A 115,343-nucleotide genomic window follows, 5' to 3' on the forward strand; every position below is an offset into this window, starting at 1 on the left:
CCGGGAGACGGGGCGAGTCGCTTCGCTCCCCGCCAGGGAGCCGCTGCGCGGCTCGCAGTGGGTCCATTCCCGTTGCCGTCGATCGAGTCGCTTCGCTCCTCTGAGTTTCCGAGATTAGATCCTCACCTGCACTTTTGATCGCCCCGTTCGATCCGGTCCCCCACACCCCAACGAGGCTGAGGGGGCGGGAGGGGTACGCCCGACCCGCCGCCCACTCGCCTTCCGCGCCGCTCCATGTCATACCCACAGCATGCCACCCCACCCCCACACACCCAAAACAGTCGAAAATCCCGAAACACCCAAATCTGTTGATCAGCAACAGATTTCGAACCTTACAATCTGCCGTTTGTGCACAACACACGTAAATACCTATTCACCAATCGATTACCGAAACCTGTTGTCACTCCACATCTTTCAAAAACCCTCAAAACCAGACGAAACAGACACCCACGCGCCTGCCGTCACCCCGGCGCCGACACTCCCCCGACACGTCGCCGGCGCCCCCACATCACAAACCGGGACATGTCATCACACCAGGTCACAGCACAATTACGGCCGCACACTGAACACGGCCCGCACCCCGGAAGTCAGATGCGGGCCGCCGTCAAACCAAGCAGATCCAGCGCTCGGTTCAGTCGAAAGTGAAGAACAGTTCCATTCCGACATGAACCACGCCACACTCACCGTGAATCCGTCCGACAGGGGTGGCGAGAACTGTCCTCGACGTGCCTACTTCGAGGACAGCCACAACCTGAATGCTTCGGCAGTCGCGGCCTGCAACGTCGTCCCACGGGTGGCTACTTCAATCTTCACCTGCCGCAGCAAGTCGGCGTCCACCCGGGCGGAGAACTGCGGGAGCTTCATCGCGCCCACGGACGATGCAGCTGGCTCGGCTGAAGTCATTGGCGCGAGCGAATCCGCATCACCATCGGGGACCGCCTGCGACATCGCACCGGCGAATACGCCCGCGGGTTGGTCCTTGGACATCTTCATCTCCTTGACGAACCGATGTGGTAGCTGTCGACGAGAACGGCGACCCTTACCAGACCTACCGTGCCCATCCCGGAATCGAAAAGACCTGAGGGATATAGGAACTGAGGACAAGCTTTAGGGTTACGACGAGTAACGGAAAGGCTTGTTAATGACATTCACGAACGGACCAGAACTGAAGCTAACGCTCGAAAGATAGCACCGGGGGTGCCGGCGGGCCAACCGCACCCCCGCGCCTTCGAATCGCTCATCGAAATTTCTTATGCGATAGCCGGTTACGGAAGAGACGATCATTGATCCGTGCCGCGTTCCGGCTCGTCACCGAAATCGGTGACTACCGAGGAGGCTCACGCACGGTGGCATTCGATACCTGGATAGCGACGTGCCGAGAGCTCGCGGGCCGAGTGCTCACGGAGGGCGATCTGCGCGAGACAGCAATCCCGACGAGCTCGGACTCCTGTTAGTGCCCATGGCCTACGGGATTCGTCTGCTGTCCGGCATCCGAGGACCCCGACCACCTGCTCGAAGGCATGGCGACCTTGTGGCAGCTCCTTCTGCCGGCGCTGGTCGACGCACCGAAAAGAAGACGCCGCGAGACGATGACCCACGACCACCAACGCCACGGAACCACAACCCTGTTCGCGGCACTCGACGTGCTCACCGGCATAGTGATCGGCCAAGGCCTACCCTTACCCCCGTGCCGGCACCGGCACCGGCACCGGCATCAGGAGTTTGTGGAGTTCCTGCACACCATCGACCGTGAGGTCCCCAACGAACTGACGATCCACCTGATCCTGGACAACGATGCCACGCACAAGTACCCGAAAACCCAAGCGTGGCTCGCCAAACATCCCCACCGGGGCTCAGATCCTCACCGACCTTGCATCCCTGCCCCTTAGCGAGATGCGTGAGCACCTCAGACGCGGACTGGACCAGCAACCCACCCCAGGCCCCGCCCACCACATCCCCATCCGACTCAACGACGAATACACCCGCGCCCACGCTGCCGCCGCACCGCCGGCCAGAACCTCGAAACCTGGATCCACGACCGCATCACCGACGCCCCGAACCCCGAATAGCAATCACTTGTTTCAACGCGGCTGCCACAGGTATGCCGGTTGACACCACTTCCAAATTGACCGCGCAGCGATATCCTTAGGTACACCCTCGAGAGGCCAGCAGCAGTGCTTTTCTTCGAAAGCGGCTCGAACCGGAAGAATCGATGTAGTCGATGACCGACATCGATCCGTTCGCGACGCAACGCGACGCGTCGGGCTCGGTCTCGATCTCGGCAGACTTGGCAGCTGCCGGATTCGAGGACGCACACGAGATCGGCCGCGGCGGTTTCGGCGTCGTCTACCGCTGCACCCAGGCGGCGCTCGACCGCACCGTGGCAATCAAGGTCCTCACCGCAGACCTCGACGAGCAAAACCGGGAACGATTCCTGCGTGAGCAGCGCGCGGCGGGCAGACTGACCGGACACCCCAACATCGTCAATGTCCTCCACGTCGGCGTCACCGACAACGGTCGGCCCTTCATCGTCATGCCATACCACCCCCAAGACTCCCTCGACGCGCGGATCCGCCGCCACGGCCCACTCCCGCTCGACGAAGCGCTGCGACTCGGGGTGAAAATGGCCGGTGCCCTCGAAACCGCCCACCGCCTCGGGATCCTCCACCGCGACGTCAAGCCCGGGAACATCCTGCTCACCGACTACGGCGAACCGGCGCTGACGGATTTCGGCATCGCCCGCATCGCCGGCGGGTTCGAAACCACCGCCGGCGTCGTGACGGGTTCGCCGGCGTTCACCGCCCCCGAGGTGGTGGCCGGCCAACCCCCGAGTGCTGCTGCCGACGTTTACGGCCTCGGTGCCACGTTGTTCGCTGCGATGACCGGTCACGCCGCCTTCGAACGCCGCAGCGGTGAGCAGGTGGTGGCCCAATTCCTGAGGATCGCCGCCGAGCCTGGTCCGGACCCGCGGAAGCACGGTGTTCCCGAGGACGTCAGCGTGATCATCGAACGTGCCATGACCGGCACCCCGGAGGACCGACCCTCCGCTACGGAACTTGGTCAGCAACTCCGAGCATCCCAACGCCTCCATGGTTTCCCCATCGACGAGATGGCACTGCACACCGAACCGGGCGCCGTGCAACTGAAGGACAACGCGATGGTAGCGGCTCACCAACTGGGCTCCCATGCACACGAATTCTTTCGCGAAGTAACAAGTTTCGTCGGACGTCGCAAAGAAGTAGCCGCAGTCAAGGCGCGTCTATCGGATGCTCGGATAGTAACGCTTACCGGTTTTGGGGGTGTAGGCAAAACGCGGCTGGCCTGCCGCGTCGCCGCGGAGGTGCGCAAAACTTTCTCGGGCGGCGTCTGGTTCGTGGACCTCGCCGCAACCTCCAATCCAGACCTTGTCGTCAGCGCAATTACCGAAGCGCTCGACATCCGAGACGGAATGACTGCGGATGGCACCCACTATCTGTTTGAATTCCTCAGTGACAGACATGCACTCATCGTCTTGGACAACTGCGAGCACCTGATCGAGGCGAGCGGAAGCGTCGCCGCCGAGATTATTCGCCGGACGGACCGCGTGCAGATCCTGGCAACCAGTCGAGAGCCTCTCGGCGTGCTGGGTGAAGCCGTGTTCGAGGTACCCCCCATGCCGGTCCCCGAGGAAGCTCAACTCGCCGACGGACAAAACGCCAAGAGCTTTCATTCCGAGGCGGTCGATCTTTTCGAGCAACGCGCTGCAGCCGTCGTCCCCGGATACACCCTCGACGATGAGAGCCGCCTGGAGGTTGCCCGCCTGTGCCAGCGGCTGGACGGCATCCCTTTGGCTATCGAACTCGCAGCGGTCCGGATCAGGTCCCTACCCCTCGACCGCGTCCTGTCGCGCGAGGGCGCACTCTTCGAAATTCTGACGCGAGGAAACCGCGGCGGACCGGTGCGGCATCAAACACTACGCGGCGCCATCGACTGGAGCTTCAATCTGTGCTCGCCGGAGGAACAAGTCCTGTGGGCGCGGCTGTCCGTCTTCGCGGGCGGATTCGATTTCGATGCGGTCGAGAGCGTGTGCACCGATCCGAACATCGTTTCGGACGCGTTTGACCTGATTTCCAGTCTTGTCGAAAAATCGGTCATTTCCACCGTTCAATCCGGATCCACAGTCCGATACAAACTGTTGGAAAGCATCAAGGACTACGCGGCCGAGAAACTTGCCGAGCACGGCGACGCGAATGCGTGGCGCAGGAATCATCGAGACTATTTCCTGCATTTGTCCGTACTCAGCGAGAGCCAGTCACTGGCATCAGGTCAGCTGGAATGGAACCGTCGACTCCGGCACGAGCGGGCGAATCTGCGCTCGGCGCTGGAGTACTGCTTGTCCACCCCCGGGGAGGCCCGAACCGGTCTCCGGATGGCGGGTGCACTGTGGTTCTTCTGGAACGCGAGTGGCCTGCTACGAGACGGACGATACTGGCTGACCCGAGCCTTGGAGACCGACCAGGAGCCGAGCAGCGAGAGGGCGAAAGCGCTCTGGGTGATCGCGTGGAACGCCATGGTTCAGGGCGACAACCCGACCTCCAAACAGTATTTGCTGGAATGCAGCGACGTCGCGGAATCGATCGATGATCGAACCGCCCAGGCGTTTGCAGTTCAGTTCCGGGGCGCGGCGGAGATGCTCGGAAACGGAAATCTCGACGTCGCACTGGAGAACCTCACTGCCGGCATGGCACATCACGCCGAGTCAGGGGAAGTCAATTCTCTGACACTGCTGGGCGGCGCCCAGCTCTCTTTAGTGCACTGCCTGTCCGGAAACCTGGAACAATCCCTTGCCTGGGCGGATGAAACCATCGCCTCAGGTAAGTCGCTGAAGGAGCTCTTCTCGACGTCATGGGCGCTGTGGGCCCGCGGACTTGCCCTCTGGACCCAGCGCAAGTACGCGCAAGCTTCGGACTCGTTGAAAGAAGCGCTCGAACTGAAGCAGTCACTGAGTGACTGGTTAGGCGTGAGTACATGCACCGAGATTCTCGCGTGGATCGCGATCGAGGAAGGAAACCCCGTCCGATCCGCACGCCTGCTCGGTATCGGGCGCACACTGTGCGGCGAGATGGGAAGCTCTCCACTCTTCGGAAACGACACGTTGATCCGCACACGGACTCGTTACGAACAACGCACCCGCCAGCTGCTTGGTAACTCTGCGTTCGAGAAAGAATCCCGGGCGGGTGAACGCCTCGAACACCTCGCGTCGATCGAATTCGCGATGCAAAAGCGCACGTCCAAGCCGGCGACGCCGGCCACTCCTTCAGCGAAGGTGAAACTCACCCCTCGCGAGAAAGAAGTGGGAAAGCTGGTGGCCGAGGGACTCACCAACAAGGAGATCGCGGAAAGGTTGGTCATCTCGCCCCGTACCGCAGAAGGACATGTAGATCGCATCCTCACGAAGACCGGGCACCGATCCCGCGCGCAGCTTGCCGCCTGGATCGCCCGCGAGGAGAGCATCGAGTCCCGAAAGCCGTAGTTCGGACAGTGCTCCCCACTGCCTGGTGACACCCTGACCTGACTCCCCACGGTGCGGCCCCATCTCGGATCGGTTGACCGCACAGACCGGTCAGCCTTCTCTTCCTCGGAGAGGTGTGGTCGCACGCTTTACCGACCATTCCGTCCGTTCCGCGCCTTCGAGTTCGCCGTCTGGTGCGAGCAGGGCCGAACTCAGCGATAGCTTCGCTGGTCCACTGCGGGCATACCTGCGTAGTAAAGGCGGGTAGTGAAGCACGTAGCTCTTCGCCGTCTCACACGCCGCGCAATTGCGAGTCTTATCGGCATGAACAGCACAAACCTTCACCAGAACATCTCGCACACCAGCATCTCCTCCTGGAAGCGGTTCGCCACTGCCGCAGTAGCGACCGCCGCACTCGGGATCCTCCCCGCCGGCGCCGCAGACGCCATTACTCCCGCAACCACCGTCACCGCCGGAGTCACCCACGACATCCCCCGCGACTACGACAACACCATGCAGCAGCAACGCCAGCACGACCGCCAACGCGACCAGAGGCAGGACCGCCGCGCCGAACCCGCCATCGGCGACCAAATCCTTGACGGCTGGCACAACGGCAGCACCCCAATGTAGGCAGTCGCACCGTCGATCGCCCCCGTGGGAGCCGACGAACGTCAGTGGTCCCCCATCTCTCACCTCACAGTCACCACCCACCAGAGAAATCCCCAGAAGGAAGTCATGAGCACGACCGAAACCCGCACCACCACCGCGAAGGTCACGACCATCGACATGAAACTCGAGGTGCTCGTCCTCCCCGTCTCCGACGTCGCCCGCGCCACCGAGTTCTATACGAAACTCGGCTGGCGACAAGACGCCACACCGCCCGACTCCGGCGTGGTCCAGTTCACCCCGCCCCGCTCCGCCACCTCGATCCACTTCGGCACCGACCTGACCACCGCCGCACCCGGCTCCGCCACAGCCTTCCTGATCGTCTCCGACATCAGCGCCGCCCACCGACAGCTCGCCGCAGCCGGAATCGATGTCAGCGACATCGTCCACTACACCGCGAACGGCCCAGTCCCCGGGGCCGACCCCGACCATTCCAGCTACAACTCGTTCGCCACCTTCCACGATCCCGACGGCAACACCTGGACGCTGCAGGAAGTGACCACTCGCATTGCGGCCAGAATCGATTCCGGCGCCACATCATTCGGGACCACTGCCGAATTGGCCACTGCACTTCGGCGCGCTGAGGCCACCTACGGCGGGCATGAGCAGCGCGCTGGCCGACCAGACCCCAATTGGCCTGACTGGTACGCCCACTACATAGCCGCAGAGCAGAGAGGAGCCGAGCCGCCCACTGTGATCTCTTTCTAAACCCTCGAAGTTGCAATCCGTCTCGATGGGCTCGGGTGATCGCTGCCCACTCGTCGAGTGCCGCCGCGACGATCTGGGCGTCCTCGACGATGATCTCTTCTTCCCCATCGGGCCTCCCTCCTCTGATCTGTTCGCCATGCATGGAGAACACACTCGAGTCAGAGGCATCAATCCTCAACCACCAATCAAACACAGCAAGGAATCCCACATGTACTTCACATCCGAAGCCGCCGAGATCCGGCCGTTCACGGTCGAGTTCCCTGAGACCGAACTCGAGGCGCTTCGCCAGCGCATCGCAGCCACCCGCTGGCCCGAAAAAGAAACCGTTGCAGATCAATCACAGGGCACACCGCTCACGACGAGCAAGGCACTGGCGCAGTACTGGGCCTCGGAATACGACTGGCGTAAGGTTGAGGCGAAGCTGAATGCTTTGCCGCAGTACATCACTGAAATCGACGGGTTGGACATCCATTTCATTCACGTCCGCTCGAAGCACGAGGATGCGTTGCCACTCATCGTCACGCACGGATGGCCCGGTTCGATCGTCGAGCAGCTGAAGATCATCGACCCGCTGACCAATCCCACCGCCCATGGTGGTGACGCGTCGGACGCCTTCCATCTGGTGATTCCGTCGATGCCCGGCTTCGGGTTCTCGGGCAAGCCGACGACGACCGGGTGGGGCCCCGACCGCATCGCACGCGCCTGGGTGGAGCTGATGAAGCGCCTCGGGTACACCCGGTTCGTGGCGCAAGGCGGGGACTGGGGTGCGATCGTGACAGAGGCGATGGCAGTGCAGGCGCCGCCGGAACTGCTCGGCATTCACACCAACATGGCTAAGGTGGTTCCACCCGAGATCGACCAGGCGCTCCTCACCGGGCATCCCGTGCCATCCGATCTGTCCGACGACGAACAGGCCGCGTGCGACCAGCTGGCATTCTTCTATCAGCACATCGGCTACGCCGTGGAGATGGGGTCGCGGCCGGAGACACTGATCGGATTGGCGGATTCGCCCGTCGGTCTGGCGTCCTTCATGATCGACCACGACCCGGCGAGTTTGGCGCTGATCTCGCGAGTCTTCGCCGGACAGTCCGAGGGACTGACGCGAGACGATGTACTCGACAACATCACCCTGTTCTGGCTGACGAACACGGCGTTGTCAGCGGCTCGTCTTTACTGGGAGAACAAGTCCCCGTTCTTCGCCGCCGGTAGCGTCTCCATCCCGGTTGCCGTGAGCGTCTTTCCTGACGAGCTCTATCAGGCACCGCGCAGTTGGGCAGAGAAGGCCTATCCCAACCTCATCCATTACAACAAGCTGGACAAGGGCGGGCACTTCGCGGCCTGGGAGCAGCCACAGCACCTTGTAGACGAGATTCGAGTGGGCCTGCGGTCGCTTCGATAACGACTGAAGTGGGACGTGTGCACCTGCCCACGTTCTGCCACAGGGCGGCCGGGTGGTTCACTCGAACCACCCGGCCGCCCGCGTCTATCGGTAACACCGTGCGTCCTCTCCTCGTCGACTTCGCTGGGCAGATCCGTATTGGACGGGACCGCCATTCGGGTCGATGGGTATGCAGAGTGTCAACACCGTCCCGAGCGGCCAGGCAACCCCAGTGGACTCGATCCTGATCCCTGCTCTCTACCCGTGCAGCCGGCCCGGAGCTCCGAGACCCGCCGCCGTTACGGGTCGGTCGCAGGCTGGAATCGCGTCCGCGCACAACGAGGGAAAACACACATGCCCATCAGTGGGGTCACACAGGCGGAGAAGGCGAGTGCATCCGTACACCCGCGAACGCGACCAGGCTGCGCAGGGGTCGCTCAGTTCCTGCGGTTCACGAACCAACCCCACTTCGCACTTACGACGTCCCCAGCGACGTCAGTAATCTATTAGAGCAGTCCATTGCCCCAGCCCGCAGAACCGCCGCGCCGTCGCTTCCGGTGTCGAACGCCTCCGGGGTGCTCCAGTCGCCGGACTCTCCGATTTGCCGACATGCCAGAGCCACCGAGAACAGCGAAGTTTCCATGAACTACGAATCCAATCGAGCCGGCCCCCCGGCCGTACACACCCCGGTTCCCGCGCCGCCGACCACGAAGACGAGATCGAGCGGCGGATCGGGCAACTCGGTGCCAGTCCGCGTCCGAGGGAAGGGTGGAAACCTGCCGGTGGAGCTAACCAGTTTCGTCGGCCGCCGCCATGAGGTGGCCGAAGCGAAGAAGATGCTGTCCACGTCCCGGCTGGTGACCCTGACCGGACCCGGGGGCGTCGGGAAGACCCGGCTCGCGCTGCGCATCGCAACCGACTCACGGCGCGCGTTCACCGACGGAGTCTGGCTGATCGAGCTCGGCGAGCTCACCGATCCGGAACTATTACCCAGTGTCGTCTTGGACGTCCTAGGACTGAAGAACCAATCAGCGGAAGCACCTCTGATCCTGCTGGCCGATTACCTAGCCGAGAAACGGCTGCTGCTGGTGCTCGACAACTGTGAGCATCTGCTTGAGTCAGTAGCGGCGCTGACGGACACCTTGTTGCGGACCTGTCCGAGAACACGCATCCTTGCGACGAGTCGGGAGCCGCTCAGGCTAAGCGGGGAAGCGGTGATGCGAGTTCCGCCGATGCAGACCCCCGACCCACACCGTGAGTCCTCACTTCGCGGGTTGACCAGCTACGAATCGGTCGCGCTTTTCGTGCAACGGGCCGTCGCCGCCGTGCCCACGTTCGAACTCACCGAAGACAACCAGGTGGCGGTGGCGCAGATCTGCGCTCGCCTGGACGGTCTACCGTTGCCGATAGAATTGGCTGCAGCCCGGCTGCGAGTCATGTCGGTGTACCAGATCCTCGACCGCATGACCGATCGATACCGACTGCTCACCGGTGGTAGCCGTGCCGCACCCGCCCGGCAGAAGACGTTGCGGTGGTCGATCGACTGGAGCTACGAGCTGTGCACCCCACAGGAGCAGCGGCTGTGGGCACGGTTAGCGGTATTCGCTTGCAGCTTCGAACTCGACGCCGTCGAGGCCATCTGCGCCGACGACGATCGGGGAGGCGACCTCCTCGACATCGTGACTTCACTGGTTGACAAATCGATCCTGGTCCGGGAAGAGGCCGGCGACGCGGTCCGGTATCGCTTGCTAGACATCCTACGGGAGTACGCCGACGAAAAACTGCAACCCACGGGCGAATACGCGTACCTGTGCAGACGTTTTCAAGACTGGTACCAGCAGCTGATTCTGCGGGCAGCTACCGAGACCATCAGTCCGCGCCAGCTGCACTGGCTCCACCGTCTCGACCAGGAACAGCCGAATCTTCGTGCTGTCCTTCAATTCTTCCTATCCGAATCAGACAAACTCGACGCCGGCCTACGCATGGCGGTCGGGTTGTTCCCGTTCTGGCTCTCCCGCGGATACCTCCGGGAGGGCCGGCTCTGGCTCGACCGGCTCCTCGACGTCGCGGCCGACGAACCCAGCGCGGATTTCACGAAAGCCCTGTACCTGGCCAGTCTCTTCGCGGGAGTACAGGGAGACACGACCCAAGGCTTGGTCCTGCTGGCCCGCGCCGACTCCCTCTGGGACCGACTCGGTGACAGCTCGATGCGCGCGCTCCAGGGGTACGTCCGTGGATTCCTCGCCCTCTACAACAGCGACTCCGAATCGGCCGTGACACATTTCGAGGAGGCGATCGGCGCCGCGCAGGAAACGGAGGGTGGCATCTTCTTTCACGTCGGGAGCCTACTGGGCAAAGGGCTCTCGTACATGTCGCTTGGCGACGCACCGAAGGCACGCGACTGCCACGAGAGAATGCTGGCCCTTGCCGGAACACTCGGCGACGTCGTGTATTGCGGGCGCTCCGCAATAATTGGGGCCTGGGCGTGGTGGTGCGACGACGATTTGACCCAGGCACGAGCGGTCATCGAAGAGGGAATCCGGAAGTCGGCTCGAGCCGACGACTCGTTCGGCATCGGATGCAGCCTGGAAGCCCTGGCGTGGATCGAAGCTCGCCAGAATCCCGAGCGCGCCGCTGTCCTCCTCGGTGCCGCCGCCGGAATTTGGCGGGAGGTTGGCGGAACCATGGCCAGCCATCTCACTCTTCTGAGATACCACGGAGACTGCGAACAACAGGCTCGCCGGGCGCTCGGCGACCGCCAGTTCGAGGAGAAGTTCCGGCACGGCGATGCTTTGAGTGTCGGCGATGCCGCTAGATACGCATTCGATGAACAACCCGTGCCTGTTGGGCCAACTCCAGAAGTAAGCACCCTGAGCCGACGCGAACGCGAAGTCGCCGAACTCGTCACCGAGGGACTGACCAACAGGGAACTCGCCGCAAAGCTGTTCATCTCGCCGCGTACAGCGCAGGGTCACGTCGAACGGATTCTCTCTAAGCTCGGCTACACCTCGAGAGCACAGATCGCCGCCTGGCTCATCGAACAGCGGCACCAGCAGGGGCCTGATCGATAGTCGGCAACACCCGAGACTCGAACTCACCTGACACCGGGGCACAGGACTGTGGTTGGGCGACCAACCACTGCTACTGAGCGGTGGTGGTCCTTCCCTGCAACGCGTCAGCCAAAAGCCACTACTCACGTTGGAAAATGTTGTCCCCGATATGGATCTGCAAGGAAATGTGGTCGTCTAGTGGACAACCGATCCTGGCTCGAGCATCTCCGTGTAGATCATTCGTCATATAGCACGCATGGTTCGTCCCGTTCACCCGAGAAGTGTATTTCGAATACCATTCCCCAACCTATACAGTGACCCGCGTCGCTTCTACGATTCCTTGTTCCTTCCACAGTCGCTGAACATGTTTCGCAACAAGCGGTTTCGGACAAAATCCGATTTCATCGATCCACTCTCGGATAGACGGCGTCCCGGTAGACGCCGACGACCTATGGCGAGACGTGCATTGCCGGGGTGTCGCGTCCTCGGACAATGCGACCGTGTGGGCATACGGACCTGCACACTCATGCCACCCCGATGAGATGGTCGCCCCCACTGCGTTCGCCCCAGGATGCCACGCGGGATCGATAGGTATGCCATCGGGCCGTTCAGCCCCTGCGCTTCCGGGCCGCGGGCGCGACGCTATAGGCACCTCCGACCCGACTCCAATACATCTCACTTCTCCTTCTATTACCACGTTGATCGCCTTGTTACCAGCGTTGACGGCCCGATGTGACGGGCGATATATTGTCCACCCGTGCGACTATTTGAACACACGCGGCGATTGCAGTGCATGTTTCTTGCCAGCTGCCGCCGACGAGAGGAACCCCGATGAAACGAACCGGTCCCGTGGTACCAACGATGGTTGCAGCAGCAATGTGCTCGGCGCTGTTGAGCGGGTGTGGGGATGGCGACCTCGCCGGCGCTTCCGGAGAGGGCGGCGTCAAGCTGTGCGCCAGTGTTGAGCAGACCGGCGGGGCCGCGAGCCTCGGCGGTTGGTTTGAGCAGGGCTTGGAGGTCGCAACTCAGGAGATCAACTCCGGCGATGGGTTGATCGTCGACGGTAAAAAGGTCCCGTTCGAGTTGGTCGTCGCAGACAATGAGTCGAATCCCGAAACAGGCCTCGCGGTACAGAAGCGGTTCGAGCAGGCAGGGTGCAAGTTCATCTTTGCGCCCGCTCTGGCCACACTCGCCGGTCCCATTCTGGAGAGCACGCGCAATACGGACGACACCCTCATGTTGACGATCGCAAGTTCTGCGGTTCCGCACCTGGGCACAGACAAGGGTGCGAACCTCTTCATGCCAAAGTTGGACTTCCCCTATGCACTCCCGACGGTCGTCGAGGCTGCCGCAGATAGGTACGCCCCTAAGACGGCCGCGGTGGTCATGGCGCAGGACGCATCTGGCGAGGCCCAGCAGGCAGCCATCGTGAAGGCTCTGGAGGAACGCGGAATCAAGGTCGTGTACGACGACTTCTTCGATCCCGCGACAAGGGATTTCGCTCCATACATCGACAAGATCAAGCGCACTGATCCGGATATGGTCTTCGCGGGTTATGTCGACTCCATGGTTTCGCCGATCCTCAAGGCAGCCGTCGAAGCAGGCTTCACGCAGCCGGTGTTCGTCGGAACGTCGGGAGTGTCCAGCAAGGCCTTCGCCGACAACCCAGGCATTCCGAACGGCGTGGTGGCCCTCAGTGGTCGAGCTGTCGATGTGACCGACGATCCCGACGTGCAGGCATATCGTGACGCGTTCGCCGAGAGGTACGGATCGCCGCCAACCGAATCTGGGTCCTCGTGGGGCGTCCTGTACTACGAGTCGATTCGCATGCTCGCCAAGGCCATGGAGATTGCCGGAACCACGGACGACCTCACGTCGATCTCCAAGGCAATGACCACCGACGAGGCGGGCGACTACGAGGGCCGCACCATCGACATGACATTCGATGCAAAGCACCACGCCTTCCACAGCAGCCAGGTTGGCTTCGTCAACGCAGGTCAGATCTCCGAGTATGCGCTGATCGAACCTAAGACGCGTAGCAGCGAGTAGAGGATCCCGTGTGTCAAGGCCGCGCGCCCTGCGGCGGCCTTGACACACCTCCCCACGATAGGAAGGACCTGAGACCCTATGTCTCTGGATCAAGTGCTGACCGTCATCGTGAACGGTCTCACCACGGGATCGATCTACGCCCTCATCGGTCTCGGATTAACGCTCATATTCGGCCTTCTCGACATCGTCAACTTTGCCCATGGGCAGCTGTTGCTCTTGGCCACGTACTCCACGTTCGCCCTATACACCGCGACTGGCTCGTATTGGCTGGCAGTGGCATGTGTGGCAGTGGCAGCGACCGCTATCGGTGCCGGTCTCGACGTCGCCCTCTTTGCGCGAGCTCGGGCTGCGCCGATTACCGGCCTACTCATCTCGGTCGGCCTCATCGCAATCGTCGAGAACGTACTTCACGAGGTGTGGGGACCCACTCCCCGGGACATTCCGCCTCCGGTATCAGGGGTGATCGAGTTCGGCTTCGTGCGATTGCCGGCCACACGGCTGTTCGTCATGGTGGCGACCATCGTCATCTTGGTCGCGATCGCACTTTTCCTCAAGCGTACGAAGGCTGGGGTCGCCCTGAGAGCTGCCGGGGAGAGTCCTGAGGCCGCGTCACTCATGGGTGTGTCCGTGGAACGGATCAGGCACCTCGCGTTCGCGGTGGGCACCTTGCTCGCTGCCCTGGCTGGGGCCTTGATCGCAATGATATTGCCGGTCGAACCCGTCTTGGGCGACTCACTGCTGGTCGTCGGTTTCATCGCACTGATTGTCGGCGGGGCGGGCAGTCCACTAGGCGCTGTTGTGGGAGGTCTACTCATCGGAGTGATCGAGTCGATCGGCATCTCTTTGTGGTCGGGAACGGCCGCACAGGTGCTCACCTTCGGCCTGTTGATCGTCGTGTTCTATTTCCGACCCACGGGAATTGTTTCGACCGCTCAAGGGAGCAGACTGTGAAGAGGCTCGCGGTGCACTTCTCCTCACCGATCGTTGCGTGGCTGACCTTTGCCCTGGCGGTTGCTGCCTTCTGCACCTTCGGTGATTCACTGGCCGTGTATGTGGCCGCATTAATCCTGGCTTGGGCATTGTGGGGTACCAGCCTGAACATCATCTGGGGCTACGCCGGGGCACTATCCCTGGCGCAGATGGGATTCGCTGCAATAGGAGCGTTCAGCGTTGCGGTCCTTTGCAAGGATGAACAGATCAACTTCTGGCTGGCCGTACTCGTCGGGATGGTGTTGGCTGTTGCCCTCAGCGTGGTCGTGGGATACGTGACACTCAATCTTCGAGGATTTGCGTTCGCGGTAATGACCTTGATCACCTCGCTCCTGATCGTCGTACTTCTGACGAGTTGGGAACCGGCTGGGCGCACGACAGGAGTGGTCGTCGCGGCCTCGCCTGGGGAAATCACCATCGGTTCCTGGAGCCTCGATCTCGGCTCCGACAAGGGGCTGGTCATACTGCTGGCTGTCGCGAACGCAGTGACGCTTGTCTTGTGCGGCTGGCTCGAGCGCACGAGAGCCGGCCGATTCGTCGTGGCCTTGCGTGAGGACGAGCCTCTGGCGGCGTCTCTCGGTGTTCATCCGCTGAAATACCGGGTGCTGGCATTCATGTTGAGCGCCGCGGTCGCTTCGCTTGCGGGCTCGCTGTACGCCCTCACGCTCAAGTTCATCACACCATCCCTCTTCAGTTTTCACGCATCGGTCACCCTCATCGCCTGCGTTGTCCTGGGAGGTCTCGGCTATCGGTTCGGCCCCCTCGTCGGCGCGGCGGTCTACATCGGGCTAACCCAGTGGCTTCATGTGGGCGGCGACTACAGCGACGCACTCTCGGGCGCACTGCTTATCGTCATCGTTCTGTTCGCGCAGATGGGAATTCTCGGATTGCTCAAGCAGGGCATCGACAAGCTGACGGGAAAGCAGCCCGCGCATCAGTCTGACGAGAAGCCAACCGACGAACTCGAAACGCAGACAGGAGCTATGGCGCATGACTGAGGCAGTGCTCACCGCAGAGTCGCTCGTACGTCAATACGGCGGTGTCCGTGCGGTAAACGGCGTCTCGTTCAGTCTCCGAAAGGGCGAGATCCTCGGCCTGATCGGCCCCAACGGGGCCGGCAAGACGACCACCTTCAACTTGCTCTCGGGCTTTGCAGTTCCCCAGCTGGGGACAGTGACATTCGAGGGAAACGACATTACAAAGTGGTCCCCCTCACGGAGGGCTCAGCGTGGTCTCGTGCGGACGTTTCAGCAGGCGCGATGCTTTGCGGCGCTCTCGGTCCGAGACAACATCCGTATCGCAGTCAACGCGTTGTCGACGCATTCGAGACGTGAACAATCAGGTGGAGGGGACGAGGGCAGTCGTATCGACGAGCATCTTGACCAGTTCGGCCTCCTCGCCTTCCGCAACGTCCGTGCGGGCGACCTCTCCTATGGGCAACTCAAACGGCTTGGCGTTGTCACCGCAGCCTGTACGCGGCCGACAGTCCTGCTCCTCGACGAGCCTGCGGCTGGTCTGAACGGCGCGGAGGTCCGCCAGCTGCGCAGCGACCTGGAGCACTTGCGTGGGGCGCTGGGGATCTCGGTTTGTCTGGTCGAGCACAACATGGGCTTGGTCATGTCTGTCTCTGACCGATTGGTCGTCCTCGACGCCGGCGAACTCCTAGCCGAGGGAACGCCGTCGGAGATTTCGCAGAACGAAGCCGTGATCCGTGCATACCTGGGGGGAGACAAATGAGTGTGCTGCTGAAGGTCGTTGACCTGTGTGTACGACGCGGCAACGCATCAGTCTTGCGGAACATGTCCTTTGAAGTCGAAGAGGGAGAGGTCGTCACGATCCTCGGCTCGAACGGCGTAGGGAAATCGACGACATTACGCACCTTGTCCGGACTACATCGGCCCCAAAGCGGGACAATCGAGTTCAGGGGCGAGTCCATCACGGGCGCCTCGTCCGCGAGTATTGTCAGGTCGGGACTCGTGCATGTCCCGGAAGGCCGAATGGTCTTCCCCGGGCTCAGTGTATTGGAGAACCTGCGCATGGGTGGCTACTTGCGGAATTCCCAGAGCGTCACGACAAATCTCGATTCCATCCTTGACCAGTTCCCCATGTTGCGTCACCATCTCCGGAAGCCCGCGGGCTCACTCAGCGGCGGCCAGCAGCAGATGCTCGCGATCGCCCGCGGACTGATGGCTGAACCCCGACTCCTACTGCTCGACGAACCTTCACTCGGACTCGCCCCGAACATCGTTGAAGATGTCGCGGGAATCATTCGCAGACTCAAACAGGACGGCGTCACCGTGTTGATCGTCGAGCAGAATGCGGGACTGGCGCTTGGTGTCGCCGACCGAGGCTACGTCGCGGTCCACGGAGAGATAGTAAGTGCGGGGACGGCGGCTGATCTCGCCTCGGATCCGAGTGTGCGCCAAGCATACTTGGGACTCTGATGTCACATGTTCGTGGGAAAGCGGCATCCGAGAATCCTGGAGGTCCCGTTCGTCGTTGAGAGGTTGGGCCGCATTGGTCACGGTTGAGGTCGACGTCGACCGTGGGGCCGATGAGCTTCAAGCCGGGGTGGCGGCAGGCAAGCGAACCGGAACCGTCCCTCCAACCGGCGGGCTTCGGTCGCCTCGACTGGTTGTCATGCTGGGCGCAGCCTGAGATTCTCGATAGGGCTTCGCCGGCAATATCGTGCAGTTTGAGCATCGTCGGGTGTTCGCGCAGGCGTTGGCAAGGCTGGCCGCCCCCGGCAGTGATCGGCGCCGGGATTGCATCGGTTGCCGGTAATACTCATGCGAGAGTGTTCCTTCCTCTGGCGACCCGCTGAGGTCGAGCACTGATGATCGGGCGGCAGTCGAGGACGGTTCGGCCTGACCTGGTGATGATGTGGCAAAAAGCAGAGGTGCTGCGGCGCAACGCGTCCGCCGCTGCGGGCCCATCAGGACCGGGGCGAATTCGTTCCTCTCGTCGGTGCGGGCAATCAGTGGACGTGGCGGCCGATAACCGCCTACTCGAGCAAAGGTAGCCCTGATCGCAGACCATCACACCGTGGCGGTGGCCGTCCTCGGCAAGCGGGTGGGCGACGGTGATCTGGAAACGGTGACGTTTCGATCACCTTCGACCCGCGCACCACCCTGTTGAGGTTGAGCCGTGCGGATGCCAACTCCGGCGGCTCCGTCAACTGTTCGTTCGAGGCTACGGTTCTAACCGACGCCTTCCGGTCCGCGGGTGGGACAGAGGCGCCCGTGTTATCCCGCACCCAGCAGAACTCATGCAGTCGTTGCCGGCTTGCTCGACGGTGAGATCGGCGGACAAGGTGCGCCACCAGCATCAGTGGAATGGCTCCCGCTCCCCCCTTGCGGTCTATCCGGCTCGCGTGGGCAAAGTGCGATCGAAACGCCCGTCGTGTTTGGCGACGCTGGCGGTCACCGGCCGGTGTCGTGATGGCAGACGGTGGCCGTCCGATCGAGCCGCCAGGTTCGGGTAATCCTGCAGCCGACGCGGACGAGGCCGTCGACCAGATGCGCGTGGTTCATGGGCAGTGCCAGGCCCCCGACCCGGCGCCCCGAATTGGCATGATCCGACGACGACTACCCGTTCCCGGCCCTGGGTCGGCGACGCGGCGACGTGGACCGGGCGGCTCCGCAGCTGCGTTGCCGCACCCCATCCCCACGAGGCAGGCGAAATCCCGTCGCTGCCACCAGGTGCCCAGATGGGTGCTTCCCGCGCCCCGGACACAAGAGTCTCCCGAAGACTACACGCCGCCACCGCGCCGCGAGCAAGATGCGTCAACGCCACCGGACTGGGCCTCAAAGGTCTCCGAACAAGCCTCTGCGCAGCGGGTTTCTCGGCAAACGAGCCCTGCCGTGGGCGGTTTGACACGTGTGCGACACGCCTGCATACAGCGACTTTGTGTTCCTAAATACGCACGCTTGACCCAGCGGCTGTACAGTTGCCGTGCACTTCGAACTGACACCTTTAGCGGGCGAATCCAAGCATGGAGGCAGTGAATGATCCGGCACCACCGCACAGTGGATCGCATAGCCGCGATTCTGGAGACCGTCTCGAGAAGCAAAAACGGAATGCAACTGGCCGACTTGGCGCGGGCGCTCGACAGCCCCAAGAGCTCGATCAATGGCCTCCTCCACGGTTTGGTGGCCGTTGGGTATCTCACTGAAGTACCCAACGGTTACATAATTGGCCCCGGTCTGGAGGGAATCGTTCGGTCTCCGGATCTCTCCGTGCTGACCAAACTGGCCCGAAGCCACCTTGAATCGCTGTCCGCTCAGACCGGTGAAACTGTCGTCCTTGGGACCGCAGTCGGCACCAGCGTCACGTACGTCGACCAAGTCCCTTCCGACGAGCCCATCCGGTACGTGCCGACGCTCTTCGAACGCCGGCCGATGGTTAACACGAGCATGGGCAAGGTATTCCTTGCAGAGTCCGCGTCGCGTAACGGGCGCACAGTTGAGGTCGAAGCATCCGCGGGCGATCCCGACACGTTGCGAGCCGAACTGGAGGAAGTAAGAAGGACTGGGATCGGACACAATCGAGGTGAGTCGGTTGTCGGGGTGTATGGCGTTGCCCATGGCATCCGAGACAGGAACGGCAAGCTGGTCGCGGCAATCAGTGTTACCGGGCCTGAGGCTCGGGTGCTGCCTCGCCTTGAAGAATTTGCCGCGTTGGTTCGTCAGACGGCCCAGGAGATCGGCAGCCGCTACGGCGCTCGCCGCTAGTGTCTTGCCCACTAGTTTGCTGGTAATGCCAGACATGACTTCGAGGGATACGCAGGTGGTAGCACTCGTGCTAGCCAATGACGGGCGTGCCGAGTTTGATTCGTGGGCGCGTCGCCGAACGAGCGCGGCAGGCCTGTCGAAGCGATCGGGGATCGTGGGCCGCCGCCGAGGTGGACCCAACGCGAAAATCGTCGTGCGGCTGGGACTAGATGGATGGATGGATGGTACGCGGTATCGGGCCCCGTTTCTAGGACTGCGCTGAGTTTGGTCAGCTCGACGAGCCGCGTCCGGGTCGCCCGCAGAGGGTGGATGATTCTCGATCGAGGAGATGATCCCGGCAACCTTGAAAGTGCCCGGTCTGATACCACGCGCTGGTCGACACCGTCGATGGGCGAGCACCTCGAGAAGATGAGCATTGCCTGGCGACTTCAGTGGTGGCACTGAGAAATTCGCCGCCACCGAGTTTCTGAAGTGCCTGCGCAAAGATCGATTCCTCGGCACCCGGGGAGGTCACGGCTACGGCGTGACGGTGGGCATGTCTCCTTCCTCCCGGTCGGGGTTGGTGACTGTGTCGCCAACCCGAAGATGGACAACGGCCTCCACAAGTAGGTGCCGGCGGTCGAGCGTTGGCTAGCGGCCCCCGCTCACGGTCCACTTCACACCAACGAGTTCGTCCTGGCTGAACCTCGTCGAGCAGTTGCCGAACGGACGGCGAGGAAGTTGCAGCGTTCCACGTGTCGATCTGCTCGCGGCCTGAAGAAGGGACATCCGCGAATAGACCGACACGTGAAACGACGACCCCCGACCATTCGTCTGGGTCAAGGCCGCCAACATGCTCGACGCGATCGGGAATTACTGCGACCGAATTGACGGCTCAGGAAACTAAGTCTTCAGTGTTCACGATCACCGGAGGCAGCTTCTCGACGAGTGCGGCGAGGCGATCGCGATAGATTTCCGCGTTGGCGAGCTTGATGTCCTCGTACCCCCTCACCAGATCTGGCAGGGCAGCCATCTCGTTCACCAGCGCCATGCCACTCGTGTCGGTGACCGCATCCATCGCGGCCTCCATCGCCCTGACGTACTCATCGATGAGCCGCCGTTCTATGACTCTGACCTTGGCATAGCCAAACGGGTCGAGGGCGGTCCCCCGGACTCCCCGCATCATGTAGAGCAGCGTCAGCACGATACGGAAGGACGGGCCGAGACTCAGCTTTCGCTTGAGCCCGAGAGCCCTCAGTAGCGGTGGGTGCAACCGGAAGCGGTATGTGACGTCGTCGCCGTACGTCTGTTTCAGCTCTCGGATGAGAGCCGGATCGAGACTGAGGCGAGCGACCTCGTACTCGTCTTTGTACGCCATCAGCTTGTGCAGGTTACGTGCGAATGACTGTGTAACATCTTCGGACGCTGCGTGAGTCATTTCCCAGTCACGTACCTCCTCGACGTGCTCCGCGTATTTGCGAGCGTATGCCGGTCGCTGGTATTTGATCAGTTCATCCACGCGCCTCAGGACGATCTGTGCGAGCTCCGAATTGGGTTCGCACTTGACGAGTGCTGCAATGCCCTGTGCGACCGGAGAGGTGGCCGGGGTCGGCTGCGACTGCGGTTTCAGGTCAGCAGCCGGTTGCTGACCGCCGGCCACGTGCTGGCGTCCGGCCCGGAAGGCCAGGAGGTTCGCCGAGACTGCGACTCCGTTCCGTTCGATAGCCTCTTCGATGCGCTCGACGGTGATGGGCAACGCGCCTGACTGCGTTGCGACGCCCAGCATGAAGATGTTTGAGCCGTCGTCGCTCCCGAGCAAGGCCTGAGAGAGCTCCCGAGCATCGACAAACCAGGATCCTTCAGATCTCGTTGTGTTCTCGATCGCGGCGGTGAGCGTATCCAGCTCTGGGAAGTTGACGTTCGGATCCGTCACCATGGATCCGGTCGGCACTTTGGACGTGGAGATGATCGCACGCGTGCGACCGCGGCTGGCAACGGAGAGGTTCGTCGCGTTCGCGGACACGAGCAGATCGCATCCCAAGTACACATCGCATTCGTCCGGGCCGATCTTGTTTGCCTCGAGGAACGGCGTGGCCGAAATCCTAATGTCCGAGATGACAGCGCCGCCCTTCTGCGCCATGCCGAACTGGTCGAGGCCCCGGACATGCATACCCGACAGGTCAGCTGCGGTGGCAACGATCTTGGCCGTGGTCAAGATGCCCGTGCCTCCGATCCCGAGCATGCGGATGTTGAACACGTCCTCAATGGTTGCGGTCTCGGGCACTGCGAGATCCGTCACCGGACCACCGGTTGACCGGATTGGCGCAGGGACCTTCCCGGGAGTCACGGTAAGGAACGACGGGCAGTCCCCGTCCAGGCACGAGAGATCCTTGTTGCAGGATGCTTGGTGGATCTGGGTCTTTCTCCCGAACTCCGTGTCCACCGGCTGTACCGAAAGACAGTTGGACTTCGCACCACAGTCTCCACACCCTTCGCAGACGCGCTCGTTGATGTGAACCCGGTCGGTGGGTTCGGTCACCAGGCCGCGCTTGCGTTTGCGCCGGAGTTCGGTGGCGCACTCCTGGTCGTGGATCAGGACGGTGACTCCCGCAATTCGAGCGAGTTCCTCTTGTGTCTCGATCAGCCGGTCGCGGTGGCGTACTTGGACCTCACGCGGTAGGCGCGCGCGACGGTACTTCTTTATGTCGTCGGTCGTGATCACGATCTTGGCGACGCCCTCGGCACGTAGCGATGAGACCACGTCCACCACGGACATCTTCCCGATCGGCTGTTGTCCCCCGGTCATGGCGACCGCGTTGTTGTACAAGATTTTGTACGTGATGTTTGTGCCCGCTGCCACTGAGGCGCGAATGGCGAGACTGCCGGAGTGGTGAAAGGTGCCGTCTCCCAGGTTCTGAATCAGGTGCTGCCGGCGTACGAAGGGCGCCATCCCGATCCACGGCGCGCCCTCGCCGCCCATCTGGCTCAGACCAGTGATGTCTCCGACTCGACTTTCCGGCATCAGCATCGCCAAAGCCGAGCAACCGATTCCGCCGCCCACGAGGGAACCTTCGGGGACCACGGTGGATCGGTTGTGAGGACACCCAGAACAGAAATAGGGGGTGCGATCCATCACGGGAGTCAGTGACAACCTGATGGGTAGGGCGTCGTTCGTTCCACCCGCTATCTGAGACGAGTCGGCATTCTTGCCGCGCGGTGCGATCCGGGACGCAACCGCCTGTGCGATGGTGCCGGGCGGAAGATCGGAAAACGGGCGCAGGAAGGGTGTGCCGTCCGGCTTCTTCTTGCCGAACACTGCGGGTGCGTTGACGGTGCCGTAGAGCATGGCTTTGAGCTCGGTCTCGATGAAGGGGCGCTTCTCCTCGATGACGAGGACCTCGTCGAGACCTTCGGTGAACTCTGAGATCACGGTCGGTTCCAGAGGGAAGACCATCCCCAACTTCAGCAACCGGATTCCGTGGTCCGCCAGCGTCTGGGGGGTGATCCCGAGCTCTCTGAGTGCTTGCTGAACGTCGAGGTATGTGCTTCCGGCTGTAATGATCCCGAGTTTGGCATCAGAACTGCCTTCGACCACGTTGAGGGCATTCGCCTTTGCGTAGCGTCGAGCAAGCTCGAGCCTTGTCGTCACCATGCTCTCCTCCATCGCCGTGATGGCCGGCTGCATGAAGGTGGCGGAAGGTCGGTGCTCGTATGGGACGCCGGCAACGATGTTGCTCGGAATGATCGGAACTACGGGGGTGACGGATCGATCCGTCGTGGCTCCGTCCACGACGTTGGTGGCAAGCTTCATGGCCGTCCACAGTCCGCAGAATCTCGACATCGCGATGCCGTGCAGGCCGAACTCGAGGATCTCTGCGGCGTCACACGGTGCGAGCACCGGCATGCATATCTCGGCGAGGGCCATTTCGGAGCTGCTCGGGGTCGACGACGATTTTGCTGTCGAGTCGTCGCCGATAAGCGCCAGCACTCCACCGGACGGGGAGGAACCCCCCAGGTTGGCGTGGCGGAAGGCGTCTGTTGCTCGGTCCAGCCCAGGGGCCTTTCCGTACCAGATGCCCACCACACCGTCGTACAGCGCATCGTCCATCAGCGATACCAACTGTGAGCCCTGGACGGCGTTGACCGCGAGTTCCTCGTTCACGCCCGGACGAAACACCACCGCTGTTTCGGCGAGGAACTCCTTTTGCCTGCTCAGCTCGAGGTCGAGGCCCGCTAGCGGTGATCCCTCGTAGCCGGAGATGAGCATCGCTGTGTTCCGGCCTTGCTCGTTGTCGAGTCGTCGCTGCTCGACGAGCAGTCGTATCAAAGCCCCGATTCCGGAAAGGGGCGGACGCCGTTCGAGGACAAGGTCCACCGGCGATGGTCTTGAGGTGGTGCTGGACGACATAAAGTGTTCTCGCTCCCGGGTCGCTTGGCCACGTATTCGCGGGGGACCTGCTTTCGGCAAACCTCAGCCGTGCGTAGCATCGTGGTGAAGTCACCATAATCCCGAGTACTCCCCTAGGTCTCCGGCATGTTCCCGGAGTTTTGAGGGCAATCGAGTCACTGATTTGGTGAAAATCCCCAAAGGAGGTCGAGTGGACGACTGGACTCCGGTAGTCAGGCTGTGCGACCGCGTGCATGCACGATTCCAGGCGCTGTGCCGACGCTCCCTCGATCGGATTCGACTGGAGCTCCCTGGCTACGCAGTAGTGCCTCCCGGTGATCACCTGGCGGTGGTCAACGAGCAATTGCGGCGGCGGGTTGTTGCCATCTCCCAGCATCGCCGGCTCGACGCGGAAGACCTGTCGATGGTCGAGGAGCTGGCCAAACTTCGGGCGCGCCAGGGCGTGACTCTCGACATCCTGGTGGCCGGGTTCCACATCGGGGAGCGGGAACTGTGGCGTTCTCTATGCGACCAGGCCCAGGACGCTGCTCCGTTGCTGCCGGACGTGGCTGGTCTCATGCTCGAGTCCCTGCACGATCTCACGAGTGTGATCGCCGAGGCCCATACGGACGAGCTCCGCGGATTGCAGAGTCACCGCATCACCCTGTCGCAGCGGCTACTTGAACTGCTCGACACCAAGGGTGGCGCAGACGAGGCTCGGCGAATCGCCGAGACGATCGGCTTCGACCCACGGGAGGAATACGTCGCCGTCGTCTGGCGCTCGAACGAGCAACGGCAATTTCTCTCGGGTGCAGCCCAACGAGAGATGGAGCAACATGCCAAAGTTCTTGCCCTCGCCTACCAGGACGTTGATGTCCACTTCGTGGGCCAGTTCGTAGATCTGCCGAGATTGACTTCCGCCATCAGACGGCACCTTCCCCATGGCCGGATCGGAGTCGGTCTCTCGCGGGGCTCGCTCTCCGGGGCGGCGTCGAGTCTCGCAGAGGCGCGATTGGCACTATCGGTCGCAACTCCAGACGACGTGGCGGCCTTCTCGGACGTCTGGTTCGAAGCATGCGTACTTTCCAGGATCGACCTGATTGAGCCCCTCGTCAGGGATGCACTCGCGATTGCCCGAGGCAACCCGCAGCTTGTACAAACGGTCTGGACCTACTCCGAGATGGGGATGTCGATTGCGGCAACAGCACGCAGCATGCATCTGCATGCCAACACGGTGACCTATCGACTCGAGCGGTGGGCTGAGCTGACCGGCTGGAACCCACGCACGTTCGGCGGATTAGCCCGCTCGGTTTCCGTATACAGACTCCTGTCAGAGTCGTTGGGCTGAGCCGGATCCGACAACTTCGGAACAATCTCACGAAGACCGCTCCACTGCGTACCGCGGAAGCATTTCCGGTGCGGCCAGACACCGTTGACGGAGGTCAAAGCGTTCTGTAATGTGTCCACGTGTGCGGTTATATGCACAGTGGCGGTTCTGCGGCGGTCCCCCAGCAGTGCGCCGTACGTCGCGCCCTTCCTCACACACAAAGGCTGTGCAGTGAAAATTTGTATTGTCGGCGACTACCTGAGTAGGTACCGAGAGCGCATCCAAACGCTCTTTCCCACGGATGAAGTCATCTGGGCGCACACTGCCGAGGACGACATCGCGCGGGATGCACTCGAAGATCTCGACGTATTCGTCGGCCCGGTATTCACGCCCGAGATGGCTCAGCGCGCACGCCGTCTGCGTCTAGTTCAAGTGCCCGGAGCCGGTACCGATGGCATCGCCATCGATGCCCTGCCGCCCTCCGCACTGTGCGCGAACGTGTATCGACACGAATCCTCCGTCGCCGAATATGTGCTGGGTGCGGCGATCGCGCTCCGGCGAAGATTCCAGGATCAGGATCGTAATTTACGCCAGGACATCTGGGACACGGCGACCTACGACCCATCTGTTGCCTACGGCAGGACACTGCTCTCCGCAGAGGTCGGTTTCGTTGGGTACGGACATATCGGGGCCGCAACGTGGACTCTTCTCGAGGCCGTCGGCGTGCGCGGTGGCCGTGCAGTCTCGCGATCGGGCGAATCGGCCGAAGGCCGAGTGAGCTCATTGAAATGGCTCGGAACCCAGTCAGACATCGATCGACTTTTCGATGAGTCCGACCTGGTGGTCGTCTCGGCGCCTCTCAGTGCAGAGACGACCGGATTGATCGGTGCCGAACAGTTCGACCTCCTCGGAGAAGACGGCATCATCATCAATGTGGGCCGAGCCGGCCTCATTCAGGAAGAACCACTATTCAACGCATTGCAGAGTGGCACCATTGCGGGCGCCGCGGTCGATGTTTGGTATTCGTATCCTGAGGATGGATCTGGGCGGCCGAGCTCATATCCTTTCAAAGATCTGACAAATATTCTGATGACACCTCATTCGGCGGCGTTGACTGACGAGACGTACAGTGCGCGGCTTGACGACATTGCCATCAACATCGAGCGGTCTCGTATGGGCCTTGATCCCATCAACCTTGTGACGTCCTGATACACAGTCACTCGTGTCGATGCCGTCGAGTTCGCATCCATTGTTTCGCAGCGGATGGTCGTGTTCACGCGTTCCAGGCGAACGACCGGAAGTCCAGCGGGGCAGTAACTTATGAAAGGACTGCACGTGTCCAAGATAGCGGCGATTTCCACTCAATTGGTCCCCATCCCGCTCGAGTCTCCTCTGACTCCCCTGGGCGGAAATCTGAAATTTCGGACCGTGTACAACGTCGTCGTCCACGTGGACACGACAGACGGCATCCGGGGATCTTCGTACGTCTGGCTGCCAGGGACCGACAATGCCCCCATCGAACTCCCCCATGAAGCTGCCATCGTGGCCGAGGCAGTGCACGGCTTCGCGGACGCCGTAGTAGGCGAGTCTGTCTTTAACTATGAGCGCTTGTGGGCGATCAAGACTGCCCGCAGGGTACTGCCGGGCAACGGGATTGTGTCTTTTGCGCACTCCGCTCTGGATATGGCCTTGTGGGATGCTGCGTGCAAGACACTGGGACTTCCACTATTTCGCCTACTCGGAGCGCACAAGGAAGAGGTTGACGTCTACTCCAACGATCTTCTGGACTATTGGAACTCTCCCACAGAGGATCTGGTCGGCAAGGCAAAGGAACTGGTCTCGGAGGGGTTCACATCGTTGAAGTTGCCTGGTGGACTGCATCCGATGGAGTCTGCCGACTGGGACATTCGACGGCTGGAAGCGGTTCGCACCGAGGTCGGATCGAGCGTCGAACTGATGCTCGACGTGGGCAATCGCTGGAGCTTTGATCAATTCGCGCGCTTTGCTTCACGGATCGATGAGGTGGGCCTGCGCTGGATCGAAGACCCTGTTCCGTTGAACGAGCCGGAACTACTCCTTCGAGTGCGGAGATTGCTGCGCACACCCATCGCGACGGGAGAAAATAGCTTCGACATCAACGAACTCCACTCGCTCGCACACTCGGGCGCCGTCGACGTCTTGATCTTCGAGCCCATGCGAATCGGCGGTGTCACCGGAAGTCAGAAACTGGCGGCGATCTGCGAGGGAATAGGCGTCCCCATTGCGCCTCACACGTACCCAGAACTCGCTTCCCACTTGGTCGCGGGAAAGCCATCGGGCTTGGTATGTGAGTGGCTGGCATGGTGGCAGCCAATGCTTGCCGGCACGATGGCGATCACGAAAGGCAGGACCATCCCCTCCAGCGCGCCCGGGATTGGACTGACATTCGACGAGTCCTTTCTTTCACAATTCCCTACCCGCATCAGTTCCGGTCCCCAGTAATTTCCGCGCAGCACCCAGGAGGAGCGATTTGCCCGTGTCCACGCCGGGCGTGCAGGAATCTTCGGGTTACTGCGAGTTTCGTGGTGACGCGCCGGCTGTAGTTTGCGAGCGCAGGAGGCTGCGACCGCTTTGGGTGATCCTTCCAAGATCGGGGAGCGCACAACTCCGACGCTGAGTGTGGGCGCCAACTTCGTCGACTGCCACAACCCCTTCCACCGGCAACCGGCAACCGGCAACCGGCAACCGAGGTTAACGACAGGTAGACCTGCTGCCCCCGCACCAGCCGCCCAAGCTGGCGCTACTGGGGTCGATTTTTCACGTATCGGATGGCGGCCGCTCGACATCCGGTTGAATCGCCGCTAGACGCTGTCTCGACTGAAATGCCTTGTTGGAACGGGTTAGAAACTAGCGATGAGCATGTTCTTTCATCCACAGGGCATGCTACAATACGATCACTCGTGCGATAATCTGCACGATCAACGGTCTCTCCTGCTCCGCACCATCAGAGGTGCGATGTCGCTGCGGCGAGGCCCACAGAAAGGAATAAACACGATGGACAGTTCCATTGGGTCGCTAATGGTTGTCGCAGCAAGCGACCGTGCTGCTCTGCTGGAAGGTTTCGCAGGTCATGCCGGCTCGGTCTTTTGCGACCTCGAGGACACCGTTTCGGAGCAGGCGAAGGCCGGTGCCCGGGATTTGGTGGTCGAGATGCTCGCTGCCGGCGAATTCACGGGTGCGTACATGATCCGCCTGAACGCGCGAGCGACGGAGCACTGGAAGCATGATCTGGAGAAGATCATTCCGGCGAAGCCCGCCTACGTTGTGATTCCGAAGATCGTGTGTGCACAGGATCTCGTCGATGCCGAGGCGGACATTGCCCAGGCGGAGTCCGCTGCCGGAATTCCGGTAGGTACAACGAAGCTGGTCATCCTGATCGAGACGGCCGCAGCCGTTCTCCGGGTCGATTCGATCTGCGCCGCGTCTGAACGCCTGCACGCACTGCTGTTTGGGGCCGAAGACTACATCGGTGAGCTGGGGGTCAATGCCACCGTCGGCGGTGCGGAGGTCGCCTACGCGCGTGGCGCCATTGCCTGCGCAGCCAAGGCGTACGGCCTCGTTTCGATCGACCGGGCCTGGCTCTCCGTCGACGACGACGAAGGTTTCTACGCAGATGGCATGACCGGGCGAATCATGGGGTTTGACGGCCGATTTGTGGTGAACGAGAAGCAGGCAGAGGTCGCCAACAACTTCTATGCGCCGACAGAATTCGAGGTCGAGAAGTCGCGGGCGCTGTTGGCCACCCTAGAGGATTCACTCTCTCGCGGGGCTGCGGTCGGCGTATCCGGCGGAACCTTCGTGGACCTCGCGTCCATCCGTCGCGCGAAGACCATCCTCGCGCGGTGGGAAGCCCTCAATGCGGATGCAGATTGATCCTGACTGAGGCTTCCTCCGAGTGAATTTTTCACCAGGTCCACTACCCTGCTCGTGCCACGTGGGCAGTTGGACCTGCCAGTGGCTGCGGCATTCCCGGGGCTGCTTGTGGAGGAGCGCGGTGCGTCCGGCGGCGATCAGGGGTGACCGCTGCCGGACGGATCGCTCCATTCATGGGTTGAGTTTCTCCACGGGCCAATAACAGTGGCCAAGGACGCAATCACCATCGCGCCGAGAACCGTGGGACCACGGCCACAAACGCTGAGGCTGAGCCAGTGGTCCTGAGCAGGGCTCTGGAGATGCGGGGATGGCACCGCCACCCGGCTCAGAGCGAAACGTCGACGCTATCGGCTGGTATCGATCGACAGGCCACCGCCACGGCCACGGCAGCACCCGATTGTTCGTCACGCATCAGAGGCACGCAGGCGCGAACCTTTCTCCGCATCATCTTCACCGTCTGCCACATCGCCCGACCTGGTGCACCCTAGAACGTTCACTGTTGAGCCCGCCCGGCGGGCACCCGAATCCACGCCGTCCGCATGTAGCGTCCTCCGCCCAGCCGTCCTGCGCTATCGTGCGGCTCGACTGGGTGCGCCACACACCGCCTTTCGTTGAACTAACTTATGTGCATTCCACGAGTGACTCGAATTGGACGACAGTTTCCTACGCCGATGGGCTTCCTACGGTGCCGCCGGCACCGGGGACTCGTCATAGTCGGCATACGACCGCAGTGGTCTGACCCTGCTCTACGCCCGCGATCCGGAGGCCAGCGGCCCCTGGAGACTGCGCGTCATCAAAGCAACCCTCAGCGGTGACTGTCTCGGGGCGTGGCAGAAACCATTGCCGGGGCAGTATCCAGCACGCTCTGTGCCACGCCGAGGAGGACCTTGGCGGGGGTGAGCAATCAATCGCACTTTCTCGAACTACCTGCGGCAATGCCCTTACGGCGTCGGTGCACCCGCGGGTGAATCGGAACCCCCGAGGCACAAAGGACAGCGGCCTGCTCGCCGCTCCCCACGGACTTTTCGGAGCTTGCCGGCTGCGACGACAAATCATCACCTGGACGACGAGGCTGCCAAATCAACAACCCCGGCCTGTGTGTTCGTGAATTGTTAGCCGAAACAGACCAGACCGCAGACCACGCCCAGCGCGAGCACCGACGCACCTGCACAGATGAACCAGGCCCAGGTCGCGACCTGACACCACTGCGGGCCTCCAGCATCCCGGGGAGGGTGCTTCGATCCCACCTCCCCTGAGGCACGCACCCTCGCCTGCGGGCTGCGTCGGGCTAACGCGTCTGCCCGGACCGCCACACCGAATGACGCCATCACCACCAGCAACGCCACCAACAGCATGGCCACCAAAACAGGTAGAGCCGTTCCGGGCATGTCGATTCCTTCCACATCAGCGCGGCCACCGCAAATCTCGCCACGCCGGATCTGAACACCGGGGACCTCACCCACGACCGCGGAAGAAGTTCCTCGCAACCGTCATCGACGCACCGAAACACTTCGTGATGAGCAGTTGCCCACCGCGGTCATGTCTGCCCATCTCATAGCCCCGGAACAGGGAACCTCACGACGGCGACGACGACCATTCCTATTACCGCTCCCGCGTACGCCACTGTGACAGTGAGTCCTTCGGACCGCGCACGCAGGAGAGAGTTTTTCAGGTTCTTTCGGATTCGTGCCATGACAACTCTTCTCGATGCAATCGATAGTCTCGCCCGATTTGCGGCGCACACAGACGCATGCACCCGACCCGAGGGGCCTGCAAACACTTGCTGCGGGGCAGGGCCGTCTGTGCCGACAGTTCCCTATTCACTTGGGGTTTGAACGGAGAAGTCGGTCGCTCACGCACGCACTTGCTGGTGAAACCGGGCAAGGAAGACGGTAGAGCGCCACAGAGACCCATTCCGCATATGTGATTCAGAACACATCAAATATTGGGTGTCGCTCTCGGGAAATCCAACGCCCTCAGTGCGGACGTGCGACGGACCGAGATGCAGATGACACGGCGCCAAGACCGCGGCCGCCAAGCCCCCAGCCGTATGGCGCCGGAGCAGCTCAGCGCCCATCCCCCACCACCTCCGATCGTGCCACCAACAGGCGGCCGTTCCCGCTGCGGATAGGCTTTTGCGTCCGCTCACGTGCCACTCGCCCCGCCTCATTACGCCATTCCAGCCGTCCGGTTGGCCCGGATGCGTACGGCGTCAATGAACGTGCGACCTCCCCGACACTTTCGAGCGCATGCCATTGGCGCATCTCGGCATCTGTCTCGTTTCCATTCTTGGACAGTTTGTTTCGTCGAATTTGAACGTCTCTATCTCTGCACAGACCGGCCGTAGCGGTGTGGCGTGGAGCGTGTTCCCGCAGCCTCGATGTCGCGTCCGTTTCGCTGGACGGTCTGCCACACCACTTTTCTTGACACGGGATGCACACTCTGCAACAGTGCAGCTATAAGCACGCGCGGACTTATATACGCACACTCCATTACGATGGCCGATCGCAGTCAAGGGGCGACATATGACCGAGGTAGTTATGCAGGGCGAACGAGAGTTCGCCTCTGTGACCGACAATCAGCTGGCGGAGCTTCGCTCTATGATCGGCAAACCGATCCGAAGCGACCGTCCACATGTCACAGAGTTGACCGTCGATGCGGTACGGCACTACGCGCTCGGCATTGGTGACCGCAACCCGCTCTGGAGTGATCCGGAGCGTGCAGCCGAGGGGCGCATTGGGGTGCCCCCAACCGCCCTGCTGGCCATGGACAAGGTTTTCAGCGGCTATGTGACGGGTCTGCCCGGCATTCATGCCATGTACGCGGGAACATCCTTCTCCTTCGAACGCAAGCCCGTCGTCGGTGACCGGCTCACCGGTTCGGCGGTACTTAAGGAGCTCATCGAGCGCCCCAGCAAGTTCGCGGGCCGGTCCTGGCAGCAGATCTACGAGGTGCCCTTCCACGACGAAGCGGGCGCGCTCGTGTGCACCGGCCAGTCCTACTGCTTCCGGATCGAACGCGACAACGCCCGCGAGGGAAAGAAGTACGAGGATATTCGGGTCGAATGGACCACGGATCAGATCGCCGAGATCGCCCAGCGGTACCGAGACGAAGAGGCGCGGCGACGAGGCACAGTAACGCGCTACGTCGAGGATGTGGAAGCTGGTGATGCGCTTCCGCCCATCACCAAGGGGCCCTACACTGCAACGACCGCCATCGCGTATCTCCTGGGCTGGGGCGGGCTGTACGTACGCGGGCACGGAGACGCTTTCGATCTCTTCGAGCGCCACCCCGCCCTCGGTATCCCGAACGAGTTGGGCGTCCCCGAGCCGCCGGAGCGTGTTCACTGGGACGCCGACCTCGCTCGTCGCGTTGGCGTGCCCGGCGCCTATGACTATGGCCCGGAACGTGTCTCGTGGATGGGCCAGGTCGTCACCGACTGGATGGGCGATGACGGTTTCCTCAAGACATTGGACGTCCAGGTCCGCCGGCACAATGTCCTCGGTGAACTCGTCACGTGCGACGGCTCCGTCTCACGTGTCGATCCGGCTACCGGCGAAATCGATATCGTTCTGAACGCGATCAACCAGGACGGATTCGAGTCGGCGCGCGGCACAGCGACGGTGGTGCTACCGAATCGCGTGACAGAGCAGTGAGCCACGGAGCGTCTGGCCTGATCCAATGCAGACCCAGTAAGAGCCTCCATGGCAGAACCTGTGACCAGCCGGGTGATCGAGTCGGGGTCATGATGGAACCGTCACGGCAGTTCTACCGGCGATGTTCGGCGTGATCGAGCGCAGTGCCGTTCCAGAGCCGCTGTACACCCGTCCAGGCCAGACGCTCAGCGCGAAAGCATTGACCATTGCGGAACAACCCTCCTTATAGGTGGTGAGTTCGTTTGGGATGCGACGTCAGTGACCGAAGCGACGTCGACCCCCACGACGGGGTGTACTCGTCGAACCTGCAGTCCTGCTCCCTGACTCCCGGACTCCCGGACTCCCGGACTCCCGGACTCCCGGATCCACCGAGTGGAACGACGTCATCGTTCTGCAGTCGGAGGTCGCCGAAGGCTTGGAAGTAAAGCTCCAGGAGCACGTACGAGGCACCCCGAGTGCGCATGAGTATTCACGACTTCTCGAGTTGGTGACCTCCCTGCCGAAGACTTCACACGGCAAGGTCGCCGGCGAGAGCCTCAGAAAGGCAGCCGAAAATGGCGTCACCTCGCTATGAGGACACCCCGGTGACTATCGAGGTGCCGCCGCCACGGGCATCTGTCGACCTGGTGACCGTTCGTGACCAGGGCCGGATCCGTCTCGTCACTCTCGATGATGCCGAATCCCGGAATGCGCTCAGTCGCCGAATGCTTCAGAGTGTGGTCGATGCGCTGGGCACTGCCACCCGCGACGACGTCCCTGCGGTCGTGCTCAGCGGAGCCCGTGGGACCTTCGCTTCCGGTGCGGACCTGCGTGAGCTCGATGGTGCCACCCCCGGCTCGTACCTGGCTCAGCGACGTGCAGAGCTGTGGGACCAGATCGCCGAGTTTCCGAATCTGATCGTCGCCGCGGTACAGGGCTATGCCCTCGGAGGAGGGTGCGAGTTGGCCCTGACGTGCGATGCAATTGTCGCCGGCGACCGCACCATGTTCGGTCAGCCCGAGGTCCGGATCGGAGCGGTCCCCGGCGCCGGTGGCAGTCAACGCTGGCCTCGGGCCGCAGGGCGTTTCCACGCGGCCCCGCTGGTTCTGGGCGGCGTGAGAATCGACGCCCGCGAAGCGCTACAGATGGGGGTAGTCGACCGCGTTGTTCCGGAGCGGCGAGTGGTAGCTGCAGCGGTAGACCTCGCGAATGAACTACTCGACGGTGTCTCCCTGAACGCGCAGCGCAAGGCCAAGCAACTTCTGCGTTTATCCGAAGAGGCGACGCTCTCCGACGGGCTGGTATCGGAACGGCAGGAGTTCGCAAGCCTGATCGACACGCCCGATCTACACGAAGGCATCGCCGCGGTCCTGGAGAAGCGACCGGCACACTTCCCCATCACCAAGTCTGGAGCATCATGAGCGAACTCGTAGTGCAGTGCGATGACGACATCATGACTCTCACCTTGAACCGGCCGCTGGACGGGAACCGGATCACCCCTGAGCTGGCTTCCGACCTCGGCGGTGCCCTGCGCAGCGCAACGAAAATGAAGGTTCGCTGCATCATCCTCGCCGGCGAAGGGGACTCACTCTGCGAGGGCGACAGCCACGGCCTGGACCTGACCGCCGGTAGCGAAACAGCCGCACGCGAGCTGGGCGCCTGGCTGCGCACGGTCGCGGATCCTCTCGTCGATCTAATGCACACGATCGACGTTCCGACCGTGACGGCCGTCAAAGGTCCCGTCCTGGGAATTGGGCTTGCCCTCACGCTCGCGTCCACAATCACGATCGCCGACCCCCGAGCGGTCCTCGGGACTGGTGAGTGGCCATCCGGCGTCGTCGGCCACGGGATCCCCCTTCTACTCGGAAGCATTCCCCCCGCCGAACGCGCGGCCATGTTGATACTGGACCGGAAGATGACGGCCACTCGAGCCCGAGAGCTGGGATTGATCTGCGACCTGGCCCCTGCCGGACATCTCGACTCCACGGTCCGGGGGGTCGCGCTCGAGATCGCGAGCCGCACACCTGCAGCGAACGGTGTTCTACTCCGGGCCGTGCGAGACGCCCACAACCTCACCCGCAAGGACTCCTTCCGCTACGGCAGCTACCTGGCGGAAAGTGCTGTGGTGTCGTGACGTCCCATGAAATGCCTGAAACACACACGCGAGCAAGGAATGTCCATGAACAAGCTCCTCACTAACCACGACGGGAATCCGCCGGCACGCCTCGCGTCGATTACCCAAGATTCGCATGCGCTGTCAGCTCAGCTGGCGGGCAAACCCGGTGGAGCTCTCACCGGGGTTGACAAGAACCAGTTCGAATCGGCGGAGGTCGACGATGTCTAGTTTCCAGAACGTGTACCTGTGCGCACCTGTCCGGACGCCACACGGCCGCTACGGCGGCGCGCTGAGTGAGTCGTCGGCGGTCGACCTGGGCGTGTTGGTTGCGCGAGAGGCACTCACGCGTGCCCACCTCGCGCCGAACCTCGTCGACGAAGCAGTCGTTTCGCACTGTAGGCAGGCGGGGAACGGACCAAACCCTGCCCGGCAGGTGACCCTGTTGGCAGGGCTACCGGAAGCGGTTCCCGCGCAGACCATCAACATGGCCTGCGGCTCGGGTCTGAAGGCAATTGAGCTAGCCGCACTGAGCGTCGAAGCGGGCGGCACGGACGTTGCCCTCGTAGTGGGAATGGAGCACATGAGTTCGATGCCCTACCTCGCCTCGAGTTCGCTGCGCTGGCAGGGGCAGCGGCGTGGCGACATCGTGTTGGTGGACAGCTGGAAGGACAGCGCCACCGACCCGGTGTGCGGGCTCAGCATGCTCGAAACCGCCGAACGGGTGGCAGCCGAGTTCGGCATCAGCCGGTCCGAGCAGGACGCGTGGGCGCTCACCAGCCACCGGCGGGCGACGACGGCATGGGAGACGGGTGTCTTCGACGCGGAAGTGTGTCCGGTGACAATGTCCCATGGTGTCGTGCGCCGCGACGAGACGATCCGCTTCGATGCCAGTAGCGACTCTCTCGCGTCCATCCGCCCGGCGACCGGAGCAGGTGGCACGGTGACCGCGGGAAACGCCAGTCAGATGGCCGATGGCGCCGCGGCACTGATCATCGCCTCTGCCGCTGCAGTCGAGCAGTACGGACTCGAGCCGATGGGCCGCCTACTCTCCTTTGCCGCAGTGGGCGTCGATCCGACGCTGATGGGAATCGGCCCCACCGTGGCCATTCCCCGCGCCATGAAAGAGGCCGGGGCCTGCGTCGACGACATTGAACTCCTGGAGATCAACGAAGCATTCGCAAGCCAGGTAGTCCAGAACCTACGCGCCCTCGAGCTGGACGGAGACCGCGTCAACATCAACGGCGGCGGCATCGCACTGGGACATCCCACAGGACAGAGCGGTTGTCGGCTCACCGGGACGCTGCTCCACTCGCTGCGCCGGCGTGGTGGCGGCCTCGGCGTCGCCAGCCTGTGCGTCGGCGGCGGCCAAGGAGTGGCAGCTGTGGTCGAGAGTATCGCGTCGTGACCGCCGGGAAGAGTGACCTCAAGGTGGTCGTGGTCGGGCTGGGCACCATGGGGCGGGGAATCGCTCAAGTCTTCGCCGAAGCCGACGCCGATGTCGCGGTGGTCGAAACCATGGACGCGAACATGGACTTGTTGCAACAGGAACTGCAGGCGTCCGGCCTGAGAACGCACGTCGTTCGAGCCAGTCTCGCGGAGGCACTGATCGACGCGGATCTGGTGATCGAAGCAATCGACGAAAACATGGAATCCAAACAAGCGCTGCTCACCCAGATCAGCGCGCACGGCACGCCGTCACTGGTCGTGGCCAGCAACACCTCGTCGTTGTCGATCGCCGAGCTGGGACGGGCATACGGACACCCCAGCCAGGTCGTCGGACTACACTTCTTCAACCCCCCGGTCAGAATGCCTCTGGTGGAGGTGGTTCGAGGTCCCCAGACCTCCGCGAAGACCCTGGACGCGGTCACCACCTGGATACAGCAGGCCGGCAAACACGCCGTGCAGTGCACCGACTCCACTAACTTCATCGTGAACCGGATCTGCCGTCCCTTCTACTACGAGGCCCAGCTCCTGCTGACTCAGGGGGCCGAACCGGGCGCCATCGACCTCGTCGCCAGGCGCTGCCTCGGCCACCGGGTCGGCCCGCTCGAAACACTCGACCACAGCGGACTGCACACGCACCTACGATCGTCCGAGACGGCCGAACGGGAACTGGGAGACCGGTATCGGCCCATCCCGGTCGTTCGCCGACTCGTGCGCGCGGGATTCACCGGCAAGCAGGCGGGCCGCGGCTTCTACGACTACGCCGTTGAACAACCGCGTGCCGCACGGGAACGACTACTGCAGCACGCGGTCGGGTCGCGGCGTCCGTTGGCAGTGGTGGGCCCGGCGAGCACCCGGTACGCCGGCACCGGATATGCACCGGTAGACCCGGACATCGCCGATCTCATCGTCTACGTCTGCGGCGCACGGTCAACGGACGACGACGTCCGTGCCGTGCGCTCGCTGAGCGCGTCACCCATCGACCTCGTGGTCGACTCCGCCGACGGCCGCTGGCTCCACGATCTTCCCGCCGGCGTCGGCTGGGTCCACGCCCATGTCGACGACAGCTCAGTGTTCGTGGAGGTCGTGGACGATGCCCTTGCCGCGGTACCGATCACCACAGGGACACACGCACTGCTCGAGGCAGTCGGTGCCGACTGGATCCGGGTTCCGGCCCTGCCCGGCCTGATCGCCGAACGACTCCAACACATCCTGGTCAACGAAGCAGTCACCCTGGTGGAAGAGGGTGTCGCCGCGGAATCCGACGTAGACCTGGCACTCAAGCTGGGAATGAATCATTCCCGCGGCGCATTCGAGTACCTGGCAGATACCGGCGCATCCGCGGTCGTGGCCAGTCTCGTCTCGATGCAAGAGGGCTTCGGCGATACCCGTTACCGTCCGGTCGCGCGGTTACTGCGCTTGGGTGCCAGTGACTCCAGGCCGGCTCAGTCCGCGCTTTCACCCACATCGATCCGCTGAGGAGAGGACATCACGATGTACAACTACGACCTGCCCGACAGTGTGAAGGTGTTGGAGGACGGGCCCATTCGGACGGTGCTCCTCAATCGACCTGATCAGCTGAACGCAACCAACGACGAAATGCTCGTCGCCCTCGAGCGAATCTGGGCACAGCTCGCGGCCGACCCCGGTGCACGGGTGGTGGTGCTCACCGGGGAAGGGCGCGGATTCAGCGCAGGTGGTGATCTAGAAGGCCAACTTGCCCTGGAGGACATGACACGCGGCGAGGTAGACGAGTGGGCATGGCGCCAGCTCGAGGTCGCCCGGCGCACCGTCCTCGAAATGCTGGCATTTCCGCTACCGGTCATCGCCGCGGTCAACGGTCCCGCGGTCGGGGTCGGGATGAGTCTCGCCCTGGGCTGCGACATCGTCCTCGCATCCGACCGGGCGTACTTCTCCGATCCACATATCGCGATCGGACTCGTACCCGGGGACGGTGCCGGGGCGTTGATGCCACTGCACACCAGCTTGCTACGTGCCAAGGAGTTCCTCTTCACCGGTGACCGGATCGCGGCGACCCAGGCCGTCGAGATAGGAATCGCCAACAGAGTCGTGCCCCACGAGCGGCTCCGAGACGAGGCGACCGATCTTGCAATGCGAATGGCGCGGCTGTCCAAAACCGCACTTCAGGGCACCAAACGCACTCTCAATGCCTACGCGATCAACGCCATGGGAGCGTCCCTGGACGTCGGGGTGATGTCCGAGCGCGCGACGATCGGATCGCCTGAGCACCTCGACAGCGTCCGAGCCACACTCCACCGAATCCGGCGGCAGGAAACCGCTCATAAGCCCTGACCTGCGATGTGCTCCCGGCCGTGCCCGCACGGCTGATCCCTGGCCGGCCCGGGCCCGTCTCACGCCGCGATCCGGGCACCGAACGACGTAGCAAACGTGCCCGCGACAACCGGGCGAGAAATTTCCGTTCCTCCGTGCCCCATGGTTGTGCACGTACCCGAACATGACCGAACCGCGCCGTACGCGGATGAGATGCAAAGGAGAGCTGTTGTGACCGTTCCATTCGATAACGGTTCCGTGCGGATGGCCAGGGTAGGCCCCGTCGCCACCATCACGATCGATCGACAAACACACTTGAACGCGCTCAATGACCAAGTCGTTCAGGGGTTATCGACCGCAGCGGATATCGCGGCCGCGGACCCCGACGTTCGAGCACTCGTTGTTACCGGAGCCGGCGACAACTTCTGCGCCGGAGCCGACATCGGATCTGTCAGCCAGTGGAACGATGAAGCCACCGCGCGCAGGGGTATCACGACAGTCCTCGAAGGGCTCCGCGCTTTCGCCCGGATTCCCAAACCTGTCGTGGCTGCTGTCGAGGGATACGCGTTCGGGGGAGGCATGGAACTTGCCCTGTGGTGTGACATTCGAGTCGCCTCCGAGGACGCCCGGTTGGGGATGCCCGAGGTGAAGATCGGACTCTTCCCGGGTGCCGGCGGCTCGCAGCTGCTGCCCCGGTTGGCCGGCCGTTCCGTGGCGCTGGAACTGATGCTCCTGGGGCGGCCGATCACCGGCCGACGGGCCTTCGACCTGGGCCTGGCAGCCGAAGTGGTCCCCCGGGGGCAGGCATTGGCCGCGGCGACGCGAATGGCGGGCGCTCTCGCCGAACTTGCGCCACTCGCACTCGGGATGATCAAGAAAACACAAGACGCCGCCTGGTACCCGTTCGACGAAGCACTCAAACATGAAACACGGCTCAACGCAGAGCTTTTCGCCACCGACGATCGCCGAGAAGGAATGGCCGCCTTCCTCGACAAGAGAGCTCCTCGCTGGCAAGGCACATGACCGTTTCGGCCGCGCCGGGACACCCCCCCGGTCACCGGCCGGATGGTAGGGCCGGGCGGTGGGGCCGGGCGGTGGCCCCGACGAGACGTGTCCCTCGCCGGGGCTACCTCGGGGCTCCCCCTGTCACAACGGGATCGAGACGCCGAGTCTCGCCACGGCCGGGCACACAACGGCGAAACGCGGACCGTCGGTTCTGGGCGCGGTACACACTCGTCCAATGGGTCCCGATCCACGGAGTCCGGACGGCGTGGCCAGATCGAGCTGGTGCCCGCCGATCTCGGTCCGCACCTACCGGGGCGTTACGGCACCTATCACTGGTTGACACAGTCGCCGCCACGCTCCTATCGTACATAATAAAGGACGCATATTCTTATATGCGCACACCGTGTTCGGCTTCAGCGGACGACGACCGCTGCTCGCAGCAGCCTCTGTCGTCGCCGTTCCGCGCGCCGAACCCCTCATAAGGAGCATTGATGGCGAGCTCAGTCCGTTGGGGCGAGACCGTTATGCGCAGCATTGTGCGCGGCCACCCAAGTCTCGTCTACAAAGATCGACCCAGATCCATCATCGCGGCGCTCACCGAGTCGCGGCGATGGGCCGACCGACCTTTCATCAGGCACGGATCGAAAGTAGTGAGCTTCGCCGAACACGAGCGGATGGTGCGTCAGTTCGCACACTTCCTGCGAGCCACCGGTGTCAGCTCAGGCGACCGCGTCGGAATCTTCGCCGTGAACAGCCCCGAGTGGGTCGCGATGTTCTTCGCGATCCTGGAAGTCGGCGGCATCGTCGTACCCTGCAATGGCTGGTGGTCCGCGGAAGAGATGGCAAACGGATGCCGCACAGTCTCCCCCGTCCTGGTCATCACCGACGAGAAGCGCGCAGACCGCGTGCCCGCCGGCGTCCGACACTTGCTACTCCCCCACGCCAACGACGACCTGCCGTTGGAGCACCTGACGTTGCAGAGTCAGGCAGTGGAGCAGGCCGACGAGAATGCGCCCGCCGTCATCCTCTTCACCGCAGGAACGACCGATTTCCCCAAGGGAGCACTTCTCTCCCACCGAGCCCTGGTCGCCAACCTCCAGAACCTCCTCGTCGTCTCCCGCAAGCTGCCCCACCAGATTCCCGACGACAACCCCCCGAGCGTCGCCCTGGTGGGCCTTCCGTTGTTCCACATCGGCGCCATCCAGCTGATTCTTTTCCCCCTGATGACGGGAAGCGAGATCGTCTTCCTCGACGGCCGATTCGATGCCGGCAATGTGTTGTCCCTGATCGAGTCACACGCCGTCACCATGTTCTCGGGCGTGCCCACCATGATGGAACGTCTGCTGGCACACGAGAACATCGCTCACCACGATCTGACATCGCTCCGCACAGTGGTTCTCGGTGGCTCACCCGTCGACGATGCCCTGCTCGAACGAATTCGTGGCGCCTTCCCCGCCACCAGTCGAGGAGTCGGGCAAACCTACGGACTCACCGAAGCCGGCGGAGTGGTCAGTACCGGCGTTGGATCCGACATCGCACAACACCCGGGCTCCTCCGGACGCCTCGCCCCTGTCGTCGAGATCAAAGTCGAGCAACCCGATGCCTCCGGAAGCGGCGAACTGCTGGTTCGCTCGCCATCCGGGATGGACGGGTACTGGGGAATTGCGGGCGACGACACAGTCGACCACGAGGGCTGGATTCGAACCGGAGATCTCGGTCACGTCGACAGCGAACGATTCCTGTACGTGTCAGGACGGGCGAAGGATGTCATCATCCGGGGCGGCGAGAACGTGGCCGCCGCTCGCGTCGAATCGGTACTTCGCGAGCATCACGCGGTCAGCGAGGTCGCAGTCATCGGACTCCCCGATTCCGACCTCGGGGAAATCGTGGCGGCAGTCATTCAATGCACACCCTCCGACCAGCCGATGGTCGCCGAGCTCGAGCAGTTCGCCGCCCACCGCCTCGCCCACTTCTCCGTCCCGTCACGGTGGTGGATCCGACACGAACCCTTGCCTGTCAATGATTCGGGGAAGATCCTCAAGCGCCAACTCCTTGCCGAATGGTTGGAGGAAGAGGCCGACGAGGCCGCCCTCTCCCCCGCCGTTGCCGAGTCCGGGCCAGCCCCGAGACGGTAATCATGACCGCACTCGATGAACCGCACGCCGCGGAGTTCGAGGATCCCCCCACCCCCAGAGACGGTCCCCTCACCGGAACACGGGTACTGGATCTCTCCCACATCGCTTCCGGCCCGTTCGCCACCATGCTCCTCGCCGACCTCGGCGCCGATGTCATCAAGGTCGAACGGGCAGGGACCGGTGACGGAGCACGCCAGATGGACCGGTCTCTCCAGGACGGTGACAGCGGTTACTACCTCGGACTCAACAAGAACAAGCGGTCGATCGCACTGGACCTCCGGACAACCCAAGGTCGCAACACGGTCCGCGCCCTCGCCCCGAACGCCGACGTGTTCGTCGAGAACTTCCGCCCCGGCGCCGCCGCGCGTATGAGGCTCGGCTACGACGACATCCGCGCGATCCGCCCAGACATCGTGTACTGCTCCATCACCGGTTTCGGGGCGAGTGGCCCACTCCGAGATGCGGTTGCCTACGACATCGTCGGACAAGCGTTCAGCGGGATCATGTCCATCACCGGCGACCCCGATCGTCCGCCGGTCAAGTGCGGGGCCCCGATCGCCGACCTGACTTCGGGTATGTTCGCGACGATCGGCATCCTCGCTGCCCTGCACCATCGGGATCAGACCGGATCAGGTCAACACGTCGGCACCTCCCTACTGGGCGCCTCGGCCGCCCTTCTGGCCTCTTACCTCACCAGTCACGCCATGGGAACACCGTTTCACCGGCTCGGCAGTGCCCACAACACACTCGCCCCGTACCAAGCGTTCACCGGCTCGGACGGCACGAACTTCATCCTCGCCGCGGGAAACGACACCTTCTTCGCCAAAACCACCGAGATCCTGGGCCTCACAACACTTTCACAGGATCCACGCTATGCCACCAACCCTGCCCGCACCCAACACCGGCAAGCCCTCGCCCAGATCCTCCAAACGGAGTTCGCCAAACAGACCGCCGGCCACTGGCTTGCCGCACTCGCAGAAGTCGGTGTCCCCGCCAGCCCGATCAACACCATCGACGATCTCGTCAACGACGAACAGATGCGCGCCAACGACTATGTCACCGACATCGCACACCCGAGGATCGGCACACTGCCGGTCATCAATGCACCCTTGACCTTTTCCGCAACCCCTGTGACAGTGCGCCGGCCCCCACCCCGACTCGACCAGCACCGCACAGAGATACTCGCCATCGCCGCCGGCGAGCGCTCCTGGCTCACCGAGGACAACTGACCTCCGCCGCGGACGTCACGGCCCCGCTTGTACACGACGCATCCAGCCGATCCGGAAACACACACCACACACGCCGCCTCTCTTCTGGAAGACGGCAGCAACCCGTCCACGCGATCAACGGCCGGCGCGCGACGATCGCCCCGCAGAATTGACCGGAATCACTTACCCGCGCAACGCGCCCGCAGCAGGCACCGTGCCGATACGGATCGGCCACACCGTCGGCTCATGGCCAACCCTTGGCGAAAAACTGCGCCCGGTGTCCACCAGTCCAGCTTCTGGCGAGACCGGTCGTTCAGACGCTGCTTGACGCAGCACCTCGATGCCATGCGCGGACAGGTCCGTAAATCCTCGGTCTCAGTGTGGGAATCGGTTTCCGCCGGCGCCGGCGGTGTTGGCCGTCGCTGAGAATGCAGATGATGGCGTCACGGAATTTGCAGACGCAGGTATCGCCGTTCGTCGGCAGGCTGACGGGCTCGTCGGCACGGTGACTGCTGTGCGTCATTATGAACGCCGACGATCGGCACGATGCCGGACGCACCCGGGCACAGCAAGACCGGACGGGACAATTCCGTCAGCCAGTGCGGAGTGGGGACAGCAGACGTCCCTGCGTGTAGATCCCGATCAGGTCCCACGGCGGATCGGGGAACCCGAAGCGGCGACGATCCTCGACCGCGGCCGCCGACAGGACGCACAGCGTGTCCCCTAGCGGACCTGCAGGGCGGGCGTTGCGGACGATCAGCTTCGTCGCAATCGTTCAGCCCAACTCCGCAGGCCGCGCAGCGCGGTTTCCAGGTCCCAGGCCGGCCACTCAGGGGCGAGTGGGTCCGGCTCATCGAAACAGGTCCCGATCCGGCCCACCGCCCTCAGAAGGGCGTTCAGCACCTCCGCCTCCGCCTCCGCTGTCAGGATCGCCCGCGCCGCCTTCGGTAGGACCTGCGATCGATGCCACGTCCGTGCCCGATAGAGCGGCAGTCGACAGAGGTGTCTCGTTATCGTTGCTGACGAGCTCTCGTTTGCTGCTCCTGAACCAGCAGTAGCAACGCATCACGTCCTCGTCTCCGCCGTTGCTCGTGCATCGACAGCCACGAACGATAATCCGGATCGGCCGACACCTCTGCCAGGGCTCGGACTCTGCCTCGATCACTTCCCCTCATCCGCGCTCGATCCGTCACCGGGCTCTCGATGGCGCACCTGTCGATCTCGATCAGGCAATCAACTGTCTTACGCAACGCGGCCGTGCCGGCAGGAACTGCGAACACCTCACGTCCCGACACCATTGGACGATACTTGGGCGCCAGGTGATCTGCGACCATCACCTCGACCTGCTCGACGCCACCAAGGCGAACACATGGTGCACCCACCCTTGGCCGGCATCTGTAACCCATACCTGAGCTGCTCGAGCCGGGCGCGGACTCCACCGAACTTCACAGCACCGGTCTCGATACGCAGAACCAACTTGTCATAGGCGCCGAGGATGAGCGCGCCGACAAGGCTGTGCTGCACCCGCTGGCGGGAATCCAGCCGATCCCCAGGTAGCTCGCCGGGGTACGGATAAATACTTTCCGCCAGGCTCGGGTACGTTACCCGGGGCAGTATTTCACTGACACACGTTTGCCAGCAACGCTTTCCATTCTGTAATTGCGGTCTGCTTCGAGCATGACAGCGTCGTCGATGCCCCCCCCCAGTGTGGTGGGATCTGGATGGAGCGGCCGACGCCCTGGAGTTGGTGGCCACGTTCGGTGAGGGCGGCGCGGTGCTCGAGTTACGGGGCGCCCAACAGGTTTGTCCCCGTCGAGCCAGAGCACGTCGAACGGTAGGAGGTTCACCGGCACCCGCCTGCGCAGGGTGGCGGCTGGATTGAGGTTGTCCATTATGCGTTGGAGGCGGCCGAACGACGGCCGACCAGCGGAAAGGGCCACGATCTCGCCGTCGAGGACGATCCGGCCCCGGCCGCCAACACGGTAGTCGGCGGTAGGATTCTTCATATTAGAGGAGGAAATTCGCCATGCCCGACAACCCGCAGTTCAACATCGACCGCACCTATCCGAGCCGGTGGACGATCACCTTCAGCAACCCGCCGATCAACATGTTTGTTCCCACAACGATCGTCGAATTGGGAGCGCTAATCACTGACCTCGAGGCGGACCCATCCGTGAAGGTCGTAGTGTTCCAGTCGGCGAATCCCGATTTTTTCATCGCCCATCTCGACGTATCCAAAGCAGCTGAACGGCCAGAGGTGTTGGGCCTTTGGCGGGACTTAGTGCTGCGCCTCTCGTCCATGCCAATCGTGAGCATCGCCAAGATTCGCGGCCGCACGCGCGGCATCGGTAACGAGCTCGTGCTGGCCTGCGACATGCGGTTCGCCAGTCGGCAAAACGCCCTGTTCGGCAACCCCGAGGTCGGCGTCGGACTGGTCCCGGGTGGCGGAGCGCTGGAATGGCTCCCGCGCGTGGTCGGCCGCTCGCGCGCACTTGAGATCGTCCTCAGTGGAGACGATTTCGATGCTGACATCGCCGAGCGCTATGGCTGGGTAAACCGCACGCTGGACGATGACAACCTCGACTCTTTTGTCGATGCGCTCGTCCGGCGTCTGGCCTCGTTCGACCGTGAAACGCTAGCCGCGGCGAAGGCCCAGATCAATCGGTTCGGGACGCCGACAGCGACGGAGCTTCAGTCAAGCAACGACATGTTCTTCTCAACCCTGGCCTCGCCAAGTGCGCAGGCGCGTCGTGCCAGGCTCCGCAGTATCGGTTACGGCGTTCCGAGCGACTTCGAATTAAACTTCGGCAAGCACCTGCCTACACTCGGGCGGGCGGACGGCGAGGACTCGGAAACATGAACCGCCTTGGATCGAGTGGAGACCTCGTTCAGGCAACCTCGAGGGCCGAGGCAGTGATGGGGCGCTGTTCACGGTAGCGCGTCTCGCACTCGATCGGCGACAGGTAGTCGATCGACGAATGCAACCGGTCCGCATTTTAATCTCGAGCGGGCGTTCTGGGCGCGGATCGCCGAGGGTCTCACGAGCGAGGAAGCATCGATCGCGTGCGGCGTGTCGGGGCCGGTGGGATCGCGGTGGTTCCGCCACGCTGGTCGGATCCCACCGGTCGCGTTGACCCCGGTGTCGGGGAGGTACCTGTCGTTCACCGAGCGCGCGACGATATGCCCATGGCAGCGCGGAACTAACGAGAACACCAATGGGTTACTGAGACAGTGTTTTCCGAAGGGAACTGACCTGTCCCGATACAATTTCCGTGAACTTCAGGCGGTCGCAGATGCGCTCAACAACCGCCCCCGAAAGATACACGGTTGGAAGACCCCAGCGAAAGCATTTGCCGAACAAGTACACTCGACCTCACGGCACGTGTTGCGACGACCAGTTGAATCCGCCCAATACACGGCGCACGCGATGGAGGCGGTCTTCCACGGGCACGGGCTACGCCGCTCGATGGGCGGCACCGGTCAATGCTCGGACAACGCTGGCGCCGAATCGCTGTGGTCGACGTTCAAACACGAATACTACTATCGACACACCTTCGCCACGAAGGCGGAACTGGTTGCTGCTGTTGACAAGTGGATGAACTTCTATAATAGCCGTCGGCGGCACTCGTCGATCGGGATGCTCAGCCGGACGACTACGAACAATCTCCGTCTGCGGTCGTTACGGATCAAGCCGCTTATTACTTTAAGTCCCTGTCCGCTGTTTTGGGGGAACTCCAGAAGCCGAATGGTGTCAGCAAGCGGGACGATCGCGATGATGCCCAGTGCATAGCCGATCTGTCCTGTCGTGGCCACCAGCCCGGCAGCGGAGGGTGATATCCGGAAGCCCCCGGGCGATCTCGTCGAGGAGCGGCTGGGTGAAATAGATGTTGGAGACGATGATCGCAATCGCGGTGGCGAAAACGGGGATGGTTCCTCGCTTGACGTCCGGGGGTGGCTGCGCTGGTCATGGGGCCCTTATGTGCGTGGAGCACGGATTGCAATGCGGGGGACGCGATTGCATCGACAGGGCGCGACAGCGGCTGTCACGGTGGTTCCGGTACGCCGTGGCGATCCGGCGACAATAAGCAGACCGGCCCCTGTGCTCCCCCGTTGGATGCGCCCTGCCGACGTGCAGGCGTGGCCGCAGCGCCTGCACGCCTACCGAAGCAATGCCTGTTCGCGGCATTGAGCCCCTAGGACAACCTGGCACCGGGCGGCAACGGGAACATCGCCGTCGAGCACGTGCGGCAGAATCGCGCTTTCACGGCTCGACTGACTGGCACCGCTCGATGCTCAGGCGGTCACGCCTACGAGACCGGAACCGCGGATGACCGACAGCGACGCGGCCATGGATGGCGAGCACCGCAGAGGTGTCCGAGGAGGGCCCTGAGCCGGTGGAAGGGACGCCGGGCGCGACCTCGCCCAACCCTGAGGAATGATGTGCAGGGCACACTTCGCGAGGAGAGGCCGCAGTCAGGCCAGCCTGCTCCAGGTGAGTTCGGCTGTGCGTTCCGCACCCCACAGTCGGGTGGGAGCGGCGACGCTGAGTTTGAGGAGCGCGCCTTCGAAACGTACCTTCCGTACCTGGGACCGTCCGATCCAGTTCGGGAAGAGGCTGGTGGTGACGTGGTGTTCGACGGTTACGGGATCGACGACTTCGAACGGCCCGCCGTAGGCGAGGTAGCCTGCCGCCGCCTGGGTAAGTTCATCGGCCGCCGCGTCCTCGAGACGAGCCGACCTCATGGGTGAGCGGTCGCCGCGCCCCAGCTGGGCGGACATGTATCCCTCAGCGGTGTAGACGATCAGGCCGTACGGCGTGGTGCCGAGAGGGTGGATGACCTCCCCTTCAGTGCTCCTGGCGGTGTAGGACACGAGTTGCCATGCGCCGAGCAGCTTCCTGCGCACCTCTTCGCGGGCCTCGCGTCCATTCCGCGCGGCAGCGTGGCCGGTGATGGTCATCGAAGGGACTCCTTTCATTCCACGAGAGCGAACGGGCCCCGTTCGGACGAGTGAACGGGCCCGTGGCAACGATCAGCGCTGGCTGAGTTCACCGTCGACGAGCCGCCACAGGTGCAGCGGGTTCGCCTCGCGCAGTGGCTGCGGCAGGAATTCGTCGGGGAAGTTCTGGTAGGTGACCGGGCGCACGAACCGCTCGACCGCGCCCATCCCTACGGAGGTGAAGCGGCTGTCGGAGGTGGCCGGGAACGGACCACCGTGGGTGGAGGCGTAGGAGACCTCCTGCGGGATCGAAAAGGCGTTGAACACGATGCGGCCGGTGCGGCGCTCCAGGATCGGCAGGAGCTGTTCGGCAGCGGTGCGGTCGGCGGCCTCGGCGTGCATGGTGGCCGAGAGTTGTCCGCGGAAGGCGCGGGCCACCTCGAGCAGCTGATCCGTGCCGGTCAGCCGTACCAGCAGGATGGCGGGACCGAAGACCTCCTCACGGAGGGCAGGTTCGGCCAGCAGCTGCTCACCGGTGGACTGGCCGTCCCATGCGCCGGTCGGGGCCGTGCCCGCGCCGATGCGGGTGGCGCCGTTTTCCATCCGCTGTGCGTTGCGGGTGTAGGAGTCGTGGATGCCGGGGGTGAGCATGGTCCGTGCGGCCACCTTCTCCACCTCGGCCGTCGCTGCGTCACGCAGTTCCGGGAAGCCGGGTCCGTCGACGGCGAGGAGGATGGCGGGCTTCAGGCAGGCCTGCCCGACGTTGTACATCGCGCGCTGGACCAGGCCTCCGCCGATCTCGGCGCCACGGGCCGCCAAGGCGGCAGGCAGTACGAAGGTCGGGTTGACGCTGGTCATCTCAGTGAACACGGGGATGGGGTCGGGCCGCCGCTGAGCCCGGCGGTAGAGGGCCATGCCACCGCCCTCGGAGCCGGTGAAGGTGACCGCCCGGACCAGAGGATGGTCCACCAACGCCTCACCGATCTCGTTGCCGACGCCCCGGACGACGGAGAAAACGCCTTCGTGCAACCCCGCCTCGGCGACGGCCTGCGCGATGACACGGCCCTGGATCTCCGAAGCGCCAGGATGCGCGTTGTGGGCCTTGACGACGACGGGGCAGCCGGCCGCCAGGGCCGAGGCGGTGTCGCCGCCCGCCACCGAGTAGGAGATCGGGAAGTTGCTGGCGCCGAAGATCACCCCGGGGCCCAAGGCCACCTTTTGCAGCCGGTGATCCATGCGCGGCGCGGGCCGGCGGTCCGGCTGGGCGGGGTCGATGGCCGCCTGGAGGAACCGGCCCTGTCGGACGACTACGGCGAACTTGCGGAACACGTCGGCGGTTCGGAGTGCCTCGCCCTCGAACTGCGCGACGGGTAGGCCGGCCTCCAGCGAGGCACGCTCGGCGAGCTCGTCCTTGAGCGCCTCGAGCTTGTCCGCGATCAGGTCCAGGAACGCGGCCCGGTCGGCCAGGTCGGTGTGGCTGTAGCTGTCGAAGGCCTCGCCGGCGAGGCGGAGCGCACGGTCGACCTCGGCGGAGCCGCCGAAGGCGAACTCCGGTTCGATGAGCTCTCCGGTGGCGGGGTTGAACGCCTTCATGGTCCCCGTCGTGGCGCGCACCCGGGCCCCTCCGATCAGCAGTTCTCCGGTCAGTGTCATGCGTGCGCTGCCTTGAATGCGGCGGTGAGCTCGTCCGTGGTGGTGATGGCGTGGGCGTAGGTGGGGCCGTTGAGCTCGTGCGCGGCATGCATCATCTCGGGGAGGAAGGCCGCGGTGGCGTCGCGGACCAGCGTCACGTGGTAGCCGAGTTCCATGGCGTAACGGCCTGTGGACTCGATGCAGGTGTTCGCCAGCAGGCCGACGACCACGACGTGGGTGATGCCGTGCTGCTTGAGCTGGAAGTCCAGGTCAGTGTTGGCGAACCCGCTCTGCCCCCAGTGCTCCTGAACGACGACGTCGCCGGACTGCGGCTGGAAGTCGGTGTGGAACTCCCCACCCCAGGTTCCGCGGGCGAAACTGTGACGCTCCATGACGGCCCGCTGGGTGTGGTTGGGGTGATCCCACGTCTCGTAGTCCCCCGGCTCCCAACGACGGTGCGGAACGAACACCACGCGGACACCAGTCTCACGGGCGGAGGCGACCACAGAGCGCAGGTGGTCCAGCAGGCCCACCTCCTCCGCTATGGGCTCCAGGCGCGGCCAGATCTTGCCGCCCTCGGACAGAAAGTCGTTGTAGGGATCGACCAGCAAAACGGCCGTCTGGCGGCCAGCGGCGATGATGCCGAGTGCGGCGGTGGCGAGCCGATTCCAGGAGGAGGTGCTCGTGGTGTGTGAGTTGTTCTGGTGGTGGTGTGTGCTGTTCATGCCGACAAGACTCGCAATTGCGAGGCGTGTGCGACTGAGGTGATCTACTTGATTTACTACCCGCATTTCCTACGCAGATATCCCCCGGTGGACTAGCGGAGCGGTCAGCCTGGCCCGCACCAGACGGCGAACAGTCGGGGTATACGACCGGGCGGCGCCATGGCTGGTGGTCGTGCGAACTACCCCGCTCCGAGGGAGAAGGCTGACCGGTCACGGGAATCAGGACTGAGTCGCTGGTGAGGCCAGACACGACAGGGTGTCATCCGAAGTGGGAAACTGCCCCGAACTACGGATTTCGGGAATCGATGCTCTCCTCGCGGGCGATCCAGGCGGCAAGCTGCGCGCGGGATCGATGTCCGGTCTTCGTGAGGATGCGGTCTACAGCGTACTGCCGTGCGCCAGGCCGCTTCCCTGCAGGACCGGTATCACGTGCTCGATGAACTCGATGTAACTACCGGGGATCGTGGAGTTGATGACGTTGATGCCGCCGACACCTGCATCACGCCACTGCGCGAGCTTGTCTGCTACTCCGGTGTTCCGACGAGACGCGTCGTGCGGCCGCTAAGTCGGCTTACGTCGGCAACTGTCGCGGGTCATTCCTCGATCGCTTCCTCCACCCACTGCAGCAGGCTCCGGGTGCCTTCGGACTCAATCTTGCCGATTGGGGTGTCGAGGTCGTAGCAACCGAGATCGATCCCGATTCCGCCGGCGGCATGGGCGACCATGGTTCCGATGTCGATATACCGCCTGCGTCAACGCCCATCCGGCTTGTGCGACCGGGGATTCCTGTACCAGGGCCATCCAATCGTCGATCCGTTCGTCGGCGTGACATCACACGGGGTGGTCGAGACGTGCGGTGACGGCGCCGTCATCGGCCCACGCGGTACCGCGGCACGGTGGTACCGCAGTGCCCGGCTCGTGCCTCAAACTCATCGAGCCTGCAATAGTTCCATGATGTGCGCGACCTGCTCGGTGCTCATCGGTGGCGCATCGAGTCTCTCCGCGCCGGGCCGCAATCCCGCGACCATCACTGCCAGGATTCTCCACCAGCCGGTGTCGGTAACGCCGCGTGTCGTTCCGACGACGCCGCGCAGGGACCAGAAGATGAGATCCAGGTCGGCGTCGGTGGCGTCCTCGCGGATCCGGCCGTGCCGCTTGGCTTGCGCCAACAGCTCGAACAGAATCCGTCGATACTCGTCCCTCAAGATCGTTGTCTCGCCGTCGTTCCACATGCGAGACAAACATCCTCGGTTCGACGCGAGGATGGCACCGGTGCCGTAGAGCACCTGTTCCAGACCTTCGCCATCCGGGGCGGAAAGGGCATCATGGGCCAGGGCCACGAAGTCTTCAAGCACTTGTCGAACGAGCGCACTGATCAGCGCATCCTTGGTGGGGAACCGGCGGTAGAGGGTGCCGATCCCGACGCCGGCGACCCGGGCGATCTCGTCGACGCCCCCGTCGAGGCCTCGCGCACTGAACACGGTCGCTGCCGCATCGAGCAGCCGCTGCCGGTTCTCCGCGGCGTCGCGACGCAATACCTTGCCGCCTACCTGATCGCTCACGTCGGACCTCATTCGGATTTGTAGCCGCCAGCGAACCGTCGGCGACCAGCGCGATTTCCGGATGCAGCAGCATGCTCTCCCGATCCTGATCCCGATGCGCGGTCGCGCCTGGTGTGATCGCCGGGATGAGAAGGGCGGCAACAGCACCGAGGCCAACGGCTACACCCAGCGTGATTAATCCGTCCACGTAACCGTTTCCTCAACCTGACTGAGCACACACTAGCAGTGTATGCGGTATATTGCCCAGTCGTACTGATATACGCACACGAAGAAGTGGGCTGCGTGAGCGACACCGACCGGAGGTCCGCTCGGATCCCCGACTGTGGGCTCATCCGCCCTTGAGACCCGGCCAGACGAGTAGAAAGTTGAGTCATGTTGAAGGGCGCACTGATTGGCTGCGGGTACATTTTCCCAAGGCACGTTCGGGCCTGGTCTGAGGTGCCGGATGCAGAACTGGTCGCCCTCTGCGACCTCGACCTGAAGAAGGCGCAGCGGCTGGCCTCGCGGCATGGCATCGCCCACGCTTTCGCCTCGATCGACGAGCTCCTCGAGAAGATGGCGGGCGAACTCGACTTTGTCGACGTGGCCGTCCCACCGGAGGCTCACCGCATGGTGGTCGAGAAAGCGGTCTCGCATGGCATCAACGTCCTGTGCCAGAAGCCCATGGCACACACGCTCGAGGACTCGTTGGCAATCACACGGGTTACTGAACTCGCCTCGCTCACGGGTGCGGTCAACGAGATGTGGAAGTGGCTCCCGGCCTACGCTCACGCGGGGGCGATGATTGCGGCCGGCGACCTCGGGCATATCGAGCGCGTCAGGTTCACTGCCGAGTGCAACCTCCTCTTGCCTCGACGAGGTGAGTTCGCGTTCCCAGGGGTGGCGGACGAGGACCCCGACGTCTACGAAGAACTCTTCCGGCGTTACCAGCCCATGCCGAGGATGATTCTTCTCGACTATGGGCCGCACATTCTCGACGTGTTGCGGTTCTGGTTCGGTGAGCCCACCGCCCTGCGGGCCAGCGTGGCTCGAACCCACCCAGGGGTTGCGGGTGATGACGCAGTGAACGTGACCCTGCGCTATCCGGGTTTCGATGCGGAGATGGCCATTGACATCTCCCGACCGGGACCTGAGGTCCGCGACAACCTGGACGCCGAGGCCGTGGCGGTCCGCGGAAGCAAGGGCCTGCTGACTGTCATGGCAGGCAAGTGGCTGGAGTGGCACCCGACAGACGGCGAGAGGGTGCGTATCAGTTTCCCCCAAGAGCCCCGCGTCGAGGCCTTCAGAAACAGCCACCAAGACTTCGTGAGCAGTCTGCAGGAGGGAAGATCTCCTCAATCATCGATGAGGGACAGTCTCAGGACGCAGAGCTTGGTATTTGCCGCCTACGAAAGCGCCCGCCGGGACGGCACCTGGCTGTCCCAGCCGAGCGAGTTCGCCTCACACCACCCGTGCGTGGAGTAGCAGCAGCACCGCCGGTGCCGCCGCGCTCACCCAATACCCGACCGGCGGCGGATCCGACCCGAACGAGGTGAACGAGCCGTGCGGGATACACCCGAGGTCGCGGAACATCGAAGTAGTGCTGCCACAAGATCACCGCCGGCACATAGGAAAAGAACCCCGCCAGCAGACCCGCGATGATGCCCAGCGAAATCCGCAAACCCTTCCCCGCCCCTGCGGGTGTCGCCTCGTCCACACCGTCCATCATCGGACGTGCCGATTACGATTCACCCGGGACGTGTCATCTTCCCAGTTCAAAGCGCTCTCCGAGGCCGCGGTTCTTGCCGTCCATCCACGCGATCACATCGAACACAGGCCCAGCGCACCGAGCCAATCACCATAGGCCCGCGCCGGCGCGGCCAGCCGAGAGCCTCCGACAGACCCGGGGCGATTCAATTCGCGTCGGTCGGTGGGGCGGGATCGGGCGACTTCCTCGGCGCGGGTCCTCGCTGACGCACGCAGGGGCATGTTCAGGGCGGCGGTACATGTGTTTGTCCGGCCGACGTGTCAGGTGAGCTGTCGGATGCGGGGAAGTATGCGAGTTGTTCGAAGAGGGCCGGCCATCCCCGGCGAAGCCAGGTCGGCCGGCCGTGGTCGAGGTGGACACCGTCGATGAGGAGGGGGATGCGGTCCTGCTGCGCGGGTACCCCCCAAGCTCACGGGTCTGGCGTAGTTCGCTGTCAGCCAGCGTGCTCCGGTGGAAACTTACCGATCAGCGCGACCCCAACCTCTTGGTTGACGGTGACAACTTCCGGCTGAATTAACGGTTTTGGCAAACCATTCGGGGCGGACGGCGGTGCAGAACGGCCATATGTGACCGGGTGGGGTCTCGGTCATGACCTCAACGCCTCATCTCGAAGTACTCGGCATTTCGGAGAGCACTGTCCGACCGTTTCCAAGCACCACTCGTTTGACTGCGTTTGACAGTACGTCTGTTGGGTGGAATCTCACCTGTTTGGTCTCTCCCCTCGAGCACATCTCGGTTTGGTCCGAGTGGTATGGGGAGGAGGGGTCCTCCGATTGCGAGTACGCGAGGATCGATTCGGCGACAGGACCATCGGCTGTAAATGCGACCCAAAGCTGATAGCCCGTTCCGTAGGTTACGTTGGGGTATCCACGGCCGGGAACGAACCCGTCTTTCGCATCGATCAGGTTGTACTGCCCGGTTTCGTCTGGCCCGCCCGGTATGGGATGACGTTTGCCCGCCCGCGTGAAGTACTGAACCTCACCGACGGAGACATCCAGAGGCAATCCATCGAGGTCGGCGACCGCGCGTCGGAGAGCCTCGACCACCCCGATGCCAGCGTGTCGGTTGATCCGGCTAGGCGTGTCCAGGGGGTCGGCGGGGTCAAACTGGTCCGTAAAGAACACAACGCTGGGGGTTGGATCGGCACCGACGAAGTGTTCGTAGAACCGGCGCCACAGGATCGCGCCACGACTGGCCACGTGTTCAGACGAATCCCATTCACGAAGGATCTGGACAGCGGATGCCAAGACGGGATCGTCGGCGCATGCCTCACAGACGTCGTTCCTCCATAGCACCGCCGACCAGACACGGTTGTGCGTGGTGGCTACGCGAAGATCATCAAGAGTGACTTTGCCGCAAGCATCGCGGATAAGGCCAGTTACCATGTCCAGTCCATTTCGGGTGCGCAGCGATCGAGGCGTACGTTCCGGTCCAACGATGGCCGCGTAGCCCTCGAGACGCGCGATCGCGTGGTTTGTCCAGTGAGTGTCGTTCTCGTTAGCCAGGTAGTCGCGCCGCGCCATCATGGGCAAATGCGTGACTCCCAGGATGCCTTGTACCGGCGCATCCTCATCGGAATTCCACTCGTCGGCAGATGCGGCTCCATCGAGAACGACCACGCGCGCACGACCATGCCGCGCACCGCGGTGAGCACACCGTTGATCCGCGACGGGCACCGCACCGCACCGGCGCCGGGACCCGCCACAACGACGACACCACCAACGGTGCTGCCATCTGTCGATGGAGCATGGGCGAGCCATGTCATGAACAACGCGAATTGCTCGACTCCGCTCTGCCAGGACCGACCAGTCCGGGCGCACCAGCGCAGGAACAGCGCGACCGAATGTGCATACGCCTTTGTCGTGGATTCGGCCGCGTCGCGGCCGAATCGCAGATGTCGCAGAAACTCGTCCGCGACACCCACCACCTGCAGATCTTCGTCCAGCACCGTCCAATACCGCTGCCCGGACGGCAACATCACCGGAAACCCTCGCATGGACCCTCGCTTTCGCCTCGACAGTCACAAAACGACTACCAGCCACGAGCACCACACCCCCGGAGACCCGCCGCACCACGCGCCCAATCCCTCCGGAAGGGCGACGTCCCGCAACAGGACCGAGAACCCTGGAGAACTCCCCCGCATCCGGCAGCTGACCTGACACTACGGCCGGACAAAACGCGTGTACGACGCCCTGAACATGCCCCTGCGCGCGTCAGCGAGGGCTCGCCGTGAGGAATTCGCCGATTCCGCCCCACCGACCGACGCGCATATCTGACCGAACGTATGCGGCAACCTGGGGTGATGACACGTCGCCGGTGGGTGCACGCGTGCTATCGAAAAGGGTTGGTCTACTCAGACCCTAGGGTGACTACTTCAGCTTGACCCGTCGGCGCACACTCGTGATGTCAGATCGCGCTCGCACGCCCAGTGGGGATACACCGATGATCGATAACGTCACGACTTACAACACAGATTCACCCCAGAGCGCTGACCGGAACAGCAAGGCGCGCTTCGCCTTCGTTGGGTTTGCAGCTCTGGCGATCGCCCTCGGGGCTAGCGTCGCCACCGCCGCCGCTCGACCAGCGCCAATACTTCCGGGTGACGCTTCCGATCAGCCGAGCGGAGGCGAAGGCGACGCGGTTCTCCGTACGTACGGTCGCGGAAACTCCGGTATCGCGGGTCAGGACGCGGACTGCAACATCAGGCTTGACGAAATCAACGGCACAAAAGACTTAAAGGCCCAGACCGATCTTGCCAACGCTGCAAACCAAGCAGGCTGCAAGATCTTCATCACTCACGAATAGTGGCTCGACGAAGTCGTAGTCCTCGCAGCCAGTCGTGGATGTCCTCCATGACCTTGCGGGGGCGCGGCACGGTCGAGTGCACCCGCACTTCCCGGTAGCGGGGATGGTCGATCGCCAGCGACGGCAAATCGTCTTCCCGTAGCCGCACCACCACACACCCGGCCGCGAGCAGATCCCGGCTCTTTCGCTGATCGATGAGCACCTTCGCGTCCGCGGAATGCCAGTAGGCGCCGTCGTACTCGATCACGACGGTGAGCCCCTCGTGGTCGACGCTGATGTCCGTCGTCCAGGACTTGCGAGTGGTGTACGCGTCGTCGGTCATGGTGATTCCGGAGCGGGCATTGCCGAACACCTCCACCGCGGCCGCATGGTGCTCGAGTTCGACACGCGATTTGCCGGCTTGTCGGCAGTCCGGGCACTCCGCCCCATTCGACCGCCTGGTCAGCGGCGCGCGCCACACGTGGGCGGGGTCGGTGGCGCAGACCCATTCCGGAACGAACGCCAGCGACGCATGCGGGCGAACGTGCCAGGCCGTGACCGCGTTGGTGGGACTCCATTCCGCGGCCAGTCCCGGATCGTGCCAGGCCAGGGAGCCGAGGATGGTGCGGCAGGCCGGGCAACGCAGCCTGCTGCCGCCGTCGCGGGCCCGCACCGACTCCTGCCACTCGTGCCCGCAACAGTCTGCCCGCCACCACATCTCGCGCTGCGAGTTCCACACCACGTTGTGCGGGGTGTATTTGCCGTTACGGGTCGGATGCCACTGGGTGGCGATTTCGGGTAGCAGGTCAGCGAGCCACTTCTTCGCCGTCGCCGACCCACGACAATGCGGACACCCCGAGGTGAGGAAAAGCAGGGTTCTGATGCGGGGATGGTGACCGTTCGGGCACCGGAACCGACGCAGCTTCCCACTTTCGTCGACCATCACCTCGCGGGGGTCGTCATCATCGGCCCATGCCGCTGCCAGCTCCGGAACATCGGCCACCGGGGTGATCTTCCACCGCGTTCTCTCGACTTGCCACTCCTCGCTCCGGCGGGCGGAACAGGCCCGGCATGACGGACGGCTGGTCATGACGTTGACCTTCTCCTCGAACCGCAGCCCGCACTCCGGGCATCGCCAGTGGCAGGAGCGAGTGGCCAGGACCGTCACCGTGTCGAAGGCGGTGGCCTCGTTGTGGTCGTGGTCCCACCAATCCAGTGCCGGGGACTGCGATTCCGACAACAGTTCCCGACCGGGTCGGGGGCTGCTGGGGTCGGAGGCGCGGGTATTGCGTGCACAGGTGCAGCCCGAGCTGAAGTCGGCCATCTGTGCAGCGGTGATCCGGTGGCATTTGCGGCAGCGGGCGAGTACCGGGTCATTGTTGTCGTGGACCTCACCGATCGGGTCGACGAGGTCGTAGCCGTACTTGGCGAGGTGGCCGGCGATCCGTTCGTGCGGCCACCATCGCTGTTCGAGGAATTCGCGCACCTCCGGCTGCGGATGTGCTTGAAGGATCTGCTCCGGTGAATGGTGCCGCAGTAGCTCGAGCATTGTGCGGTCGAACTCCATCCACGGGTGTGAGCGGGTTCTGTTCGCCCGCTTCGTCCAGTGGCACGCCCGGCAGGTCGGTGTCCTCGAGGCGTTTTTTCCGATGACATAGTCGAGTCGGTAATGGGCGCGCACACCGCAGGTCCGGCACGTCGTCAACCGCCAGGCGGTCGGCGTGGTGAACGGCTCCGCTGGTTCGAGGCCACCCGTGCGCAGGATTCCGTCGATGCAGTCGGTGCACCACGCGGGTTTGCTTCGGGACACGAAGGCGGCCGGCTGACCGCACCCCGTGGTTGCACAGTCCTGGGTCTTCATCGTCGCTGCCACCCTGTCCGCGCACGGCCCCGACCCCGCCCGCACCGTCCTGCCGCGCTCGAAGTAGTCGCGTCACCGGAATATTAGCGGGACTGACCTGCGGACATCGCATGTCCCCCAGGGGCCATGACGGGAACTACGCGAAGCGGTCTGGGCGACCGCTCCGGGACGGAATCAGGTCGATGCCGCGCGGAGAATGGAAGCAGGCGTCTCGGGGTCGGAGAATGCCTCGTCCACCATGCGCAGTGCGGGGACGACGACCGTGGCCTCGATATGGTCGATGTGTTCGCACGTCCACCCGGTAATTCCCTCCGGACCCTCGGATTCCGGTCCGAAGAAGCGGTCGATACCTGCATCGCTGTAGCCCCAGTCGATGAGATCGTTCCGCGTGCACCATCGGTCGCGCGGCTCGGTGACAGTGATCAGATAGGTGGTGGTACCGCCGACCACGTTCCCGTTCTCGTCGAACGCGCCGCCGCTATTGCTGGCGGTGAGTCCAGGGGCCTTGTCGCGGATTTCGTCCTCGGTCGCCGGCCGTTGATACACGTACCACTCGCCTTTCTAGCGTTATCGCAATTTGTGGCTATAGTCGGATCACTGAAGTTGCACAGGATGAGCCGGAGGCGTCACCCCTTCTCGGGGTTGGTGTCTCCGGTTTCTTCTTTCGCGCGGAGCTCCGCGCCCAGTCGTAGTTTCAGCTCGCGGCGGGCACGCTGCTTCGGTGTCTCCTCCGGCTCGGGTTCATCGTCGACCGGCCGGAACGTCGCCCGTCCCAGCTTGATGTCCGGATGGACCACCAGCTCGGGGCGGCCCTTGTCGTCGGTGAACAGTCCCATCCTCATTCCCCTCATTCCTCGGTGATGTCCCGCAACTGCACGATCATCCGCCGGCCGATACTGCCGTCAGGGCGACGGTATCGCCCCTCCCCCGCCGAGACCACCTCAAACCGCATCCCTCGCGGCAGCAGGTGCGCGGTGTCGTCGACCGTATCCGAGCGTCCCAGATACATACCCCGGCCGGTTTCGATCTCGAACACCACATCCCGATCGCCCAGCGTTCCATCGAGTTCGTGAGCGGCATGGGTGGCCATCGTGTGCCGGTCGAAATCCAGGCGGGATCCGGGATGCAGGGTCGCGGGCAGGTTGACCGCCTGCTGCGGCACCGCGTGCGGGAGGGTCACCGCGCAGTAGAGGATGTGGCCGCGGTCGTTGAACCGTTCGGCGGTCTGGATGGCCCGGTCCACCCGCTGGACCTGGGAACGCATCTTCTCGTCGAGTTGCTGCGCGTCACCGCGAGCCGCGGACAGCGCCTCGCCGACGGTCTTCCACCGGTCCGGGTCGCTGACCAGGTCCTGCACGCCGGTGTAGCCGACCTTCGGCAACTGCGACTGCGCCTTGTGCTTGTTCACCGACCGCACCTTGCGTTGGCGTGAACTCGGAGGCTGGCGAATCGAATCCGGGATCGGCAGCTCCCGGCGTTTACGCTCGGACACCTCGGGGACGGTCGCGCGCGGGAAGGCGCGCTCGAGGTCCTTGCGGGCCCGGGTGAACTCCGCGTCCTCGACCATCCGGTCCAGCTGCCGAGCACCGTCGCGCTCCTGGGCGCGGTCGTCGTAGGTGGCGGCCGACCGATAGCCGGCGGGCTTGGCCGCCGGAGTGGTGCTGGTGCCGGCCTCCGGATCCAGACGGGTCGGCGGCGCATCCGGGCTCACGTTGTACGCCACCAGATCCCCTCCCGCTGCGTCGAACACACCCCCAGATATGACGAAGCGTGGCAGGCATTAATGTCCCAATTGACGGCCTGCCACGCTCGGACCCGACCGCAAGGCGGGTCTACCGCGGGAGAAGCATTCCGGTGACCAAACCAGTAACTCGCTCCCACGCGTGCTGTCGGCGTTTCCGCCGAACGCACACCAGCATAGCGAAACACGCTGAGGTGATGATTCGTTCCTTACGGGGACGACGGCGCCGGAGCTGGAGCAACGTGGGCGGTCAAGGAGGCCCTATGATGGCCCCCCTTCCTAAGGTGATCCATATTCGCGGTCAGAGGATCGAAGCCGCTCGGCCACTGAGTTTCGTCGTCATATTTCGCATCGGCGAGAATCGTGCCAGTGAGGTTTGCGCCCCTCAGATCAGCGGCACAGAGATCTGCGCCCTGCAGATCGGCCCCGTCGAGCCGGGCGCCGGACAGATCCGCGTTGTACAGGTCCGCCCGGGCGAGATAGGCACTACGCAGGTCCACGTTGAATAGAAACGAGCCGAACAGATCGGCACCACGAAGATCGAGTTCAAGACCGCGGTCGGACCAAGCGCCCTTCACTGGCGGTTTCACTGCGGGGTCGGGGGGAGTCGAATCTTCCGTTCCCAGGTGAAGACGGAACTGCGAGATAATCGCCTCATTCACGATCTTCTCGGACTTGCGCGTCTCGATGTCGGTCACCTGGTGGGTGTTCTGACGCAGGTACGCACATAGCGTGTCCACGATGGTCTCGCACTCCGCCCGGGTGTTCAGCACTGAACTGACCGTCTTTTCCACTTCTTCGCGTCGTTCGTGGTGGTGGAGCCAGTCGTCAGCGAGTCCGACGAAGGCATACACGCCAGCGACACGGATTGCGAAATGGGTTTTGTCCGCGAGTTGTTTTGCCGCGCTGTCGAACCGGCTCCACAGTTCTTTCTCGGCATCTTCGAGGCGATTCCTCCTGGCTATCACGTTCTGCGCAATTACCGTGCGAGCCGCGCCAGCCGAGGCGATTGAAGCCGCGACTACCGCGCCCAGAGGGGTCATCACACCACTGAACCGCTGCGCCACCCACTCCATGAAGATTCCGGCAACGACCAGCGCTATCAGTGCCAGCGCCGCCACGAACGCACTACCGACAGAGATCCCGAACCACACTTTCAGTCCGGTCGTCGGGGGTCGCTTCGGTACGCCCGATCGTGTACGCCAAAGAGACCATCCAGATAGCAGCACCGCGCCGCCTGCGGCGAGAGCCAGCGCCCATTCGACTTTTGTCACCTCCGTAGTATTCCGGCCCCGCACGGTGATTCGACGGGCCCCCGTCGAATTCAGTCCCTGCCGACGTCGAAGTTTCGGGCCAACAGAAGCGAGGGACGTGCTGTTTCCGCAGTTCACGCCATTCTTTCCCCGCGCCCAGGCGCCAAAGACAGGGGCGACCTTCCCGACCACGCCGCGGCACATCGCGGCAGACGAATCGACCGAGTCCCTGGAATCGGCGCCGTTTACGATCGGTGATGGCGGGGGAACGCCATCACGCGAACACCGAGGGGGAACATGCATGTCTGCGGTTGAGGTCACGCAGGCGGAGAATGCCGGCGCCGCCCCGTACAGTCGGGCGCTGCTGTCGGTGTACGACACCGTCGTACTGCGGTGGAGCAACACCCTCGCCTGGCGCTGCCCCAGCGAACGCCTGCTCGCGCACTACAACTCCCACCTCGGTGGCCGGCACCTCGACATCGGCCCCGGAACCGGCTGGTACCTCCGCCGCGCCACCTACCCGACCCCGAACCCGAACGTGGTGCTGCTCGACCTCAACCCGAACACCCTGCAGATGACCACCGCCCGTCTCGCCGACCGCGGCATCACCGCGGCCGCGCACACCGGAAGCATCCTCGCCCCACTACCCGCGGACATCGGTGTGTTCGACTCCGTGGCCGCGAACTTCGTGCTGCACTGCGTGCCCGGTACCTTGGCGGAGAAGGGCCGCGCGTTCGGGCACATCGCCCAGGTCATGGCCGACGACGGGGTGTTCTTCGGCTCGACCATCCTCGACACCGGTGTGCACCACACCCGTCTCAGCCGCGCTCTGAACAGCCTCTACAACGGGCCGATCACGCTGTTCCACAATCGCGGCGACGATCTCGAGGGTCTGCACACGGCTCTGGCCGCGGCGTTCGAGGAGGTCGAGATCACCGTCGTCGGCACCGTCGCGGTCTTCGCCGCACGCCTCCCTCGGCGCCTGGGCAGCTGATACGGCGCGCGGGAACGCCTGGCCGAACACGTTAGGCCCGCGGCAATACACCACCCCGCTGCGCCTGATCCCGATACTGCCGGCCGACCGAGAGGAACCCCAGTGCTGACACCCGAACCCGACGACCAGAAGATCTCAGTCTGAACGCCCTGCGGCAGAGGAGAACCGACGACCTACTCTCCGGGCACATACCGCTGACGTCGCTGCTGTACCGCCGCCGCGACCGGATCGCCGCCAACCTACTCGTCTCCGACGTCCTCACCACGTACATGAGCGGATCCGGGATCGGGCCGGCCGGGGTGATGGTCATGCTCGGCATCGCCGACAACGCCCGGGTCCGCGACCTGACCGACGAGCAACGCGGGCAGATCACCGACGCGATCGCCGCGACGAGCGGACGCTAACCCACGCGAGGGGACGTGTCATCTCCGCAGTTCAGATGACATTTCTCGTCCTGGTCAGGACTCGCCCGGAACCAACCGCTCGAGGCGGGCATGGAAGGGGAAACGACCGGGAACGTCCTCGCGCACCGACTCGATCACCGCGTCCTCGCCGTCGATACTCACGATGACGAACTCCGAGGTGGCGTCGGTATGCACCTTGTCGCGGTCACCCACATTCAAAAGCGTGCGGGTTCCCGGATTCTCAGTCATAGGGCATGAGTAACCCGTCCGGGTTCGGTGTGCAAGCCACCGATATTGGTCGGCTTCGATCGATCGCGCTCCCACTGCCGCATCGGGGCGTCGTAGCGCTTTGCCGAATAGCCGATCCCCATTCGGTCAGCTCGGTGGGCAGTCGATGGCAGTACGGGGTCCTCGTCAATCCCCAATCCATGACAGGAAGGGGACGGTGCCGTTGGCGGCGGCCACCCATTTCAGTCGAGTGCCGCGGCCGCACCGGCGACGTCCATGAAGGCGCGGGTCGAAGGTGGGTGCGGCCCGTTGCGGAACACCAGGTAGATGGGGCGCTCCAGTCGAGGCTCGATCGGCCTGAGCACACATTGGCCGACCATTGCCGCCGCCATCGGCGTCCACCACAGCGCGTATCCCGCACCCGCGGTCACCAGCGGAAGAAGCCCATCGATGCTGCTCATTTCGATGCAGGTGCGAGGGCGAGTGGACCTTGTTTGGAGCACCTGCTCGAACCACCGCCGGGCTGTCGACTTCTCGCGGGGCATCGTGATCAGGTCCATGGTTGCGAGCACGTCGATATCTACTGCTTCCCCGCTCTTTTCGGAGCCTGGTGGTAGTAGCGCAGCAACTTGCTGTGTTCCCACCCGACTGCGGGATAACCCGCTGGCGGCGCTCTCCGACACGGTTAGCCCAAGGTTGAATTGTCCGGTCCGCACCCCCTCGGCTATCACGCGGTCGTCAGCGTCGGCGACCACACGGATTGCGACCTCGGGATAGGCCGCCCGGAATTGCGCGAGGACGTCGGTCAGCCATCCTGCGTGCACGGCCGGGACCGTGCCGATGTGCAGGTGACCCCCTGCGAGGCCGAGAGCATCACGCGTGCATTCGAGGGCGACTTCGAAGTCCCTGGCTGTTTGCCGGGCTGGTTCGATCAGTGCCCGCCCGGCGGGGGTCGGAATCAGCCCGGTGGGCGTGCGCTCGAACAGCGCACCTCCGACTTCCTTCTCGAGTCCGCGGATCGCGACGGAGACGGTCGGTTGGGAGACGTGCAGATAGCTCGCGGCGCGGCTGACGTTCTCGTGCTGCACCACGGCGAGGAAGTACTCGAGTTGACGCTTGTCCACAGAAATCTCCAAATAGTTAGAAACTATGGTGACAATAGAAATTCATCATTAGATCTTATTCCCTGGTCTTTGTAACGTGGACCACACACCGGCGCCAGTGGTTTGCAGACCACACCCACGTACTGCCAGAGGAATCTCAATGACACCCAATGTCCTGATCGTGATGTCGGACCAGCATGTGCCCGCTGTCTGCGGGGCGTACGGAAACCGGCTGGTCCGCACCCCGAACTTGGACCGGTTGGCATCGCGCGGCACGACCTTCGACGCCGGCTACTGCAATTCGCCGATCTGCGTGCCCTCGCGTGCCGCGATGGCCACCGGTCGCTATGTGCATCAGACCGGCAATCATGACAACGCCTCGCCCTATACCGGCGCCGAGGCGCCGAGTTGGGGACACCGGGCCCAATCAGCAGGGATCACCGCAACGACGATCGGAAAGTTGCACTACCGCGCGGTCGGCGACGACACCGGCTTCCGTGACCAGCGAGTCCCCTTGCACGTTCGAGGTGGAACCGGTGACCTCTTTCACGCACTCCGGGACCGGCAGCCTCCTGCGCTGCAACTCCGGGAGGCGGTGCTCGACGTTCGCGCCGACGAGTCCGACTACAGCAGATTCGATCACACCGTCGCCGAGGAGGCGGTGCACTGGCTGCACACGGCCGCCACGCGTGACGACCCCTGGTTGTGCAAGGTCTCCTTCGTCACCCCGCATTACCCGTTCACCGTCCCTCAGGAGTTCCTCGATCTGTACTCCCCGGAGTCGGTGCCCACACCGGTGCGCTCTCACCCGGCGGAGTGGGAACGGCACCCCGCGGTGGACATCTACCGGAATCTGTGCGGGCTCGACACTCCGCTCACAGACGAGCAAACCCGGACCGCCGTGCAGGCGTACTACGGCCTGGTCAGCTTCATGGACGCCCAGGTCGGCATCGTCCTTGACGCACTCGAAGAGAGCGGACAACTCGACAACACCCTCGTGCTGTACGTTTCCGACCACGGTGAGCTCTTGGGAACCGACGGTCTGTGGTTCAAGGGCACGATGGGCGAGATGTCGGTGCGGATCCCGGTGATTCTGGCAGGCCCGGGTGTGTCCGCCGGAACACGGTGCGCCACCCCCGTCTCACTGGTGGACGTCTACCCCACCGTTGTCGATGCCCTGAACCTGCCCGCAGCCGACAGCGATGCCACATTGCCGGGCCGATCCCTCATTGCAACAGCCACCGACGCCACCGCAACCGACAGGGTGGTCTTCTCCGAATTCCATTCGGCCAACTCCCATACCGGCCTGTTCATGATTCGACGTGGCCAGTGGAAATACATCTACTGCGTCGGGTTCGCCGAGCAACTGTTCGACCTCGCCGCTGATCCGCGCGAGTTCGTCGACCTCGCGACCGACCCGCAGCACGCTTCTGTTCTCGCGCGGTGCCGAGAAGCGCTGTACGAGATCTGTGACCCCGTCGCCGTCGACGAGACCATCCGCCAGTCCCAGCGCCGACGTGTCGAAGACTACGGCGGCCTCGACAAGGTTCTCGAAAAACCGCTGATGGCGTACTCCCCGACCAGCGGAAGCTGACCTCGCCACCGGCCGACCACTACATCCCTCACCGAAGGCAATCATGTCCACAGTTGATCACCAGCCACGGCCGCTGCACATGGTGCGCAAGGCCGCCACCGGCAGCGCCGTAGGAACCGCCATCGAGGCGTACGACTTCCAGATCTATGGAGTCGCATCGGCGCTCGTCTTCAGCCAAGTGTTCTTCTCCAACCTCCCCGCCTCCCTCGGCATCGTCCTCTCGTTCGCCTCCCTCGGCGTCGGGTTCCTCGCCCGGCCGCTGGGAGCGGTCGTCTTCGGCCATTTCGGCGACAAGATCGGCCGCAAGAAGCTACTCGTCATCTCGCTGATGGGAGCCGGTGGCTGCACCACGTTGATGGGAGTTTTGCCCACCCACGCCCAAGTCGGCTACCTGGCACCGGTCCTGCTGGTGGCGCTGCGTCTGCTGCAGGGGATCTTCCACGGCGGTGAACAGGGCGGCGCCGTCCTGATGGCCGTCGAGCACGCCCCGGCGCATCGTCGCGGCTGGTACGGCAGTTGGGCATTTCTCGGGAGCCCCGGCGGCACCCTGCTGGCCGCCGGCGTCATGACCGCGACCATCGCCGCCACCGGCGACAGCTTCCTGGACTGGGGGTGGCGTATTCCGTTCCTCATCAGTTTCCTGCTCCTGGGCGTCGGCCTGGTCATCCGGGCCACCGTTTCGGAGAGCCCCGAGTTCGCCAAGGTCGAGGCCACGAACCATGCTGCGAAAGCCCCGATGATCGAGGTTCTACGGAACTCGTGGCGCCTCGTGCTCGCCGCGATCGGAGTGAACCTCGGATTCAACGCCTTCATCTGGGTTCTGTTGACCTACAGCCTCGCGTACGGAACCGAGTATCTCGATCTCCCTCGGGAGACGATGCTGCGGGGAACACTGCTCGGTGCGGTCGCGATGATCGTCGCGATGCTCGCCTTCGCGCGACTGTCCGACACCATCGGACGCATCCCCGTCATGGTCGGTGGAGCGTTGTTCATCGCCTGCTACCCGTTCGCCCTGTTCGCCTTCCTCGACACCGCCCAGCCAGCGTTGGTCCTCACCGGAATGATCATCGGATTCGTCGGCGCCTCCGCCCTGTTCGGTCCGCTGGCGGCGTTCCTCGTCGATCTGTTCCCCACCAAGGTCGCCTACAGCGGTGTCTCGCTCGGCTACTCACTGGGCGCCGTCCTCGGCGGCGGGCTTGCCCCGTTCATCGCGAGTGTCCTGATGCGCGCATCCGGTGGGAACTCGTGGAGTGTGTCGCTCTACCTGACGATCGGCGGACTGGTCACCTTGGGATCGCTGCTGTACCTGCGGGCGACGGTGGCCACCTTTCGCTCACCCACGACGGTCGACAACGAACTGAAATCGACGTCGCTGCAGCCGCAATAAATCATCACACCAACCGAGGAGTATCGCCCCCGATGAAGGCCAGCAAAACCTCCCCCTGCTGCACCGCAGGACGCAGCAGGGGCGAACTCCGGGCCCCCGCAACCCCCGAGACACGACCGGCCCCACCTGCCGCGCACCGCCGCGACGAGATCGTGCTGGAGAACGCCGTTTTCGGGATGGGCGATGCGTGGACGGAAGGCTACCCGGCCGACGGGGAGGTGCCAGTCCACCCGGTGAATCTCGACGCGTACCGGATCGACGCCACCGCGGTGACCAACACGGACTTCGCCGAATTCGTCGAGGCAACCGGATACCGAACCGAGTCCGAGCGCTACGGATCTTCCGCCGTATTCCACCTCCTGGTCGCCGCAGACGCAGCCGACGTACTCGGCGAAGCAGCAGGCGCGCGGTGGTGGCTCGACATCAAAGGCGCCGACTGGGCCCACCCGCGCGGGCCTCGCTCACACTGGACCGCTGTGCCCGACCACCCGGTGGTGCAGGTGTCCTGGAACGACGCGCAGGCCTACTGCACCTGGGCGGGCCGGCGCCTGCCCTCCGAAGCGGAGTGGGAGTACGCCGCGCGCGGTGGGCTCGCGGGGGCCCGGTACGCCTGGGGGAACACCTTGACGCCGGAGGACGTCGGTGACCGCTGCAACATCTGGCGTGGCCGGTTTCCCGCTCAGCACGATGAGGGCGCGAAGTTCACCGGCACGAAGGCTGTACGGTCCTTTCCGCCCAACGGTTTCGGTCTCTATGAGGTCAGCGGAAACGTGTGGGAATGGTGTCACGACTGGTTCCTGCCGAAGTACTACCGGACCTCGCCACACGACAATCCGCCCGGCCCGAAGGTCGGCAGGGGCAAAGTGATGCGTGGCGGGTCCTATCTCTGCCACGACTCCTACTGCAACCGGTATCGCGTCTCGGCCAGAAGCGCGGCACCGCAAGACTCCGCCAGCGGCAACTGCGGATTCCGCACCGTTGCAGCTGTCACGGATACCGCTCGATAAGGAGAATCATGACCGTCCACCCGATCGTCGAGGCCCTGCGGGAGCTGTTGCCGAGCAATGCCCTGGTCACCGACCCCGACCTGCTCGCAAATTACCGGCACGACTCGGCCGCCTTGTGCGAATCACACCTCCCGTTGGCCGTCACGCTGCCCGACGACGAGAGTGCGATCACGCAGATCATGAAGCTTTCCCTGGAGCATCGCGTTCCCGTTGTCCCACAGGGAGCACTCACCGGCCTGTCCGGCGCTGCAAACGCCGTACAGGACTGCATCGTGGTGAACACCCGCCGCATGAACCGCATACTCCATATCGATGCCGCGAACCACACCGCGGTCGTACAGCCGGGCGTCACCAACCGGGAGCTTCGGCTCGCCGCAGCGGAGTTCGGACTCACCTATCGCCCCGACCCGTCGAGCTGGGAATCGTCGACCATCGGCGGAAACATCGCCACGAACGCCGGCGGACTGTGCTGCGTGAAGTACGGCGTCACCCAACGATTCGTCCGCGGACTCCGGGTCATCCTCCCCGACGGGCGATCCACCTCGCTCGGCCGCCGAACCGTCAAAGGCGTGGCCGGCCTGAACCTGACAGAACTGTTCATCGGCTCCGAAGGCACCCTCGGCATCATCACCGAGGCAACAGTCGGTTTGGACCCCCAGGGCGCACCCGGTCTCACCATGGCCGCGTCGTTCGCCGACGCCACGGCCGCCGGCCGCGCGGTCACGGCGGTGCGCAAAGCGGGAATCACCCCGAGCCTGCTCGAGTTGATCGACCGCACCGTTCTCCGCGCGGTCGACTCCTTCGCCCGAATGGGCATCGACCACACAGCCGGCGCCCTCCTCATTGCACAGTCCGATGCCGGAAGCGCCGCACCCACAGAATTGGCTGCCATCGCCGACCTGTGTTCGGACGCAGGCGGGTTCGATGTCGTCGTCGCCGACGACGAGCAGGAAGCAGAACAACTGATCGCGGCCCGACGACTCGCCTACCCGGCGCTGGAATCGTTGGGTTCCCCACTCATCGACGACGTCTGCGTTCCGATCTCGGCGCTGGCCGAGATGATCGACTTCACTGAACAGGTCGCCGACGAATCGGGCCTGGTCATTGGTGTCGTCGGGCACGCCGGCGACGGAAACCTGCACCCGACCGTAGTCGTCGATCCCGGTGACCCTGGGTCCGTCGAGGCCGCCCATCACGCCATCGACCGGATCGCAGAACGGGCACTCGAACTCGGCGGCACCATCACCGGTGAACACGGCGTCGGACTACTCAAGGTCGGCCTACTCGAACGCGAACTCGATCCCGTCGCCGCGCAACTGCAGCGCCAGATCAAGGAATTGCTCGACCCGCACTACCTGCTCAACCCGGGAAAGGTGCTCACACGCGGAGCAGTATCAGAGTGGTCGAAGGTACAAGGGCAGAAGGACAACCAGCGGCAGTGAGTACCGACAACGACCTGCCTCGCAGATTCCCCGCGCAGCTGTACCGGGTCGGCGAGGAACCGGACCCACGTTTCTCGTTCGCCAACGAGCGGACCTTCCTGGCGTGGATTCGCACGTCGCTGGCGATGCTCGCGGGCGGAGTAGCACTGGAAGCACTTCCCCTCGAAATTAATTCGATACTCCGCATCACGGTGTCCACCGGCCTGGTTGCGCTGGGCATCCTCTCGTCGGTGTACGCCTGGTGGGCCTGGTACCGGGCCGAAAGAGCGATGCGCCTGGAACATCCGCTTCCCGGTTCGTTCGGCGTAGCACCGCTGACCATCGGGTTGGCGCTGACCGGGTCCGCCATCGCGGTCGCGCTATGGGTCAGTTGAGTACGCGCACCGGCACCAAGAAGACCGTGCCCGTCCTCTTCGACCTCGGCCTTCAGCCCGAACGAACGGCGCTGGCGTGGCGTCGAACCGTGCTGGCTCTTGTTGCTGGTTCACTGATCAGCGCGAAACTCTTAGCCCCGCTGCTCGGGTGGATATCGATGCTGATACCGCTCGCCTTCCTGGCGGCGAGTGTCGTGGCGCTCACACTCCTACATCGCCGCTACCGCTCGACTGTCCGCGCCCTGACGCAGACCGAGATGATCGCTCGGTTACCCGACGGACGCCTGCCGGCCCTGGCGGCCCTCATGACGCTTGCGCTCGGAGCGATCGCGGGAGGGGCCGTCGTCGGTGTGTTTCTCGGTCCATAGGTCGGCACCACTCCGCCGCCTGGCAGTAACCACGTGAAAGGGGCACTCATGTCTGCAAATACGGCCCAGGGAACGCCATCCGAACAACCTCTGCCTTCTCCGCGGGTGACTGCGGACTTGGAACCGGTGGAACCGTCGCTCGAGTACTTCACTTGATTCGAGTTCGAACTGGGCTCCGCCCAGGAATTCTGTGCGACCTCCAACGGTATGCGCCGAGTCATCCCCATCGCTGGTGGCCGCGCCGCCGGACCGCACCTGCACGGCGTCGTGCTACCTGGTGGCGGCGACTGGCAGATCATCCGTCCCGACGGATCTGTCGACATCGACGTGCGCTGCACCGTCCGCGCCGAGGACGGCTCCCACCTACTCGTCCACTGACACGGACTGCGTTGTGCGGACCCGAGCACCGCGGCACGGCTGCAGGCCGGCGCAGTGGTCGACCCGCCGAGACCGCAGGAGTAGCGGCAAGAGCGCCGGCCCACCACTGATTGAAGTTGTCGTGCTCCTTATCCGCCGCAAAAGCGGGCGCGACGACGAAGTACCTTTCGATCGTCGGGAACACCGGACCGCGACGGTGCCGATACAAACGCACGATGCCGTCGGCGCCCACCTCACGCTCGAGCACCCCCTGCTCTCGCTCCTTCTTTGCCAACCGGGTGAGGATCGCGTCCATCTCCTCGCGGGTGCCGCGCATGCGTACCCGCACCGACCGGGCGGCGTTCCCGAGCTTGGTCGGGTCATTCTTCCGCGGCCGCAAGATGCGCCGTACGTCGTACAGAGCGTGCGGCTTCGCGGCGAGAACGTCATCGAATGCGTCGAGCACACCGGTCATCTCGTCGGCGCGGAGCAGGTCGATCAGGCGGCGTCCGCCGACCAATCCCTGTGTGGGGTTGAGAGCAAGGGCCAGGTGCTCCATAAGCAACGTCTTCGCGCCCACAGCCGGATGGGCGGTGTACCGGGCGAAGATCGCTGCCCGGTTGCTCTTGTTGGCGAATGCGAACGGGCAAAATGTGCACGCGGACTTGCCGACCCCGGTGCCGATCACCGACTCGGTGTACGCGATCGCATCGTCGCGGAACCAACCCCACTCGATCAACGGGTACTCGCCGTGCGCAGGTCGGTGTTGTATCCGGCGTCTTTCTCCGCCCGGCGGCGTTCACCTGCCTCGAAACCCATCACGTGCCGGTACGGCTGACCGCGGGTGACCTTGGCGATCACCGGATCGAGGGCGTCACCCTTCGAGTGGACCGAGCTTTTCTGCACCAAGCAAGGAGACACGCCGCGGATTGCGGTCCATCCGAGCTCATCGAGCGTGCAATGCGCCTTTTCCCAGAGTTGTGCTGGGAACGCCGCCGCGGCCAGCGCAGCACGACGAGGTCGGTCACGCCCGCCTAAAGATCGCCGGATCCGCTCCACACAAGAACCACCCGGTCACCGAGGCTTGTGATGCACTCTTGGCGTCTTGCGCCGGATCATGTTTCGGCCTTTGTGTGAAGATCTGGAGCAGCACGCCTAACAGGGCACAGGCAGACATTAGCAAGAAGCAGACGATGTAACCCCCGCGTTCGCTCCATCCACCGCTGAGAGAGAGCATCTTGCCCATCAGCAGCGGCGCGATACCTCCGCCGATGAACATTGCCGTGGCGATGATGCCATTTGCGGTGGACACGGCGCCTTCTGGTGCGGCGAGCATGAACCCACAGTCCGCGACGCGCCCGGTAACAAATTCGTCGAGGGGCTTAGGGACTGGGTTGGGAAGCGCTTCTTTGCCGGTGGCGCGGGTATACGCTCGCCAAACTGCGTATCTCGTCTTGAGTACAGTTCGATTCACAAACAACTTGCCACAACCGCTCGATGAACCGGAACGTGGTCATTCCGAAGTGCACAAGGATGTCCTCCTCGGTCGCGCCCCCATATGGGGCCCACCTGTGTGCGAACTCGATGAGGCGTTCCGCCTCGGCGTCGGGGGGTTTGCGTGCGCTGCTGGCTGAGGTCCATAGGGCGCTGCGCCTCTGGCGCCATTGGCGATACTCGCGAGAGTTCATGAGATTTCACACATCTGATCGGGACTGAGGGAGCGGTGGGTTGCGGCGTTCTCCGAAGCGAAGGTGCAAGTCCTTCTTGGGCTGGAACTTCGAATCACTGATCTCACGCCGCCCTTGGCTGTGTGGCCAAGGAGTAACCGAAGTTCGGGATCGCTTACTGTTTAGGCTGTCAGCCAACAGAGTGCAGCCACGACTAATGCCTCGACGCCCGTTTCGAGTGTCGGGTGGATCACCGGTGCGAACTGGGGAGAGTGGTTGCTTGGGATATCACGATGGACAGTGCCGGCAGCGTCCGCCGCTGCCCAGATGTCGGGATCGGTGCCTCCCAGGAACCAGAAAACCGACGCTGCTCCAGATGCGGCGGCGAGTAGTCCAAAATCTTCGCTACCCGAGAGCGGCTTCATCGGACCGATCTTGTCGTGCCCGAGGTGATCCCGCAGGGCGCTTGAGACACGCTCGGTCGCTTCGGCGTCGTTGACGGTGAGCGGGAAGTTGCCTGTGCTGGCGATTGTGGGCGGCGCAGGCGCTCCGGAGGCCGTTGCTTCTGCGCGGGCGATCCGGGTGATCGATGACAGGACGCGTTCGCGGACACCGTCGTCGAAGGTTCTGACGTTGATGGAGAGGGTCGCGTCCCCGGGGATTACGTTTTCTTTCGTCCCTCCATGCACCGCTCCGACCGTCACCACTGCTGAATCTGCTGGTGCGATCTCACGTGCAACGATGCCTTGAAGCCGCACAATTGTCGTTGCAGCCATAAGTATCGGATCCACGGTCGATTCCGGTTGCGATCCGTGCCCACCACGTCCGTGCATCGTGATGCGCAAGCTGTCCGCTGCTGCCATCAGGACCCCGGGCTTGAGGGTGATCGTCCCTGCGGGGCGCGGCACTACGTGTTGGCCTAGAACGACAGTCGGGCAGGGGAACCGTTCGAACAGACCGTCATCGAGCATGCTCTGCGCGCCGGTTCCAGTTTCTTCGGACGGCTGAAAGACCACGAGCAGGGTGCCAGACCATTCGCCTATTTGCTCTGCGAGTACTTGTGCAGCTCCGACGAGGCAGGTCACGTGGATATCGTGACCGCACGCATGCATGACGGGGACCTCATGGCCGGATTCGTCGATTCCAATCGCATCGCTTGCATAGGGCAGCCCGGTCTCCTCCAACACCGGCAGTGCGTCAGTATCAGCACGGAGCAGGACCGTGGGGCCTGCGCCGTTGCGGAGAATTCCGACCACACCGTGTCCACCGATGCCTGTGGTGACGTCAAAACCGTACCGGCGCAGTTGTTCTGCTGCCTTCTCTGAGGTGCGCAACTCCTGGCCGGACAGTTCGGGGTGGCGATGTAAATCGACATAGAACTGTGCGAGTTCGTCGCGCATATCATCGATGCGGCTGCGCAGATCGCCCCTGACCAGCGGCTCGGCGCTCACAGCGAGGCCTCGGCGATCTGGACGCGAGCTCTTGCCAGGACACGACTTGACCAACTCGAGGTGAAGCCGAGTTGTCCAGCTGCAGAGTGGAAGTTTCTGGCGAGATCAGTCGAGTCTTCGCCGCGGGGGCATTCGTTCCACTCGAGCATGATCAGCCAATTCGGCTGGTCGGATGGGTAGTCGGGATGGTTCCCGCTCCGTTCGCAGACGCGTACTCGTTCCAGCAAGCCGGGGAACGAATCCATGGCGCTGACGCATGCCTGCTGAAGTTTCGTGACGAATTCGGTGTCCTGGCCACCGGGTGATGCGGCTGAAGCTTCGAACTGGATGAGAGTGACTACTTCGGGATTGCCGCCGGCTTCCATGTCTCCGTGCTCGGCACGGACATCGTAGGTGGTGTTTGAGCGGTTCGTCATGGCGGCGAGCGCACGGGGGCGCTCTGGGTCGTCCGCATCACTACCTGTTGCTCGATAGGCTGGAGTCTTGAAGATGTCGATTTGCGGGATTTCGTAGATGTCCGCTGTGTGTCCCGACCCGTTGATCTCCTCGTAGGAGGCCGCGGTGAGGAACCCCGCGGCGAGTAGATCGGGTAGATGCTTTTCAGCTATCCAGCGGCGGACGTACAACGATTCCTCGGGATCGACATCGAAACGGGAAAGATAAAGCATGGGACTCCAGTCATAGGTGATTAAGTGCTGGTAAGGGCGCTGTGTCCGGGTCAGCGCGCGGTATGCGTGAGTTCTCCGGCAGCTATTGGTTCTGCGTCGTCCAGACTGTTGTTCACGGTCTCCTTCAGGGTCAGGCAGACCAACGCGGTGACCAGGGCGGCGGCCGTGATGTAGATCGCCGGCGCCAAGGTGGAACCCGCATGGGCGACGATCAGCGTGAGAACGAACGGTGCTGTCGCGCCGAAGAGAGCAACCGCCACCTGGTACGAAATTCCGAACGCGGTGTACCGAACGCGGGTCGGAAACATCTCGGCGAACGTAGCCGGCACAACACCGTTGAAGGTTGCAACGAACAGTCCCAGCACTGCGAGTCCTGCCGCGATACCCATAACGCCGGTGTTGAACAACATGAAGATCGGGACCGCTAGGACAACAAGGGTCCAGGATGCAGTGAGCAGGATTGGGCGACGTCCGATCCGGTCCGAGAGTGCGCCGAAGTACGGGGTAAATGCCATCGCCACGACCAAGGCTGTGAGGGACAGCGCGGATCCCTGCCACATCTCCAGTCCATGTTCCTTCGAGAGAAAAGCGGGCATGAACGAAATGAAGACGTACGTCAGGATTGTGAAGACAACCACCATCCCGACCACTTGCGCCATGCGTGTGTACTGGCCCGACAGTGGCGGCCGCGAACCGTTGTCCTTGGGAAGATCGGCTTCAACGGCGGTTGACGCTGCGACGAACGCCGGTGTCTCCGGGATCTTGAGGCGCAACACCAATCCTGAGATGCCGATCGGGAGGGCCACGATAAACGGAACACGCCAGACCCAGTCGTTGAGCATCTCGGTCGGAACGAGTAGTTGCATCAGCAACGCAGTGATCGCGCCGACCGCCATGCCGACGTTGGCGGTCATGGTGGACCAGGAGCCGTAGAACCCGCGCTTGCCCTCCGGCGCGTACTCGGTGAGGAAGGAAACCGCTCCCGCAAACTCACCGCCGATGGCGAGTCCTTGTACGACCCGGATCACGACGAGCAGAATCGGTGACGCCCAACCGATGCTTTCGTACCCGGGTAGCACACCGATCAGGAAGGTGGCGACACTCATCGTGATCACGACGATCGAGAGGATGTACTTTCGACCGTATCGGTCGCCGAGCCGCCCGCAGATTGCCGCGCCTACCGGCCGGAAGAAGAATGCGACACTGAACGTGGCGAAAGTGGCCAGTAGTGCACCGAGGTCGTTGGTGGCGGGGAAGAAGACGTGCGACAGCGTCACCGCGAAGAAGCCGAACAGTGCGAAGTCGAACCACTCACCGAAGTTTCCGATACACGCCGTGATCACGGCCTTCTTCAACGAGAACGGTGGCGATGTTGTGTTCATAGGGTTTTCCTCTTGGGTCACTACGAGCGGATGAGCCGCTGGCCTGATACCGGGGTAATGCCAAGTATCGGCCGTGACGCACTTCATGCAGTCAATCTGCACTTATTCTGCACACTTCCGGCATCTATGCTCGATTCATGCAGGATGTATCGGTCAGTGAAGGTGATATTGCATTAGTGCACGCGCTGGAGGTCAATCCGCGGGCGACATGGTCGTTGCTTGGAGAGGTACTCGGCGTCACTCCGATGACAGTGGCGCGGCGGTGGGCGAGGCTGTTCGACCAAGGCGCCGCGTGGATCGCAGTGTTGCCTGGTCCGGTCGCGTGGCATTCGTTCGCAATGATCGGAATCAACTGCGCATCGCCACGGATAGACGAGGTTGCAGCGACCATCGCGCAGGATCCGCTGGCGATCACCGTCGAGGTAACCGCGGGCAGATATGACCTGCTCGTCGCGGTACTCGCACCGGACATGGCCACGTTGAGTTGGTACATCACGGACCGGCTCAACCGCATCCAATACATCACTTCGACGACGTCAGCGATCGCAACAGAGGTGTTCAGCGAGGGAAGCCAGTGGCGGATTGGTGCGATCTCACGCAATCAAGAACACGACCTCGCGCCAAGCTCGCCTGGAATCAGGCCAACCACTCCGGACGTGTCGGAAGTGGACCGTGAACTCATAAACGCGCTGAGCTATGACGGGCGTATGAGCTTTGGCGATCTAGCATCGCGGATAGATCGAAATGCGTCGACCGTCATGCGACGACTCGACCGGCTGCTAAAACATGGGCTTGTGACGTTGCGATGTGAGATCGCAAGTTCGCTATCGGGATGGCCCCTGCACGCCAGCTTGCAATTCAGAGTGTCCCCTCAGCATCTCGGGGAGGTGGGGCGTGAACTCGCGAAATGGCCCGAGGTCAGGATGTGCGTCGCTCTCGCCGCGGAGCGAAACCTTATGGTCAGCATATGGATTCGGAACGCAAGCGAGCTCACGCTCTTCGAGATGAAGGTACTTCGGGAATTTCCTCACGTAATAGTCGTTGACCGGACTCTGGATCTTCGCGTGATGAAGCGAACCGGCCACATGCTCGATGAAGCGGGCCGTTCGATAGGTGTAGTTCCTATCGATCTGTGGTCACAAGTTCAGCCACGCCAGGCGCCATAGACAGCCGGCCCTACGCCGAGGTGAAGGTGGCGGCGGACTGCACAGTGAGGTTCTTCACGAGTCCGACTGCGTGGGAATCGGTTACTTGCGAGGCATGGCAGGCCTGAGCCACGGCGGACGATCTCAGGCTCGCGGACGCCTCGAAGTACTCGATCTGCCGAAAGCGTGAAATCAGACGACATAAGCAAAACCAATCTTTCAAGTCGGAAAGACTAGTTTTACACAGATTGTGTCCGCTGCCATATTGATAGCTGTACATGACGCACAACACAAGGGGGACCAGATGTCGGTATCATTCGCGACAGAAGTCCAGGTCACAGCGCTGGAAGCCGACCCGTACGGGGTGTATGCCCGCCTGCGGGCGGAGGATCCCGTGGCGTGGGTCCCGTCAGTCAATCGGTACTTTGTGACGCGGTTCGACGACGTGATGCAGGTCGAGCGCAACCCAGAGCTGTTCAGCTCCGTCGAGGAACCTTCGCTGATGACTCGCGCCATCGGGGCCACCCTGTTACGGAAGGACGGCGATGATCACCGCCGGATCCGCAAGGCCGCTGAGGGACCGCTTCGGCCGAAGGTAATCAAGGAGCTTTGGGCACCAGCTTTTCGGAACAATGCGGACGAGTTGATCGACGCATTCGTCGAGCGCGGTGATGCCGACGTTGTGAGTGAGTTCGCTGCGCCGTTGGCAGCGCGCAACCTGGCCACGATCCTCGGTCTGCACAACGCCACCGCCGGCAACATCCAGCGGTGGTCGCAGGCATTCATCGACGGTTGCGGCAATTACACCGACGATCCTGAGATCTGGCGACGGTGCGCGACCGCCTGCGAGGAACTCGACGACGCCGTCACCGAAGTAATCCCGGCCGCCAAACGCGACCACGCTCCCACGGTGATTTCGTCGATGGCCAATTCCGGTTTGTCCGACAACGAGATCCGGACCAACATCAAGATCTTCATCGGGGGTGGGGTGAACGAGCCCCGCGATGCGACAGCGGTGGCCATCTACGGCCTACTGCGCCATCCTGCACAGCGAGATGCCGTGCTCAGCGGGGAGATCAGCTGGCGCAAGGTCTTCGACGAGGCAGTTCGATGGATCTCACCGATCGGCATGTACCCGCGCGAGGTGACCGGCACCGTCGAACTCGGCGGGAAGACACTGCACCGCGGTGACAAGCTCGGCGTCGTCATCGCCTCTGCCAATCGCGACGAGACCGTCTTCGCCAACCCCGACGCCTTCGATGTCCATCGAGACGTGGCCTCCCACGTAGCATTCGGCGGTGGCCCGCACTTCTGCCTCGGAACCTGGGTCGCGCGTATCTCGATCGCCGACATTGCATTGCCGACGATCTTCCGTCGGCTGCCGAACTTGTCACTGCCGCGACCCGACGACGTACAGATGGCGGGCTGGGTATTCCGCGGACCCACTACGCTGCCTGCAACCTGGGAGCGATGACAATGCCGACCATCCAATTCGTCCAACACGACGGGCGCACTGACGACGTCGACGCATCCATCGGTGTGAGCCTGATGAAAGCTGCGGTCGCAGCCGGCGTACCCGGCATACTCGCCGAATGTGGCGGTCAAGCCATGTGCGCGACCTGCCACGTCCACGTGCGTTCGGTTGCCGACGCTTTGCCACCGGTCACCGAGGACGAGGACGAAATGCTCGACTGCGCGACCTCACCCCGCGTATCCAGCAGTCGGCTGAGCTGCCAACTACCGGTGACCGAGGAGTTCGACGGAATGGTCGTGTACGTGCCGCAGGAGGAACTGTGAGTTCCGGCGTGGTGATCGTAGGGGCCGGCCAAGCAGGAATCACGGCCGCGGTCACGCTACGCGATCGTGGATACGGAGGGCTCATCACCGTCCTCGGCGCCGAAGACGAGCCCCCTTACCAACGCCCGCCGCTGTCGAAGAACTACCTGTCTGCCGACCCCAGTGCCTCGCTCGACCTCGCCTTTAGGCCGGAGCAGTACTACACCGACCGGGGCATCACGTTGCGACTCGGCTGTACGGTCACCGCGATCGACCGGGCCGGTCGCCAGCTCTCGCTCGACGACGGGTCGGTAATGCCCTATACGGACTTGATCCTGGCCACCGGGACCAGCCCGATCGTACCGCCCATACCGGGGGCCGACCTCGGCGGTGTGCACGTGTTGCGTTCCCTCGCCGACGCGCGAGCCTTACGCCAGGAACTATGCCACGCGCGGCATCTCACCAGCATCGGCGGCGGATTCATCGGCCTGGAATTGGCCTCAGCAGCGAGCGGGCTCGGACTCGAGTCATGTGTCCTCGACATCGCCGACCGTGTACTGCAACGTGCGGTGTCGACTACGACGAGCGACTACCTCACCGCCACGCACCGCCGGCGCGGGACCCGCGTGCAGCTGAGCACCGGCCTGGCCGAGATTGTCGGTGACGACCGTGTTCGGGCGGTCGTGACCGCCAGCGGGGAAAGTATTCGCACCGACCTGGTGGTAATCGCCGTCGGTGTTCGACCGAATACCCGCCTCGCACAGGAAGCCGGACTCGAGGTCGCCAACGGCATCGTCGTCGACGAACATCTCCGCACCCCCGATCCCGCCATCTTCGCGATCGGCGACTGCGCCAACTTCCCCGACGGCTTCTCCGGCCTGCGGATCCGTCTGGAATCGGTGCAGGCCGCCACCGATCACGCCCGTCTCGTCGCCGCACTGATCACCGGCGAGGACCCCGGACCGTACCGCAGCGTGCCCTGGTTCTGGAGCCACCAGTCCACCACGAAGTTACAAATCGCCGGGTACACCTCCTGCTCAGACGAAGACATCGTCCGCGGTGATCTCGGATCGGGACGATTCTCCATCTTCCGATATGACCGGGGTCGGCTTCGCGCTGTCGAATCGATCAATCGTCCCGCTGATCACGTCAATGCACGCCGCCTGCTGGCAGCAGAGGTGTCGCCCACACCCGAAGACATCGCCAGCGCCGCCGATCTACGTTCGCTTCTTCCGGTCGCGGCGAGGGTCTGAACTCGACGAGGAGTGTTCCACCATGGAGATCAACTGCGTTTTCCCGCCGGCCATGAACACACCCGACCACATCGTGCTGGCCGAAGAACTCGGCTACGAACGCGCGTGGGTGTACGACGTTCCCGTGTCGTACGCCGACACCGGGGCCACCGTGGCCTTCGCGGCCAAACGCACCTCGTCAATTCGCCTGGGCGTTTCCGTATTCACCCCCCACCTACGCCATCTCACCGCCAACGCCGCACTGATCGCCTATCTGGCAACGCTCGCCCCCGGCCGCTTCGATGCCGGTATCGGCGCCGGCTTCACCAGCTCAACGTATCTGGGCCGCAAACCGTCGAGATGGGCCTACATCGAGGAGTACGTCCTGGCGTTGAAGGAACTACTCGCCGGCCGTGATGTCGAATGGGAGGGCACCACGCTGAGCCTCATGCACAGTCCCGCCTCGGGTATCAGGTATCCGGTCGACGTCACATACTGGATCGCCGCACACGGACCGAAAGGCTTCGGCGTTGCGCAACGCCTCGGCGTGGGTGTGGTCACCAACCCCACCCACGGTGACAACCCCGTTCCGTACGAAGGTGCGTGCAACCTGACCTACTACGGCACCGTGCTCGACGACGACGAATCCATCGACTCAGCCCGTGCCATCGATGCCGCAGGACCGGGTGCCTCACTCGCTCTTCACATGGGTGAACAGGGTCCGCTGGCCGGAATGCCCGAGGCAGTCGGCTACGCGGAGGCCGTCGCCCGAGTACCCGAACACCGCCGGCACCTGGAGATTTACCGCGGTCACCTCATCGAGCCGAACGCCATCGACCGGCAGTTCATCACCGCTGATGTGGTCCGCCGCGGAACCATGACCGGCACCCGCTCGGAGATCGCCGCCACGCTCCGCAAACTGGAGGACGCCGGCGCGAGCGCCGTGCTCTACCAACCAGCCGGCCGCGACATTCCCCGCGAGTTGCGGGCCTTCCGCGAGGCCGCGGATCGTCGACACTCCCCCACCGCCGCCTCGACCAACACCAACACCACGGAGACTCAACATGCGTAGAGTCGTCACCGGACACGACAGCCTCGGCAAATCCATTACTGTCTCCGGCGGTTGAACTGCACGCGCACAACACTTCTCGTCGCTCCCCGGATTCTCCTCGACGGTGGCGTGGTCAACCGACCCGGCACAGCCGGTATGCAGTCCCTGCTCCCCACTATCGATGAATCCCGGCTGATCATCCCGACACTGCCACCGATTCCACGATGACCGAGCCCACCTTCGACGGACCCGGATACATCTGCGAGCAGCGACACCCCCACTTGCCTCGCACTCGTCGCCGCGTCAGTCTTCGTCGCCTCCGGCGGTGCTGACACGGGCTGTGTCACCTCGATGACCCACGCCCATTACGACGCCGCAGAGCACCGAATGAGCACATCGTCAGGGCGACCGGTGCCGGCCACTACTTCGACGGACACCTGGATCTGGTCACCGATATTTTGCTCCATCATCAAGTGGCTCGACTGACACGCGGGCCTGGGCTGCACTGATCTGTTCAGAAAGCGAGAACTCTGTGACCAATCCGGTCAAAGCCTTACCTGCAAAGACGCGCAGACTCGAAGCGCGCCGCGTCGCCACCGCGACATTCATCGGCACGACGCTCGAGTGGTATGACTTCTACATCTACGCTGCGTGCGCAGCTCTTGTCTTCGGACCCTTGTTCTTCCCCTCCGACGATGCGCTGATCGGCCAACTCGCCGCTCTGGGCACCTTCGCCGTCGGATTCGTCGCCCGCCCTCTAGGTGGTGTGATCGCTGGACACTTCGGCGATCTGTTGGGACGGAAGAAGATGTTGGTCCTCACCATGCTTGCCATGGGGATCTCCACCTTCGCGGTCGGGCTCCTGCCTACCTACGCCACCGCTGGCGTCATCGCCCCAGTTCTGCTCGTCGTTCTGCGGCTGATCCAAGGTGCAGCAATGGGCGGGGAGTGGGGTGGCGCGGTGTCATTGGCCGTCGAGCACGCTCCGCCCGGCCGCCGCTCCGTATACGGCTCTGCCCCGATGTTGGGCTCGCCTGCCGGACTGATGTTGGCGAATGTGGTGTTGCTGGGACTGGTCGCCGTGACCGGCGACAACTTCGCGGTTTGGGGATGGCGAATGGCGTTCCTCAGCAGCATCGTGTTGGTCGTCGTCGGGATCTACACCCGGCGAAAGCTGCCCGAAAGTCCCGATTTCGACGAAAATGCGGCCGCGAAAACCGAGCGCATCCCGCTGCTCGAGGTCGTCACACGCCATCCGCGCGCCCTACTGGCCGCGCTGGTGGTCTCCGGCGTTCCGGGCATCTCCACCTACATGGTTCTGACCTACGCTCTCAGCTACGGCACCGCCGAGATCGGTTATTCGCGGACCGCCTTGCTCGTCATCGGCATCGTCGTGTGCGTCCTTCAGTTGGTGGCGATTCCGCTCCTGGCCGGGATCGCCGACCGATCCGGCACCCGCACACTCGTTCTCCTGGCAGCGGTATTGCAGGCTGCCGGAGCAGTGATCCTATTCCCGCTGATCGACACCGGCAACCTTGCCTTGGCCGCCCTCGGAAGCATCTTCGGTGTCCTTCCGACCGCGCTCACCTACGCCGTCCTCCCTGCCATACTCAGCGAGCAATTCCCGACCAAGATCCGGTACACCGGCATCTCCCTGGCTTACCAGCTCGGCGCCATCGTCGGCGGTGGGATAGCGCCGATCATCGCAACGGCACTGCTGGCAGCGACCGGCACTTCGACGGCGATCGGCCTCTATATGGTTGCAGCGAACGTACTCATGCTCATCTGCGTGTTCGGGCTGCGCCGTAGCCCCCGTACGCAGTTCGCATCGGTGTCCAGCACACCGGACTAAAAATGCGTGGCAAGCTTAGTATCGCGGGGACGTCGAGGCGGGCACCACCGTTAGAAGAGGTCCTGTGCTGCCTCGATCAACGTTGCCGCGCGCCGCGTCAGCTTGACCGCCTCCGGCCAGGCGAGGACGACGCGGCGCACATCGGTGGAATCGCGAATCGGCAACGCGACAAGAGGTTTTCCTTCGTAACTCACATCGACCGGCCACTTCTGAACCAGGATCGAGTATCCCAGTCCCCGCGCGACCAGGCACCGCACCAGTTCGATGTTGGGTGTTACGTGCCGAATGTTGGGACTCAGCCCCTCGCTGCGCAGCATCTGCGCAGCATTGCGGGCGCTGGGGGCATCGAACATGATCAACGGAAGATCCGCGACATCGGACAATGAAATCGATTCCTGATGGGCGAGCGGATGTTCGGCCGACAGGATGACGTAGGGGGTCGTCGTTTGGACGGTGGTTGTGGTGAGCGGGGCATTGCTGTCGTCGGCGTAGAGGAACGCGACTTCACATCGCCCTTCGACGAGCGCATCTCGCATCTCCTCACCTGCACCCTCGATGACGGTGACGGTCAGGGATGGATGGCGGGCGGCGAACTCGTCGAGAACGGGGGGAATGACGAACGGTGCCAGTGTCACGTAGCAACCGACGGTGAGCGTGCCGTGCAGTGTGCTGCTCAATGAGTGTGCGTCGCGCCGCAACTCCCCTGCTGCTTCGAGTACCCGACGCGCGTCAGAGAGCACCCGCGCACCAGCGTCGGTCAGCACCACTCCTTTGGCCTTGCGCCGAACCAGGAGCTGCACAGCGAGGTTCTTCTCGAGATCCGCGACCGCCAGGGACACGGCCGCTTGCGACGCATGGCAGGCCTGAGCCGCGGCGGTGATCGATCCCAGACGCGCGGCCGCCTCGAAGTACTCGATCTGACGAAGCGTGAAATCAGACGACATAAGCAAAGCCAATCTTTCAAGTCGGAAAGACTAGTTTTACACAGATTGTGTCCGCTGCCATATTGGTAGCAGTACATGACGCACAACACAAAGGGGACCAGATGTCGGTATCTTTCGCGACAGAAGTCCAGGTCACAGCCCCGACGGGTGCAGATGTGGTCCGCTGCGGAACCATGACCGTCACCCGCTCGGCAACCGCCGCCACGCTCCGCAAACTGGACGACGCCGGCGCCGCCGCCGTGCCCTACCAACCGGCCGGCCACGACATTCCCCGCGAATTGCGAGCATTCCGCGAGGCCGCGGAGCGTCGACACGCCCCCACCACCGCCTCGACCAGCACCAACACTAAAACCACGGAGATCCGATATGCGTAGAGTCGTCACCGGACACGACAGCGTCGGCAATTCCATCATCGTCTCCGACGGTCAACCTGCACGCGCACATGACTTTTCATCGTTCCCTGGATTCTCCTCGACGGTGGCGTGGTCAACCGACCCGGCGCAGCCGGTCAGTGCCACCGGCGACGATCCCGCACCCGGTGTGCAGTCCCTGCTCCCTGCTGTCGGCGAAACCCGCCTGATCATCCTGACCCTGCCACCGGACTCCACGATGGCCGATCCCACCTTCGACGGCCCCGGATACATCGCCGAGCAGCTCGAGCATTCACCAGGGCTTGCCGAGACGTTCGAGCCCAATGGAATGCACCGCACCCCCACCATCGACTACACCCTCGTCCTCGACGGCGACGTCACCCTCGAACTCGACAACGAGGTCAGCACCGACCTGCATACCGGCGACCTCGTCGTGCAGAACGCCACCCGACACGCGTGGCGCAATCGTAGCGGCCGCACCGTGACACTGGCCGCGATCCTCATCGGCACCAAGCAGGAGAACTGAGACCATGCCATTCTTCACCCAAGTCGGTCACGTTCCGCGTAAGCGCCATGTCGCATTCCGCCAACTGGACGGCTCACTGTATTGGGAGGAGCTGATCGGGGAAGACGGCTTCGTCGGCGACACCTCGCTGCTGTACCACCGCAATCCGCCGAGCGCGCTGACTGCGATCGAGACCGTCGAAACCCCAGACGAGGGCCTGCACCCGAACCAGCCGCTCTCACCGATCCACCTGACCCCGCACAGCCTGCCCATCAAGGGCGACGCAGTCCTGGACCGAGTGCTGTTGCTGTCCAACGACGACGTCCGCATCTCCTATGCCGTCGCGACCGAAGACAGCAGCCTGTACAAGAACAGCACCGGTGACGAACTGGCCTACGTCGAAAGCGGCAGCGGCGCCCTCGAAAGCACCTTCGGCCGGATCGAGATCGTCGAAGGCGACTACGTCATCGTCCCGACCTCCACCATCCACCGGTGGACCGTCCGCGGAGACGACGAACTTCGGCTGCTGTTCGTCGAAGCGCGCGGACACATCGATCCGCCGAAGCGCTACCTGTCCGAGCGTGGGCAGTTCATCGAGGGCACCCCCTACTGCGAACTCGACATCCGCCGCCCCACCGAGCTGCTCGACGAGTCCGGCTCGGATGTGCCCGTCATCGTCCGGACCCGCACCGGGCTGACCCGCAACATCCACAAGCGCCATCCCTTCGACGTGGTCGGATGGCACGGCGGCATGTACCCGTGGAGCTTCAGCATCCACGACTTCGAGCCGATCACCGGCAGCCTGCACCAGCCGCCGCCGATGCATCAGATCCTCGAAGCCCCCGGGTTCGTCATGTGCAACTTCGTCCCGCGGCTGCTCGACTACAACCCGAACGCGGTACCGATCCCGCCGTTCCACTCCAACGTCGACAGCGACGAAGTCCTCTTCTACGCGAAGGGACAGGCCAAGACCCGGCAGGGCACCGGCGTCGGGCTCGGATCGATCACGGTCCACCCGGCCGGCTTCATCCACGGCCCGCACCCGGGCAACGTCGAGCGAGCGCTCGGCGCCGCCCGCGCCGACGAATACCAGGTCATGGTCGACACCCACCGGCCCCTGCAGCTGTCCGCCGCTCTCGAGGACTGTGTCGACCCGGAATACCCATTCACCTGGGCAAACCTCGAAGAATCCAACGCAGGCGCACGGAAGGTGCCCAGTGATGCGTGAGCTGCTCCCAGTTCCGATGCAGGCCGCGATGGGCGGCGACGTCTACTCCGGCATCGCCCGCGCGTCCGGCACACTCTGGTGCGGCCGGGAGCGTGCGGCCGAGGGCCGGCGTTCGGACACCGTGCTGGTGTTCTGCCATCCGAGCTCCAATTTCGTCGGCCACTACGCCCTGGCACCGTGCGCGGAACTCGGGATGGATGCGGTCGGAGTCGTCACCCGCTACGCCGGCAACGACACCCAGGTCATCCTCGAAAACTGTGTGGCTGACCTGGGTTCGATCATCAAGCACCTCCGCGAGACGGAGGGCTACGAGCGCATCGTGCTCGTCGGTAACTCCGGCGGCGGCGGTTTGGCCGCCCTGTACCAGGCCGAGGCCGAGAACCCGAGCATCCGCGACGCCCCCGGCGGCGGAGGCACCGACCTCACCCGCGCCGAACTACCGCCGGTCGATGCCTTGGTGATGCTCAATGCACACGCGGGCCGCGCCGACCTGATCCAGGGCTGGCTCGACCCGGCGATCATCAGCGAAGACGACCCCTTCCGGCGCGATCCAGAGCTGGATCTGTTCTCCGGTCGCACTGTCCCCCTCGATCCGGAGTGGGTGGCCACCTACCGGGACGCCCAGGCCCGCCGGATGACGCGCATCACCGACTGGGTCAAAGCGCAGCTGGCCGAGCTGACCGAACGCTACGGCGCCGGCGTGCCGGATCTGCCGTTCCGCGTTCACGGAACGTGCGCGGACCCACGATCCGTTGATGTCACCCTCGACGCCTCCGATCGTGAGCCCGGGACCCTGTGGGGGGATACGATGTCGGCGAATCTTCGACCGGTCACCCTGGGAACCTTCAGCACCCTGCGATCCTGGCTGTCCCAGTGGAGTGTCGCTGACAGCAACGGATACGGCCCCACCTGCCTCGAGCGGGTGAGTGTGCCGGTTTTCGTCGCCTATGGAACCGCAGACCGCGGATGCTTCCCATCCATGGCGTCCGCTCTCTATGAGGGTGCACCGCATCCCCGCAAGGAACTACTCGCTGTCACCGGCGCCGGACACTACTTCGACGGCCGACCCGACCTGGTGTCCGACACGCTCGCTTCGATCATCAAGTGGCTCGGCTGATCTCGTCGATCGCCGCCAGTACACAGGTATGACCAACCTACGCGTCCGACCCTCGGCGTGGTCGACAGACCGTGCCCGAGTATCCGGCGCCAACCCGAACAGAAGAGGTCTTTTCTCATGGACAAGGTCGTCCGCACCGCACGGGAAGCAATCGAGGGAATCGCCAGTGGCGATTCCCTGTCGGTCGGAGGATTCGGCCTGTGCGGTATTCCCAGCGTCTTGATCGACGCGCTCCTGACGACGGGCGTCGACAACCTCGAAGTGGTCTCGAACAACTGCGGTGTCGACGACTGGGGGTTGGGGCTACTGCTCAACGAAGGACGTATCCGGCGGATGGTGGCCTCCTACGTCGGCGAGAACAAGGAGTTCGAACGGCAGTACTTGCAAGGCGAACTCGAAGTCGAACTTGTTCCCCAGGGCACCCTCGCCGAGAAACTCCGGGCCGGCGGATCCGGTATCCCGGCATTCTTCACCGCAACCGGGGTCGGCAGCCAAGTCGCCGAAGGCGGGCTGCCCCGGCGGTACAATGCACAAGGCCAGGTCGTGCAGAAAAGCCCACCTAAAACGGTCGAGGAAATCACCTTCGCCGGCCGGACCCGCCCGTACGTGCTCGAGGAAGCCATCACCTGCGACTTCGGGCTCGTCCGAGCATGGAAGGGCGACCGGCACGGCAACCTCGTCTTCCGCAAGTCCGCCCGCAACTTCAACCCCCTCGCCGCGATGGCCGGACGGACCACCATCGCGGAGGTCGAGATCCTCGTCGACGCCGGAGAACTCGACCCCGACGAGATCCATCTCCCCGGCATCTACGTGCACCGGGTACTTCCCCTCACTGCCGACCAAGCCGCCGACAAACGAATCGAGAAGCGCACCACGCTCCCCCGGTCGAACTGCACGCCCTCCACCACGACAGGTGATACCACCGCGGCTACGGACGTAGCGGCGGTGAGCGGCGCGACCTTGCATGGTCTCTCGCGGGAACAGATGGCCGCCCGTGCAGCCGCCGAATTGTCGGACGGGGACTACGTCAATCTCGGTATCGGTCTGCCCACTCTGGTTTCGAACTACGTTCCCGACGATGTCGAGCTGGTGCTGCAATCGGAAAACGGTGTGCTGGGAACCGGGCAGTACCCGTACGAGGGCGACGAGGACGCCGACCTGGTCAACGCCGGTAAGGCCACCGTCACCCTGCGCGAGGGGGCGTCGATCTTCGACTCCGCAACCAGCTTCGGCATGATCCGCGGCGGCAAGATAGACGTCGCGATCCTCGGCGCGATGCAGGTATCCGCCACCGGTGACATCGCCAACTGGATGATCCCCGGGAAGATGGTCAAGGGCATGGGCGGTGGCATGGACCTCGTCGGTGGCGCCAAGAAGGTCGTCGTCCTCATGGAGCACGTGGCCAAGGACGGATCATTCAAAATCGTGCCATCGTGCACCCTACCCATCACCGGTCTGGCTGTCGTCGAACGCATCATCACGAACCTATGCGTTTTCGACATCACCGCCCGCGGCCTCGTCTTGAGAGAGCTCGCACCGCGAGTGACCGTTGAAGCCGTCCGGGCTGCCACCGAACCCGACTTCGCCGTCGAACTTCACACGTCACCAGCCTGATCCCTGAGGCAACGACAACGCATCACCGCGGAGACGTGTTCGGCAATCCCTCCGCGACCCACAACAGCAGCTATCGCCGGTTTCCGGTGCGCGAGACCGGTTCATATCCGACCTCACCCATCACCAGTTCCCTGAGACCAGTTCCAACCATACGGGCGCCTGTACATGCGGCGGGTGCACCACCACATCTCGTACTCCACTGCCCCAACCGCCAACCCAGGAAGATACACAATGAAATCGACCATGCGCGTCGCCCGTCTGCACGCATTCGACCAGCCGCTGAAGATTGAGGAGATTCCCGTTCCAAAACCGCGTCCGACCGACGTCCTCGTCGAGGTCAGGGCCTGCAACATCGTTCCGAACCTGCGAAACGTCCTCGCATCCTACGGCGAGTGGTTCCCGCAATTACCGCTGCCGAAGTTGCCCGCCACCTTCGGGCTCGACTCAGCCGGTGTCGTCGCTGCGGTCGGCAGCCACGTCACGAACGTGGCCGTGGGAGACAGGGTCTACATCAATCCCGGTCTGTCCTGCGGGGCCTGCCGGGCATGCCGCCGCGGCCAGGACCAAAACTGCGACTCCTACACGTTCATGGGATACTTTTCCTTCGGCGCGGACGGACAGCGACGCTTCGACGCCTACCCCTACGGCGGACTCGGCGAGTACCTCACTGCGCCGCAGCGCAACCTGGTCAAGCTTCCCGACGCGGTCAGTTTCGAAGAGGGCGCCCGTTTCGGTTACCTCGGAACCGGCTATTCGGCCCTTCGTCGGTCCGGCGTCGGACCGGGGTCGACCGTCTTCATCAATGGAATATCCGGAACCCTCGGTCTCGGTGCATGTCTCAGCGCACTCGCGATGGGTGCGACCCGCGTGTTGGGCACCGGCCGCAACGCTGACCTTCTCGACGAAGTCAAGGCAATCGCCGCCGACCGCATCCACGTGCTCACTGCCGGATCCGGGGATCTACGCAGCTGGACCCGCGAGCACAACAACGGCGAGGGCGTCGACGTCGTGATCGACGCCCTCGGCCCCGGGGCACCGGCCGAGGCATACCTCGACGCCCTCGCAACGCTCCGACGGGGCGGCATCGCCGTCGATATCGGCGGCATGATGGAATCTCCGCAGCTGGACATGATCTCGGTGATGACCAATCAGCTCACAATCCTCGGGAGCGTGTGGTTCTCCACCGCCGAAGCCCAGGACATGGCCGACCTCGTCGGCACCGGCCAACTCGACCTCTCCATCCTCGAGCATCACACCTTCCCCCTGGAAAAGATCAACGAAGCGCTCGAGGACCTCCCCGCCCGGCACGGCGGTTTCTCCAACTTCATCAGCGTTCCCTGACGTTCAGGGGGCACCCGAGCCGAACCAGGCGCAGGCGCCCCCTGGCCGGTGCGCCCGTTGCGAGGCGTAGTACCGCACTCGCGTGGACTCTCGAACCGCGAGGGGGCGGCGGGCCCGAAGAATATCCGCCGATTCGGCGATCGTGCCCCAGCAACACGAAACCCGCTCGAGCGCCGGGTAGCTCACGGAGGAGATGCATCGCTGACCCACATCACCCATGCCAGTGACGCGTGCACAGTACGTCAGCCGGTCGCCAAAGGCCGGCGCCGGTGCGACGGCCGAACGCGAGGGCCCCGCAGTTCTGCGGCGCTAGGAGGAACCTTCGATAGCGCGCGCAACTTGCACTCCCCTTCCTCCCTCCTGCGACGAGGTCTCCCAAACTTCCCAAGGCTTCCTCAGTCCCGATCAGATGTGTGATTCCCATGAACTCTCGTGAATATCGGCAATGGCGCCACAGGCGGCGCGCCACTTGGATCGATGCGAACCGCAAGCGCAACCATCCTGACATCGACGTTGAGCAACTCATCGAGTTCGCCATCAGGTGGGCACCATTCGGGGGCGCGACCGAGGAGGAAATATTTGTGCACTTCGGAATAACAACGCGCAGGTTCATCGAGCGGTTGTGGCAGGTTGTCCCTGAATCGGACTGTGTCCCGGACGAGATACGCAGATTAGCGAGCGCATACCCGTACCACCGCCGAACCGGCGGCTCATGCGGCTGACGGTCCGGCAGATCCCGAGGTTGCGAAGGCACTGTCATCCCTGCAGGAGGAGGCCTTGTCGAGGGTGGCGTTCCACAGGTTTCGGCTCCATGCGGACACCGCTGGATGAGGGCCGGGGGTCAAGACACAACGCCCGTGACGTGAGCGAGGACGAATGGTCTTGATGGTGGCCCGGCCCGGCGCAGACTGGTATGAGCCCGATAACGCCGGAGGCCCGAAACGCAGTTCGGCTTCAGTATGTTGTTGTGGTGCAACGTCTCCAGTGAGGTAGGGCTGGGGCAGGGCCGGGGCATGGCCGAGCTTCCTCGGCTTCCGGGCCTCCTTTCGCCCGGCCCGGCGGGCATGGAATGTTACGGCGAAGCAACACGCGGGGTCAATCACGTTGGCGACCACGCCGCCGAGGCAGGGGTCAGATAGTGCAGCGGCCGCGCGGGTGTTGGCCCGGGTGCTCACGCCACACTATGTGGGTCCGTGCGCGGATGTGCCCGTCGCGCAGACCGTAGTAGACGAGGGTGAGCAATTTTCTCGCCGCGGCGACCTTGGCGATATTCTTGCCGCGACGGGCCTCGATGCGGGGTGCGGTCGACGGCGATCTTCGTGCCCCTCGGGATGCCGTCGGATGGCCTCGACCGCCGCCCAGCGCACCAGATTGCTGCCCTGCTTGCTGGTGTGCCCGCGGCGCACGACGGCGAAAGGACTCGCGGTGCCTGGGTGCCAGACCGGCCCAGGAGCACAGGTGAGCGGGATCAGTGAACCGGTGCACGTCCCAATCTCGGCGACGAACACCGCGGGCAGGGTGGGCCCGATGCCGGGCAGCGCCTGGACCGCTGTGTACCCGCGGTCGTTATGTAGCTCGGTGGCGATCCGGGCGGTGAACCGCGCCTCGTGCGCGTCGAGGTCGTCGATCAGCTCGAGCAACGAGATCTCCCGCCGTGCGTTACGCGTCACCGAGCGGCACCCGTGCCAGGTTCCGGCGGCCGGTGCGACTCGCAGGCGTTCCGTCGGCGTGCAGCTGGTTGATCGGTCTGCCCTACTTGATCACGATCGGATTGACCGGTGCGCCGGTTCCTTCGACCACCTTCAGTGGTGCTGCCGTGTAGAGGAACGAGTACTGGCCATCGTCCTTGCAGTCCTCGGCCAGTTCGTGCAGGGCGATGATCTCGGCGAAGGTGACTCCGAGGTTGCGCATCAACGCGTTGTGCAGCGGCAGCCAGACGCCGGAGACCGGGTCGTGGGTGACTTCGTTGGCGATCGTGTCGGTGACGAGATTGGGAATTTCCATGTCGTTGAACCACGCGACCAGCTCGGGTGAATACGTCAGGCCCGGCTCGTTGAAGTTGTCGTAAAACGTCTCGCGCGGGGTGTTGTAGAAGTATTCGAGCCATCCGGTGTGGACCAACAAGATGTCCCGCTTACGGATCTCGACACCCTGCTGGGCGGCGGCGGCGACCAGATCGGTGTGGTCGAAGGTCTCGCCTTTGTCCAGCCACCTCTTGCCGCGGTAGCAGGCCATGTCGATCAGAACACCACGGCCGACGACGCCCTTCTCGGCGATCGGCAAGATGCTGGCCTTCTTCATCCCGCCGGTCGTCGTCTCGGCCGGGTAGCCGTTGTAGATCTGATCCCCGCACCACAAGTGCCCAAGAGCGTCGTACTGACTCGAACCCTGCAGGTACATGATGATCATGTCGTCGGCGAACTGGGCATCACCTTCGACCTCCGGGCCGGCACCACCGAGATAGACACCACGATCCATGATGTTCACCCGGCGCGCCGGTCCCCGCGGGCCCGGGAAGGTGGGATCCCCCTTGGGGTTGCCGATCTGCACCTGCAACGTGAACGTCTTTCCCTGCCTGACTTCGCCGACGCCGGCGAGCGCTTCGCGGGAGCCGAGGTAGTTCAGTGCGCCCACTTCGTCGTCGGAACCCCATTTTCCCCAGTTCTTGGGCTGGTCCTCGAGCAACTCGGTGGTGGTCGGAACCCTCGTCGTGCGTGCTGTGTCGGACATGATCGTGAACTCCTGTTACGAGAGCACGACTGGAAAGTCGTGGTGTGGTTAGGCGAGATACCGGCTTCCATCAAGCAGCATTCGAACTTAATCGCATAATCTACGGTACAGATACGTGACGGCCGACACAACCCACAAACAAGCGAAGGATAGGTGGCGTAAGCCATTGTCTAAGAACGGCTAATCGCGTGGGCTGACGGAACACCGATATTTGAGGCCGAGTGCCTGTTGCGGGGACAATGGCTTATTCGAATCAGTGGCGGGTCATGCGTCTGCGCAGGCGGTGGCGAGCGGTGGATCGCTCGGACTCGGGCCGGTTCGGGGAGGTCGCTGCCGTCTCTGATGCCGGCCGGTACGAGTCGCGGCGCCGCGACCGACTCCGTCCGTCGTGCCGGCACCGGAAACATCGGCCGGGCGCCGCACCCTGCCGGGGCGACCACCACTTCCAGCGAGGGCGAGCACGAAGATTCTGCGACCGACGCCGTGCCCGGCCTGCGACACCGGCGGGCCGAGTCCGCGGTCAGCGCAGGGGGTCAGCGCCCGCCCACTGGGACGGTGGTGGATCGGACTTGAATCGCGTACGGCAGCAGGTCGTTTCGGGGTGGGCTGTTGTCACCGGCGATGCGCTGCAGCAGCCGTCGCGCGGCGCGGCGCCCCATCAGGTCACGCGGAACGGTGACGGTGCTCAACTGCAGGGGCCCGGCGCTCGAGAAGCTCATGTCGTCGAACCCGGTCAGTGCCATGTCCTCCGGTACGCGCTTGCCGATCTCGGTGCAAACGTCGAGAACGCCGAGGGCGATCACGTCGTTTCCGCACAGGACCGCGTCGACGTCGGGGTACTTGGCGAACAGCGTTCGCGCATGCAGCGCCCCGGATGCGCGGCTCAGTTCTCCCCACACATCGGGTTCGTTCACCGCGGTCAATCCCGCCTTGCGCAGGGCGTCCTGATAGCCGCGCAGACGACCGGTGGACGCGCTCGAGGCTTCGGGTCCACCGAGAATCGCGACCTTGCGCCGTCCGGTGGCGACCACATGCGACGCCATCTCGAACGCCGCGTGGTAGTCGTCGATCCCGACCCAGTCCGAGAGTTCTCCCTCGACCCGCCGGTAGACCTGTACGACAGGAATGTTCTCCTGGCGGAGAGTGTCCAGCAGCGGTTTGTCGGAGGCCACCAGCCCAGTGAAAATCAACCCACTGCAATTGCGGTCGACCTGCGCGTAGGCCGCCTCTGCCTGCCGGGTGCCGTCGACCCCGACGTGAGCGACCGATACCTCGTAGCCCTCGTCGTGCGCGGCGGCGACCACGCCCCCGGCGACCTCGGCGTAGAACGGGTTGGTGATATCCGCCAGCAGCAACCCGATCGTCCGGGTGGTACCCGAGCGCAGGTCCCGGGCGGTGCGGCTGGGCCGAAACCCCATCTCGGCCGCCACGGCGAGGATATGACGGCGCCGCTCCTCGCTGACCCCCGGCGCACCACTCAACGCATACGAGACCGACGCCGACGAAACCCCGGCCCGACTCGCTACGTCGCTCATCCGCACTCGACGCGCGCGACCGGGTCGATCCGCCGAGTCGCGGGTCTGTCGGATGTCCGTCACACGCGTAGCTTAGTCGACTAAGTACCCCCTCCGCTGCAGGTGCGTCTCGGCCATCCCGGGCCTGCGGATCCGAAATGATTCGGTTAAGTAAGCAGATGCTCGGACACACCTCGCGCTTACCGGACTTCTTGTCGATACGTAATGCGTAGCGCAATGGGAAGACCGGGCTATCTCGGCGACTTAATTCGAGGTCTTGTGAGCCCCGTCACGGTGCTGTACCGTCACTTATGCGATTAGGCACTAGGAGAGCATCGTGAGTTCCACCGTTGAGATGAAGGACGAGGCGGCTGTGCCCTACACGGGGCCGAAGCCGTATGGCATGAGTGACGATCTGATCGTTCCGGGTGCGTTGGATCTGGAGTGTGATGAGCGGCTGTGGGTTCCGCAGTCGCAGGATGTCGAGTTCCGCCCGCTGGTGTTGTCGGCGAGCCAGGGCTACTTCGTGAACATCCTGCGGGTGCGCCGCTCGGGCATCTTGTCCCGACACCGGCACGCCGGTGCGGTGCACGCCTTCACTCTGCGGGGTCGTTGGCACTACCTCGAGTACGACTGGTGGGCAGAGGAGGGCACCTACGCCTTCGAGCCGCCCGGCGACATCCACACCCTCGAGGTCCCCGAAGACGTGACCGAGATGGCCACCCTGTTCCACGTGAGCGGCGCGTACATCTACGTCGACGTCGACGGCAACACCGTCGGCATCGAAGACGTCTTCAGCAAGATCGACAAGGCCCGCGCGCACTACGAGAAGATCGGGCTCGGCGCCGACTACGTCGACCGATTCATCCGCTGATCAGCCTCCGGCGATAGCCGCATCGAAATCCGCAAACGCGACATCCTGCTGATCCATACCGACGGCTTGAACGCCATCGATCTCCCCGGGCGCGTCGTCTCGAGACCACCCCCCGCCCGCAGCCCACCCTCGGACTCCTCCGATTCCAACCGCGGCGTACGGGCACCTTCATCACACACGTCGGGGCGCCGATCGGTCGGTCCGCCCCCTCCCTCCCGACTGGAGTTCCCATGCCGAACCCCAATGTGCCACTCGTCTCCACCGAGGCACCCACGATGAACACACCCCCGCGCACCACTCGGCGTAAGCGTGCCCGCACGCCCGGGTATGCAATCGGGGCACTGATCTTCCTCTGGCTGGTCTACGCGATGAATGCAAACACCCGCCAGATCTTCTTCTTCGTTCTCCCCTCGATCGTCAAAGAATTCTCGATCTCGCCGGGTACCGCAGGCGTCATCGCCGCGATCATCACCGCGTCGTGCTCGCTGTTGGCGCTACCACTCGGGCCGTGGTTCGACCGCGGCGGACATGGGTGGGCGCGCAAATACCGCAACGGTGTGATGGCCGCGGGGTACTTCATCTTCTCGATCGTCACCGGCATCGGAGCCTTCACCCAGTCGCTGTGGTCGATCGTCGTGCTGCAGTCGGCCAAGAACGCCTTCGGCGGCGCGGGCGAAGCCATCGAAGTTACCTCGATGGCAGAGTCCTACCCCGTCGAACGCCGCGGCTTGGCCCTCGGCATTCAGCACACCGGCTACCCGTGGGGAACCCTCATCGCCTCCATCGTCACCGCCGGCATTCTCGCGGCCTTCGGCCCCGAGAACTGGCGCTACGTCTTCCTGCTCATCCCGCTCGCGATGATCCCCATCTGGATCGGCTACTGGCTGTTCGCCACCAAGAATCGCTACGCGAAGTTCGAGAAGGACACGGTGGAGGCCGGCTTGACCAAGCCGCTGCACTCCACCGAGGACGATCAGCACCACCGCGCACCCGCAGGGGCGCTCGGCCGGGCACTGCGCAATCCGAATATCGTTGTGCCGTCGCTGGCGTCGCTGCTGGGAATCGCCGTCTACACCGGGATCAGCTTCTGGCTTCCGCAGTACATCGCGTTCGTCGGCAACTACAGTTTCGCCGAAGCGGCTGCCTACTCCGCGATCTTCACCATCACCGGCGGTATCGGACAGATCCTCTGGGGCACCGTCTCCGACTGGCTCGGCCGCAAGTTCACCTCGATCATCGCCTTCACTTGGCTCGCGGTCGGGATCTTCCTGCTGCAGTACGCTGGACTGGGACTGGTATGGCTGATCGTCATCCAGCTCTTCGCCGGCATGGCCACCAATGGGATCTTCCCCGTCATCTACGGCTTCGTCAGCGACTCCGCCGAGAAGGGTGCCATGGGAACCGCCAACTCGGTCATGCTGACCGCGACATACCTCGGCGGGCTCTCCCCGCTGATCCTCGGCGTGCTGATCGGCGCAGGCGGCGGATTCTCGTCGGTGTCCGGATACAACTGGGGGCTCTATGTCATGGTCGGTGCGTGCATTCTCGCCGTGGTCCTGCTGACGCTGTTCACCCGCGAACCCGTCGGAAAGTTCCGCCACCTCGACCGCGCCGTCGTCTCCAAGCAACGATGCAACCTCGAGTATGCCTAGATCATCCCCTCGACACACCGCAGCTCCGCACCCGCTCGGGGCCAGCGTCCAACCCGACCCGGAAACCAAGGAGAAACAATGCCCGGCCAAGCCCACACCATCACCGTTCCGCATCTGGGCGGCTCGACGATCAGTTACAAATTCGGCGCACCGTACAACCCGACGCTCCCGACACTGGTCATGATCAACTCGTTCACCACATCAGTGGAGTTGTACCGGGCACAGTTCGCCGACACCGAACTTATGCAGGCGATGAACCTGCTGGCCATCGAGCCCTACGGTCACGGCGGGACACGCGCGACCTACGAACAGTTCACCTACTGGGACAGCGCCATCGCGAACCTCCAAGTCCTCGACGCCCTCGGTATCCCCGAGGTGTTCGTCCTTGGCACCTCCCAGGGCGGATGGATCGCCGCCCGGATGGCCATGCTCGCCCCCGACAAGGCCAAGGGCATCATCATCCTGGGCACCTCGATGGACGACGAAAGCCAACGCAGCCGCGACCTGGGATGTTGGGACGGTCACGAATTCTGCACCCCCACCATCGACGAACACGCCGACCCGGTGCGTGATGACTGGGTGGTCTCGGACGAGTTCGTTGCTCAACTACTCGAATCCGGCCTCGGTGACACCGTAACCCCCGACGAGCACGACTTCTGGCTCACGACCTACCGCGCAAACTACACCGGCGATGCAGGTCGCAAACGACTACTGATCAGCGCGATCAACCTGCGCGACCGCGACGGTCTGCACGCGCGCCTGAGCAGCGTGACCTGCCCGGTCCTGTGGCTGCACGGAACCGCGGATTCGGTGTACTCGATCGAGAACGCCCGCCACGAAATCGAGCTGTTCACCAACTCCTCATCTGCCGAACTGAGAGTTGTCGAAGGGGGACAGCATTTCTTGAGCGCGTCGAACCCGCAGGACGTCGATGAAGCAACCGTCGAATTTGTCCGCCATTGGGGCTCCGAAGCGAACCCCAAAGCCAGTGCATTGATCAAAACGGCCCGCTGACAAATCTAGCGACGCCCCGAAATCACCTTGCCGAGTGCGAGCGTCCTCACGCCGAGTCGGCGATACACGCTACCAACAAGAACCGCGACCCTTCCTCTTATCCCGACAGGAGAAGCCAGACATGCCGCACACCCAACAGGTCGTCGCAGTGCGCGATACACATCTTTTTGTCGACGACACCGGCGAGGAAGGTCTGCCGATCATCCTCTGCCTCCACTCCCTCTTCCTCGACTCCCGCATGTTCGATGGACTCATCGACGCGGTGCGCGGTGAGTTCCGTGTGGTACGACCAGAGTTTCGTGGCCAGGGCAGAAGCGATCTCCACGACGTCGATGTCATCACGATGGACGACGACGCAGAAGATATTCTCGCCTTGATCGAGGTGATGGGACTGAAAGACATCAACATGCTGGTGCAATCGATGGGCGGAGACGTCGGGGTTCGGGTCGCAGCTCGACGGCCCGAGCTTTTCCGGAAGATCGTGATGGCAGGCTCGTCTGCCCGCGGCGAAACGCACAAGGAGTACGTCACATGGACCGACCGTGCAAGTGTCCACGGCTTCGTCGGCGACATTCTCGAAGAAACGCTGGGCGTGATGTTCGGTGAGACGATCCGTAACGATCCCGAGCGCACCGACATCGTCGCCCTGTGGACCGACCGTATCAACGCCCTGCCTCGAAGCCTACGGCCCGCGATGCTGGGCGTCATGACGCGTGAGGGAGCGCTCGACCTGCTCCCAAGCATCACTTGCCCTGTATTGATTTTCTCTGGAGTCGAAGACCACGCCCGCCCCCCGGAGTGGGGCAAAGAAGTCGCCGATGCCCTCCCCGACAGCGAACTCGTCGTTCTCGAAGGCGTCGGTCACAGCCCGACCTTGGAAGTACCAAACATCGTTTATCCAAAGATCATCGACTTCTTTCGATCCTGAGCTGCCCACGGAACTCAGTTCGCCGATGGCCGAACTACTCTGGCCGACACCGTTAGGACCGGGCGACCTGGCCCCCGAGGAGCGTGGCGACGCCCCTACTCAGATATGCCGATCGACCCGGTCCATGCCACCCACCCGCAACCCGGGGCAGGAGACATATCACCACGATGGCCATAGGGATCGATGCGCACAAGCGCACCCACGCCGCCGTCGTTGTCGATCGGACGGGACGACAACTGTCGACGAAAACCATTGGCAACACAAGCGAAGGCCACCTGTCGCTGTTGCGTTGGGCGGCTGAACAATGTGGTGATCGACGGTGGGCTATCGAGGACTGCCGCCACCTGAGTCGGCGCCTCGAACGCGATTTGATCGCCGCAGGCGAACGGATAATTCGGGTCACGCCGAAGTTGATGGCGAACGTCCGCGACAGCGCCCGCACCAACGGCAAAGTATCTGATCGACGCGCTCGCAGTCGCACGCGTGGCCCTGCATGAGTCTGATCTGCCCGAAGCCCGCCTCGACGGCGCAGAACGTGAGCTCCGGCTACTGGTCGACCACCGCGAAGACCTCGTTGCCGAACGGACTCGCATCATCGCACGACTGCGCTGGCACCTTCACGAGCTCGACCCAGCGTGGAAGCCGCCGACGAAAATGGACCGGACAAGCGTGTTCTGGCGCTTCTATCGAATTCTTCGGGTCTTGTCGCCGAACCTCCCGATTCGTCGGGCACCTGCGGCGCCTTACTGTCCAGATCGATGAACTCGCGGGTCAGATCACCTCCCGGACCGCTGTGCTGGCCCCTTCCTTGTTCGCGATTCCTGGGTGATTGCCGATTACTGGGTGCTGACCGCTCATCGCAGCAAAGCTGATCGGTGAGACCCCTCGTGTCGACAGATTTCACTCCAAGGATGCGTTCACACGGCACAACGGGACTGCGCCGCTTCCGGTATGGTCGTCGAACCACACTCGACATCGACTCTCGCGCAACGGAAACCGTCAGCTCAATGCCGCAATTCACCGCATCGCGCTCAGTCAGGCGCTGCCATCCCGACCCGCGAGCCTGTTGGCACGCCGCAAGGTCGGCGGCGACGGTGGAATGGAAGCACTCCGCATCCTCAAACGCAGACTCCCAGACGTCGTCTTCAAAGCGATGGCAGCAGATCTATTACTGATGGTCACCGCAACCGCCGCTTGACATGAGCTGGGTAGATTTCTAGATATCGGCCTTCTATATCCCAGACTGTGTTCCTGATGCCGGAACGGAAATTTTTCGGAATCAGTCGCGGGTGGTCATCCCTGCGCGAAGACGGTGGCGAGGCGGTGGATCGCTCGGGCTCGTGCCAGCTTGGGGAGGTCGCTGCCGTTTTCGATGCGCGCTCCGTCGACGCCGAGTTGGTCGATGATCTGGCGGGCCCAATCGATGTCGGTCGGGGTTGGGCTCAGCGCGTGATTGATGGCAAGGGCCTGCTCGGGGTGCATGCACAGCTTGCCCGACATGCCCATCGTGCGGGTCACGGTCAGGGCATCGGTGAGCGCATCCTCTGCGGAGGTGACGGTGGGACCGTCGACGGGGCCGGGCAGACCCGCTGCCCGGCTCGCCACCACCAGTCGCCCTCGGGCATAGGCAAGGGCAGATGCGAGGTCGGCTGCACCGGTGTCGCGGCGGAAATCGCCGCTTCCGAAGGCGAGCCGGAAAGTCGGCTGTGCGGAGGCGATGTCGTAGGCGCGTTCGATGCCCAGTGCCGATTCGACGAGCGCCATAACGGGGGTCCCGGCGGGCAATCGGGCGGCGGTCTCGGTGACGTGCTCTGCCGACTCGCATTTGGCGAGCATCACGCCCAAGAGCCCGGGTGTTGCCTCGAGTGCGTCGAGATCGCGGCTCCAGTCCTCGCTTTCGGCCGGGTTGATGCGGACCCAGCCGGTGCCGCCGCGAGAGAACCACAGCTGCAGGGCTTCTCGTGCCGCGGGTCTGGCGGAGGGCACGACACCGTCTTCGAGGTCGTAGATGACGGCGTCGGCCGCTCCGGTGTGCGTGTCGGTGAAGTGCCTGCTGTGGGCGGCCGAGACGAGCAGCCACGATCGGGCATCGGCGGCGGGGATGTCGGTACGGTTCTGCGGTGTCGATGCCATGGCGGCTCCTCCGAGTGGTGGTCGCGGTGTTATCGGGACAGCCATCCACCGTCGACGGACAGGGCGGTGCCGGTGACGTAGGCGGATGCGGCCGAGGCGAGGAAGACGGCTGCGCCGGCAAGATCTTCCGGTCGGCCCCAGGTGCCGGCGGGGATGCGGCGCAGCATGTTCTCCGCCCGGGCGGGGTCCTCGCGGTGCGCGGCGGTGAATTCGGTTTCCATGTAGCCGGGGGCGATCGCGTTGACTCGGATGCGGTGCGGGGCCCACTCGTTCGCGAGAGCTCGGGTCAGTCCGAGGATTCCGTGCTTGGAGGCGGCATAGGACGGAACCTCCATCCCACCTTGGAAGGAGTTGATCGAAGCGATGTTGATGATGCTGGCGGCGGCGTTGTCGTCGAGGGCTACCCGTGCAAAGGCCTGACTGAGCAGGAACGGGGTGGCGAGATTGAGGTCGAGCACCGCCGACCAGTCCGCTGCAGGGGTTTCGATTGCCGGGCCGCGGCGGATGATGCCCGCGTTGTTGACCAGGATCGTCGGATGCGGGAACTCGGTCCCCGCCCAGGACATCAGCTCGGCCGCGGTGTCGGGTGTCAGGTTGCTGAGGTCGGCGGTGCGGGTGGCGCAGTGAACGCCCCGGGCGCGCACCTCCTTGGCGACCTGGTCGAGTTCGCCGATGTCGACGGCGAGGATGTCGGCTCCCGCCTCGGCGAGTGCGATGGCGAGTGCGCGGCCGAGGCCGCGGGAGGCACCGGTTACGAGGGCGGCGTTGCCGTCCAGCCGGAACAGGTCCATAACCGTGGTGTGGGCGGGTGTGTTCATGGGGGAGGCTCTTTCGAATGGTGGTGACCGGGCCGGTGTGCGGGGTGAGCGCCGCACACCGGCCCGGCGGCTCATCAGTTGCGGGTGGCCTCGTCGAGGACCCGGTCGTGTTCGAGGGAGGTGCGGGCGGTTTCCTTGGCGGCGATCACCGCGATGATGGTGATCACGGCGAGGACGGCGAGGTAGATGCTGACGGCGATGGTGTTCTTTTCCTCGACGGTGCCGAGCAGTGCGACCGCGATGACGGGGGCGAGGCCGCCGGCGAAGACGGAGGCGAGTTGGTAGCCGAGGGAGGCGCCGCTGTAGCGGACGCTGGTGCCGAACAGTTCGGAGAACATCGCCGCCTGCGGCGCGTACATCAGGGTGGTGAAGATGAGGCCGATGAAGATCGCCGCCGCGATGACGGTTTGGTTGCCGGTGTCGATGAGGGGGAAGAAGACGAATCCCCAGATGCCGGCACCGAGTGCGCCGGTGAAGTACAGCGGTCGCCGGCCGACCCGGTCGGACAGGGCGCCGATGATCGGGGTGAGGAAGAACTGCGCGACGGAGGCGATCAGCACACCCGCGATGGCGGCGCTCTTGGGCATATCCAGGTAGGTGACCATGTAGGTCATCACCACGACCGTGAAGATGTAGTACGAGGTGTTCTCCACCAGTCGCAGCCCCATCGCGATGAGCACCTCGCGGGGGTATTTGCGCAGGACCTCGATGATCGGTGCGTGCTCGGCCTTGTGGTTCTCGAGGGCCTTCTTGTTGGCGGCGAAGACCGGGGATTCTTCGATGCTCAGCCGGATCCAGAGACCGATCAGGACCAGTACGGCGCTGAGCAGGAAGGGAATTCGCCAGCCCCAGGAATCGAAGGCTTCGTCGCTCTGGAACAGTGCCAGCACCCACAGCACCACCGCCGAGAGGAGGTTTCCGAGGGGTACGCCGGCCTGGGTCCACGACGTCCAGAATCCGCGGCGGTCGTTGTCACCGTGTTCGGCGGCCATCAGGACCGCTCCGCCCCATTCGCCGCCGACGGCGAAGCCCTGCAGCAGTCGGCAGCCGATCAACAGGAGCGGTGCGGCCATACCGATGCTCGCGAAGGTCGGCAGCAGGCCGATGGCGAAGGTCGCGGCGCCCATCATGAGCAGGCTGACGACCAGCATCTTCTTGCGACCGAGTTTGTCGCCGTAGTGGCCGAAGACGATCCCGCCGAGCGGGCGGGCGAAGAAGCCCACCGCGAACGTGGCGAACGCCAGCAGGGTGGCGGTGGCCGGTTCGCTGTCGGGGAAGAACAGGGGCCCGAAGACCAGCGCGGCGGCCGAGCCGTAGAGGAAGAAGTCATACCATTCGACGGCCGTGCCGATCATGCTGGCGAAGGCGACCTTGACGATCGAGGTGCGCCCGGCCGCGTGGGTTGCGGGTTCGGCCGCAATGTCGGGTGTGGACATGGCGTGTCCTTTCGGGACAGGGGTGGGGTCCGGTGTGGTCATGGGACGAGCACGACCTTCATGTCGTGACCGGCCGCGGCGCGTTCGAGCGCCGAAGCCGCATCAGTGAGGGAAATTTCGGTCACCAGCCGGGGCCACGGTGTCGGGTCGGCGGCCATCGCGTCGGCAGCGGCCCGGTAGTCGACCTTCGTTGATCCGTAACTGCCCTGTAGACGAATCTCCTTGCGGGTGACGGCGTTGAAGTCGACCGGTCCGGTGCGGGCGAACAGGCCGACGACGGAGATGGGGCTGCCGGGCAGGACCGCGGCGATGGCAGCATCGAGCGCTGCCGTCGAACCGGAGGCGTCGACCCAGGCGGTGGGAATGAAAGGCAGCGCGTCCCGGCCGGCGATCACGGTGCGCAGACCGAGCGCGCGGGCCAGCGGCAATCGCACGTTCTCATCGTTGCCGACCCCGGAGAGCACGACATCGTGGCCGCGTTGGGCGAGGACGAGGGCGGCCATCGTGCCGATCGGTCCGGGCCCGGATACCACCACCCGGGTGGGGCCGTCGGCGGCGTTCTCGATGTGCGCGACCGCGCGGCAGGCGACCGACAGTGGTTCGGTCAGCGCCAGGGTCGACGCAGGCAGATGCCGGTCGACCTCGACGAGGCGGACCTCGGGGACGACGAACGATTCGGCGGCGGCGCCGTCGAAGGACAATCCGAGGACGGTGCGCCGGGGGCAGATCTGCCGGAAACCGCGCTCGCACAGATCGCACACGCCGCAGCCGTCGATGGCAACGGGGACAACGCGTTTGCCGATCCAGGTCGGGTCGACGCCCTCGCCGAGGGCTTCGACGTATCCGACCGCCTCGTGTCCGAGCACGACTGGGGGGTTAATCCATTCGTAGCCGGTGTCGTGGCGCCAGGCGTGCACGTCGCTGCCGCACAGCCCGCACGCCTCGGTGCGTACCCGCACCTGTCCCGGGCCCGGTTCGGGCTTGGGCAGGTCCTGCACCAGGACGTCGTGGGGAGTGGCGCTTCTCTTGGTCAGAGCTCGCATGGGGAACCTGCTAACTTTCGCCCGCTGCCGGGCTCAGGGATGAGAGGGTGGGGCGCCGGCGGACACCGCCCCCGAGTGCCGAGGGCACTCGGTGTGGTTGCGCCATGTCGGGCGGTGTCCGCCGCAGTGTCAGCGGATGAAGCGGTCGACGTAGTCGGCGCCGAGACCGATCTTCTCGTAGTGCGCGCGGGCCTTGTCGATCTTGCTGAACACATCTTCGATGCCGACGGTGTTGCCGTCGACGTCGACGTAGATGTACGCGCCGCTCACGTGGAACAGGGTCGCCATCTCGGTCACGTCTTCGGGGACCTCGAGGGTGTGGATGTCGCCGGGCGGCTCGAAGGCGTAGGTGCCCTCCTCTGCCCACCAGTCGTACTCGAGGTAGTGCCAACGACCCCGCAGAGTGAAGGCGTGCACCGCACCGGCGTGCCGGTGTCGGGACAAGATGCCCGAGCGGCGCACCCGCAGAATGTTCACGAAGTAGCCCTGGCTCGCCGACAACACCAGCGGGCGGAACTCGACATCCTGCGACTGCGGAACCCACAGCCGCTCGTCGCACTCGAGGTCCAATGCACCCGGAACGATCAGATCGTCACTCATCCCGTACGGCTTCGGACCCGTGTAGGGCACAGCCTCTTCGTTCTTCATCTCAACAGTGGAACTCACGATGCTCTCCTTTCGCTTAATCGCATAAGTTACGGTACATCGTTGTGCTCCAGCGCACAAGTACGGAATGACACAGGGGAACATCACGCCCCTATCTGGCTATACGTTCGGAGGTCGGCAGAATCCGCCAGGCGAAACGTTCGACGAAGCAGGCATTTATACTGGCTTAACCGAATCATCATCCCGCCGGACGGTGCGTCCGCCTCGATGCCCCTCGGTGCTTAACCGACTAAGCTGTCGGGTATGACCGATACCACTCAGCCCCAGAGCGGGGACCGTCGCGTCGGTGGCCGTCCTCGCCGCGTGACGATGAGCGATGTCGCTCGTAAGGCGGGGGTATCGTCCGCGGCGGTCTCCTACGCACTCAGTGGGGCTCCCGGGGTAAGCGAGGAGCGACGCCAACGAATCCTCACCATCGCCGACGAGATGGGATTTCGACCCAGCCGAATAGCCCGGGAACTACGCTCGGGCACCACGAAAGCGATCGGTCTACTCCTCGCCGACATCGCGAACCCCTTCTACACCGAGGTCGCCGGGGGTGTGATCGCCGCCGCCGCCGAAGAGGGCTATGAAGTGTTCGTCTCCCACGTCGGCGTGGATGGCTCCCGTCAGGCAGATGTCGCGCTGGCACAGGTCGATCGGAACTGCAGCGGCCTGATCTTCACCTCGCTCGTCGCCGACGACAAGCCGCTCCTCGACAAGCTCCGACACGAGAATATCCCCGTGGTGCAGCTCTACCGCAAGATCGAGAACGAGCCCTCCGACTGGGTCGGCATCGACGACTACTCCGCCTCGTTCGAGATGGCCTCGCACGCCGTCGCCACCGGCCGACGCAAGGTCGCCATCCTCGGCGGTCCCGGCACGTCCAGCGTGTCCGCCAATCGCATGAGCGGATACCGCGACGCCCTCGCCAAAGCGGGCGTGCAGGCGATCAACGAACCCGATCTGTGGGGGGAACTGACCCGCGCCTCCGGAGCACAGCGTGCACGAGCACTATTCGCCGAACACCCCGAAACCGACGCGATCGTCTGCGGTAACGACCTCATCGCCCTCGGCGTTCTCGACGTCTGCCGAGAAATCGGCAAACGAGTGCCCGAAGATGTGGCTCTGACGGGATTCGACGACATGAGCTTTTCGAGCGCAGGGCCTTTGCAGTTGAGCACCGTGACGGTGCCGCGCGACCTGATGGGCCAACGGGCCGCGCGCATGATTCTCCAACGGATCGCCGGCGACGAGAGTCCCCCACGCAACGAACTACTGCCCTACGGCATCCAGGTGCGGGACACGACCGCCCGACGCGAATAGGTGCGGGCCTGCGGTAGCCCCTTACCGTCGAGGACCTTGGGGAGACAGCGAGCCTGAGCCGCCGGATTCGACCGCCCCTTCCTCCTACCAGCGGGTGTGTGCATCGTCTCGGGTCCGCGACTCGCTTCGTTCGAACCCGCACAGCGAACCTGCTCCGCATCGCGTACTCGACCTGGAGGAGCCGGGCGAGCGCACGGTGGCTGGCACTACATCTGACCGGTGTGGCGTCCGAGCGCGTGCCTCAGGGATGACAGCTTGCGCACTCTACCTGGGTCGATACGGCCAGAGATGTAAGCAGAACCAGCCATCCATGACGCCGTGGCGTGCACATTCGGTTCGCATCGAAAAATACCTTCGAACTTAACGTTGCTTAAAGCTTTAGGTTGCGACTGTAATGGAGGTCACTTACGAAAGGACTTAATCGTCCAATCACCCCGGCGAAGGGAGGCACAGTGAAGATCGAGACCGCCGATTCGGCAACGACTCCCCGGAAGGTCTCGGCGGCTGCCGTCGCGCGGGCCTGTGGCGTCTCGTCCGCCACCGTCAGCTACGTGATGAACGGGCGTGGTGGTGTTTCCGTCGAGACGCGCCGACGGATCATCAAGACGGCCGCCGAACTGGGATACCGCCCGGTCGGCGGGCAGCGCAGAGATCCGCTACTGACTCGCGTGGTGGGTCTGATTCTCCCCAACATCGTCAATCAGATGTACACGGGATGGGCTCAGCACATCATCTCCGCCACCCGGGAAGAGGGCATCGACGTCTTCGTCGCCACCACACAGGACGATCCCGACACCCTCGCTCAAGTGGCCGCCACTCTTGCTGCACGCAACGTCGACGGCGTCATCATCGCCGCCTCGCTCCGTGAGGATCTTCGCGCTCTGCGGGTGTTTCGCCAGAAGCGCATACCGTATGTCTGCCTGTCGCGCAGATCCCATCATCTTCAGAGCGATTTCGTGGGAATCAACTTCGATGCGGCGGCCACTGATTTGATGAACCATGTTCTTGCGCACGGGTATACCGAGATAGCGACCGTCATCGGACCCCGTTTCTCGACCGCCTCTCTCGAACGGGAGGTAGCGTTCGTAAGGACCGCCGCGGAAGCCGGAGTCGACGTTTCGGGAATGCGCAAGATCAGCACCCGACTCGACAACGAGGGAGGACGGATCGCCGCGGCGTCGCTGCTCGGTTCGTCGAACCCACCACGCGCCGTCGTGTGCGGCTCCGACGAGATCGCGATCGGATTCATGGAGCATGCGCTGTCGCTGGGCCTGCGGATACCCGAGGATGTCGCCGTAGTCGGCGGCGACGGACTTCCGCACAGCAGATCCGCGCTGATCTCCCTGACCACCGTGGTCCAGCCGATGAAAGAGATGGCCGAGCGGGCTTTCGATCTTTTGCTCGATCAGATTACCCATCCTCGATCCACCCACCGGGAAGTGATCTGCGAGCACCGCATGTTTGTGGGCCGAACCTGCGGCTGCCAGCCGGCCAATCAAAGCATCTCAGACGCGCACTAGAACGACAGGACTCATTCCCCCCCAGCGCCGACCTCACACGCGCATCCAGCACGCATCACACTGCAGAGGAAATCCTATGTCCGACATCCTGACGTCCACGACCAAGAGACCCCCCGAGGTCATCAGCAAGGTGATCTCCAGGCACTTGATGCCGTTGTTGATCGGCGCGTACGTTCTGGCGTTCATCGACCGATCCAATATCGGCATGGCCAAGGACCGAATGGAGATCGATCTCGGGATCTCAGCCACCGCCTACGGGATCGGCGCGGGACTCTTCTTCCTCACCTATGCATGTTCGGAGATCCCGTCGAACCTGATCATGCACAAGGTCGGGGCCCGATTCTGGATCACGCGCATCATGGTCACCTGGGGCCTGTTGTCCGCCGCCATGGCGCTCGTCCAAGGCGAATGGTCCTTCTACATCCTGCGTATGCTGCTCGGCATCGCCGAAGCCGGCCTGTTCCCCGGCGTCATGTACTTTCTGACGCAGTGGTTCGTGGTGAAGGATCGAGCCAAGGCCATCGGCGTCTTCCTGCTGGGTGTCGTGATCGCCAATGTCATCGGCGCACCGCTCGGCGGGCTACTGCTGACGCTGGACGGCCTCGGCGGCCTGCACGGCTGGCAGTGGATGTTCATCCTCGAGGGCCTGCCCGCATGCCTGCTTGCCATTGTGGTCTGGAAGAAGCTGCCCAACAAGCCAACTCAGGCAACGTTCCTCACTCGCGAAGAGGCCGAAGATCTGGAAGCACGAATCGCCGCCGAGGAACAAGCCGGAGCTGACGCGGCTGGTAATTCCCGGCTTCGCGACATCATCAAGGACCGCCAGATCCTCCTCGTGGTCGCCATCTACTTTACCCACCAGGTCGCGGTGTACTCACTGAGCTTCTTCCTGCCCTCCATCATCGGCACGTACGGAACTCTCACCAGCATCCAGATCGGGTTGCTGACCGCAGTTCCGTGGATCTTCTGCGGCATCGGCGCATTGACCGTGCCCAAACTGGCGACGACCGGCAGCCGGTCCCGCAAAATCGCCACGTGCACCATGGTGGGAGTCGCAGCAGGGTTCACCCTCGGCGCGGTGGGGGGTCCGATAGTCGGACTCATCGGATTCTGCCTCGCAGCTTTCAATTTCTTTGCACTGCAGCCTATTCTGTTCACATATCCTGCTACGCGGCTCAGCGGGAAGGCGCTGGCGGCCGGACTGGCATTCGTCAACACCATCGGCCTCACCGGCGGATTCGTCGGTCCGTACGTCATGGGCTTCGTGGAAGAGGCGACCGGGAGCAAACTCAACGGACTGTGGTTCGTCGCCGGAATGTGCACCGTCGGAGCGTTGCTGACACTGGGCCTCAAGATGGGAACCCAGGACCCAGGCAAGGCTGCCGTCGCCGCGCACTAGCCGGGCGGCAATCTCCATTCACTACTGCACCATTCCTGCGGACCACGCAGCCAAACATAAAGGAGCCTGTGCACCATGACATCTTCCGCCCTCGATTTCTCCGGACGACGAGTACTCGTTACCGCCGGCGCGGCAGGCATCGGCCTCGCCATTGCGACAAGCTTCAAGAGTCTGGGAGCAGACGTCTTCGTCACCGACATCGATCCGGTGGTGGTCGACAACGCCAAGGCCGCCGGTTTCGTCGCTGCGGTGAGTGACGTGTCGGACGAGGACCAGGTCCGCACCCTGATGACATCCGTGGTCGACAACCTCGGCGGACTGGATGTGCTGGTGAACAACGCCGGGGTCGCAGGACCGACGGGTCCTGTCGACTCCCTCGACTCGGCCGCGTGGAAGGCCACGTTCGATGTCAACATCCATGGTCAGTTCTTCTGCGTCAAGCGTGCCCTCCCCCTCCTGCGGCAATCATCCGAGGCCTCGATCATCAACATGTCCTCGGCCGCCGGCCGACTCGGCATGGCCGGCCGCAGCCCGTATTCGGCATCGAAGTGGGCCGTCATCGGCTTCACCAAGTCGTTGGCGATCGAACTCGGCGCCGAGGGCATCCGCGTCAACGCCATCTGTCCCGGCGCTGTCGACGGGCCCCGTATCGACGCAGTGATCGCGGCGAAAGCCGACATGGTCGGCCGGCCAGTGGATGAGGTGGCGGCCCTGTACCGCGGACAGTCCTCGCTCGGACGCCTGATTGACGCCACCGACATCGCGAACATGGCCGTCTTCCTGTCGAGCGGACTGGCCCGCAATGTCCACGGCCAGGCGATGGCCGTGGACGGAAACACCGACAAGCTCTTCTGACCACCTCAGACATCAGAGAAGGAAACACCATGTCCAGCAAACGCAAAGTGATCATCACCAGCGCTGTCACCGGCGCGATCCACACCCCGAGCATGTCCCCGCACCTTCCCGTCACGGCCAACGAAATTGCCGAGGCGGCAATCGGAGCAGCGGAGGCCGGCGCGGCCATCGTTCACATGCACGCCCGTGATCCCGAAGACGGCAGGCCCTCACAGGACCCGAAGCATTTCGAACCGATCCTGGCGAAGCTGAAGGCAAACACCGACGCGGTCATCAACATCACGACCGGCGGCTCGCCGCACATGAGCGTCGAGGAGCGGATGAAACCGGTGGCCACATTCTCCCCGGAGCTCGCCTCGTTGAACATGGGCTCGATGAACTTCGGCCTGTACCCCATGCTGGACCGGTTCTCGGACTTCAAGAACGAGTGGGAACGCGACGCGCTGGAGAAGTCACGCGATCTCGTCTTCAAGAACACGTTCGCGGACATCGAGCGCATCCTCGAGATCGGCAACACCAACGGCACTCGGTTCGAGTTCGAGTGCTACGACATCTCGCACCTCAACAACCTCGCCCACTTCCACGGCCGCGGCTTGGCGCGGGGACCGCTCTTCGTCCAGTCCGTATTCGGGCTTCTCGGCGGAATCGGCGCACATCCCGAAGATCTCATGCACATGCGGCGAACCGCAGACCGGCTCCTCGGCGACAGCTACGAATGGTCGATCCTCGGTGCAGGCCGGAATCAGATGCCACTGGCGACCATCGGTGCCGCCATCGGATCCCACGTGCGTGTGGGATTGGAAGACTCACTGTGGATCGGACCCGGCCAGTTGGCCGCCTCCAACGCCGAACAGGTCACCCGCATCCGAACCATTCTCGAGGCCCTGAACTTCGAGGTGGCAACACCGGACGAAGCCCGTGAAATGCTCGACCTCAAGGGCGCCGACAAAGTCGCCTTCTGATCAGACGATGACACCCAACCACTCGTTCACGACGAATTAATTACGGGCAGCGCCGCTCTCGTTTGGACTCTGAAGAATCCAAGTTATCGAATGACATGCCGTTGTGCATCTGATCGTGGATCGCAACAAAGGAGAAACTGTTGACTACGACCCAACCGGGTGCGGTTCTGCCGGTGACCCTCGCGTACGGTTCCACGGGACTGACGGTAGATTTTCCGTCCGACCGCACCACCGTCGTCGCTCCCAAATTCCTGGAGGCGGCTGTCGACCCCGCCTCGACCCTGCGTGACGCGCTGGCAAAGCCGGTGTCCGGCCGCCCGCTGCGGGACCTCGTCACACCCGGGCAGCGTATCGCGGTCTCGCTCTGCGACCTCACCAGACCGCAACCGCGCGAACTCATGGTGAGAGCACTCCTCGCCGAACTCGACGGCATTGCATCCCGTGATGACTTCACATTGCTGGTAGCAACTGGGACCCACCGCGGCAACACCGACAGCGAACTGCGGCAGATGTTGGGCGACGAACTGGTCGACACGATGCGCATCGTCAATCACGATGCACGCGACACCGAGTCCCTGGCCTGGATGGGTACCTACGGCGACGGTGTTCCGGTGTGGCTCAACCGCCACTGGGTCGACGCAGACATCAAGATCACGACAGGGTTCGTCGAGCCTCACTTCTTCGCCGGGTTCAGCGGTGGTCCCAAGCTGGTCGCTCCGGGATTGGCCGGTCTCGAGACGGTACTGACACTGCACAACGCCGCGCGGATCGGCAGTGACCGTGCCACATGGGCGGTGTGCGAGGGAAACCCGGTACATGACGACATTCGCGCCATCGCCCACGGCACCGGCGTCGACTTCGCGTTCGATGTGGTGCTCAACCGTGAGCAGAAGGTGATCGCCGCGTTCGGCGGCGAACTGCTCGCCATGCATGCCGCTGCACGCGGCGTGGTCCATGAACTGTCCATGTGCCCGGTCCCCCAGTTGTACGACGTCGTGGTGACGACGAACGCGGGTTTCCCGCTCGACCAGAGCGTCTACCAGGCGGTCAAGGGGATGACCGCCGCCGCTACGGTGGTCAAACCGGGCGGACTGATCATCTGCGCGGCCGAATGCAGTGACGGGTTTCCCGATCACGGTTCTTTCCGAGAGGTCCTGGCGTCGGAGCCGACCCCGGCCGAGCTGTTGGCGGCGATCTCCGCGCGCACCGAAACGGTCCCCGATCAGTGGCAAGTACAGGTACTTGCGCGCCTGCTCGCCACCGCCCGCGTCGGCATGCACACCACACATCTGTCGGACGAGGAATTGCGTACCGCACACCTGTTCCTGGTGGAGGACATCGCCGCGGCAGTCGAAGCGGAACTGGCCGCCGTCGGGCCCGATGCCCGGGTCTGCGTTCTCCCCGAGGGCCCGCAGACGATCCCCTACCTGATCGAGGCACACACTCATGAGTGAACTACTCGCCCGACTCATGGCTCGCCTGAGTCAAGAAGACAAGCTACTGATCGCCTTCTCCGGCGGCGCCGACTCCGCACTGCTTGCCGCTGCGGCCCATCGCGCGCTCGGTGATCGGGCAGTGGCCGTCACGGCCGTCTCTGCGAGCCTTCCGGCATCGGAGAGGGTGGCCGCGAGGACCTTCGCGCGGGAGCAGAACATCCCACACGTCGAGGTCTGCACCGACGAGCTGGACAACCCCGATTACGTTGCGAACACCGGCAACCGTTGCTTCCACTGCAAGACCGCCCTGTTCGACGCGTTGATTCCACTCGCCTCGATGATGGGTGCGCGGATGGCATTGGGAACCAACCTCGATGACCTCGGCGATCATCGGCCAGGACAGTCTGCCGCGGTCGCACGGGGTGCGATCTTCCCGATGGTCGACGCGGAACTCACCAAATACGATGTGCGCTTCATCAGCCGAGAACTTGGGTTGGCAACCGCCGACAAGCCCGCCGCGGCATGCCTTTCTTCGCGCATCGCGTACGGCGACAACGTCACGCCGGAACTTCTTGGGCGCATCGAACGGGCAGAAGAGTCATTGCGCCAATTCGGCTTTCGCGAATTCCGGGTGCGCGCACACGCGGATGGCACACTGGCCCGCGTCGAGATCGCGGACACCGAATTGACCAGTGCATTCGAACGTCGCGGCGACATCCTGACGGCACTGCGCAGTGCCGGCTTCGTGTTCGGTTCCCTCGACCTCGGCGGTCTGCGCAGTGGCGGAATGAACGCATTGCTGTCCTTGACGCCGGTGTCGCGATGAGTGTCCCCGTAGCTGAGAACTTCACGGTCGACTTCGATCGCGAACGGCGACAAGGTTTGCCCGAAGTGGTCTACGGACCCGGCAAGACGGTCGCCGAAATCGTGAGAATCGTGCGGCTCCTGCTCGAGACCAATTCGGGTCCGGTACTGGTCACCCGGGTGCCGCCCGATGTCGCCGCCGAGGTGATGGCGGGTGTCGAGGACGGCGTCTACGACCACCTTGCACGGCTATTGGTGTGGCGCCCCGCCGGGCGGCGCAAAAGCTTCACCCTTGGTGTCGTGACCGCCGGGACGGCCGATGGGCCCGTCGCCGCGGAAGCGATCGCGGTCGCGGCAGCGATCGGACTGGCGGTCACCGATGTGCGGGACGTCGGAGTCGCAGGCCTGCATCGACTCATGGCGCGCATCGACGAAATCCGGCGTTTCGACGCCGTGGTCGTCGTGGCCGGCATGGAAGGAGCCCTCGCGAGTGTCCTCGGTGGGCTCGTTGCGGCACCGGTGATCTGCGTCCCCACCTCCACCGGATACGGCGCGGCGCTGGAGGGAATCACCGCGTTGATGGCGATGATGACCTCCTGCGCCGCCGGTATGACCGTGGTCAACATCGATTCCGGGTTCGGTGCCGCCATGGCGGCACACCGCCTGTCGATGCTGTGCTGTCGGCCCCGCGCCCACGAAAACGGACGATCATGATCCTGTGGCTCAACCCCATAGCCGGCATCTCCGGCGATATGTTGCTCGGTGCGCTACTCGATCTCGGCGCACCCATCGACAAGGTTCGTTCGGCGATCGACTCGACGGGAATCACCGGCTGGAATCTGACGACCGACTCCGTCGAGCGACAGGGTGTACGTGCCCTGCACGCCGTTGTCGACGTCGACGAGATCGTGACCGAACGACACGCTGCCGAGCTCCTGGACATGGCCCGCAGAGCGCAACCCTCCGCGGCGGCGGACCTCGCTGTCACGGCAATTGATTCGGTGGCCCAGATCGAATCCACGATCCATGGTGCACCAGTGGAATCCATCCACCTTCACGAACTCGGCGGTGTCGACACCATCGTCGATACGGTCGGCGTCGCGGCGGCGCTGCACGCGCTCGGCATCGACGAAGTGTGGTCCGGTGCCGTGGGGCTCGGCATCGGTCAAACCAGGGCTGCGCACGGAATGCTTCCGGTGCCTGCACCCGCAACCCTCGGCCTGCTGCGGGGCGCCACCGTCATCGGCATCGACACACCCACCGAAACGGTGACACCCACCGGCGCCGCACTGCTCTCCGCAATGGGAGCACGCTACGGACCGGTTCCGGAAATGACCATCGACGCCGTCGGCTACGGCGCGGGTTCGCGCGATACCCCTGGTCGGCCGAATGTGCTCACCGCGGTGCTGGGTTCGAAGGTGGCACGCAATGCAGTCGTCGATTCGATGGTGATGCTGGAGACCACCGTCGACGACGTCACCGGCGAGGTCCTCGGACAACTCGTCGGTGAACTACTCGACTCGGGTGCGGCCGATGCCTGGATCGCACCGGTGGTAGGGAAGAAGAATCGGCCGGCACACGTGATTTCGGCCCTCTGCCGTCCGCCCTCCGTTGCCTCCGTCGAGGAATGTCTGCTCAGCAGGACTGGAACGCTGGGAGTTCGGCGCACGACAATTGATCGCCGAACGCTGCCCCGCACGTGGATCCATGTCGACGTCGACGGGATTCCGGTACGGGTGAAGGTCGGCCCGCACCGGGCCAAGCCCGAGCACGACGACCTGCACAAGGTAGCCGCCGCGACCGGCGTTCCGGTCCGCGTCGCGGCCGACCGAGTGCAGGTGCTCGTCGCCGAGCACCTGCACTCGCACCAACACCGGCTCGACGCCGACGCGGGGTCATCCGATCCCATGACAAATCAAATGGATGGTTCTTCCATCCGCACTCAGTGAGAGGTGACGGTCGATGACGACCACAGAATCAATTCGACACATTGCTGTCGTCGGAGCCGGGTACATGGGCGGCGGCATCGCCCAGATCTGCGCCGCCCACGGCTACCGCGTCAGCATCGCAGACGTCGATGCCGCCTCCGCTTCGGCGGCGCGGGACCGACTCCATGCCGAGGCGCTCGAATTCGAGTCCAAGGACCTGCTGCCACAGGGTTCGGCCGCAGCAATCCAGGCCAACCTGGGCGCGGCCGAATCCATGGAATCCGCAGTCACGGACGCCGACTTCGTCATCGAGGCGGTTCCCGAGATCCCGGCCGTCAAGCTCGATGTGCTGCGAAGGATCTCCGGCGCCAATGAGACCGCGGTGATCGGCACCAACACCTCCGCCATCTCGATCACGTCACTGGCAGAAGGAGTGACCAACCCCGAACGCTTCCTGGGAGTGCACTTCATGAACCCGGTGCCGTTCATCCCCTGCGTCGAGATCATTCCCCACCAGGCGACACGGCCCGAACTCGTCGCCCTGTCCTCCGATCTGATCCGAGCAGTGGGCAAGCACCCGTCCACCGTGTCCGACAGCCCCGGGTTCGTCGCCAACCGGCTTCAGTACGCCTTGTACAAGGAAGCGGCGAGGATGCTCGAGGAGAACGTGGCCACCGCGTCGGAGATCGATGCGATCGTGTCGAATTCGTTCGGCTTCAGGCTCTCGCTCTTCGGTCCATTCGCCATCGCAGACATGGCAGGCCTCGACGTCTACAAAGACACGTTCCGTACGCTCGAGAATGCCTACGGCGAGCGATTCGCCACACCGGAGGTGCTGACACAGTCCGTCGCCGAGGGCAACCTCGGCATCAAGTCCGGGCGTGGAATTCTCGACCTGGATTCCACGGCGCAGGAGGATCTGGTCGCCTACCGGAACACCGCGTATGTGCAGTTGGAACGAATGCGGGCCCGACTCG

The 115,343-nt window shown here is 63.7% G+C and carries 99 protein-coding genes and 2 pseudogenes (1 of these 101 running past the window's edge); 69 read left to right on the forward strand and 32 right to left on the reverse strand.

The genetic code is table 11. The annotated features are described in order from the left end of the window. Positions 1 to 729: 729 nt before the first annotated feature. Positions 730 to 987 carry a hypothetical protein gene (locus CJ177_RS41220; RefSeq protein ID WP_095870682.1) on the reverse strand — a complete coding sequence of 86 codons (258 nt, stop codon included), beginning with the start codon at positions 985 to 987 and terminating at the stop codon, positions 730 to 732. Positions 988 to 1,577: 590 nt separating this feature from the next. Between CJ177_RS41220 and CJ177_RS41225 the strand changes: the two are divergent. The 12 genes and pseudogenes from CJ177_RS41225 to CJ177_RS41280 form a co-directional block, all read left to right on the forward strand. After that, positions 1,578 to 1,844 (forward strand): annotated as a pseudogene (locus CJ177_RS41225) (IS630 family transposase); the annotation flags it as partial. Between the two features lie 377 nt (positions 1,845 to 2,221). Further along, positions 2,222 to 5,512 (forward strand): protein kinase, encoded by a 3,291-nt coding sequence (locus CJ177_RS41230; protein WP_095870424.1) that lies wholly within the window; start codon positions 2,222 to 2,224, stop codon positions 5,510 to 5,512. A gap of 303 nt (positions 5,513 to 5,815) precedes the next feature. Continuing rightward, a complete protein-coding gene (locus CJ177_RS41235) occupies positions 5,816 to 6,121 on the forward strand; it encodes a hypothetical protein (RefSeq protein WP_095870425.1) in 306 nt (101 codons plus the stop codon). A 105-nt stretch (positions 6,122 to 6,226) separates the two neighbouring features. After that, complete coding sequence (locus tag CJ177_RS41240) at positions 6,227 to 6,865, forward strand: VOC family protein (protein WP_095870426.1); 639 nt, start codon at positions 6,227 to 6,229, stop codon at positions 6,863 to 6,865. Positions 6,866 to 7,073: 208 nt separating this feature from the next. Further along, the gene (locus CJ177_RS41245; protein WP_095870427.1) at positions 7,074 to 8,264 is read left to right on the forward strand and encodes an epoxide hydrolase family protein; all 1,191 of its coding nucleotides are present in this window, start codon (positions 7,074 to 7,076) and stop codon (positions 8,262 to 8,264) included. Between the two features lie 761 nt (positions 8,265 to 9,025). Continuing rightward, positions 9,026 to 11,314 (forward strand): LuxR C-terminal-related transcriptional regulator, encoded by a 2,289-nt coding sequence (locus CJ177_RS41250; protein WP_257014931.1) that lies wholly within the window; start codon positions 9,026 to 9,028, stop codon positions 11,312 to 11,314. Between the two features lie 810 nt (positions 11,315 to 12,124). Further along, positions 12,125 to 13,342 carry an ABC transporter substrate-binding protein gene (locus tag CJ177_RS41255; protein WP_095870429.1) on the forward strand — a complete coding sequence of 406 codons (1,218 nt, stop codon included), beginning with the start codon at positions 12,125 to 12,127 and terminating at the stop codon, positions 13,340 to 13,342. Between the two features lie 78 nt (positions 13,343 to 13,420). Further along, positions 13,421 to 14,293 (forward strand): branched-chain amino acid ABC transporter permease, encoded by an 873-nt coding sequence (locus CJ177_RS41260; protein ID WP_095870430.1) that lies wholly within the window; start codon positions 13,421 to 13,423, stop codon positions 14,291 to 14,293. Further along, positions 14,290 to 15,330, forward strand: a complete 1,041-nt coding sequence (locus CJ177_RS41265) for a branched-chain amino acid ABC transporter permease (protein ID WP_179443405.1) — start codon at positions 14,290 to 14,292, stop codon at positions 15,328 to 15,330. The genes CJ177_RS41260 and CJ177_RS41265 overlap by 4 nt, the downstream gene beginning before the upstream one ends. Beyond that, the gene (locus tag CJ177_RS41270; RefSeq protein ID WP_095870432.1) at positions 15,323 to 16,069 is read left to right on the forward strand and encodes an ABC transporter ATP-binding protein; all 747 of its coding nucleotides are present in this window, start codon (positions 15,323 to 15,325) and stop codon (positions 16,067 to 16,069) included. Before CJ177_RS41265 ends, CJ177_RS41270 begins: the two co-directional genes overlap by 8 nt. After that, positions 16,066 to 16,776: an ABC transporter ATP-binding protein gene (locus CJ177_RS41275; RefSeq protein WP_218835179.1), complete on the forward strand. Its 711-nt coding sequence runs from the start codon at positions 16,066 to 16,068 to the stop codon at positions 16,774 to 16,776. Before CJ177_RS41270 ends, CJ177_RS41275 begins: the two co-directional genes overlap by 4 nt. A gap of 1,563 nt (positions 16,777 to 18,339) precedes the next feature. Beyond that, positions 18,340 to 19,065, forward strand: a complete 726-nt coding sequence (locus CJ177_RS41280; RefSeq protein ID WP_095870433.1) for an IclR family transcriptional regulator — start codon at positions 18,340 to 18,342, stop codon at positions 19,063 to 19,065. A gap of 874 nt (positions 19,066 to 19,939) precedes the next feature. On the opposite strand, the gene CJ177_RS41285 is transcribed toward CJ177_RS41280, so the two are convergent. Beyond that, entirely contained in the window at positions 19,940 to 23,419 is a 3,480-nt protein-coding gene (locus CJ177_RS41285; protein ID WP_257014932.1) for an indolepyruvate ferredoxin oxidoreductase family protein, read from the reverse strand. A 223-nt stretch (positions 23,420 to 23,642) separates the two neighbouring features. On the opposite strand from CJ177_RS41285, the gene CJ177_RS41290 reads away from it, so the two are divergent. From CJ177_RS41290 to CJ177_RS41305, 4 genes are all read left to right on the forward strand, one after another. After that, positions 23,643 to 24,779, forward strand: coding sequence for a CdaR family transcriptional regulator (locus tag CJ177_RS41290; RefSeq protein WP_095870435.1), 1,137 nt, complete (start codon positions 23,643 to 23,645; stop codon positions 24,777 to 24,779). Positions 24,780 to 24,989: 210 nt separating this feature from the next. Continuing rightward, positions 24,990 to 25,967, forward strand: coding sequence for a 2-hydroxyacid dehydrogenase (locus CJ177_RS41295; RefSeq protein ID WP_095870436.1), 978 nt, complete (start codon positions 24,990 to 24,992; stop codon positions 25,965 to 25,967). 126 nt (positions 25,968 to 26,093) lie between these two features. Continuing rightward, complete coding sequence (locus tag CJ177_RS41300) at positions 26,094 to 27,239, forward strand: mandelate racemase/muconate lactonizing enzyme family protein (protein ID WP_179443406.1); 1,146 nt, start codon at positions 26,094 to 26,096, stop codon at positions 27,237 to 27,239. Between the two features lie 552 nt (positions 27,240 to 27,791). Further along, complete coding sequence (locus CJ177_RS41305) at positions 27,792 to 28,670, forward strand: CoA ester lyase (RefSeq protein ID WP_179443407.1); 879 nt, start codon at positions 27,792 to 27,794, stop codon at positions 28,668 to 28,670. A gap of 1,112 nt (positions 28,671 to 29,782) precedes the next feature. Here the strand turns inward: CJ177_RS41305 and CJ177_RS41310 are convergent. Then, complete coding sequence (locus tag CJ177_RS41310) at positions 29,783 to 30,058, reverse strand: hypothetical protein (protein WP_143548790.1); 276 nt, start codon at positions 30,056 to 30,058, stop codon at positions 29,783 to 29,785. A gap of 1,137 nt (positions 30,059 to 31,195) precedes the next feature. Here CJ177_RS41310 and CJ177_RS41315 point away from each other — a divergent pair. From CJ177_RS41315 to CJ177_RS49605, 13 genes and pseudogenes are all read left to right on the forward strand, one after another. Continuing rightward, positions 31,196 to 32,326, forward strand: a complete 1,131-nt coding sequence (locus tag CJ177_RS41315) for a MaoC family dehydratase N-terminal domain-containing protein (protein WP_095870440.1) — start codon at positions 31,196 to 31,198, stop codon at positions 32,324 to 32,326. Positions 32,327 to 32,910: 584 nt separating this feature from the next. After that, a complete protein-coding gene (locus tag CJ177_RS41320) occupies positions 32,911 to 33,726 on the forward strand; it encodes an enoyl-CoA hydratase/isomerase family protein (protein WP_218835180.1) in 816 nt (271 codons plus the stop codon). Next, entirely contained in the window at positions 33,723 to 34,439 is a 717-nt protein-coding gene (locus CJ177_RS41325; protein WP_095870442.1) for an enoyl-CoA hydratase/isomerase family protein, read from the forward strand. Before CJ177_RS41320 ends, CJ177_RS41325 begins: the two co-directional genes overlap by 4 nt. 45 nt (positions 34,440 to 34,484) lie before the next feature. Then, positions 34,485 to 34,649 carry a hypothetical protein gene (locus CJ177_RS47750; protein ID WP_179443408.1) on the forward strand — a complete coding sequence of 55 codons (165 nt, stop codon included), beginning with the start codon at positions 34,485 to 34,487 and terminating at the stop codon, positions 34,647 to 34,649. Beyond that, positions 34,642 to 35,826 carry a thiolase family protein gene (locus CJ177_RS41330; protein ID WP_095870443.1) on the forward strand — a complete coding sequence of 395 codons (1,185 nt, stop codon included), beginning with the start codon at positions 34,642 to 34,644 and terminating at the stop codon, positions 35,824 to 35,826. The genes CJ177_RS47750 and CJ177_RS41330 overlap by 8 nt, the downstream gene beginning before the upstream one ends. Continuing rightward, a complete protein-coding gene (locus CJ177_RS41335; RefSeq protein WP_218835181.1) occupies positions 35,823 to 37,343 on the forward strand; it encodes a 3-hydroxyacyl-CoA dehydrogenase NAD-binding domain-containing protein in 1,521 nt (506 codons plus the stop codon). Before CJ177_RS41330 ends, CJ177_RS41335 begins: the two co-directional genes overlap by 4 nt. Before the next feature lie 15 nt (positions 37,344 to 37,358). Then, entirely contained in the window at positions 37,359 to 38,177 is an 819-nt protein-coding gene (locus CJ177_RS41340) for an enoyl-CoA hydratase/isomerase family protein (protein WP_095870444.1), read from the forward strand. A 210-nt stretch (positions 38,178 to 38,387) separates the two neighbouring features. Next, the gene (locus tag CJ177_RS41345) at positions 38,388 to 39,179 is read left to right on the forward strand and encodes an enoyl-CoA hydratase/isomerase family protein (RefSeq protein ID WP_179443409.1); all 792 of its coding nucleotides are present in this window, start codon (positions 38,388 to 38,390) and stop codon (positions 39,177 to 39,179) included. A gap of 506 nt (positions 39,180 to 39,685) precedes the next feature. After that, positions 39,686 to 41,296 carry a class I adenylate-forming enzyme family protein gene (locus tag CJ177_RS41350; RefSeq protein ID WP_257014976.1) on the forward strand — a complete coding sequence of 537 codons (1,611 nt, stop codon included), beginning with the start codon at positions 39,686 to 39,688 and terminating at the stop codon, positions 41,294 to 41,296. 2 nt (positions 41,297 to 41,298) lie between these two features. Further along, on the forward strand, positions 41,299 to 42,525 hold the full coding sequence (locus tag CJ177_RS41355) for a CaiB/BaiF CoA-transferase family protein (RefSeq protein ID WP_179443410.1): 1,227 nt from the start codon (positions 41,299 to 41,301) through the stop codon (positions 42,523 to 42,525). 2,005 nt (positions 42,526 to 44,530) lie between these two features. Next, positions 44,531 to 45,364, forward strand: a complete 834-nt coding sequence (locus tag CJ177_RS41370) for an enoyl-CoA hydratase/isomerase family protein (RefSeq protein WP_095870449.1) — start codon at positions 44,531 to 44,533, stop codon at positions 45,362 to 45,364. A gap of 324 nt (positions 45,365 to 45,688) precedes the next feature. Beyond that, positions 45,689 to 45,906 (forward strand): annotated as a pseudogene (locus CJ177_RS48820) (transposase); the annotation flags it as partial. A 25-nt stretch (positions 45,907 to 45,931) separates the two neighbouring features. Beyond that, complete coding sequence (locus tag CJ177_RS49605; RefSeq protein ID WP_373560078.1) at positions 45,932 to 46,294, forward strand: integrase core domain-containing protein; 363 nt, start codon at positions 45,932 to 45,934, stop codon at positions 46,292 to 46,294. Positions 46,295 to 46,977: 683 nt separating this feature from the next. Here the strand turns inward: CJ177_RS49605 and CJ177_RS41380 are convergent. The 5 genes from CJ177_RS41380 to CJ177_RS41395 form a co-directional block, all read right to left on the reverse strand. Beyond that, positions 46,978 to 47,463, reverse strand: coding sequence for a lipocalin-like domain-containing protein (locus tag CJ177_RS41380; protein WP_179443411.1), 486 nt, complete (start codon positions 47,461 to 47,463; stop codon positions 46,978 to 46,980). 72 nt (positions 47,464 to 47,535) lie between these two features. After that, positions 47,536 to 49,095: an aldehyde dehydrogenase (NADP(+)) gene (locus tag CJ177_RS41385; RefSeq protein ID WP_095870452.1), complete on the reverse strand. Its 1,560-nt coding sequence runs from the start codon at positions 49,093 to 49,095 to the stop codon at positions 47,536 to 47,538. Further along, positions 49,092 to 49,799, reverse strand: a complete 708-nt coding sequence (locus CJ177_RS41390; RefSeq protein ID WP_095870453.1) for an isochorismatase family cysteine hydrolase — start codon at positions 49,797 to 49,799, stop codon at positions 49,092 to 49,094. The genes CJ177_RS41385 and CJ177_RS41390 overlap by 4 nt, the downstream gene beginning before the upstream one ends. Before the next feature lie 593 nt (positions 49,800 to 50,392). Then, positions 50,393 to 50,524: a hypothetical protein gene (locus tag CJ177_RS48825; RefSeq protein ID WP_257014934.1), complete on the reverse strand. Its 132-nt coding sequence runs from the start codon at positions 50,522 to 50,524 to the stop codon at positions 50,393 to 50,395. Positions 50,525 to 50,728: 204 nt separating this feature from the next. Beyond that, complete coding sequence (locus CJ177_RS41395) at positions 50,729 to 51,373, reverse strand: TetR/AcrR family transcriptional regulator (protein ID WP_095870454.1); 645 nt, start codon at positions 51,371 to 51,373, stop codon at positions 50,729 to 50,731. 360 nt (positions 51,374 to 51,733) lie between these two features. Here CJ177_RS41395 and CJ177_RS41400 point away from each other — a divergent pair, with 360 nt between their 5' ends. Beyond that, positions 51,734 to 52,825: a Gfo/Idh/MocA family protein gene (locus tag CJ177_RS41400; RefSeq protein ID WP_095870455.1), complete on the forward strand. Its 1,092-nt coding sequence runs from the start codon at positions 51,734 to 51,736 to the stop codon at positions 52,823 to 52,825. A gap of 885 nt (positions 52,826 to 53,710) precedes the next feature. On the opposite strand, the gene CJ177_RS41415 is transcribed toward CJ177_RS41400, so the two are convergent. Both CJ177_RS41415 and CJ177_RS48835 read right to left on the reverse strand, forming a co-directional pair. After that, positions 53,711 to 54,727 (reverse strand): penicillin acylase family protein, encoded by a 1,017-nt coding sequence (locus CJ177_RS41415; protein ID WP_257014935.1) that lies wholly within the window; start codon positions 54,725 to 54,727, stop codon positions 53,711 to 53,713. After that, on the reverse strand, positions 54,631 to 55,104 hold the full coding sequence (locus CJ177_RS48835) for a phage integrase N-terminal SAM-like domain-containing protein (RefSeq protein ID WP_257014936.1): 474 nt from the start codon (positions 55,102 to 55,104) through the stop codon (positions 54,631 to 54,633). Before CJ177_RS48835 ends, CJ177_RS41415 begins: the two co-directional genes overlap by 97 nt. Before the next feature lie 446 nt (positions 55,105 to 55,550). Between CJ177_RS48835 and CJ177_RS47095 the strand changes: the two genes are divergently transcribed. After that, positions 55,551 to 55,913 (forward strand): hypothetical protein, encoded by a 363-nt coding sequence (locus CJ177_RS47095; protein WP_143548794.1) that lies wholly within the window; start codon positions 55,551 to 55,553, stop codon positions 55,911 to 55,913. Here the strand turns inward: CJ177_RS47095 and CJ177_RS41420 are convergent. From CJ177_RS41420 to CJ177_RS41440, 5 genes are all read right to left on the reverse strand, one after another. After that, entirely contained in the window at positions 55,900 to 57,753 is a 1,854-nt protein-coding gene (locus CJ177_RS41420) for a zinc-ribbon domain-containing protein (RefSeq protein WP_095870685.1), read from the reverse strand. The two genes, CJ177_RS47095 and CJ177_RS41420, sit on opposite strands and share 14 nt — an antisense overlap. A 174-nt stretch (positions 57,754 to 57,927) precedes the next feature. Then, positions 57,928 to 58,299, reverse strand: coding sequence for a hypothetical protein (locus tag CJ177_RS41425; protein WP_095866222.1), 372 nt, complete (start codon positions 58,297 to 58,299; stop codon positions 57,928 to 57,930). Between the two features lie 80 nt (positions 58,300 to 58,379). Next, a complete protein-coding gene (locus CJ177_RS41430; protein WP_041813653.1) occupies positions 58,380 to 58,589 on the reverse strand; it encodes a hypothetical protein in 210 nt (69 codons plus the stop codon). Positions 58,590 to 58,600: 11 nt separating this feature from the next. Next, the gene (locus CJ177_RS41435) at positions 58,601 to 59,476 is read right to left on the reverse strand and encodes a hypothetical protein (protein WP_095870686.1); all 876 of its coding nucleotides are present in this window, start codon (positions 59,474 to 59,476) and stop codon (positions 58,601 to 58,603) included. A 227-nt stretch (positions 59,477 to 59,703) separates the two neighbouring features. Beyond that, positions 59,704 to 60,768 (reverse strand): pentapeptide repeat-containing protein, encoded by a 1,065-nt coding sequence (locus tag CJ177_RS41440; RefSeq protein WP_257014937.1) that lies wholly within the window; start codon positions 60,766 to 60,768, stop codon positions 59,704 to 59,706. A 280-nt stretch (positions 60,769 to 61,048) separates the two neighbouring features. Between CJ177_RS41440 and CJ177_RS41445 the strand changes: the two genes are divergently transcribed. Further along, positions 61,049 to 61,741, forward strand: a complete 693-nt coding sequence (locus tag CJ177_RS41445) for a class I SAM-dependent methyltransferase (protein WP_095870457.1) — start codon at positions 61,049 to 61,051, stop codon at positions 61,739 to 61,741. A 269-nt stretch (positions 61,742 to 62,010) separates the two neighbouring features. Next, positions 62,011 to 62,145: a hypothetical protein gene (locus tag CJ177_RS48840; protein WP_257014938.1), complete on the forward strand. Its 135-nt coding sequence runs from the start codon at positions 62,011 to 62,013 to the stop codon at positions 62,143 to 62,145. 54 nt (positions 62,146 to 62,199) lie between these two features. Here CJ177_RS48840 and CJ177_RS41455 read toward each other — a convergent pair whose 3' ends face one another. Further along, positions 62,200 to 62,394 carry a hypothetical protein gene (locus CJ177_RS41455; protein WP_095870459.1) on the reverse strand — a complete coding sequence of 65 codons (195 nt, stop codon included), beginning with the start codon at positions 62,392 to 62,394 and terminating at the stop codon, positions 62,200 to 62,202. A 221-nt stretch (positions 62,395 to 62,615) separates the two neighbouring features. After that, the gene (locus CJ177_RS41460; RefSeq protein WP_143548795.1) at positions 62,616 to 63,497 is read right to left on the reverse strand and encodes a LysR family transcriptional regulator; all 882 of its coding nucleotides are present in this window, start codon (positions 63,495 to 63,497) and stop codon (positions 62,616 to 62,618) included. Positions 63,498 to 63,636: 139 nt separating this feature from the next. Between CJ177_RS41460 and CJ177_RS41465 the strand changes: the two genes are divergently transcribed. The 7 genes from CJ177_RS41465 to CJ177_RS49610 all read left to right on the forward strand — a co-directional run bounded on the left by CJ177_RS41465 (position 63,637) and on the right by CJ177_RS49610 (position 70,026). After that, a complete protein-coding gene (locus tag CJ177_RS41465) occupies positions 63,637 to 65,070 on the forward strand; it encodes a sulfatase-like hydrolase/transferase (RefSeq protein WP_095870461.1) in 1,434 nt (477 codons plus the stop codon). A gap of 43 nt (positions 65,071 to 65,113) precedes the next feature. Further along, complete coding sequence (locus tag CJ177_RS41470; protein ID WP_218835182.1) at positions 65,114 to 66,457, forward strand: MFS transporter; 1,344 nt, start codon at positions 65,114 to 65,116, stop codon at positions 66,455 to 66,457. Positions 66,458 to 66,489: 32 nt separating this feature from the next. After that, on the forward strand, positions 66,490 to 67,464 hold the full coding sequence (locus tag CJ177_RS41475) for a formylglycine-generating enzyme family protein (protein ID WP_095870463.1): 975 nt from the start codon (positions 66,490 to 66,492) through the stop codon (positions 67,462 to 67,464). Between the two features lie 8 nt (positions 67,465 to 67,472). Beyond that, positions 67,473 to 68,906 (forward strand): FAD-binding oxidoreductase, encoded by a 1,434-nt coding sequence (locus CJ177_RS41480; RefSeq protein ID WP_095870464.1) that lies wholly within the window; start codon positions 67,473 to 67,475, stop codon positions 68,904 to 68,906. After that, positions 68,903 to 69,280 carry a YidH family protein gene (locus CJ177_RS41485; RefSeq protein WP_218835183.1) on the forward strand — a complete coding sequence of 126 codons (378 nt, stop codon included), beginning with the start codon at positions 68,903 to 68,905 and terminating at the stop codon, positions 69,278 to 69,280. The genes CJ177_RS41480 and CJ177_RS41485 overlap by 4 nt, the downstream gene beginning before the upstream one ends. Further along, a complete protein-coding gene (locus CJ177_RS41490) occupies positions 69,268 to 69,648 on the forward strand; it encodes a DUF202 domain-containing protein (protein WP_095870465.1) in 381 nt (126 codons plus the stop codon). The genes CJ177_RS41485 and CJ177_RS41490 overlap by 13 nt, the downstream gene beginning before the upstream one ends. A gap of 207 nt (positions 69,649 to 69,855) precedes the next feature. Then, positions 69,856 to 70,026 carry a DUF3237 family protein gene (locus CJ177_RS49610; protein WP_095870466.1) on the forward strand — a complete coding sequence of 57 codons (171 nt, stop codon included), beginning with the start codon at positions 69,856 to 69,858 and terminating at the stop codon, positions 70,024 to 70,026. On the opposite strand, the gene CJ177_RS48845 is transcribed toward CJ177_RS49610, so the two are convergent. The 6 genes from CJ177_RS48845 to CJ177_RS41525 form a co-directional block, all read right to left on the reverse strand. After that, the gene (locus CJ177_RS48845; RefSeq protein WP_257014939.1) at positions 69,944 to 70,744 is read right to left on the reverse strand and encodes a hypothetical protein; all 801 of its coding nucleotides are present in this window, start codon (positions 70,742 to 70,744) and stop codon (positions 69,944 to 69,946) included. The genes CJ177_RS49610 and CJ177_RS48845 overlap by 83 nt on opposite strands. After that, entirely contained in the window at positions 70,741 to 70,914 is a 174-nt protein-coding gene (locus tag CJ177_RS48850) for a hypothetical protein (protein ID WP_257014940.1), read from the reverse strand. The genes CJ177_RS48845 and CJ177_RS48850 overlap by 4 nt, the downstream gene beginning before the upstream one ends. Positions 70,915 to 71,029: 115 nt before the next feature. Beyond that, the gene (locus CJ177_RS41505; protein ID WP_095870467.1) at positions 71,030 to 71,341 is read right to left on the reverse strand and encodes a hypothetical protein; all 312 of its coding nucleotides are present in this window, start codon (positions 71,339 to 71,341) and stop codon (positions 71,030 to 71,032) included. A gap of 513 nt (positions 71,342 to 71,854) precedes the next feature. Continuing rightward, positions 71,855 to 73,072: an amidohydrolase gene (locus tag CJ177_RS41515; RefSeq protein ID WP_095870689.1), complete on the reverse strand. Its 1,218-nt coding sequence runs from the start codon at positions 73,070 to 73,072 to the stop codon at positions 71,855 to 71,857. Positions 73,073 to 73,119: 47 nt separating this feature from the next. Further along, complete coding sequence (locus tag CJ177_RS41520) at positions 73,120 to 73,791, reverse strand: hypothetical protein (protein ID WP_095870469.1); 672 nt, start codon at positions 73,789 to 73,791, stop codon at positions 73,120 to 73,122. A gap of 50 nt (positions 73,792 to 73,841) precedes the next feature. Then, positions 73,842 to 75,173 (reverse strand): MFS transporter, encoded by a 1,332-nt coding sequence (locus tag CJ177_RS41525; protein ID WP_179443412.1) that lies wholly within the window; start codon positions 75,171 to 75,173, stop codon positions 73,842 to 73,844. Positions 75,174 to 75,310: 137 nt separating this feature from the next. Here CJ177_RS41525 and CJ177_RS41530 point away from each other — a divergent pair, with 137 nt between their 5' ends. From CJ177_RS41530 to CJ177_RS41555, 6 genes are all read left to right on the forward strand, one after another. Then, entirely contained in the window at positions 75,311 to 76,339 is a 1,029-nt protein-coding gene (locus CJ177_RS41530) for an Lrp/AsnC family transcriptional regulator (RefSeq protein WP_095870471.1), read from the forward strand. A 283-nt stretch (positions 76,340 to 76,622) separates the two neighbouring features. After that, positions 76,623 to 77,792, forward strand: coding sequence for a cytochrome P450 (locus tag CJ177_RS41535; RefSeq protein ID WP_095870472.1), 1,170 nt, complete (start codon positions 76,623 to 76,625; stop codon positions 77,790 to 77,792). A gap of 2 nt (positions 77,793 to 77,794) precedes the next feature. Next, the gene (locus CJ177_RS41540) at positions 77,795 to 78,115 is read left to right on the forward strand and encodes a 2Fe-2S iron-sulfur cluster-binding protein (protein WP_095870473.1); all 321 of its coding nucleotides are present in this window, start codon (positions 77,795 to 77,797) and stop codon (positions 78,113 to 78,115) included. Further along, complete coding sequence (locus CJ177_RS41545) at positions 78,112 to 79,347, forward strand: NAD(P)/FAD-dependent oxidoreductase (protein WP_095870474.1); 1,236 nt, start codon at positions 78,112 to 78,114, stop codon at positions 79,345 to 79,347. The genes CJ177_RS41540 and CJ177_RS41545 overlap by 4 nt, the downstream gene beginning before the upstream one ends. Before the next feature lie 22 nt (positions 79,348 to 79,369). Beyond that, the gene (locus tag CJ177_RS41550) at positions 79,370 to 80,398 is read left to right on the forward strand and encodes an LLM class flavin-dependent oxidoreductase (protein ID WP_095870475.1); all 1,029 of its coding nucleotides are present in this window, start codon (positions 79,370 to 79,372) and stop codon (positions 80,396 to 80,398) included. Between the two features lie 511 nt (positions 80,399 to 80,909). Next, on the forward strand, positions 80,910 to 82,229 hold the full coding sequence (locus CJ177_RS41555; RefSeq protein WP_095870476.1) for an MFS transporter: 1,320 nt from the start codon (positions 80,910 to 80,912) through the stop codon (positions 82,227 to 82,229). Between the two features lie 50 nt (positions 82,230 to 82,279). On the opposite strand, the gene CJ177_RS41560 is transcribed toward CJ177_RS41555, so the two are convergent. After that, complete coding sequence (locus CJ177_RS41560) at positions 82,280 to 83,173, reverse strand: LysR family transcriptional regulator (RefSeq protein ID WP_095870477.1); 894 nt, start codon at positions 83,171 to 83,173, stop codon at positions 82,280 to 82,282. Positions 83,174 to 83,274: 101 nt separating this feature from the next. Here CJ177_RS41560 and CJ177_RS41565 point away from each other — a divergent pair, with 101 nt between their 5' ends. From CJ177_RS41565 to CJ177_RS41590, 6 genes are all read left to right on the forward strand, one after another. Further along, a complete protein-coding gene (locus CJ177_RS41565; RefSeq protein WP_143548797.1) occupies positions 83,275 to 83,547 on the forward strand; it encodes a hypothetical protein in 273 nt (90 codons plus the stop codon). Next, positions 83,540 to 84,070 (forward strand): cupin domain-containing protein, encoded by a 531-nt coding sequence (locus tag CJ177_RS41570; protein ID WP_095870479.1) that lies wholly within the window; start codon positions 83,540 to 83,542, stop codon positions 84,068 to 84,070. Before CJ177_RS41565 ends, CJ177_RS41570 begins: the two co-directional genes overlap by 8 nt. Positions 84,071 to 84,074: 4 nt before the next feature. Beyond that, a complete protein-coding gene (locus CJ177_RS41575; RefSeq protein ID WP_095870480.1) occupies positions 84,075 to 85,277 on the forward strand; it encodes a homogentisate 1,2-dioxygenase in 1,203 nt (400 codons plus the stop codon). After that, complete coding sequence (locus CJ177_RS41580; RefSeq protein ID WP_257014941.1) at positions 85,270 to 86,394, forward strand: alpha/beta hydrolase; 1,125 nt, start codon at positions 85,270 to 85,272, stop codon at positions 86,392 to 86,394. Before CJ177_RS41575 ends, CJ177_RS41580 begins: the two co-directional genes overlap by 8 nt. Positions 86,395 to 86,511: 117 nt before the next feature. After that, a complete protein-coding gene (locus tag CJ177_RS41585; protein WP_095870481.1) occupies positions 86,512 to 88,008 on the forward strand; it encodes a 3-oxoacid CoA-transferase in 1,497 nt (498 codons plus the stop codon). 231 nt (positions 88,009 to 88,239) lie between these two features. Next, positions 88,240 to 89,349 carry an alcohol dehydrogenase catalytic domain-containing protein gene (locus tag CJ177_RS41590; protein WP_095870482.1) on the forward strand — a complete coding sequence of 370 codons (1,110 nt, stop codon included), beginning with the start codon at positions 88,240 to 88,242 and terminating at the stop codon, positions 89,347 to 89,349. A 1,131-nt stretch (positions 89,350 to 90,480) separates the two neighbouring features. On the opposite strand, the gene CJ177_RS49615 is transcribed toward CJ177_RS41590, so the two are convergent. The 3 genes from CJ177_RS49615 to CJ177_RS41610 all read right to left on the reverse strand — a co-directional run bounded on the left by CJ177_RS49615 (position 90,481) and on the right by CJ177_RS41610 (position 93,614). After that, positions 90,481 to 90,834 (reverse strand): transposase, encoded by a 354-nt coding sequence (locus CJ177_RS49615; RefSeq protein ID WP_373560079.1) that lies wholly within the window; start codon positions 90,832 to 90,834, stop codon positions 90,481 to 90,483. A gap of 267 nt (positions 90,835 to 91,101) precedes the next feature. Then, positions 91,102 to 92,079 (reverse strand): cyclase family protein, encoded by a 978-nt coding sequence (locus CJ177_RS41605; RefSeq protein ID WP_095870484.1) that lies wholly within the window; start codon positions 92,077 to 92,079, stop codon positions 91,102 to 91,104. 533 nt (positions 92,080 to 92,612) lie between these two features. Further along, the gene (locus CJ177_RS41610; RefSeq protein WP_095870485.1) at positions 92,613 to 93,614 is read right to left on the reverse strand and encodes a LacI family DNA-binding transcriptional regulator; all 1,002 of its coding nucleotides are present in this window, start codon (positions 93,612 to 93,614) and stop codon (positions 92,613 to 92,615) included. Between the two features lie 316 nt (positions 93,615 to 93,930). Here CJ177_RS41610 and CJ177_RS41615 point away from each other — a divergent pair, with 316 nt between their 5' ends. The 7 genes from CJ177_RS41615 to CJ177_RS48865 all read left to right on the forward strand — a co-directional run bounded on the left by CJ177_RS41615 (position 93,931) and on the right by CJ177_RS48865 (position 99,259). Next, positions 93,931 to 94,467 (forward strand): 2,4'-dihydroxyacetophenone dioxygenase family protein, encoded by a 537-nt coding sequence (locus tag CJ177_RS41615; protein ID WP_095870486.1) that lies wholly within the window; start codon positions 93,931 to 93,933, stop codon positions 94,465 to 94,467. Between the two features lie 230 nt (positions 94,468 to 94,697). Continuing rightward, the gene (locus tag CJ177_RS41620) at positions 94,698 to 96,119 is read left to right on the forward strand and encodes a nitrate/nitrite transporter (protein ID WP_257014943.1); all 1,422 of its coding nucleotides are present in this window, start codon (positions 94,698 to 94,700) and stop codon (positions 96,117 to 96,119) included. Positions 96,120 to 96,197: 78 nt separating this feature from the next. Continuing rightward, the gene (locus CJ177_RS41625) at positions 96,198 to 97,133 is read left to right on the forward strand and encodes an alpha/beta fold hydrolase (protein ID WP_095870487.1); all 936 of its coding nucleotides are present in this window, start codon (positions 96,198 to 96,200) and stop codon (positions 97,131 to 97,133) included. 121 nt (positions 97,134 to 97,254) lie between these two features. After that, positions 97,255 to 98,061, forward strand: a complete 807-nt coding sequence (locus CJ177_RS41630; RefSeq protein ID WP_095870488.1) for an alpha/beta fold hydrolase — start codon at positions 97,255 to 97,257, stop codon at positions 98,059 to 98,061. 167 nt (positions 98,062 to 98,228) lie between these two features. Next, positions 98,229 to 98,558: an IS110 family transposase gene (locus tag CJ177_RS48860; RefSeq protein WP_257014944.1), complete on the forward strand. Its 330-nt coding sequence runs from the start codon at positions 98,229 to 98,231 to the stop codon at positions 98,556 to 98,558. Continuing rightward, the gene (locus CJ177_RS49620) at positions 98,545 to 98,823 is read left to right on the forward strand and encodes a hypothetical protein (RefSeq protein WP_373560080.1); all 279 of its coding nucleotides are present in this window, start codon (positions 98,545 to 98,547) and stop codon (positions 98,821 to 98,823) included. Before CJ177_RS48860 ends, CJ177_RS49620 begins: the two co-directional genes overlap by 14 nt. Positions 98,824 to 98,932: 109 nt before the next feature. Further along, entirely contained in the window at positions 98,933 to 99,259 is a 327-nt protein-coding gene (locus CJ177_RS48865; RefSeq protein WP_257014977.1) for an IS110 family transposase, read from the forward strand. Positions 99,260 to 99,354: 95 nt separating this feature from the next. Here CJ177_RS48865 and CJ177_RS41640 read toward each other — a convergent pair whose 3' ends face one another. From CJ177_RS41640 to CJ177_RS41660, 5 genes are all read right to left on the reverse strand, one after another. After that, positions 99,355 to 100,194 (reverse strand): CoA ester lyase, encoded by an 840-nt coding sequence (locus tag CJ177_RS41640; RefSeq protein WP_095870489.1) that lies wholly within the window; start codon positions 100,192 to 100,194, stop codon positions 99,355 to 99,357. A 29-nt stretch (positions 100,195 to 100,223) separates the two neighbouring features. After that, on the reverse strand, positions 100,224 to 101,012 hold the full coding sequence (locus CJ177_RS41645; RefSeq protein WP_095870490.1) for an SDR family oxidoreductase: 789 nt from the start codon (positions 101,010 to 101,012) through the stop codon (positions 100,224 to 100,226). A 74-nt stretch (positions 101,013 to 101,086) separates the two neighbouring features. Beyond that, positions 101,087 to 102,448, reverse strand: a complete 1,362-nt coding sequence (locus tag CJ177_RS41650; RefSeq protein WP_095870491.1) for an MFS transporter — start codon at positions 102,446 to 102,448, stop codon at positions 101,087 to 101,089. Positions 102,449 to 102,486: 38 nt separating this feature from the next. Then, positions 102,487 to 103,491 carry an alcohol dehydrogenase catalytic domain-containing protein gene (locus tag CJ177_RS41655; RefSeq protein WP_095870492.1) on the reverse strand — a complete coding sequence of 335 codons (1,005 nt, stop codon included), beginning with the start codon at positions 103,489 to 103,491 and terminating at the stop codon, positions 102,487 to 102,489. A gap of 129 nt (positions 103,492 to 103,620) precedes the next feature. After that, the gene (locus CJ177_RS41660) at positions 103,621 to 104,157 is read right to left on the reverse strand and encodes a 2,4'-dihydroxyacetophenone dioxygenase family protein (protein WP_054245771.1); all 537 of its coding nucleotides are present in this window, start codon (positions 104,155 to 104,157) and stop codon (positions 103,621 to 103,623) included. Between the two features lie 243 nt (positions 104,158 to 104,400). On the opposite strand from CJ177_RS41660, the gene CJ177_RS41665 reads away from it, so the two are divergent. The 10 genes from CJ177_RS41665 to CJ177_RS41710 form a co-directional block, all read left to right on the forward strand. After that, positions 104,401 to 105,462, forward strand: coding sequence for a LacI family DNA-binding transcriptional regulator (locus CJ177_RS41665; RefSeq protein ID WP_095870493.1), 1,062 nt, complete (start codon positions 104,401 to 104,403; stop codon positions 105,460 to 105,462). Between the two features lie 452 nt (positions 105,463 to 105,914). After that, positions 105,915 to 106,982: a LacI family DNA-binding transcriptional regulator gene (locus tag CJ177_RS41670; RefSeq protein ID WP_095870494.1), complete on the forward strand. Its 1,068-nt coding sequence runs from the start codon at positions 105,915 to 105,917 to the stop codon at positions 106,980 to 106,982. 76 nt (positions 106,983 to 107,058) lie between these two features. After that, the gene (locus CJ177_RS41675) at positions 107,059 to 108,381 is read left to right on the forward strand and encodes an MFS transporter (protein WP_095870495.1); all 1,323 of its coding nucleotides are present in this window, start codon (positions 107,059 to 107,061) and stop codon (positions 108,379 to 108,381) included. A gap of 75 nt (positions 108,382 to 108,456) precedes the next feature. After that, a complete protein-coding gene (locus CJ177_RS41680; RefSeq protein WP_095870496.1) occupies positions 108,457 to 109,236 on the forward strand; it encodes an SDR family oxidoreductase in 780 nt (259 codons plus the stop codon). A gap of 29 nt (positions 109,237 to 109,265) precedes the next feature. Continuing rightward, positions 109,266 to 110,198 (forward strand): 3-keto-5-aminohexanoate cleavage protein, encoded by a 933-nt coding sequence (locus CJ177_RS41685; protein WP_095870497.1) that lies wholly within the window; start codon positions 109,266 to 109,268, stop codon positions 110,196 to 110,198. Positions 110,199 to 110,338: 140 nt separating this feature from the next. Beyond that, complete coding sequence (gene larA / locus CJ177_RS41690; protein WP_257014945.1) at positions 110,339 to 111,652, forward strand: nickel-dependent lactate racemase; 1,314 nt, start codon at positions 110,339 to 110,341, stop codon at positions 111,650 to 111,652. Next, positions 111,645 to 112,460, forward strand: coding sequence for an ATP-dependent sacrificial sulfur transferase LarE (larE, locus tag CJ177_RS41695; RefSeq protein WP_095870499.1), 816 nt, complete (start codon positions 111,645 to 111,647; stop codon positions 112,458 to 112,460). The genes larA and larE overlap by 8 nt, the downstream gene beginning before the upstream one ends. Continuing rightward, entirely contained in the window at positions 112,457 to 113,152 is a 696-nt protein-coding gene (gene larB, locus CJ177_RS41700; RefSeq protein ID WP_095870500.1) for a nickel pincer cofactor biosynthesis protein LarB, read from the forward strand. Before larE ends, larB begins: the two co-directional genes overlap by 4 nt. Further along, positions 113,149 to 114,387: a nickel pincer cofactor biosynthesis protein LarC gene (gene larC / locus CJ177_RS41705; protein ID WP_257014947.1), complete on the forward strand. Its 1,239-nt coding sequence runs from the start codon at positions 113,149 to 113,151 to the stop codon at positions 114,385 to 114,387. The genes larB and larC overlap by 4 nt, the downstream gene beginning before the upstream one ends. Before the next feature lie 13 nt (positions 114,388 to 114,400). Beyond that, positions 114,401 to 115,343: the 5' portion of a 3-hydroxyacyl-CoA dehydrogenase family protein gene (locus CJ177_RS41710; RefSeq protein WP_095866372.1), read on the forward strand. It continues 53 nt past the right edge of the window; the window shows 943 of its 996 coding nt (coding positions 1-943); it begins with the start codon at positions 114,401 to 114,403; the stop codon falls past the right edge of the window.

The organism is Rhodococcus sp. ACPA1, assembly GCF_002300195.1.
Taxonomy (GTDB): domain Bacteria; phylum Actinomycetota; class Actinomycetes; order Mycobacteriales; family Mycobacteriaceae; genus Rhodococcus_F; species Rhodococcus_F opacus.

Coding starts and splice junctions, on each gene's coding strand:
- CJ177_RS41220 (WP_095870682.1), bottom strand. CDS start 987: ATGTCCAAGGACCAACCCGCGGGCGTATTCGCCGGTGCGATGTCGCAG.
- CJ177_RS41230 (WP_095870424.1), top strand. CDS start 2,222: ATGACCGACATCGATCCGTTCGCGACGCAACGCGACGCGTCGGGCTCG.
- CJ177_RS41235 (WP_095870425.1), top strand. CDS start 5,816: ATGAACAGCACAAACCTTCACCAGAACATCTCGCACACCAGCATCTCC.
- CJ177_RS41240 (WP_095870426.1), top strand. CDS start 6,227: ATGAGCACGACCGAAACCCGCACCACCACCGCGAAGGTCACGACCATC.
- CJ177_RS41245 (WP_095870427.1), top strand. CDS start 7,074: ATGTACTTCACATCCGAAGCCGCCGAGATCCGGCCGTTCACGGTCGAG.
- CJ177_RS41255 (WP_095870429.1), top strand. CDS start 12,125: ATGAAACGAACCGGTCCCGTGGTACCAACGATGGTTGCAGCAGCAATG.
- CJ177_RS41260 (WP_095870430.1), top strand. CDS start 13,421: ATGTCTCTGGATCAAGTGCTGACCGTCATCGTGAACGGTCTCACCACG.
- CJ177_RS41270 (WP_095870432.1), top strand. CDS start 15,323: ATGACTGAGGCAGTGCTCACCGCAGAGTCGCTCGTACGTCAATACGGC.
- CJ177_RS41275 (WP_218835179.1), top strand. CDS start 16,066: ATGAGTGTGCTGCTGAAGGTCGTTGACCTGTGTGTACGACGCGGCAAC.
- CJ177_RS41280 (WP_095870433.1), top strand. CDS start 18,340: ATGATCCGGCACCACCGCACAGTGGATCGCATAGCCGCGATTCTGGAG.
- CJ177_RS41305 (WP_179443407.1), top strand. CDS start 27,792: ATGGACAGTTCCATTGGGTCGCTAATGGTTGTCGCAGCAAGCGACCGT.
- CJ177_RS41310 (WP_143548790.1), bottom strand. CDS start 30,058: ATGCCCGGAACGGCTCTACCTGTTTTGGTGGCCATGCTGTTGGTGGCG.
- CJ177_RS41315 (WP_095870440.1), top strand. CDS start 31,196: ATGACCGAGGTAGTTATGCAGGGCGAACGAGAGTTCGCCTCTGTGACC.
- CJ177_RS41325 (WP_095870442.1), top strand. CDS start 33,723: ATGAGCGAACTCGTAGTGCAGTGCGATGACGACATCATGACTCTCACC.
- CJ177_RS47750 (WP_179443408.1), top strand. CDS start 34,485: ATGAACAAGCTCCTCACTAACCACGACGGGAATCCGCCGGCACGCCTC.
- CJ177_RS41330 (WP_095870443.1), top strand. CDS start 34,642: ATGTCTAGTTTCCAGAACGTGTACCTGTGCGCACCTGTCCGGACGCCA.
- CJ177_RS41340 (WP_095870444.1), top strand. CDS start 37,359: ATGTACAACTACGACCTGCCCGACAGTGTGAAGGTGTTGGAGGACGGG.
- CJ177_RS41350 (WP_257014976.1), top strand. CDS start 39,686: ATGCGCAGCATTGTGCGCGGCCACCCAAGTCTCGTCTACAAAGATCGA.
- CJ177_RS41355 (WP_179443410.1), top strand. CDS start 41,299: ATGACCGCACTCGATGAACCGCACGCCGCGGAGTTCGAGGATCCCCCC.
- CJ177_RS41370 (WP_095870449.1), top strand. CDS start 44,531: ATGCCCGACAACCCGCAGTTCAACATCGACCGCACCTATCCGAGCCGG.
- CJ177_RS49605 (WP_373560078.1), top strand. CDS start 45,932: ATGGAGGCGGTCTTCCACGGGCACGGGCTACGCCGCTCGATGGGCGGC.
- CJ177_RS41380 (WP_179443411.1), bottom strand. CDS start 47,463: ATGACCATCACCGGCCACGCTGCCGCGCGGAATGGACGCGAGGCCCGC.
- CJ177_RS41385 (WP_095870452.1), bottom strand. CDS start 49,095: ATGACACTGACCGGAGAACTGCTGATCGGAGGGGCCCGGGTGCGCGCC.
- CJ177_RS41390 (WP_095870453.1), bottom strand. CDS start 49,799: ATGAACAGCACACACCACCACCAGAACAACTCACACACCACGAGCACC.
- CJ177_RS48825 (WP_257014934.1), bottom strand. CDS start 50,524: ATGGTCGCCCATGCCGCCGGCGGAATCGGGATCGATCTCGGTTGCTAC.
- CJ177_RS41395 (WP_095870454.1), bottom strand. CDS start 51,373: ATGAGGTCCGACGTGAGCGATCAGGTAGGCGGCAAGGTATTGCGTCGC.
- CJ177_RS41400 (WP_095870455.1), top strand. CDS start 51,734: ATGTTGAAGGGCGCACTGATTGGCTGCGGGTACATTTTCCCAAGGCAC.
- CJ177_RS48835 (WP_257014936.1), bottom strand. CDS start 55,104: ATGCGAGGGTTTCCGGTGATGTTGCCGTCCGGGCAGCGGTATTGGACG.
- CJ177_RS47095 (WP_143548794.1), top strand. CDS start 55,551: ATGATCGATAACGTCACGACTTACAACACAGATTCACCCCAGAGCGCT.
- CJ177_RS41420 (WP_095870685.1), bottom strand. CDS start 57,753: ATGAAGACCCAGGACTGTGCAACCACGGGGTGCGGTCAGCCGGCCGCC.
- CJ177_RS41430 (WP_041813653.1), bottom strand. CDS start 58,589: ATGGGACTGTTCACCGACGACAAGGGCCGCCCCGAGCTGGTGGTCCAT.
- CJ177_RS41445 (WP_095870457.1), top strand. CDS start 61,049: ATGTCTGCGGTTGAGGTCACGCAGGCGGAGAATGCCGGCGCCGCCCCG.
- CJ177_RS48840 (WP_257014938.1), top strand. CDS start 62,011: ATGAGCGGATCCGGGATCGGGCCGGCCGGGGTGATGGTCATGCTCGGC.
- CJ177_RS41455 (WP_095870459.1), bottom strand. CDS start 62,394: ATGACTGAGAATCCGGGAACCCGCACGCTTTTGAATGTGGGTGACCGC.
- CJ177_RS41465 (WP_095870461.1), top strand. CDS start 63,637: ATGACACCCAATGTCCTGATCGTGATGTCGGACCAGCATGTGCCCGCT.
- CJ177_RS41470 (WP_218835182.1), top strand. CDS start 65,114: ATGTCCACAGTTGATCACCAGCCACGGCCGCTGCACATGGTGCGCAAG.
- CJ177_RS41475 (WP_095870463.1), top strand. CDS start 66,490: ATGAAGGCCAGCAAAACCTCCCCCTGCTGCACCGCAGGACGCAGCAGG.
- CJ177_RS41480 (WP_095870464.1), top strand. CDS start 67,473: ATGACCGTCCACCCGATCGTCGAGGCCCTGCGGGAGCTGTTGCCGAGC.
- CJ177_RS41490 (WP_095870465.1), top strand. CDS start 69,268: ATGGGTCAGTTGAGTACGCGCACCGGCACCAAGAAGACCGTGCCCGTC.
- CJ177_RS49610 (WP_095870466.1), top strand. CDS start 69,856: ATGCGCCGAGTCATCCCCATCGCTGGTGGCCGCGCCGCCGGACCGCAC.
- CJ177_RS41505 (WP_095870467.1), bottom strand. CDS start 71,341: ATGCTCGCCGCACCAGAAGGCGCCGTGTCCACCGCAAATGGCATCATC.
- CJ177_RS41515 (WP_095870689.1), bottom strand. CDS start 73,072: ATGCGCGACGAACTCGCACAGTTCTATGTCGATTTACATCGCCACCCC.
- CJ177_RS41520 (WP_095870469.1), bottom strand. CDS start 73,791: ATGCTTTATCTTTCCCGTTTCGATGTCGATCCCGAGGAATCGTTGTAC.
- CJ177_RS41525 (WP_179443412.1), bottom strand. CDS start 75,173: ATGAACACAACATCGCCACCGTTCTCGTTGAAGAAGGCCGTGATCACG.
- CJ177_RS41530 (WP_095870471.1), top strand. CDS start 75,311: ATGCAGGATGTATCGGTCAGTGAAGGTGATATTGCATTAGTGCACGCG.
- CJ177_RS41535 (WP_095870472.1), top strand. CDS start 76,623: ATGTCGGTATCATTCGCGACAGAAGTCCAGGTCACAGCGCTGGAAGCC.
- CJ177_RS41540 (WP_095870473.1), top strand. CDS start 77,795: ATGCCGACCATCCAATTCGTCCAACACGACGGGCGCACTGACGACGTC.
- CJ177_RS41550 (WP_095870475.1), top strand. CDS start 79,370: ATGGAGATCAACTGCGTTTTCCCGCCGGCCATGAACACACCCGACCAC.
- CJ177_RS41560 (WP_095870477.1), bottom strand. CDS start 83,173: ATGTCGTCTGATTTCACGCTTCGTCAGATCGAGTACTTCGAGGCGGCC.
- CJ177_RS41565 (WP_143548797.1), top strand. CDS start 83,275: ATGTCGGTATCTTTCGCGACAGAAGTCCAGGTCACAGCCCCGACGGGT.
- CJ177_RS41570 (WP_095870479.1), top strand. CDS start 83,540: ATGCGTAGAGTCGTCACCGGACACGACAGCGTCGGCAATTCCATCATC.
- CJ177_RS41575 (WP_095870480.1), top strand. CDS start 84,075: ATGCCATTCTTCACCCAAGTCGGTCACGTTCCGCGTAAGCGCCATGTC.
- CJ177_RS41580 (WP_257014941.1), top strand. CDS start 85,270: ATGCGTGAGCTGCTCCCAGTTCCGATGCAGGCCGCGATGGGCGGCGAC.
- CJ177_RS41585 (WP_095870481.1), top strand. CDS start 86,512: ATGGACAAGGTCGTCCGCACCGCACGGGAAGCAATCGAGGGAATCGCC.
- CJ177_RS41590 (WP_095870482.1), top strand. CDS start 88,240: ATGAAATCGACCATGCGCGTCGCCCGTCTGCACGCATTCGACCAGCCG.
- CJ177_RS41605 (WP_095870484.1), bottom strand. CDS start 92,079: ATGTCCGACACAGCACGCACGACGAGGGTTCCGACCACCACCGAGTTG.
- CJ177_RS41610 (WP_095870485.1), bottom strand. CDS start 93,614: ATGAGCGACGTAGCGAGTCGGGCCGGGGTTTCGTCGGCGTCGGTCTCG.
- CJ177_RS41620 (WP_257014943.1), top strand. CDS start 94,698: ATGCCGAACCCCAATGTGCCACTCGTCTCCACCGAGGCACCCACGATG.
- CJ177_RS41625 (WP_095870487.1), top strand. CDS start 96,198: ATGCCCGGCCAAGCCCACACCATCACCGTTCCGCATCTGGGCGGCTCG.
- CJ177_RS41630 (WP_095870488.1), top strand. CDS start 97,255: ATGCCGCACACCCAACAGGTCGTCGCAGTGCGCGATACACATCTTTTT.
- CJ177_RS48860 (WP_257014944.1), top strand. CDS start 98,229: ATGGCCATAGGGATCGATGCGCACAAGCGCACCCACGCCGCCGTCGTT.
- CJ177_RS41640 (WP_095870489.1), bottom strand. CDS start 100,194: ATGGCATCGACACCGCAGAACCGTACCGACATCCCCGCCGCCGATGCC.
- CJ177_RS41645 (WP_095870490.1), bottom strand. CDS start 101,012: ATGAACACACCCGCCCACACCACGGTTATGGACCTGTTCCGGCTGGAC.
- CJ177_RS41650 (WP_095870491.1), bottom strand. CDS start 102,448: ATGTCCACACCCGACATTGCGGCCGAACCCGCAACCCACGCGGCCGGG.
- CJ177_RS41655 (WP_095870492.1), bottom strand. CDS start 103,491: ATGCGAGCTCTGACCAAGAGAAGCGCCACTCCCCACGACGTCCTGGTG.
- CJ177_RS41665 (WP_095870493.1), top strand. CDS start 104,401: ATGACCGATACCACTCAGCCCCAGAGCGGGGACCGTCGCGTCGGTGGC.
- CJ177_RS41675 (WP_095870495.1), top strand. CDS start 107,059: ATGTCCGACATCCTGACGTCCACGACCAAGAGACCCCCCGAGGTCATC.
- CJ177_RS41680 (WP_095870496.1), top strand. CDS start 108,457: ATGACATCTTCCGCCCTCGATTTCTCCGGACGACGAGTACTCGTTACC.
- CJ177_RS41685 (WP_095870497.1), top strand. CDS start 109,266: ATGTCCAGCAAACGCAAAGTGATCATCACCAGCGCTGTCACCGGCGCG.
- larE (WP_095870499.1), top strand. CDS start 111,645: ATGAGTGAACTACTCGCCCGACTCATGGCTCGCCTGAGTCAAGAAGAC.
- larB (WP_095870500.1), top strand. CDS start 112,457: ATGAGTGTCCCCGTAGCTGAGAACTTCACGGTCGACTTCGATCGCGAA.
- larC (WP_257014947.1), top strand. CDS start 113,149: ATGATCCTGTGGCTCAACCCCATAGCCGGCATCTCCGGCGATATGTTG.